Source organism: Arthrobacter sp. TJ-178 (assembly GCF_058269275.1).
In genome coordinates, this window is sequence record NZ_JBZCNK010000005.1 from 281760 (window position 1) to 396594 (window position 114835).

General features: G+C 65.3%; 100 protein-coding genes and 1 tRNA gene (2 of these 101 only partly in view). 32 read left to right on the forward strand and 69 right to left on the reverse strand.

Annotated elements, in window-relative coordinates; all coding sequences use genetic code 11:
• The 3 genes in view from AC4D2Q_RS15015 to AC4D2Q_RS15025 are tightly spaced (at most 9 nt apart) and all read right to left on the reverse strand, a layout consistent with a single transcriptional unit that may run on beyond the window.
• On the reverse strand, window positions 1-177 hold the start of the coding sequence (locus tag AC4D2Q_RS15015; protein ID WP_490947289.1) for a carbohydrate ABC transporter permease. It extends 696 nt beyond the left edge of the window; only the first 177 of its 873 coding nucleotides appear in the window; it begins with the start codon at window positions 175-177; the stop codon falls past the left edge of the window.
• Window positions 177-1202, reverse strand: coding sequence for a carbohydrate ABC transporter permease (locus tag AC4D2Q_RS15020; protein ID WP_490947290.1), 1026 nt, complete (start codon window positions 1200-1202; stop codon window positions 177-179). The genes AC4D2Q_RS15015 and AC4D2Q_RS15020 overlap by 1 nt, the downstream gene beginning before the upstream one ends.
• A 9-nt stretch (window positions 1203-1211) precedes the next feature.
• Window positions 1212-2510 carry an ABC transporter substrate-binding protein gene (locus AC4D2Q_RS15025; RefSeq protein WP_490947291.1) on the reverse strand — a complete coding sequence of 433 codons (1299 nt, stop codon included), beginning with the start codon at window positions 2508-2510 and terminating at the stop codon, window positions 1212-1214.
• Between the two features lie 118 nt (window positions 2511-2628).
• Here AC4D2Q_RS15025 and AC4D2Q_RS15030 point away from each other — a divergent pair, with 118 nt between their 5' ends.
• The gene (locus tag AC4D2Q_RS15030) at window positions 2629-3645 is read left to right on the forward strand and encodes a LacI family DNA-binding transcriptional regulator (RefSeq protein WP_490947292.1); all 1017 of its coding nucleotides are present in this window, start codon (window positions 2629-2631) and stop codon (window positions 3643-3645) included.
• 69 nt (window positions 3646-3714) lie between these two features.
• Here AC4D2Q_RS15030 and crcB read toward each other — a convergent pair whose 3' ends face one another.
• The 5 genes from crcB to AC4D2Q_RS15055 form a co-directional block, all read right to left on the reverse strand.
• Window positions 3715-4092, reverse strand: a complete 378-nt coding sequence (crcB, locus tag AC4D2Q_RS15035; protein ID WP_490947293.1) for a fluoride efflux transporter CrcB — start codon at window positions 4090-4092, stop codon at window positions 3715-3717.
• On the reverse strand, window positions 4089-4547 hold the full coding sequence (locus AC4D2Q_RS15040; RefSeq protein ID WP_227908751.1) for a fluoride efflux transporter FluC: 459 nt from the start codon (window positions 4545-4547) through the stop codon (window positions 4089-4091). The genes crcB and AC4D2Q_RS15040 overlap by 4 nt, the downstream gene beginning before the upstream one ends.
• A gap of 195 nt (window positions 4548-4742) precedes the next feature.
• Window positions 4743-8327 (reverse strand): S41 family peptidase, encoded by a 3585-nt coding sequence (locus AC4D2Q_RS15045; RefSeq protein ID WP_490947294.1) that lies wholly within the window; start codon window positions 8325-8327, stop codon window positions 4743-4745.
• Between the two features lie 35 nt (window positions 8328-8362).
• Window positions 8363-8908 (reverse strand): GNAT family N-acetyltransferase, encoded by a 546-nt coding sequence (locus AC4D2Q_RS15050; RefSeq protein ID WP_490947295.1) that lies wholly within the window; start codon window positions 8906-8908, stop codon window positions 8363-8365.
• Window positions 8909-8978: 70 nt separating this feature from the next.
• Entirely contained in the window at window positions 8979-10610 is a 1632-nt protein-coding gene (locus AC4D2Q_RS15055) for a protein kinase domain-containing protein (protein WP_490947296.1), read from the reverse strand.
• A 136-nt stretch (window positions 10611-10746) separates the two neighbouring features.
• Here AC4D2Q_RS15055 and lipB point away from each other — a divergent pair, with 136 nt between their 5' ends.
• The 3 genes from lipB to AC4D2Q_RS15070 all read left to right on the forward strand — a co-directional run bounded on the left by lipB (window position 10747) and on the right by AC4D2Q_RS15070 (window position 13369).
• Window positions 10747-11469 (forward strand): lipoyl(octanoyl) transferase LipB, encoded by a 723-nt coding sequence (gene lipB / locus AC4D2Q_RS15060; RefSeq protein WP_490947297.1) that lies wholly within the window; start codon window positions 10747-10749, stop codon window positions 11467-11469.
• Complete coding sequence (lipA, locus tag AC4D2Q_RS15065; RefSeq protein WP_490947298.1) at window positions 11466-12470, forward strand: lipoyl synthase; 1005 nt, start codon at window positions 11466-11468, stop codon at window positions 12468-12470. The genes lipB and lipA overlap by 4 nt, the downstream gene beginning before the upstream one ends.
• 146 nt (window positions 12471-12616) lie before the next feature.
• A complete protein-coding gene (locus AC4D2Q_RS15070) occupies window positions 12617-13369 on the forward strand; it encodes a DUF4191 domain-containing protein (RefSeq protein ID WP_490947299.1) in 753 nt (250 codons plus the stop codon).
• Between the two features lie 103 nt (window positions 13370-13472).
• Here AC4D2Q_RS15070 and AC4D2Q_RS15075 read toward each other — a convergent pair whose 3' ends face one another.
• Window positions 13473-13913 carry an RDD family protein gene (locus AC4D2Q_RS15075; protein WP_490947300.1) on the reverse strand — a complete coding sequence of 147 codons (441 nt, stop codon included), beginning with the start codon at window positions 13911-13913 and terminating at the stop codon, window positions 13473-13475.
• Between the two features lie 249 nt (window positions 13914-14162).
• On the opposite strand from AC4D2Q_RS15075, the gene glnA (AC4D2Q_RS15080) reads away from it, so the two are divergent.
• The gene (glnA, locus tag AC4D2Q_RS15080; protein ID WP_490947301.1) at window positions 14163-15587 is read left to right on the forward strand and encodes a type I glutamate--ammonia ligase; all 1425 of its coding nucleotides are present in this window, start codon (window positions 14163-14165) and stop codon (window positions 15585-15587) included.
• Window positions 15588-15686: 99 nt separating this feature from the next.
• Here glnA (AC4D2Q_RS15080) and AC4D2Q_RS15085 read toward each other — a convergent pair whose 3' ends face one another.
• The 5 genes from AC4D2Q_RS15085 to glnA (AC4D2Q_RS15105) form a co-directional block, all read right to left on the reverse strand.
• On the reverse strand, window positions 15687-16331 hold the full coding sequence (locus AC4D2Q_RS15085) for a DUF2510 domain-containing protein (protein ID WP_490947302.1): 645 nt from the start codon (window positions 16329-16331) through the stop codon (window positions 15687-15689).
• 651 nt (window positions 16332-16982) lie between these two features.
• Entirely contained in the window at window positions 16983-17711 is a 729-nt protein-coding gene (locus AC4D2Q_RS15090) for an amino acid ABC transporter ATP-binding protein (RefSeq protein WP_490947303.1), read from the reverse strand.
• A complete protein-coding gene (locus AC4D2Q_RS15095) occupies window positions 17708-19177 on the reverse strand; it encodes an amino acid ABC transporter substrate-binding protein/permease (RefSeq protein ID WP_490924970.1) in 1470 nt (489 codons plus the stop codon). The genes AC4D2Q_RS15090 and AC4D2Q_RS15095 overlap by 4 nt, the downstream gene beginning before the upstream one ends.
• A gap of 145 nt (window positions 19178-19322) precedes the next feature.
• Window positions 19323-22340, reverse strand: a complete 3018-nt coding sequence (locus AC4D2Q_RS15100) for a bifunctional [glutamine synthetase] adenylyltransferase/[glutamine synthetase]-adenylyl-L-tyrosine phosphorylase (protein ID WP_490947304.1) — start codon at window positions 22338-22340, stop codon at window positions 19323-19325.
• Window positions 22341-22405: 65 nt separating this feature from the next.
• Window positions 22406-23746 carry a type I glutamate--ammonia ligase gene (gene glnA, locus AC4D2Q_RS15105; RefSeq protein ID WP_490924968.1) on the reverse strand — a complete coding sequence of 447 codons (1341 nt, stop codon included), beginning with the start codon at window positions 23744-23746 and terminating at the stop codon, window positions 22406-22408.
• A 204-nt stretch (window positions 23747-23950) separates the two neighbouring features.
• Between glnA (AC4D2Q_RS15105) and panB the strand changes: the two genes are divergently transcribed.
• Window positions 23951-24820 (forward strand): 3-methyl-2-oxobutanoate hydroxymethyltransferase, encoded by an 870-nt coding sequence (gene panB, locus AC4D2Q_RS15110; RefSeq protein ID WP_490924967.1) that lies wholly within the window; start codon window positions 23951-23953, stop codon window positions 24818-24820.
• 18 nt (window positions 24821-24838) lie between these two features.
• Here the strand turns inward: panB and AC4D2Q_RS15115 are convergent, their stop codons facing one another.
• Complete coding sequence (locus AC4D2Q_RS15115; RefSeq protein ID WP_490924966.1) at window positions 24839-25015, reverse strand: SPOR domain-containing protein; 177 nt, start codon at window positions 25013-25015, stop codon at window positions 24839-24841.
• A 143-nt stretch (window positions 25016-25158) separates the two neighbouring features.
• Here AC4D2Q_RS15115 and map point away from each other — a divergent pair, with 143 nt between their 5' ends.
• Both map and ppgK read left to right on the forward strand, forming a co-directional pair.
• Window positions 25159-26037 (forward strand): type I methionyl aminopeptidase, encoded by an 879-nt coding sequence (gene map, locus AC4D2Q_RS15120; protein ID WP_490947305.1) that lies wholly within the window; start codon window positions 25159-25161, stop codon window positions 26035-26037.
• Window positions 26038-26077: 40 nt separating this feature from the next.
• Entirely contained in the window at window positions 26078-26884 is an 807-nt protein-coding gene (gene ppgK / locus AC4D2Q_RS15125; RefSeq protein WP_490947306.1) for a polyphosphate--glucose phosphotransferase, read from the forward strand.
• Window positions 26885-27156: 272 nt separating this feature from the next.
• Here the strand turns inward: ppgK and nrdR are convergent, their stop codons facing one another.
• The 3 genes from nrdR to AC4D2Q_RS15140 form a co-directional block, all read right to left on the reverse strand.
• Window positions 27157-27654, reverse strand: coding sequence for a transcriptional regulator NrdR (gene nrdR / locus AC4D2Q_RS15130; RefSeq protein WP_490924963.1), 498 nt, complete (start codon window positions 27652-27654; stop codon window positions 27157-27159).
• A gap of 192 nt (window positions 27655-27846) precedes the next feature.
• Complete coding sequence (gene hisD / locus AC4D2Q_RS15135; protein ID WP_490947307.1) at window positions 27847-29202, reverse strand: histidinol dehydrogenase; 1356 nt, start codon at window positions 29200-29202, stop codon at window positions 27847-27849.
• A gap of 51 nt (window positions 29203-29253) precedes the next feature.
• Window positions 29254-29904 carry a TetR/AcrR family transcriptional regulator gene (locus AC4D2Q_RS15140; RefSeq protein ID WP_490947308.1) on the reverse strand — a complete coding sequence of 217 codons (651 nt, stop codon included), beginning with the start codon at window positions 29902-29904 and terminating at the stop codon, window positions 29254-29256.
• A 177-nt stretch (window positions 29905-30081) separates the two neighbouring features.
• Here AC4D2Q_RS15140 and AC4D2Q_RS15145 point away from each other — a divergent pair, with 177 nt between their 5' ends.
• Entirely contained in the window at window positions 30082-31506 is a 1425-nt protein-coding gene (locus AC4D2Q_RS15145) for a YhgE/Pip domain-containing protein (protein ID WP_490947309.1), read from the forward strand.
• 96 nt (window positions 31507-31602) lie between these two features.
• Here the strand turns inward: AC4D2Q_RS15145 and dnaE are convergent, their stop codons facing one another.
• From dnaE to dinB, 23 genes are all read right to left on the reverse strand, one after another.
• A complete protein-coding gene (gene dnaE / locus AC4D2Q_RS15150; protein ID WP_490947310.1) occupies window positions 31603-35139 on the reverse strand; it encodes a DNA polymerase III subunit alpha in 3537 nt (1178 codons plus the stop codon).
• Window positions 35140-35213: 74 nt separating this feature from the next.
• Entirely contained in the window at window positions 35214-36149 is a 936-nt protein-coding gene (locus AC4D2Q_RS15155; protein ID WP_490947311.1) for an RluA family pseudouridine synthase, read from the reverse strand.
• Window positions 36146-36826: a signal peptidase II gene (gene lspA / locus AC4D2Q_RS15160; protein ID WP_490947312.1), complete on the reverse strand. Its 681-nt coding sequence runs from the start codon at window positions 36824-36826 to the stop codon at window positions 36146-36148. The genes AC4D2Q_RS15155 and lspA overlap by 4 nt, the downstream gene beginning before the upstream one ends.
• Before the next feature lie 137 nt (window positions 36827-36963).
• Window positions 36964-37710 carry a DivIVA domain-containing protein gene (locus AC4D2Q_RS15165; protein WP_490947313.1) on the reverse strand — a complete coding sequence of 249 codons (747 nt, stop codon included), beginning with the start codon at window positions 37708-37710 and terminating at the stop codon, window positions 36964-36966.
• A gap of 157 nt (window positions 37711-37867) precedes the next feature.
• The gene (locus tag AC4D2Q_RS15170; RefSeq protein ID WP_490924954.1) at window positions 37868-38158 is read right to left on the reverse strand and encodes a YggT family protein; all 291 of its coding nucleotides are present in this window, start codon (window positions 38156-38158) and stop codon (window positions 37868-37870) included.
• 66 nt (window positions 38159-38224) lie between these two features.
• Window positions 38225-38782, reverse strand: coding sequence for a cell division protein SepF (locus tag AC4D2Q_RS15175; RefSeq protein WP_490924953.1), 558 nt, complete (start codon window positions 38780-38782; stop codon window positions 38225-38227).
• A 74-nt stretch (window positions 38783-38856) separates the two neighbouring features.
• Window positions 38857-39627, reverse strand: coding sequence for a YggS family pyridoxal phosphate-dependent enzyme (locus AC4D2Q_RS15180; RefSeq protein ID WP_490947314.1), 771 nt, complete (start codon window positions 39625-39627; stop codon window positions 38857-38859).
• A gap of 4 nt (window positions 39628-39631) precedes the next feature.
• Window positions 39632-40390: a purine nucleoside phosphorylase YfiH/LACC1 family protein gene (locus tag AC4D2Q_RS15185; RefSeq protein WP_490947315.1), complete on the reverse strand. Its 759-nt coding sequence runs from the start codon at window positions 40388-40390 to the stop codon at window positions 39632-39634.
• A 53-nt stretch (window positions 40391-40443) separates the two neighbouring features.
• Window positions 40444-41637: a cell division protein FtsZ gene (gene ftsZ, locus AC4D2Q_RS15190; protein WP_400932865.1), complete on the reverse strand. Its 1194-nt coding sequence runs from the start codon at window positions 41635-41637 to the stop codon at window positions 40444-40446.
• Window positions 41638-41867: 230 nt separating this feature from the next.
• A complete protein-coding gene (locus AC4D2Q_RS15195; protein WP_490947316.1) occupies window positions 41868-42686 on the reverse strand; it encodes a cell division protein FtsQ/DivIB in 819 nt (272 codons plus the stop codon).
• A 136-nt stretch (window positions 42687-42822) separates the two neighbouring features.
• Window positions 42823-44301, reverse strand: a complete 1479-nt coding sequence (murC, locus tag AC4D2Q_RS15200; protein ID WP_490947317.1) for a UDP-N-acetylmuramate--L-alanine ligase — start codon at window positions 44299-44301, stop codon at window positions 42823-42825.
• Window positions 44298-45407 (reverse strand): undecaprenyldiphospho-muramoylpentapeptide beta-N-acetylglucosaminyltransferase, encoded by a 1110-nt coding sequence (murG, locus tag AC4D2Q_RS15205; RefSeq protein WP_490947318.1) that lies wholly within the window; start codon window positions 45405-45407, stop codon window positions 44298-44300. The genes murC and murG overlap by 4 nt, the downstream gene beginning before the upstream one ends.
• On the reverse strand, window positions 45404-46786 hold the full coding sequence (ftsW, locus tag AC4D2Q_RS15210) for a putative lipid II flippase FtsW (protein WP_490947319.1): 1383 nt from the start codon (window positions 46784-46786) through the stop codon (window positions 45404-45406). Before ftsW ends, murG begins: the two co-directional genes overlap by 4 nt.
• A complete protein-coding gene (gene murD, locus AC4D2Q_RS15215; protein WP_490924946.1) occupies window positions 46787-48361 on the reverse strand; it encodes a UDP-N-acetylmuramoyl-L-alanine--D-glutamate ligase in 1575 nt (524 codons plus the stop codon). It lies immediately after the preceding gene.
• Entirely contained in the window at window positions 48343-49446 is a 1104-nt protein-coding gene (gene mraY / locus AC4D2Q_RS15220; protein WP_490947320.1) for a phospho-N-acetylmuramoyl-pentapeptide-transferase, read from the reverse strand. Before mraY ends, murD begins: the two co-directional genes overlap by 19 nt.
• Window positions 49446-50969, reverse strand: a complete 1524-nt coding sequence (locus tag AC4D2Q_RS15225; RefSeq protein ID WP_490947321.1) for a UDP-N-acetylmuramoyl-tripeptide--D-alanyl-D-alanine ligase — start codon at window positions 50967-50969, stop codon at window positions 49446-49448. The genes mraY and AC4D2Q_RS15225 overlap by 1 nt, the downstream gene beginning before the upstream one ends.
• Before the next feature lie 6 nt (window positions 50970-50975).
• Entirely contained in the window at window positions 50976-52616 is a 1641-nt protein-coding gene (locus AC4D2Q_RS15230) for a UDP-N-acetylmuramoyl-L-alanyl-D-glutamate--2,6-diaminopimelate ligase (protein ID WP_490947322.1), read from the reverse strand.
• A 133-nt stretch (window positions 52617-52749) separates the two neighbouring features.
• Window positions 52750-54531 (reverse strand): peptidoglycan D,D-transpeptidase FtsI family protein, encoded by a 1782-nt coding sequence (locus AC4D2Q_RS15235; RefSeq protein ID WP_490924942.1) that lies wholly within the window; start codon window positions 54529-54531, stop codon window positions 52750-52752.
• A gap of 41 nt (window positions 54532-54572) precedes the next feature.
• Window positions 54573-55301, reverse strand: a complete 729-nt coding sequence (ftsL, locus tag AC4D2Q_RS15240; RefSeq protein WP_490947323.1) for a cell division protein FtsL — start codon at window positions 55299-55301, stop codon at window positions 54573-54575.
• The gene (rsmH, locus tag AC4D2Q_RS15245) at window positions 55298-56296 is read right to left on the reverse strand and encodes a 16S rRNA (cytosine(1402)-N(4))-methyltransferase RsmH (RefSeq protein ID WP_490924940.1); all 999 of its coding nucleotides are present in this window, start codon (window positions 56294-56296) and stop codon (window positions 55298-55300) included. Before rsmH ends, ftsL begins: the two co-directional genes overlap by 4 nt.
• Before the next feature lie 226 nt (window positions 56297-56522).
• Window positions 56523-56954, reverse strand: coding sequence for a division/cell wall cluster transcriptional repressor MraZ (gene mraZ, locus AC4D2Q_RS15250; RefSeq protein WP_400932888.1), 432 nt, complete (start codon window positions 56952-56954; stop codon window positions 56523-56525).
• 308 nt (window positions 56955-57262) lie between these two features.
• Window positions 57263-57646 carry an SCO2097 family morphological protein gene (locus AC4D2Q_RS15255; protein ID WP_490924939.1) on the reverse strand — a complete coding sequence of 128 codons (384 nt, stop codon included), beginning with the start codon at window positions 57644-57646 and terminating at the stop codon, window positions 57263-57265.
• Window positions 57647-57879: 233 nt separating this feature from the next.
• Window positions 57880-59127 carry a DNA polymerase IV gene (gene dinB, locus AC4D2Q_RS15260; protein ID WP_490947324.1) on the reverse strand — a complete coding sequence of 416 codons (1248 nt, stop codon included), beginning with the start codon at window positions 59125-59127 and terminating at the stop codon, window positions 57880-57882.
• Window positions 59128-59212: 85 nt separating this feature from the next.
• On the opposite strand from dinB, the gene AC4D2Q_RS15265 reads away from it, so the two are divergent.
• Both AC4D2Q_RS15265 and AC4D2Q_RS15270 read left to right on the forward strand, forming a co-directional pair.
• On the forward strand, window positions 59213-59791 hold the full coding sequence (locus AC4D2Q_RS15265) for a hypothetical protein (RefSeq protein ID WP_490947325.1): 579 nt from the start codon (window positions 59213-59215) through the stop codon (window positions 59789-59791).
• Between the two features lie 7 nt (window positions 59792-59798).
• Window positions 59799-60908, forward strand: a complete 1110-nt coding sequence (locus AC4D2Q_RS15270) for a polyprenyl synthetase family protein (protein WP_490947326.1) — start codon at window positions 59799-59801, stop codon at window positions 60906-60908.
• Window positions 60909-61047: 139 nt separating this feature from the next.
• Here AC4D2Q_RS15270 and AC4D2Q_RS15275 read toward each other — a convergent pair whose 3' ends face one another.
• On the reverse strand, window positions 61048-61401 hold the full coding sequence (locus AC4D2Q_RS15275) for an Rv2175c family DNA-binding protein (protein WP_104054705.1): 354 nt from the start codon (window positions 61399-61401) through the stop codon (window positions 61048-61050).
• Between the two features lie 220 nt (window positions 61402-61621).
• On the opposite strand from AC4D2Q_RS15275, the gene AC4D2Q_RS15280 reads away from it, so the two are divergent.
• Window positions 61622-62947: a lytic transglycosylase gene (locus AC4D2Q_RS15280; protein ID WP_490947327.1), complete on the forward strand. Its 1326-nt coding sequence runs from the start codon at window positions 61622-61624 to the stop codon at window positions 62945-62947.
• A 92-nt stretch (window positions 62948-63039) separates the two neighbouring features.
• Window positions 63040-65202, forward strand: a complete 2163-nt coding sequence (locus AC4D2Q_RS15285) for a Stk1 family PASTA domain-containing Ser/Thr kinase (protein ID WP_490947328.1) — start codon at window positions 63040-63042, stop codon at window positions 65200-65202.
• 148 nt (window positions 65203-65350) lie between these two features.
• Here the strand turns inward: AC4D2Q_RS15285 and AC4D2Q_RS15290 are convergent, their stop codons facing one another.
• Window positions 65351-66748 carry a class II 3-deoxy-7-phosphoheptulonate synthase gene (locus AC4D2Q_RS15290; protein WP_490924933.1) on the reverse strand — a complete coding sequence of 466 codons (1398 nt, stop codon included), beginning with the start codon at window positions 66746-66748 and terminating at the stop codon, window positions 65351-65353.
• A gap of 231 nt (window positions 66749-66979) precedes the next feature.
• Between AC4D2Q_RS15290 and AC4D2Q_RS15295 the strand changes: the two genes are divergently transcribed.
• Window positions 66980-68461, forward strand: a complete 1482-nt coding sequence (locus tag AC4D2Q_RS15295; RefSeq protein WP_490947329.1) for an FAD-dependent oxidoreductase — start codon at window positions 66980-66982, stop codon at window positions 68459-68461.
• Window positions 68462-68491: 30 nt separating this feature from the next.
• Here the strand turns inward: AC4D2Q_RS15295 and AC4D2Q_RS15300 are convergent, their stop codons facing one another.
• Complete coding sequence (locus AC4D2Q_RS15300; RefSeq protein ID WP_490947330.1) at window positions 68492-69472, reverse strand: lysophospholipid acyltransferase family protein; 981 nt, start codon at window positions 69470-69472, stop codon at window positions 68492-68494.
• A 183-nt stretch (window positions 69473-69655) separates the two neighbouring features.
• Between AC4D2Q_RS15300 and AC4D2Q_RS15305 the strand changes: the two genes are divergently transcribed.
• Window positions 69656-70417 (forward strand): alpha/beta hydrolase, encoded by a 762-nt coding sequence (locus AC4D2Q_RS15305; RefSeq protein ID WP_490947331.1) that lies wholly within the window; start codon window positions 69656-69658, stop codon window positions 70415-70417.
• A complete protein-coding gene (locus tag AC4D2Q_RS15310) occupies window positions 70414-71004 on the forward strand; it encodes a hypothetical protein (RefSeq protein WP_490947332.1) in 591 nt (196 codons plus the stop codon). The genes AC4D2Q_RS15305 and AC4D2Q_RS15310 overlap by 4 nt, the downstream gene beginning before the upstream one ends.
• 7 nt (window positions 71005-71011) lie before the next feature.
• Here AC4D2Q_RS15310 and AC4D2Q_RS15315 read toward each other — a convergent pair whose 3' ends face one another.
• Window positions 71012-71974 (reverse strand): ROK family glucokinase, encoded by a 963-nt coding sequence (locus tag AC4D2Q_RS15315; protein ID WP_490947379.1) that lies wholly within the window; start codon window positions 71972-71974, stop codon window positions 71012-71014.
• A gap of 261 nt (window positions 71975-72235) precedes the next feature.
• Here AC4D2Q_RS15315 and AC4D2Q_RS15320 point away from each other — a divergent pair, with 261 nt between their 5' ends.
• Window positions 72236-74044, forward strand: a complete 1809-nt coding sequence (locus AC4D2Q_RS15320; RefSeq protein ID WP_490947333.1) for an AMP-dependent synthetase/ligase — start codon at window positions 72236-72238, stop codon at window positions 74042-74044.
• Window positions 74045-74107: 63 nt separating this feature from the next.
• Here AC4D2Q_RS15320 and AC4D2Q_RS15325 read toward each other — a convergent pair whose 3' ends face one another.
• Together AC4D2Q_RS15325 and AC4D2Q_RS15330 are read right to left on the reverse strand one after the other, a co-directional pair.
• Window positions 74108-75520, reverse strand: a complete 1413-nt coding sequence (locus AC4D2Q_RS15325; protein ID WP_490947334.1) for a mycothione reductase — start codon at window positions 75518-75520, stop codon at window positions 74108-74110.
• A gap of 112 nt (window positions 75521-75632) precedes the next feature.
• Complete coding sequence (locus AC4D2Q_RS15330) at window positions 75633-79037, reverse strand: pyruvate carboxylase (protein WP_490947335.1); 3405 nt, start codon at window positions 79035-79037, stop codon at window positions 75633-75635.
• A 249-nt stretch (window positions 79038-79286) separates the two neighbouring features.
• Between AC4D2Q_RS15330 and AC4D2Q_RS15335 the strand changes: the two genes are divergently transcribed.
• A complete protein-coding gene (locus AC4D2Q_RS15335) occupies window positions 79287-80117 on the forward strand; it encodes a ParA family protein (protein WP_490947336.1) in 831 nt (276 codons plus the stop codon).
• Window positions 80118-80234: 117 nt separating this feature from the next.
• Here AC4D2Q_RS15335 and AC4D2Q_RS15340 read toward each other — a convergent pair whose 3' ends face one another.
• From AC4D2Q_RS15340 to AC4D2Q_RS15365, 6 genes are all read right to left on the reverse strand, one after another.
• Window positions 80235-80822 carry a MerR family transcriptional regulator gene (locus AC4D2Q_RS15340; protein WP_490924924.1) on the reverse strand — a complete coding sequence of 196 codons (588 nt, stop codon included), beginning with the start codon at window positions 80820-80822 and terminating at the stop codon, window positions 80235-80237.
• Between the two features lie 216 nt (window positions 80823-81038).
• Window positions 81039-81539, reverse strand: coding sequence for a bifunctional nuclease family protein (locus AC4D2Q_RS15345; protein WP_490947337.1), 501 nt, complete (start codon window positions 81537-81539; stop codon window positions 81039-81041).
• A 5-nt stretch (window positions 81540-81544) separates the two neighbouring features.
• Complete coding sequence (gene ftsR, locus AC4D2Q_RS15350; RefSeq protein WP_490924922.1) at window positions 81545-82315, reverse strand: transcriptional regulator FtsR; 771 nt, start codon at window positions 82313-82315, stop codon at window positions 81545-81547.
• Between the two features lie 69 nt (window positions 82316-82384).
• The gene (locus AC4D2Q_RS15355; protein WP_490924921.1) at window positions 82385-82849 is read right to left on the reverse strand and encodes an FHA domain-containing protein; all 465 of its coding nucleotides are present in this window, start codon (window positions 82847-82849) and stop codon (window positions 82385-82387) included.
• 186 nt (window positions 82850-83035) lie between these two features.
• Window positions 83036-83416, reverse strand: a complete 381-nt coding sequence (locus tag AC4D2Q_RS15360; protein WP_490947338.1) for a VOC family protein — start codon at window positions 83414-83416, stop codon at window positions 83036-83038.
• A gap of 171 nt (window positions 83417-83587) precedes the next feature.
• On the reverse strand, window positions 83588-84382 hold the full coding sequence (locus AC4D2Q_RS15365) for an SDR family NAD(P)-dependent oxidoreductase (protein WP_490924920.1): 795 nt from the start codon (window positions 84380-84382) through the stop codon (window positions 83588-83590).
• A gap of 94 nt (window positions 84383-84476) precedes the next feature.
• On the opposite strand from AC4D2Q_RS15365, the gene AC4D2Q_RS15370 reads away from it, so the two are divergent.
• The 3 genes from AC4D2Q_RS15370 to AC4D2Q_RS15380 all read left to right on the forward strand — a co-directional run bounded on the left by AC4D2Q_RS15370 (window position 84477) and on the right by AC4D2Q_RS15380 (window position 86808).
• Window positions 84477-84983: a nuclear transport factor 2 family protein gene (locus AC4D2Q_RS15370; protein ID WP_490924919.1), complete on the forward strand. Its 507-nt coding sequence runs from the start codon at window positions 84477-84479 to the stop codon at window positions 84981-84983.
• The gene (locus AC4D2Q_RS15375) at window positions 84980-86149 is read left to right on the forward strand and encodes an oxidoreductase (RefSeq protein ID WP_490947339.1); all 1170 of its coding nucleotides are present in this window, start codon (window positions 84980-84982) and stop codon (window positions 86147-86149) included. Before AC4D2Q_RS15370 ends, AC4D2Q_RS15375 begins: the two co-directional genes overlap by 4 nt.
• 290 nt (window positions 86150-86439) lie before the next feature.
• On the forward strand, window positions 86440-86808 hold the full coding sequence (locus AC4D2Q_RS15380; RefSeq protein ID WP_490947340.1) for a VOC family protein: 369 nt from the start codon (window positions 86440-86442) through the stop codon (window positions 86806-86808).
• 25 nt (window positions 86809-86833) lie between these two features.
• On the opposite strand, the gene AC4D2Q_RS15385 is transcribed toward AC4D2Q_RS15380, so the two are convergent.
• Both AC4D2Q_RS15385 and AC4D2Q_RS15390 read right to left on the reverse strand, forming a co-directional pair.
• On the reverse strand, window positions 86834-87913 hold the full coding sequence (locus tag AC4D2Q_RS15385; protein WP_490947341.1) for a PQQ-dependent sugar dehydrogenase: 1080 nt from the start codon (window positions 87911-87913) through the stop codon (window positions 86834-86836).
• Window positions 87914-87925: 12 nt separating this feature from the next.
• Complete coding sequence (locus AC4D2Q_RS15390; protein ID WP_490947342.1) at window positions 87926-90724, reverse strand: ATP-binding protein; 2799 nt, start codon at window positions 90722-90724, stop codon at window positions 87926-87928.
• A 226-nt stretch (window positions 90725-90950) separates the two neighbouring features.
• On the opposite strand from AC4D2Q_RS15390, the gene AC4D2Q_RS15395 reads away from it, so the two are divergent.
• Both AC4D2Q_RS15395 and AC4D2Q_RS15400 read left to right on the forward strand, forming a co-directional pair.
• Window positions 90951-91532 carry a small multidrug efflux protein gene (locus AC4D2Q_RS15395; RefSeq protein WP_490947343.1) on the forward strand — a complete coding sequence of 194 codons (582 nt, stop codon included), beginning with the start codon at window positions 90951-90953 and terminating at the stop codon, window positions 91530-91532.
• A gap of 62 nt (window positions 91533-91594) precedes the next feature.
• A complete protein-coding gene (locus AC4D2Q_RS15400) occupies window positions 91595-92236 on the forward strand; it encodes a hypothetical protein (protein WP_490924914.1) in 642 nt (213 codons plus the stop codon).
• Between the two features lie 63 nt (window positions 92237-92299).
• Here AC4D2Q_RS15400 and AC4D2Q_RS15405 read toward each other — a convergent pair.
• The 10 genes from AC4D2Q_RS15405 to AC4D2Q_RS15450 all read right to left on the reverse strand — a co-directional run bounded on the left by AC4D2Q_RS15405 (window position 92300) and on the right by AC4D2Q_RS15450 (window position 101959).
• Window positions 92300-92373, reverse strand: a tRNA-Pro gene (locus tag AC4D2Q_RS15405).
• A 115-nt stretch (window positions 92374-92488) separates the two neighbouring features.
• A complete protein-coding gene (der, locus tag AC4D2Q_RS15410; protein ID WP_490947344.1) occupies window positions 92489-94042 on the reverse strand; it encodes a ribosome biogenesis GTPase Der in 1554 nt (517 codons plus the stop codon).
• A 188-nt stretch (window positions 94043-94230) separates the two neighbouring features.
• Entirely contained in the window at window positions 94231-94932 is a 702-nt protein-coding gene (cmk, locus tag AC4D2Q_RS15415; protein WP_490924912.1) for a (d)CMP kinase, read from the reverse strand.
• Complete coding sequence (locus tag AC4D2Q_RS15420) at window positions 94929-96038, reverse strand: prephenate dehydrogenase (RefSeq protein ID WP_490947345.1); 1110 nt, start codon at window positions 96036-96038, stop codon at window positions 94929-94931. Before AC4D2Q_RS15420 ends, cmk begins: the two co-directional genes overlap by 4 nt.
• Window positions 96039-96041: 3 nt before the next feature.
• Entirely contained in the window at window positions 96042-97313 is a 1272-nt protein-coding gene (locus AC4D2Q_RS15425) for a pseudouridine synthase (protein ID WP_490947346.1), read from the reverse strand.
• A gap of 23 nt (window positions 97314-97336) precedes the next feature.
• Window positions 97337-98056, reverse strand: coding sequence for an SMC-Scp complex subunit ScpB (gene scpB, locus AC4D2Q_RS15430; RefSeq protein WP_490947347.1), 720 nt, complete (start codon window positions 98054-98056; stop codon window positions 97337-97339).
• Window positions 98034-98915 carry a segregation and condensation protein A gene (locus AC4D2Q_RS15435; RefSeq protein WP_490947348.1) on the reverse strand — a complete coding sequence of 294 codons (882 nt, stop codon included), beginning with the start codon at window positions 98913-98915 and terminating at the stop codon, window positions 98034-98036. The genes scpB and AC4D2Q_RS15435 overlap by 23 nt, the downstream gene beginning before the upstream one ends.
• A 5-nt stretch (window positions 98916-98920) precedes the next feature.
• Window positions 98921-99820 (reverse strand): ParA family protein, encoded by a 900-nt coding sequence (locus AC4D2Q_RS15440; protein WP_490924907.1) that lies wholly within the window; start codon window positions 99818-99820, stop codon window positions 98921-98923.
• A 157-nt stretch (window positions 99821-99977) separates the two neighbouring features.
• Window positions 99978-100394: a hypothetical protein gene (locus AC4D2Q_RS15445; protein ID WP_490947349.1), complete on the reverse strand. Its 417-nt coding sequence runs from the start codon at window positions 100392-100394 to the stop codon at window positions 99978-99980.
• Window positions 100395-100582: 188 nt separating this feature from the next.
• Window positions 100583-101959 (reverse strand): cation:dicarboxylate symporter family transporter, encoded by a 1377-nt coding sequence (locus AC4D2Q_RS15450; RefSeq protein WP_490947350.1) that lies wholly within the window; start codon window positions 101957-101959, stop codon window positions 100583-100585.
• A gap of 226 nt (window positions 101960-102185) precedes the next feature.
• Between AC4D2Q_RS15450 and AC4D2Q_RS15455 the strand changes: the two genes are divergently transcribed.
• The 3 genes from AC4D2Q_RS15455 (at window position 102186) to AC4D2Q_RS15465 (ending at window position 105248) form a co-directional block, all read left to right on the forward strand.
• A complete protein-coding gene (locus AC4D2Q_RS15455; protein WP_490947351.1) occupies window positions 102186-103889 on the forward strand; it encodes a sensor histidine kinase in 1704 nt (567 codons plus the stop codon).
• Window positions 103879-104637 carry a response regulator gene (locus AC4D2Q_RS15460; RefSeq protein WP_490947352.1) on the forward strand — a complete coding sequence of 253 codons (759 nt, stop codon included), beginning with the start codon at window positions 103879-103881 and terminating at the stop codon, window positions 104635-104637. Before AC4D2Q_RS15455 ends, AC4D2Q_RS15460 begins: the two co-directional genes overlap by 11 nt.
• Before the next feature lie 92 nt (window positions 104638-104729).
• Complete coding sequence (locus AC4D2Q_RS15465) at window positions 104730-105248, forward strand: GNAT family N-acetyltransferase (RefSeq protein WP_490947353.1); 519 nt, start codon at window positions 104730-104732, stop codon at window positions 105246-105248.
• 23 nt (window positions 105249-105271) lie between these two features.
• Here AC4D2Q_RS15465 and AC4D2Q_RS15470 read toward each other — a convergent pair whose 3' ends face one another.
• Window positions 105272-107251, reverse strand: coding sequence for an AMP-binding protein (locus AC4D2Q_RS15470; RefSeq protein WP_490947354.1), 1980 nt, complete (start codon window positions 107249-107251; stop codon window positions 105272-105274).
• A gap of 205 nt (window positions 107252-107456) precedes the next feature.
• Here AC4D2Q_RS15470 and AC4D2Q_RS15475 point away from each other — a divergent pair, with 205 nt between their 5' ends.
• From AC4D2Q_RS15475 to AC4D2Q_RS15495, 5 genes are all read left to right on the forward strand, one after another.
• Entirely contained in the window at window positions 107457-108179 is a 723-nt protein-coding gene (locus AC4D2Q_RS15475; protein ID WP_490947355.1) for a GntR family transcriptional regulator, read from the forward strand.
• Window positions 108166-109683 carry an MmgE/PrpD family protein gene (locus tag AC4D2Q_RS15480; protein ID WP_490947356.1) on the forward strand — a complete coding sequence of 506 codons (1518 nt, stop codon included), beginning with the start codon at window positions 108166-108168 and terminating at the stop codon, window positions 109681-109683. The genes AC4D2Q_RS15475 and AC4D2Q_RS15480 overlap by 14 nt, the downstream gene beginning before the upstream one ends.
• The gene (prpB, locus tag AC4D2Q_RS15485; RefSeq protein ID WP_490947357.1) at window positions 109684-110589 is read left to right on the forward strand and encodes a methylisocitrate lyase; all 906 of its coding nucleotides are present in this window, start codon (window positions 109684-109686) and stop codon (window positions 110587-110589) included. It abuts the gene before it with no gap.
• A gap of 56 nt (window positions 110590-110645) precedes the next feature.
• A complete protein-coding gene (locus AC4D2Q_RS15490; RefSeq protein WP_490947358.1) occupies window positions 110646-111779 on the forward strand; it encodes a bifunctional 2-methylcitrate synthase/citrate synthase in 1134 nt (377 codons plus the stop codon).
• A 118-nt stretch (window positions 111780-111897) separates the two neighbouring features.
• Window positions 111898-112341, forward strand: a complete 444-nt coding sequence (locus AC4D2Q_RS15495) for a hypothetical protein (RefSeq protein ID WP_490947359.1) — start codon at window positions 111898-111900, stop codon at window positions 112339-112341.
• 39 nt (window positions 112342-112380) lie between these two features.
• Here the strand turns inward: AC4D2Q_RS15495 and AC4D2Q_RS15500 are convergent, their stop codons facing one another.
• Window positions 112381-113028 (reverse strand): MerR family transcriptional regulator, encoded by a 648-nt coding sequence (locus AC4D2Q_RS15500; RefSeq protein WP_490947360.1) that lies wholly within the window; start codon window positions 113026-113028, stop codon window positions 112381-112383.
• A gap of 77 nt (window positions 113029-113105) precedes the next feature.
• Between AC4D2Q_RS15500 and AC4D2Q_RS15505 the strand changes: the two genes are divergently transcribed.
• Window positions 113106-113585 (forward strand): DUF4188 domain-containing protein, encoded by a 480-nt coding sequence (locus AC4D2Q_RS15505; protein WP_490947361.1) that lies wholly within the window; start codon window positions 113106-113108, stop codon window positions 113583-113585.
• Between the two features lie 40 nt (window positions 113586-113625).
• Here AC4D2Q_RS15505 and AC4D2Q_RS15510 read toward each other — a convergent pair whose 3' ends face one another.
• A complete protein-coding gene (locus AC4D2Q_RS15510; RefSeq protein ID WP_490947362.1) occupies window positions 113626-114114 on the reverse strand; it encodes an 8-oxo-dGTP diphosphatase in 489 nt (162 codons plus the stop codon).
• On the reverse strand, window positions 114111-114835 hold the 3' portion of the coding sequence (gene xerD, locus AC4D2Q_RS15515) for a site-specific tyrosine recombinase XerD (protein WP_490925982.1). It continues 169 nt past the right edge of the window; only the last 725 of its 894 coding nucleotides appear in the window; its start codon lies beyond the right edge, outside the window — the gene reads right to left on this strand; its stop codon occupies window positions 114111-114113. Before xerD ends, AC4D2Q_RS15510 begins: the two co-directional genes overlap by 4 nt.

Below are 114835 nucleotides of genomic sequence, written 5' to 3' on the forward strand. Positions count from 1 at the left end.
CGAATTGGTGATCTGCGAGTTGTCGCGGAACCCACCGAGAATGATGTAGATGACCGGTCCGAGACAGAGTGAGATGAAGACAAAGGCGACGAAGTAGGTCGCGGGGCTGCCCCACGGCTGGCGCTCCCTCGGCGGACGCTTCGTGCGCGGGAGCGTGGGAGTTTCGAGAACAGTCATCACTTCTTTCCTGACGTGAGGGCACCGGCGGTGTCGCGCCGAAGAACAAACCGCTGGTAGATCAATGCGATGACGAGGGAGATCAGGAACATGACGACGGCGACAGCACTGCCGTAGCCAAAGTTGCCCGACGTGCGTCCGTTGGCGACCATGTAGGTGGCCATGGTCGATGTCCCGGCAGTCGAGGCGACGTACTGGCCCCAGATGATGAAGACCAGGTCGAACAACTGCAGCGAACCGATGATTGACAGGAACGCCCAGATCCGCACGGTCGGCCCGAGGAGGGGCAGCGTAATGGAGCGCTGGATCTGCCAGTAGCTCGCGCCGTCGATCGCGGCCGCCTCGAACAGTTCGGTGGGGATGCTCTGCAGCCCGGCGAGGAAAAGGATGACGGCAAAGCCGATGTACTTCCACGAGATGATCACCATCAGGGACCAGATGGCGATCTTCGGATCGGAAAGCCAGTCTGCCTTGAAGGCTCCCAGCCCGATGCTGTCGAGCAGCCCGTTGACGGCGCCGGATGTCTGCAGCATGAGACCCCAGCCGATCCCGACAATGACCTCGGAGATGATGTACGGGACGAAGATGAGGACGCGGATGAGCGAGCGGCCCCGGATACTCCGGTTGAGCAGGAGGGCGAGGACGACCGCAATGGGGCCCTGGATGACCAGGGAGAGCACCAGGATGAACCCGTTGTGAAGCAGCACGTCGTGGAACGCGCTGTCCTGGAAGATGATCTTGTAGTTTTCGAAACCGACGAAGTCTGTGGCCGGCCCAAAGCCCTTCCAGCGGAAGAAGCCGTAGTAGCCGGCGAGGACGACCGGGAAGATGACGAAGCCGACAAACACGAAGATGGCCGGCCCGGCCAGAAGCGTGATCTCGAGGCGCTTGCGCCAGTCCGTTGGACGCCGCCTGGGCCGCGGTGCGGCAGGGGACGACGCGCGGGCGCCGTCCCCTGCCGTAACCGTGCCCCGCGGCGGCTGAGCGTCCGTCATCAACGGAGCACCGCCTGCAGGTTCAGTCATTTTCTGCTGCTATCCCTTGGCCGCTGCGTCGTTCACAGCGGAGACGATATCTTCAGCAGAGCCCTGACCGGCGAGCATGTCGACAACGCCCTTATTCAGCGCGTTTCCGACGTTCTGGCCGAACAGGGTGTCGAGCCACACCGTAACGTACGGTGCGTCGTTGTACGCCTGAAGGATCGACTGGAGCGCCGGATCAGTGACAGCTGCCTGGGCGTCCTGGTTGGCGGGGAGAGTCTGGAACGCCTCCGCGTAGTCCTCCTGGTACTCCTGCTGCATGAAGAAGTTCAGGAATGCCGTGCATTCTTCTTTCGGCGCCTGGGCGGAGCAGGTGAATCCGTCGACGCCACCCATCATGGCGCCCTCGGCGCCGTCGCCACCGTCGATGGCCGGGAACGGGAACCAGTCCAGGTCTTCCAGCGGCAACTCGTCAGGGGTCAGCGATGCGATGACGCCCGGGTTCCATGCGCCCATGAGTTCCATTGCTGCTTTGTGATTCGCGAGGAGACCTGCAGAGCTGCCTGCTCCCTGCTGTGCCGAGGTGGTGAGGAATCCGTCGTTGAACGGTTCCGTTTCCACGAACGCTTCCATCTCCTTACCAGCCTCGAGCCAGCACGGGTCGTCAAACTTCTTCGACTCGGCCGCTTCGTTCATCGTGTCCTGCGAGCACGACCGCAGCGCGAAGAAGTAGTACCAGTGGGCAGCAGGCCAGGCGTCCTTGGCGCCGACGGCGACGGGGGCGATTCCGGCAGCCTTGAGTTTGTCGACGGCGGAACCGAGCTCATCCATTGTCGTCGGCGCCGTGTCGACGCCCGCTTCGGTGAGGAGATCCTGGCTGTAGAAGATGCCGCCAGGCAGCACGGCGGTGGGCATGCCGTAAATCTTGCCGTCGACCTCGAAGGCATTCAAAACACCTTCGGGCACAGCGGCCCTGGTGGCGTCGTCGATGGAATCCGTAATATCCATGGCCTGGCCGGCCGCAACGACATCCGCAAGCTTGCCGCCGCCCCGCGCCATGAAGATGTCGGGTGCATCGCCGGAGTTCAGCGCCGTCTGGAGCTTCCCGTCCATCTCCTCGTTCTGGACGGACTGAATGTTGATCGTTACGCCGGGGTTTGCCTCCTCGAACGCTGCGACCGTCTTCTCCCAGTGCGCCTTGCCGGCGCCCGTGGTCGAGTTATGCCAGAACGTCATGGTGACGTCACCGTCTTCTGTTGCTCCACCGTCGGAGCCACACGCTGACAGGCCGCCGAGGGCGATTGCGGTCGCCGCCCCGACTGTCAGCAGCTTCCTGATACTGTGCTTGTTCATCTTTGAACGCCTCTCGAAAGTTTCGACATTTCTGTCGAAAGCACTTAGTGTGGTGTGAGCCTAGCAGTGGCACGGTGAAACGCAAGTGTTTCCCGCAACAAATACAGATTGGACGCCCATGACCGGCTCAGGTCGCAAGGTCAAACTCAATGAATTGGCCGATGAGGCCGGAGTTTCGCTCTCCACGGTTTCGAAAGTCCTCAACGGACGGTCAGACGTGTCCGCACAGACGCGGGCGAAAATCGAAGAGCTCCTCGGCAAGCACGGTTACCAGCGACGCCCGGGCCTGCCCAACAGAGACACCTTGATCGAGCTCGTTTTCCCCGAACTCGAGACAGCTTGGGCCATGGAGATTATCCGTGGAGTCGAAAATGTCGCTCGTGCCAACGATTTGAGCGTCGTGCTTACCGAATCAGGTGACCGCCACTCTCCGTCCCCGGCCTGGATCACCGGGGTTCTCCGCCGGCGCCCGGTCGGGGTGGTGCTCCTCTTCGCCGATCTCGCGGCGGAAGCGAAGGCGGCCCTCCAATCCCGCGCCATTCCGTTCGTGATCATCGACCCGGCCGGCGATCCGGCTCCCGATGTCCCCGCGGTCGGGTCGGCGAACTGGTCAGGCGGCCTCGTTGCCACTCGCCATCTCATCGAACTGGGACACACCCGGATTGCCGCGATCACCGGCCGCGACGACATGATGTGCTCCTTCGCCCGCGTCGACGGATACCGATCCGCCATGAACTCGGCCGGTATTGAGATCGATGAACGCTTCGTTCGATTCGGCAACTTCCGGGTCGACGGCGGCCGCAGCATCGCTCTCGAACTCCTGACGCTGCCCGACCGACCCACAGCGATCTTCGCGGGGAGCGACCTCCAGGCACTCGGCGTCATCGAGGCGGCCAGAACCCTCGGGCTCCGGGTGCCCGTTGATCTGTCCATCGTCGGTTACGACGATCTGCAGCTCGCTCAGTGGTCCAGTCCTGCACTCACAACCGTTCATCAGCCGCTCACGGAGATGGCCGAGGAAGCGGCGCGGCTTGTGATCCGCATGAGCGAGAGCACCCTCGAAACCATCCCCCGGATGGACCTCGCAACGCGCCTCGTCGTCCGTGACAGTACGGCCGCGCCGGCTGCGGGCTGACGGGCCGAGCCTGAGGTCAAGCCCTTCCTCTCGCCGTCGCGGCCCTGCCTGGGCGCCAACGCGGTGCCTTTACAGCTCCACGCCCGCCCAGAGGCCGATCACAGCAGCAGCTACGGAAAGCACGAGCATGACAATGCCGCTGACAAATGACGCACCGTAGCGGCCCTTTTTCATCAGTTGCACCGTCTCGTAGCTCGCGGTGCTGAACGTCGTATAGCCGCCGAGGAATCCGGTGCCGATCACGATGCTGACATCGGTTGACACCAGGTGCTCGATGGTGAGGCCGGTGAGAAAGCCGAGCACGAGGGAACCGGAGACGTTGATGATCGTCGTCGCCCACGCGAACCGCGTCTTGGAGTGGGCTCGGATGAATCCGTCCAACATGAACCGCACCACGGCGCCCACACCGCCGGCCAGGGCAAGCAACAGGAAGATTCCGGGGGTCATGTCGCATCCTCCTGCTGATCTTTGCGCGGCCCTGTGCTGCGGTTATTGACGGCGGTCGCAATGGCGATGCCCGCCCAGGTGGCGAAGGCGCCGACGATCACTGTTGCGAGGGCGTAGACCACCGCAGAGCCCGGCAGTCCGTCGCGGAAGAGCACCGCGGTGTCCGTGGCCAGGGAACTGTAGGTAGTAAAGCCGCCGCAGAATCCGGTGCCCAGAAGCAGCTTGAGGTTCGCGCCCGTGGGGCGCGCGCTGTCCAGACGGGTGACGGCTTCGTAGAGGTAGCCGAGCAGAAATGCGCCGACCACGTTGATGATCGGGATGGCGATCGGTACCTGACCGAGGTTTGGGATAACGAGTGAAAGGCCCTCGCGGCTGGCGGCACCGAATCCGCCGCCGACAAAGACGAGTGCGATAGCTGCCCAGCGCAGGTATGACGGACGGGTGCCGGTACTCATACTTATTCCTTGCTCCGAGGCTGCGTGGCGTCAGGTATAAACGCCGACGGCGACGGGGTGCTTTGGTGGGGAATCGGGAGACGTACCCATCTGCTTGACTTTACCGGCGCTGCAAACCGCAGACAACGCTGACAAGCCATCCAGCGCTCCAGAGCGGCAGACGCCCGCACCGCGCCTACCGCCGACTCCAGGGAACTAGGAAATGCCCGGACCCCACCCGGAGGCCGCAATTGGTCCCGGGACGGTTCCCTCATCCAATATCGCCGGCCCCAGCTCAGCCTGCGGACGCGGCGGAAGCGGACCCGGCTGAAGGGACCGGTAGCCCGCAAATGCCGGAGGCTGGTCGGTGGGCAGTTCTGAGAGCATTTCGCGCAGGATTCCCACGCCGTGCTCCAGCTGCGGGTCCTCCCCCGCTACGTAGGCCTGCGGCGGGAATGCCACCTCGATATCCGGGTCCACACCGCGGTTCTCCACGCTCCACCCCACGCCGCCGGTGAACCAGTAGGCAAACCGAGGCTGGTTCACCACGGTGCCGTCCACCAGATCGAAACGCCCGTCAATTCCTACGACGCCGCCCCAGGTACGGGTGCCCACCACCGGACCAATGCTTCGCAGCTTGGCGGTTTGGGTGACGATGTCTCCGTCTGAGCCGGCGAACTCATCCGCCAGGATCACCACGGGCCCGCGCGGAGCATGAGCCGGATACGTCGAGGGCTGGCCGCCGCGGGGGTTTTCCCACGCTGTGACCTTCCGGCCGATCAGTTCCGCCACCAGCTGGGAGGTGTGTCCCCCGCGGTTACGCCGGATGTCCACCACCAGGGCCTGCAGGGATGCTTCCTGGTCCAGGTCCCGGTGCAGCTGCGACCAGCCGTTGGCCACCATGTCGGGAATATGCAGGTACCCGAAGGCACCGCCGGACGCTTCACGGACAATGCGGCGGTTCGCGTGCACCCAGTTCTGGTAGCGGAGCCGCTCCTCGCTGCGCAGGGGAACGACGGCGATGCGCCGCTGCGCGGGCGGGGCGCCGTCGTTGGCGGAGACGATGGTCAGCTCCACTGTGCGTCCGGCTGCACCCGCCAGCAGCGGGGCGGGGCCTTCGCCCGGCGGCACCGGAACGCCGTCGACCGCGGCGATGACGTCCCCGGGATGAACGTCGGCTCCGGGGGCGCTGAGCGGCGAGGTGGCCTGCGGGTCGGAAGACTCCGCACCGAGAATGCGCACCACTTCCCAGCCGCGGACTCCGGGGCGCAGGTCTGCCCCGAGGAATCCCTGACCTCCGGATCCCTGTTCAGTGACGGGCGTCGGAGTGACGTACGCGTGGGACGTGCCCAGCTCGCCGTGCATTTCCCACAGCAGGTCCACCAGGTCATCATGGCTGCCGAGATTCTGCACCAGCGGACGGTACCGGGCGTGCACGCCCTGCCAGTCCAGTCCGCCCATGTCCGGAGCCCAGAAGAAATCCCGCTGCAGGCGCCAGGCCTCGTCGAAGGCCTGGCCCCAGACCTTGACGGGATCAAGCCGGACGCGGATTCGGTCCAGATCAACGCGGATGCTCTCTGCGGAGTCCTCCTCCACCTTCGAGCCTGCCGGGATCACCCGGGCACCGCCGTCGTGACGCACCACCACTTTGGTGCCGTCACCGCTGACCTCAAAACTGTCCAGGGCCGGAACCAGGACGGTGGTTTCCTTCGTCGCCAGATCGAAGCGCTCCAGCCGGGATGCCGGGTCACGGTCTGCAGCCGTGGCCCTCCCGTCGCCGGTCACTCCAAAAATGTCCGTGGCCTGCCAGAGCAGGGCGCCTTCAGCGGCACGGAGCCTGTCGTAACGCCCCTGCGGGACGGGAACGGCAATAATGCGGTCCCCAATCCGCTCCGCGTCCACCCGCACGGCCGGCGCCTTATCCGCGGCGGAGTCAGCCGTCGATGCGGTGCCCTCCGCCGCCGAGTTCACGGTTTCCGGCAGCCCGCCGCCGGAAACCGACGGGCCGAACGGCGACGGCGTCCCGGCAGCAAGCGCCACCAGGAACGGCTTCGTGGAGGACGGGAAGCTCAGGTCGAACCGGTGGGTGTCGTACACCGGATCAAAGCTGCGTTCGGAGAGGAATGCCAGGTACCGGCCGTCCGTGGTGAAGGACGGATCGTGGTCGGTGAACCGGCCGTCGGTCACGTCCAGCACCGGTGCCGCGGCGTCCCGTACGGAGCGCAGGCGGATCTTGGTCCGGCCCTGGGCGCTGACGGGTTCCGCCCAGGCGAGCCACTGGGAGTCAGGCGAGAAGGCCAGCTGGTCAACGGCTCCAAACTCGGAGGCAGCAACCGGGACGAGCCGCGCCGCAGCGACATCAAGCACAAAGACTTCACCGTACTCGGTCGCCACGCCCACGTTTTGACCGTCCGGGCTGGGTACCAGCTGGCTGACCCGGGTCGGACGGTCAAAGCCAATGCGAACGGTGCCGGCCCCCGGCGCCTGCCGCGGGCCAGCCAATGGATCCTGATGCTGTTCGAAGTCCGGATTCCCGGGGCCGGCGCCGCGCGGACCCCGGACTTCCGAGCCTGCGGCCGCCCCGGCTGCGGGCACCGGGCTGGGCAGGACAAAGCCGGCGCTTTCGCCGGGGGCCTCCGGGCGGTGTGCCGCGGCGGGCATGTCCCGGGCCAGGTTCCCCGTCGACTCTGCGGCCGCGGCAGCGGTGTCGATATCAGCGAAGACATCCTTGAGGTAAAGGGCTTCTTCGCCGCCGTCGTCGGCCACAAACACGGCCCGGGAATTCCCCAGCGGCCGGCCCAGGCGGGCGCGCACGGATGAGTCCGCCCGGATAACACGGGAAGGTCCGTCACGGTGGGTCAGCCAGTGCAGGGTGCCGTGGGTTTCCACGATGCTGGCCGTACCCGTGGCCTCGGGAACAACCTCGGCAAGGTGTTTTGATACGTCCAGCGGCCGCGGGCGGCGGGCGCTGGACGCCGAGCCAAGAACTATCTCCACCGGCTGGGCGTGCGCATCCAGCGACGCCAGGAGCCAGAGCTGGCCGGCGGACTCAAAGACGATGCGGGTCCCGTCGGAGGAAGGATGCCGCACGTAAAAGCCGTCGAAATCGGTATGCCGGCGCAGGTCGGTGCCCCGGGGCGTAACCGAGTAGAGATTGCCGTAGCCCTCATGATCGGAGAGGAACACGATGCGGCCGTCAATCCACATCGGGTCCGAGAGATTGCCGTCGAGTTCGGGAACCAGGCGTTCGAATTCCCCGGAGCCGTCCGAATCGATCCACAGTTTCCCTGCCGTACCGCCGCGGTAACGCTTCCACCAGGCCTGCTCACGGGTCAGCATGCTGCCGATGACCACCGGGCGCTCGTCTCCGACGGCAGGGCCCTCAGCGATCGTTTCCACCGGCCCGAAGGGGAGCTTTGTGGGCGCCGAACCGTTCAGCGGCACGCTGAAAGCCCACCGCAGCCGATTGTCCTCCTGCTCCACCGAGGTAGTGGCAATGACCTGCCCCGCAGAATTGAAGCCCTTCAGACGGGTGCTCTGGCTGCCCCAAAAGGTCAGCTGCCGGAAGTTTCCGCCTTCCACATCCGCCGTGACGATCTCCGGAGCGCCGCCCTGGACCACCTGCCAGGCCAGGGCGGTGCCGTCCGGAGAGAATTTCGGGCTGCGTGCGGGCAACGCCATCGCCGAGACGCGCCAGGCGCGTCCGCCGTCGGCCGGAGCCATCCAGACGTCGTCTTCGGCCACGAAGGTGAGAAGGTCGCCGTGCAGATCGGGATAACGAAGGTACGCAGTTGGGCTCATGGTGCGATCCTATCTTTCAGGAACGTCCGGGCAACTCAGGGACAGGCCGGCTTTTCTGTGCTGAAGAGTTCGCAGACCGCGTTGTAGTACCGGTCCGTGATTCCCTGATGATGCAGGCCGATTTTCTCGCACACCCGCCGGGAAGCTCCGTTGGCAGGATTGATGACGGCCACCACCTTCGGCAGCCCCCGGGCTAGTGCATGGTCCAGAACTGCGGCTGCGGCCTCCGGCGCGTACCCCTTTCCCCAGCTGTCCGGGTGGAAGTGCCAGCCAATTTCGATGTCCCCGGACGGCCTCCGTTCGGGCCCGGACGCCGGAATGGGCTTCAACAGCAGCGTCCCGGCCAGGTTCCGCGGACCCGCGGCGTCGCTGACCTGGACGGCCCAGACGCCGCAGGTGCCGTCGTCCAGCCTGTTCCAGGCGGCGATCAAAGCCAGCGCTTCGGCGGAATCCTTCATCAGTTTCGGGGAAACGCCCAGGAACTGCTGAACTTCCCGGCGCGAGTACAGATCCAGGACGAACGCGGCGTCGTCGTCGGTGTAGGGGCGAAGGAACAGCCGGGGAGTTTCCAGGGTCAGCATCTCCCAAACCTAGCCGAAACGTGTTCCTTAGAACTGTCTCCCGAACCCGGGCCAGAGGTATCCGGTGGTCTCAGGCAGGGGGTGCCAGGACGTCCTCAATGCGCCACCCGTCCGGGCTCCGCAGCAGCACCAGCACTACGTCCTGAGCGGGCACCGCAGCCACGTTCCGCACCACGCCGCCTCCGGCATCCCGTTCCTCGTACGCGGATGTGGAGACTCCTGCCCGAACACTGACCCGCCCTTCCGGACCGGGGCGGGCCGGCTCGGCCGAGACAATCTCCACCCCGAGACCGGAGAGAACGGTGCCTGATGCCTTGAGTTTGCCGATCTCCTCCTGATCCGTTTCCATGGCCGGCGAGCGCGGTGCATTGACGCTGTTCAGCTGTTCCCGGTCAGCGGCGCTAAAGGCCCGTGCCCGCAGTTCCGCGAGTGCCCGAGCGGCCTGCACAGGGTCTTCGCCGCGCACCATCTGCTGGAGGTCCTGATCGTGAGCGGGCGCCAAAGACATAGGCCCCGGCTGCGGCGGGGAGGTGCCCGGTGCCGGAGCGTTCGCCGGGACCGGTGCGGCTTCCGGGGCTTGCTGCTCCCCAACCCCTGCCTCCGTCTGCGCTTGCGCCCCGTCCCCTGCCGGCGCCGGATTCCCGGATGCCCCGCTCTCCCCCATTGTATTTTCCTTTCCCGAAGCGGACTCCCTCCCCCCGCTCTGCAGGATCTCCGGTGCTGCCACGGCAACAGCTCCCAGCCCCATGGTTGCCGCCACGAGGACCGCCGCTCCCGCCAGCACCAGCGGGCTGGGCTGACGCCGGGAAGCTCTCGGTCTTTCCGCGTCCGGTTCGCGCCGCAACCTCACAGACTGCTTCCAAACCCTGCCCGCTGCCTGATGTGAGTCCCGGCGGGCACGCCGCGTCTGCGGCCCGGGAAGAGCGGCTGCTGCCTCAGGCAACGCCAAATCCAACGGCTGCGCGGCGGCCGACGCATAAACCAGACGGGAGAACTCGGCGGCATTCGGGCGGAGTCCCGGGTCTTCCTGCAGGCCGGCGTCAACCGCCTCGGCGAGCGCCTCCGGAATTTCCGGCACCAGCGCAGCCAGCGGCAAGCGTCGTTCTGCCGGGGGCAGCGCCCGTCCCGTCAGAGCCAGCCATCCCACGGCTCCCAAGGCAAAGATGTCCTCTTCCGGTGCTGCGGATATTCCCGTACCTGTTCCAAACAGCCGGGCCGTGCCCAGATCCGCGAGCAGCGGCTTGCCGTTTGCGGTGAAAAGGATATTGCCCGGGGACACGTCCGAGTGGGACACGTTCAGGCCGTGCAGATAATCGAGTGCGGATGCAATGCCCACCAGCACGGTGACAGTCTCCCCCGGAGACAGGGTCCCCCGGGCACGGGACAGACGGGCGAAGGAGCCCCCGGCTGCCCACTCCATCAGCAGCCCGGGACCCTGGTCCGTTTCCAGCACGGTGTGCAGGCGCAGGAGGTTAGCGTGTTCATACCGGGTCAGGATGTTCAGCTCACGCCGGGTTTCAAAGGTGGTTCCTGGTCCTCCTGCTGCCACGGCCGGAATTTTCAGCGCAAAGCGGGCACCGTCCCCCTCCCGCTGAGTCAGCCACACCGCAGCAGTGCGCCCCGATCCCAGGAGCCCGCCCGCTTGATAACCCTGCTCAACCACCGGCGGGGCAGGGATGCCGGCCGTTCCTTGATTGTCCATGGACTCTGTTCTAGCCCCCATTGCGGCTGCCTGCAGAAGTTATCCACAAGCCTTTCCCGACAGCGCTCCGGGCCACAGAGGCAGTGTGACCAAGGCCATAGTCGGAACTTTGACTGCGGCAGTCTAGGCTGTCCCCATGGCTTTGGAGTTCCTGCGCATCGGTCTTGCCCCGGATTACGTGGATTACCTGGACGGCTGGGACCGGCAGCGCGCCCTGCATGAGAGTGTCCTGACCGGTACGGCACCGGACACGGTGCTTCTGCTGGAGCATTCTCCGGTGTACACGGCGGGCAAGCGCACCGAGGAGCATGAGCGCCCCTTCGACGGCACCCCGGTGGTATCCGTGGACCGCGGCGGCAAGCTGACCTGGCACGGGCCGGGACAGCTGGTCGGCTATCCGATCCTTCGGCTGCCGGACCCGAGCAAGATCGCCGACTACGTCTCCACACTCGAAGACGTGCTCATTGCGGTCCTTGCCGACTTCGGGATTACCGGCGAGCGCGTTGCCGGCCGGTCCGGAGTGTGGATCCGGGGCGGCGGTCCGGACCGCAAGATTGCCGCCATCGGCATCCGCGTCAACCACGGCGTCACCATGCACGGATTTTCCCTGAACTGCAGCAATGACCTCGATCCCTACAGCCAGATCGTCGCCTGCGGCATCACCGATGCCGGCACCACCTCAATCTCGGCCGAAACCGGCCGCACCGTTGCACCGGCCGATCTGGTGACCCGGGTGGAAGAAGAACTCTTCCGCCGCCGGGAACACCTTGTCCGCGAACACCCTGTTCGGGCCACGGACACCCCCTCACCGGAAACCGGCGCCACCGCAGCCGGACGGTCGAAAGGAGCACTCCTATGACTCTTGCCCCTGAAGGACGCCGCCTGCTGCGCATCGAACAGCGCAACGTGGCCGTACCCGTGGAACGCAAGCCGGAATGGATCAAGGCCAAGGTGGCCATTGGCCCCGAGTACGTGCAGCTGAAGGGGGAGGTCAAAAAAGAGGGCCTGCACACTGTCTGCGAGGAGGCAGGCTGCCCCAACATTTTTGAATGCTGGGAAGACAGGGAGGCCACCTTCCTCATCGGCGGCTCCGAGTGCACCCGCCGCTGTGACTTCTGCCAGATTGACACCGGAAAGCCCTCAGCCGTAGACCTCTTCGAACCGGTCAAGGTGGCCCGTTCGGTGCAAAAGATGAACCTTCGCTACGCCACCGTCACCGGGGTGGCCCGCGACGACCTGGCAGATGAGGGCGTGTGGCTCTACGCCGAGACCATCCGCAAGATCCATGAGCTGAACCCGGGCACCGGCGTCGAAATCCTGATTCCCGACTTTTCCGGCAAGCCCGAGCACATCGAAGCGATCTGTGATGCCCGTCCCGAGGTGTTTGCCCACAACGTGGAAACCGTACCCCGGCTGTTCAAACGCATTCGCCCGGCCTTCCGCTACGAACGCTCGCTGGATGTCATTACCCAGGGCCAGAAACTGGGCATGGTCACAAAATCCAACCTCATCCTGGGCATGGGGGAAACGCGCGAGGAAATTTCCGGCGCACTGCGGGACCTGCGCGACGCCGGCTGCGACCTCCTCACGATCACCCAGTACCTGCGCCCCAGCGAGCGCCACCTGCCCGTGGACCGGTGGGTCAAGCCGCAGGAATTCGTCGAACTGAGCAATGAAGCCACCGCGCTGGGCTTCCTGGGAGTGATGAGCGGTCCTCTCGTGCGCTCGTCCTACCGGGCCGGACGGCTGTGGGCCGGAGCCATGCGCAAGAAGGGCCTGGAACTGCCTCCGCTGCTGGCGCACATCGAGGATTCAGGCTCAACGCTGCAGGAGGCTTCCTCCATTCTCGCCCGCGGTTGATGTCCGCACCGCCGCTGGCCGAGGTAACGCACAGCGGCGCGTGTACGCCTGCCGCGAACCTGCTTCGCGGGAACCGCGGAATTCCGCGTTTGCCCGTGCGGTGGACGGACAAACCCACGGCGGCTATCACGTAGAATTGAACCACTATGGCCAACAGCACAGATTCCGACGCACCCAAGAGCGCCCGCCGCGGTCTCTTCTCCCGCAAGCCCAAAGCGGAAAAGAAGAAAAAGGGCCCGGGCCGCATGAAGCAGATCGCCGACGTCTTCAAGATGACGCGGCGCAACGATCCCAACCTGGTGTGGGTGATGGCAGGCACGTTCCTGGGCATCGTCGCCGTCGCACTGCTGATCGGCCTGCTGATCGACAACTGGATCACGATGCTCATTATCGGGATCCCGCTGGGTGTGCTGGCAGCTGTCTTCGTGCTGTCCCGCCGCGCCGAACGCGCCGCCTTTACGCAGATTGAGGGCCAGCCCGGTGCTTCCGGTGCCGCCCTGAGCATCCTGCGCCGGGGCTGGATCCTGGAGGAACAGCCCGTTGCCGTGAACCCGCGCAGCCAGGAAGCAGTGTTCCGTGCCATCGGGCGCCCCGGCATCGTCCTGGTCACCGAGGGTGCCCCCGGACGCGCCAAGGCGCTGGCCGACGGCGAACGCCGGCGCATGAACCGCATTGCCCCGAACGTACCCGTGCACGTCATCCAGACCGGCCGCGGCGAGAATCTGACGCCCCTTTCCCAGGTCGCCAAGAAAGCCAAGAAGTTGCCCAAGGCCCTGACCAAGCAGGAAGTCCAGGCCGTCAACAAGCGCCTGGCTGCTCTCGGAACACGCCTGCCGATCCCCAAGGGCATTGACCCGTACAAGGCCCGTCCGGACCGCAAGGCCTCCCGCGGACGGTAGCCTCAACCACGGACACACGGTGTCCAACACATGAAGGGCCCCTCCATCGGAGGGGCCCTTCATGGTTTAACCGCGGACAGCCTGTTTTCAGTGTTTGATGATGCTAGTGCTTGACCTTCACCAGGACGGTGCCCATGGCGCGGTCATGCAGCCCGCGCTGGTCCTCGTCGAAAACGACGGCTGGTATCACCACGCACAGCAGCAGCGTGCGGACGACGGCGGCCAGCGGGCCTGCGGGGCTGCCGTCCAGCTTTTGGACCTGCAGGCTGAAGACCCGGTGTCCAATGCCGTAGCCCAATAGGGAAACGAGCACAATCTGCTCAACGGCGAAAATGGCAAGGACGGCAGCGGACGAGCCGTCAAAAAACGCATAACCAATCACTGAGGCAATGGCCCAGTCAATAATGATGGCTCCGAGGCGCGGACCCACTCGTCCTATGCTGCCGGGACCCGTCTTGGGCCGGCCCAGGCGCTTGCCCGGCCAGGAATTCTCGTCGGAGGGAGGGCCTTCCAGCCACGAACCTAAGCTTCTTCTGTCAACCACCGTTTAAGACTACCCGGCTTCCGGAAAGCCTCCGCTTGGGCCGGCAATGCCCCTCTGTGGCAGTGTTCACGCTAGGGTAGAGGAGAGACTTCGGGTTGCGTAACTTACCTGAAACACGGCCGACACGGATGAGAAATTAGCTGGCCCTACAGTTCTAAGGAGTTGACGGGGAGCTGTTTCCGGCTCTGCGGCCGGGGCTGTGCAGTCCGGAGTCATCCAATCAAATCGTGTATAAGGAGCAAAGTACCGATGTTCAAAACTGCGGACGAAGTCCTCAAGTTCATCGCTGACGAAGATGTGAAGTTCGTCGACATCCGATTCACCGACGTTCCCGGAGTGCAGCAGCACTTCAACGTACCGGCCAAAACCGTAGATGCCGATTTCTTCGTCAACGGTCAACTGTTCGACGGATCATCCATCCGCGGCTTCCAGGGCATCGCCGAATCGGACATGCAGCTGATCCCTGACGTCACCACGGCGTTCATCGATCCTTTCCGCATCGAGAAGACGCTGGCTCTGAACTTCTCCATCGTGAACCCGCGCACCGGCGAGCCGTACCACCGCGATCCCCGCGGCGTGGCCGAGCGGGCAGAAGCCTACCTGGCCTCCACCGGCATCGCAGACACGGCCTTCTTTGGTTCTGAGGCTGAGTTCTACATCTTCGACAACGTCCAATACGAGTCCTTCCCCAAGGGCAGCTTCTACAAGGTCGACTCGATCGAAGCCCCGTGGAACAGCGGCCGCGAAGAAGAGGGCGGAAACCTCGGCAACAAGACCCCTTACAAGGGCGGCTACTTCCCCGTGGCTCCGGTGGACAAACAGGCTGACCTGCGCGACGCCATCAGCGTGGAGCTGGACAATGCGGGCCTCGAGGTCGAACGCGCCCACCACGAAGTAGGCGGTGCAGGCCAGGCCGAGATCAACTACAAGTTCACCACCCTGACCCATGCAGCGGATGACCTGCAGAAGTTCAAGTACATCGTGAAGAACGTGGCTGATGCCTGGGGCAAGTCCGCCACCTTCATGCCGAAGCCGATTTTCGGCGACAATGGTTCAGGCATGCACTGCCACCAGTCGCTGTGGAACGGCTCCACTCCCCTGTTCTACGACGAGAAGGGCTACGCCGGCCTGTCCGACGTTGCACGCTGGTACATCGGCGGCCTGCTCAAGCACGCCTCCGCTGTCCTGGCCTTCACCAACCCGACGGTCAACTCCTACCGCCGCCTGGTCAAGGGCTTTGAAGCTCCCGTGAACATGGTCTACTCGCAGGGCAACCGTTCGGCTGCTATCCGCATCCCGATTACCGGTTCCAACCCGAAGGCCAAGCGCCTCGAGTTCCGTGCCCCTGACCCCTCCTCCAACCCGTACCTGGCCTTCGCTGCGCAGCTGATGGCCGGTCTGGACGGCATCAAGAACCGCATTGAGCCGGCGGACCCGATCGATAAGGACCTCTACGAGCTGCCGCCCGAAGAGGCCAAGGACATCCAGAAGGCTCCCGGCTCCCTCGAGGAGGCGCTGGTTGCCCTGGAGAACGACAATGAGTTCCTGCAGGCCGGCGGCGTGTTCACCCAGGACATGATCGAGAGCTGGATCGAGTACAAGCGCGAATACGAAATCCTGCCCCTGGCGATGCGCCCGAACCCCTACGAGTTCGAGCTCTACTACGGCTGCTAAGCCCTAGCTCCGGAAGCGGGATTTCCCGCAGACGAGCAAAAGAGCCCGTATGCCCCGCCTTCCGGCAGGGTATGCGGGCTCTTTGCGTCCCGGAAGCTGTCAGTAGTAGTACGGGCTGGCAAAGATCGCAATTGTCAGCGCCAACGACAACAGGGAGAAAAGGATGCCCAGAACCAGGCCGATGATGCCGAAAGCTTTGTACCTGGGCGCACGGCCTCTTTGCTTGGCCAGCCCGACGGCGGAGAACACGACAGCGGCCAGGCAGACGGCCGTGCCGAAAAGGGGAATGAAGAAAAGAAGGATGCTGACAAGCCCGAGGATGAATCCGGTCAGGGCTAGGGGGTTGGACCTCAGCATCTGGTTGCCGGGGAAGCCCGGATATCCGGGGTAAGCGGGATACGCCGGCGCCGACCCCGGGTATTGCTGCGCATAACCCTGAGCGCCGTGCTGGCCCTGCTGGTACCCCGGGTAGCCCTGCGCATTGCCCGGACCGGGGACGGAGCCGCCCTCCCGGCCGGTGGAATCAGGGATGGACAGCGGGGCAAGCGGCACGTGGCCGGGAACATCATCAACGTCCGTTCCGGTTGTATCCGGAATGGAGTTCCCCGCTGACTGCTCGGCTGGTTCAGCCTGTGTTTGCTCTGCCAACGGCAGCGTGTAATTCGTCCACGCCGTGCCGTCCCACCACTTCTGCCGGTTTGGTTGGGCAGGATCCTGATACCAGCCGGGCAGTGGCGTTGTCATGGGAGTCTCCAGGTGAGGAAGGCGGCGGTTGCCGCTGCGCTAACGGACAGGTCGTCAAACCAAACGTATCCGATGCAGCGCAAACCGGAGTCCTCCGTCCACAGCTCTTGCTGCGGGTTAGGGAACGAACTGTGTGCTGACGGAGGTGTCGGCACGGGAGTTGTTCAGCATGCTGATCTCCGCAGCCGATACACCTCCGGCAATGAGGGCACAGCCCACTGCTATGGCTGTCATTTGCCTCGATACGGCTGACCCTGTCCTGCGCCGGGTCGTGGTGGCACGCTTCAACATTAACAATTCTCCAATCGATTGTGGCGGCATTCCCGGTCGGCGGCGAAGGCACGCGGACATGGCGGCTCTGCGCCGGAATGGGAATGCGGTTCCTGCTCCTGCCGGGAAGGCAGTGCGGCTGCTGCAGTGCAGTCTTTGATGTGCAGCGCAACCGCTGCAGTGCAGGGGGGCTTGTGGTCGGCTTGGGCCGACGTGCCTGTGAGTCCTGCTCCTTTAACTGTAGGTGCCTTCGGCCGCGACCTCAACGTGGGTTTGCTCACCCGCACCCGGACCTGCAACGACGACGGCGGCCGTCCCCGCCATGGGAACGGCCGCCGTCGTCGTTGCGGCGCCGGTGCGGCGCCGCAGTGCTGTGGAGCGTTAGAGCACCTTGGCCAGGAAATCCTGCAGCCGGGGATGCTTGGGTGAGGAGAAGAACGACTCGGGTTCGCCTTCTTCCACAATGTGGCCGTCGGCCATGAAGATCACACGGTCTGCCACTTCGCGGGCAAAGCCCATTTCGTGGGTCACCACCACCATGGTCATGCCGGCCTTGGCCAGGTCGCGGATGACCTGCAGGACCTCGCCCACCATTTCCGGGTCGAGGGCGGACGTAGCCTCATCGAAAAGCATGATGTCCGGGGCCATCGCCAGGGCACGGGCAATGGCCACGCGCTGCTTCTGGCCGCCGGAAAGCTGCGCCGGGCGGGCGTCGGCCTTGTCCGCCAGACCCACCTGCTCCAGGAGGCGCAGCGCGTTTGCCCGCACCTCCGCCTTGGAACCCTTCTTCAGTTCCAGCGGTGCCAGCATGACATTCTGCAGCACGCTCATGTGCGGGAACAGATTGAAGTGCTGGAACACCATGCCGATGTTCTGGCGGACCTTGTTCAGGTCCACCTTGGGATCGGTCAGGCTGGCCCCGTTAACCACCACTTCGCCGCCGCTGATGTCTTCGAGCTTGTTCAGGCAGCGCAGGAAGGTTGACTTGCCCGAGCCGGAGGGTCCAATGACACAGACAACCTCGCCTTCGGCAATGGAAACGTCCAGGCCCTTGAGGACCTCATTGGTGCCGTAGGACTTGCGCAGTCCGCGGGTTTCGATTTTGCTCACTTGTTAAACCTCTTATCCAGGACATCTGCCAGCTTGGTCAGCAGCGTGATGACGATGAAGTACAGGGCACCCACGATCAACAGCACCTCTGCGGTGCGGAAGTTCACGGCGTAGATCTGCTGTGCCTGGTAGGTGAGTTCGGCAAAGCCGATCACGGCCAGCAGCGATGTGTCCTTCAGGGTGATCACGAATTGGTTGATGAAGGAGGGCGTCATGATCTTCACGGCCTGCGGAATGATGACCTTCTGCATGGTCTTGCCGTAGCCAAGGCCCAGGCTGCGTGCAGCCTCCATCTGGCCCGGGTCCACCGACTGGATGCCGCCGCGGACAATTTCAGTCATGTAGGCACCGGCGTTCAGTGACAGCGTCAGCACGCCCGCGGTCAGGACGTCCACCGGGTGTCCGATCAGCTGCGGCAGGCCGAAGTAGAAGAAGAATGCCTGGACCAGTACCGGGGTGCCGCGGAAGATCGCCACGTAGGTGGTGGCGATGCCTCGCAGCACTATGTTGGAGCTGACCTTGAAGAAGCCGAACAGCACACCAAGCACCAGCGCGAAGACCAGGGACAGGGCGGTGGCCAGCAGGGTCAGGCCCATGCCCTTGGCAAAGGCCGGGGCGTTGTCGGTGACCAGGGACCAGAAGCTGGAATCTTCGGCTCCGGCTTCCAGGTAGCGGTCCAGGATCTCGTCGTACTCGCCGCTGGCCTTCAGCTCGGCCAGGCCGGAGTTGAAGGCGGCCAGCAGCTCGGGGTTGGTGCCCTTGTTCACGGCGAAGCCGTAGGAGGAACCGGCTTCCTTTTCCGTGACGGTCTTGAGGCCGTTGCCGGACTTCACCCCGTACGCGAGCACGGGGTAGTCGTCGAAGACTGCCACGGAGCCGCCGGACTTTACGTCGTCGTACATCTGGGCGGACTGGGCAAAGGCCACCACGCTGAATCCGTACTGGTCCTTGATGGACTCGGCGAAGGTTTGGCCCTCGGTGCCGGTCTTGACGGCCACGCGCTTTCCGGCCAGGTCTTCGTAACTGCTGATCTCGTCGTCGTTCTCGGCGACGGCCATCTGGATGCCGGACTCGAAGTACGGATCCGAGAAGTCAAAGGTCTTCTGGCGTTCCTCGGTGATGGACATGCCGGCAATGACACCGTCAACCTGGTTGGACTGCAGTGCCTGGAGCGCCGCGTCAAAGCCCAGGGAGCGGATATCAACGGTGAAGTCCTCTTCCTCGGCAATGGAGTTCAGGAGATCCATGTCAATACCCACAAGTTCGCCGTCCTGGCGGAACTCGAAGGGGGCAAAGGTGGTGTCCGTGCCGACGGAGAAACTCTGGCCCTCGGCCGCATTGGGAGTTTCCGCGGCGCTGGCCCCCGTTGCGGGGACGCCAAGGAGCAGTGCGATGGCCGCGGTCGCCGCTATGAACGGGGCAGCGAGTTTGGCCGGGCCTCGACGGACCCGATTGCCTGTATGCAAGGTAAAAACGTCTCCTAGATGTTCCGGAACGGCACAAAAATGCCGATAATGCCTCATAGAGACTACCCAGCGCGAGGCTCAGGAACTAACCGGGAGGCCGCAGGGGCAGGCTCAGCCGAGCGGCCTCCGGGCTTCACCCGAGGGGTCAGTGAGAGCCGTATCCGTAGAACCAGCGCTCGAAAACAGCCCGCGAACGGCGGGTAATCCGCAGGTAATCCTCCTCCAGCACGCCGCCCTGGCCGGACCCGTAACCGCACCATCGGGCCACTGCCTCCAGCTCCCGGCGTGAGGAAGGCAACACGTCTGCGTTGCGTCCGCCCCGGATGACGTTGGCGCTGCGGATCCTGCTGGCCAGGAGCCAGGCTTCACGCAGAATGGCGGCATCCGCCTCCGGAATCAGGGCCGCTGCGGCCAGGGCGTCGAGCGCCGGCAGGGTGGATGTGGTCCGCAGCTGGGGATGCTTGCCGGCGTGCTCAAGCTGGAGCAGCTGCACCAGCCACTCCACGTCGCTGAGCGCACCCCTGCCCAGCTTGAGCTGGCGTGAGGGATCGGCGCCGCGGGGAAGGCGTTCGTTTTCCACGCGTGCCTTGATCCGCCGGATTTCCACCACGTCGTGCTCGGTGACCCCGGCGGAGTAACGGATGGGGTTGATCAGGTCAATGAAGTCCGCTGCCAGATCATCGCTGCCGGCCATGGGGCGGGCACGGAGCAGTGCCTGCGCCTCCCAGATCAGCGACCACCGGCTGTAATACTCCCGGTAGGACCCCAGGCTGCGGACCAGCGGCCCGTTGCGGCCTTCGGGGCGGAGTCCGGCATCCAGGATGAGCACCTTTTCCGCCAGGACGGCCGGGGTGCACGGCTGCTGCAGCAGCGCCGAGAGCTGCCCGACAATGCGTTCGGCCTGGGACTGGGCGGCGCCCGGATCGGCGCCGGGAAGGGCACGGTGGACGTAGAGGACGTCGGCGTCGGATCCGTAGCCGATTTCGCGTCCGCCCTGGCGGCCCATGGCCACCACCAGCATCTCGGTGAGCCTTTCCTCCGCGCCGAAGACCTCGCCCTCGGCGACATGCAGCGCACCCAGGACGGCGGCCCGGTCCGCGTCGGCGAGCGCCAGTCCCACGTCCTCCTGCGAGAGCAGCCCGGCGCTGTCCGCGAGGGCAATCCGCAGCATTTCGCGCCGGCGGATCAGGCGGATCAGGCGCATGGCCTCCTGCGGCTTGGGATGGCGGGACATTTTGGACCGGATTTCCTGCCACTGTGCGTCAAAGCTCATGGGGACCAGGTCTTTGTCCGTGTCCAGCCAGGCAGTGGCTTCCGGAGAGACTTCCAGCAGGTCCGTGATGAACCGGCTGGAGGAGAGAATCGAGCACAGCCGCTCCCCCGCTGCCGAGGAGTCGCGCAGCATGCCCAGGTACCAGTGCGTCTCCCCCAGCGACTCACTGAGCCGGCGGAAGCCCAGCAGGCCTGCGTCGGGGTCCACGCCGTCGGCCAGCCATCCCAGCAGTACCGGCAGCAGCTGGCGCTGCAGGGCGGCCCGGCGGCTGATCCCGGCGGTAAGCGCCTCAATGTGCCGCATGGCGCCCTTGGGATCGGCATATCCCAGTGCCGCCAGCCGCGCCTGGGCGGCCGCCGGGGAGAGCTTCACCTCGTCCACGCTGAGGTTGGAAGCGGTGTTGAGCAGCGGACGGTAAAAAATGCTCTCGTGCAGCCGGCGAACCAGCCGCTTGGTGCGCTGCCAGGTGTCGGTGAGCCGCTCCGCGGTGGGACGGCCGACGGCGAGGGAGCCGGCGGCGGCCTTGGCCAGGGCGCGCAGGGCCGGCTCGGTCTCCGGCATGAGGTGCGTGCGCCGCATGTGCACCAGCTGGATGCGGTGCTCCAGGACGCGCAGGTAACGGTACGCGGCGTCCAGGTCCACGGCGTCGGTACGGCCGATGTAGCCGCCCTCACTCAGCGCGGCGATGGCCGCCGTCGTGCTGCGCACGCGCAGGGACTCATCGGTGCGTCCGTGAACCAGCTGCAGCAGCTGGACGGTGAATTCAACGTCGCGAAGCCCGCCGCTGCCGAGCTTGAGCTGCCGGGCCTCCTCGTGGGCCGGAATGTTGTCCGTGACGCGGCGGCGCATCGCCTGCACCGCTTCCACGAAGCCTTCGCGCTCGGTGCTGGACCAGATGAGCGGGGCCACTGCTTCCTCGTAGCGCCGCCCCAGGTCCGGGTCCCCCGCTGCAGCGCGGGACTTGAGCAATGCCTGGAACTCCCAGATGTGCGCCCAGCGCGAGTAATAGCTCAGATGTGAGTCCAGGGTGCGGACCAGGGGCCCGTCCTTGCCCTCCGGGCGGAGGTTGGTGTCCACTTCCCACAACCCGGGCTCGGGCGCGGATGCGTTGATGGCCCGGGAGATACCGGCCGCCAGCGCGGTGCCGATCCGGGCGGCGGGGGTTTCATCCAGGTCCTGCGCTTCCATCACGTAGATGACGTCCACGTCGGAGATGTAGTTGAGCTCCCGGGCGCCGCATTTGCCCATGGCAATCACGGCCAGCCGGACACGCGAAATGTCCTCGGCCGGATAGCTGGCGGCCAATTCGGCACGTGACACCGCCAGCGCCGCTTCCAGCGCCGCACCGGCAAGATCCGCGAGCTCACGGCCGACGGCGGGCAGCACATCGGTGGGCGAGGCTGCACCCAGATCCCGCACGGCCAGGTCCAGCAGATGCCGGCGGTAGCGGGAGCGAAGCGCCACATAGGCTTCGGTGCCGGTGATGCCGGCCACCGGGGCGTCTCCGGTGCCGGCCTTCACGGATTCCAGCAGCGAGGCGCGCAGGATGTCACCGGCTACCTCCGCGGGCTCCGCGCGCAGCGGAGACCGCAGGCTTTCCGCTGCCTCCGGGTGGCGCATGAGGAACTCGGCGAGCGCCTCGGAGGCTCCAAGCAGCCGGAACAGTGCTTCGCTTTCCTCCTCGCCGCCTTCCACCAGTTCCCGCAGTGAGGGAACCCGGTCCAGCAGCCGGACCAGTGACTGCAGGGCCAGGTCCGGGTCCGCGGCCTGCAGGAAGCCGGTGAACAGCACGGATTCGTCCAGGCCCTCCAGTTCCGGAGCCTGCAGGAAGCGGCTGCTCTTTTCCAGGTCAGTGAAGCCTGCGGCAATCAGCCGGCGGGTGAGACTCATCGGAGGTCCTCCATATCGCTCATTCCTCCATGCCGTTGGGTACCGCAGATCTTCGGGGGGCCGGACTAAAGAATGCCCAGGTTCTTCTTAAGTTCAAACTGCGTGACGTGCTGGCGGTACTCGTTCCACTCGGCACGCTTGTTACGCAGGAAGTTCTCGAAGACCTGCTCGCCCAGGATGTCCGCCACCAGTTCGGATTCCTCCATGGCGCGCACGGCATCATGCAGCGACGCCGGCAGCGGATCCAGGCCCATGGCGCGGCGTTCGGCCGCCGAGAGGCTCTCGATGTCATCCTCGGCACCGGCGGGCAGATCGTAACCTTCTTCGATGCCCTTCAGACCCGCGCCGAGCAGGACGGCATAGGACAGGTAGGGGTTGGCGGCGGAGTCGATGCCGCGGTATTCAATGCGGGCGGACTGGCCCTTGCCCGGCTTGTACAGGGGGACGCGGACGAGGGCGGACCGGTTGTTGTGGCCCCAGGACACATAGCTCGGAGCCTCCCCGCCGCCCCAGAGCCGCTTGTAGGAGTTCACGAACTGGTTGGTGACCGCAGTGAATTCCGGAGCGTGGCGCAGGATACCGGCGATGAACTGCCGGGCGGTGCGGGACAGCTGGTACTGGGCACCGGCCTCGAAGAAGGCGTTGGTGTCCCCTTCGAACAGGGAAAGGTGGGTGTGCATGCCCGAGCCCGGGTGGTCGGAGAACGGCTTGGGCATGAACGTGGCGTAGCAGCTGGTGGTCAGCGCCACTTCCTTGACGACCGTGCGGAAGGTCATGATGTTGTCCGCTGTCTGCAGCGCATCCGCGTAGCGCAGGTCAATCTCGTTCTGGCCCGGGCCGGCCTCATGGTGGCTGAACTCCACGGAGATCCCCACGGCCTCCAGCATGGACACCGCGGTGCGGCGGAAGTCCTGAGCCACACCGCCGGGAACATGGTCAAAGTAACCGGCACGGTCCACGGGGACCGGTTCGCCGTCGGGTCCGAGCTCATCGGACTTCAGCAGGTAGAACTCAATTTCCGGATGCGTATAGCAGGTGAAGCCCATGTCCGCAGCCTTGGCCAACTGGCGCTTGAGCACGTTCCGCGGATCCGCGGCAGACGGCTGTCCGTCCGGAGTGAGCACGTCGCAGAACATGCGCGAAGTCTGCTCAGACTCTCCGCGCCAGGGCAGGATCTGGAAGGTGGACGGGTCCGGCTGTGCCAGCATGTCGGATTCGAAGACACGGGCCAGCCCCTCAATGGAGGAGCCGTCAAAGCCCAGGCCCTCTTCAAACGCGCCTTCAACCTCGGCCGGAGCCAGCGCCACGGATTTCAGCGTGCCCACAACATCGGTAAACCACAACCGCACAAACCGGACGTCTCGCTCTTCAATGGTGCGCAAAACGAATTCCTGCTGGCGGTTCATCCCTACCTCTTTCCGGACGGTGGGAGGACCCGGATCCTCCGGGCCGTCCCAGTGTTACAAGCCTGCGTTTACTCTACCCATCACTGCGCCGAATACCGCGCCGAGCCTGCAGCTGCCCCTGCGTTACGGCCGTGCGTTACGTCGGGCTGAAGGAGCTTCCGGGACAGGAGCCGCAACAGTCCGCGTTTTTAGTACGCTCGGGGAATGACCGATGCCGAACATCCCGCACCCTATGCCTCCGCCTCCGCCGCTCCCGGGCGTCCCGGCAATCCCGAGGGCCCGCGACGGATCCGCATCCCGCACCTGCAGCAGATCAAGGACGCCGGGGCACATTTTGCAATGCTCACGGCCTACGACCAGTACACCGCGGCCATCTTCGACGAGGCAGGAATTGAAGTGCTGCTGGTGGGCGATTCAGCGGCCAACAATGTCATGGGCCACGCCACCACCCTGCCGATCACGCTTGATGAAATGATCGTTTTTGCCCGCTCCGTCACCGCCGGAGCCCAGCGCGCCCTGGTGGTCTGCGACCTGCCCTTCGGCTCCTACGAAGTCTCCCCGGCCCAGGCCGTGGAATCCTCGATCAGGCTGCTCAAGGAAGGTCTGGTGCATGCCGTGAAGATGGAAGGCGGGGCGCATTATGCCCCGCATGTCCGGGCCCTCGCGGCGGCCGGCATTCCGGTGATGGCGCATGTGGGCTTCACCCCGCAGAGCGAGCACGCCCTGGGCGGCTACCGGGTGCAGGGCCGCGGCGATGCCCGCCGTGCAGTGCTCGACGACGCCGCGGCCCTGGCCGATGCGGGTGCGTTCTGCGTCCTGATGGAAATGGTTCCGGCCGATGTGGCTGCCGAGGTGGATGCCGCCGTCGGCGTTCCCACCATCGGCATCGGCGCCGGCAATGCGACCACGGGCCAGGTGCTCGTGTGGCAGGACATGGCGGGCCTGCGCGGCGGCAAGCAGCCTCGATTCGTCAAGGCGTTCGCCGATGTCCGGTCGGTGCTGGCAGATGCGGCCCGAACCTACGCGGATGAAGTCCGCAGCGGCGCCTTTCCCGGCCCGGAGCACAGCTTTTAGCCCCCGACCGCGCTCGCGCTACCAGTTGCGGTTTTCTTCATCTTCTTTGTCCCAGGCCTCATTGCGCTGCTGGACCTTCAGCAGCGCGGACTGGGCCTCCTCCTGCGTCTTGTACGGGCCCAGCAGTTTGGTCCAGTCGGACTGGGGCCCCTCTTCGACCTCGTGCGTGACAACGTTGAACCAGTACTCGGCCATAATTCGGTCTCCTTGATCATGGTGCTCTTGTTACCCGCCGCGGACATCCCAGCAGCGGAACTGCTCCGCAAATACGCCCGCGCGTCCCCCGACGGGCCGTCCGCGTACCGGGGCAGGGGCCCCGCGGCGATAAGATCGATGGTATGCCCCACACTGTTGACACTGCACCCCTTGGCCACGTGACGCCGGGAAACGTGAGCCCCCGGCTCAAAGTCCCGGCATCGATTCCGCGTCCGGAGTACGTTGATAAGGAAGCTCCGGCCCCCTTCACCGGTTCCGAGGTCAAGTCCCCTGAAACCATCGAGAAGATCCGTGCAGCGTCCAAGATTGCCGCCCAGGCGATTGTGGAAGTCGGCAAGCACATTGCTCCGGGCATCACCACCGATGAGCTGGACCGGGTAGGCCACGAGTTCCTGCTGGACCACCATGCGTACCCCTCCACCCTGGGCTACCGCGGCTTCCCCAAATCGCTGTGCTCCTCCGTCAACGAGGTCATCTGCCACGGCATCCCGGACACCACGGTGCTCGAGGACGGCGACATCATCAACATCGACATCACCGCCTACATCAACGGCGTGCACGGTGACACCAACTGGACGTTCCTGGTGGGCGACGTGGACGAAGAGTCGCGGCTGCTGGTGGAACGCACTCAGGAGTCCCTGCGCCGGGCCATCAAGGCCGTCATGCCGGGACGGGAAATCAACGTCATCGGCCGGACCATCGAGTCCTACGCCAAGCGGTTCGGATACGGCGTGGTCCGTGACTTCACCGGCCACGGAGTGGGCGAAGCCTTCCACACCGGACTCATCATTCCCCACTACGACGCCGCGCCGGCCTACAGCCGGCTCATTGAACCGGGAATGGTGTTTACCATTGAGCCTATGCTCACTCTCGGCACCATTGAGTGGGACATGTGGGATGACAATTGGACAGTCCTCACCAAGGACCGCAAACGCACCGCCCAGTTTGAGCACACGCTGCTCGTGACGGATACCGGCGCCGAAGTTCTGACCCTCCCTTAACAGCGTCCACGACACGAGACAGACCTACCCCTGGAGAACCATGGCGAAGAAGCACAAGACCAAGCACGGCGAGGCAAACGCGGTGATCGGCATTGATATTGGCGGCACCGGCATCAAGGGCGGCATTGTCGACCTCGCCAAGGGCAAGCTGATCGGTGACCGTTTCCGCATTCCCACCCCGCAGCCGGCCACCCCGGAAGCCGTAGCCGGCGTCGTCGGCCAGATTGTTGCCGAGCTCTCCTCCCGTCCGGACGGCCCCGGGACCGAGGTCCCGATCGGCGTGACGTTCCCGGCGATCATCCAGCACGGCGTGGCCCGTTCCGCTGCCAACGTGGACAAGAGCTGGGTGGACACGGACGTCGATGCCCTGCTCACCAACGCGCTGAACCGTGAAGTGCAGGTCATGAACGACGCCGACGCTGCCGGTATGGCCGAAGCGCGCTACGGTGCCGGCCGCGGTGTCGACGGCACCGTCCTGATCATCACGCTGGGCACCGGCATCGGTTCGGCGCTCATTTCCAACGGCCAGCTTGTGCCCAACGCCGAGCTCGGCCACCTGGAGATTGACGGTGTGGACGCGGAAACGCGGGCCTCGGCCTCAGCCCGTGAACGCGACAACATCAGCTGGGAAGAATACGCGCAGCGCCTGCAGCGGTACTTCTCCCACGTGGAGTTCCTGTTCTCCCCGGACCTCTTTGTTGTGGGCGGCGGCATCTCCAAGCGCAGCGAGGACTTCCTGCCGCTGCTTGACCTGCGCACTCCCCTGGTCACGGCCAACCTGAAGAACAACGCCGGCATTGTGGGCGCCGCCCTGCAGGCTGCCCTGCATTTCGACTACATCAAGTAGGCCCTGCGGACCCACCGGCAGGAACATAGCGCGAAGCGGCGGCAGGATTACCTGCCGCCGCTTCGCCGTGCCGGAGGAGCTGCTGATGCCGTGCCGGGGATTCCGAGTGCGCACGCATCGGTTGTACAGATAACGGGGTTCTCAGTCATCGGTTGTACAGATAACGGGGTTCTCAGGGCCGAATAGGCGCATTATCTGTACAAGCGAATCTGTACAAGCGAATCTGTGCAAAGTGAATCTGTGGCAGCGTGCTGCCGGGACCGACTGCCGCTTCAGCGTGCAGTGAGCGGCCGCTGCACTGACTCGGTGCGGGTCTGGGGATTCAGGGAGTCCTCGCGCAGCACCGCGATGGCTGCTTCAAAGTCCTCCAGTGAATCGAACGCCTGGTAGACGCTCGCAAACCGCAGGTAAGCCACCTGGTCCAGCTTCTTGAGGGGCTTCAGGATGGCCAAACCCACCTCATGGGCGTCAATCTCCGCCACTCCGCTGGCACGGATGGATTCCTCCACTTCCTGTGCCAGCATGGCCAGGTCATCTTCGCTGACCGGCCGGCCCTGGCAGGCCTTGCGTACGCCGTTGATAACCTTGCCGCGGCTGAACGGTTCCCCCACTCCGGAGCGCTTGATGACACTCAGGCTGGTGGTCTCCACGGTGCTGAAACGGCGCCCGCAGTCGGGGCATTGGCGGCGTCGGCGAATGGCGGAGCCGTCGTCGGCGAGGCGGCTGTCCACTACGCGCGAATCAGCGTTGCGGCAGAACGGACAATACATCCGGTGTCCTTTCGCTGGCGTTCAGGGCCCGGGACAGCATCTGCGATGACTGCTGCATCCCAGAGAAGCTCGGTTCATCCGGCACGGCGCCGGCTGCGCACTCATTCTAGGGCCGCAGGCCGGTCAGCACCAATTGCAACCCCCACATGTTGTACCTGCTGGTACTACATGTGGGGGTTGCGGCTCCAAGTGTCAGGAGGAAAAACGGACCGATACGGCGTCGCCGTGGGCCGGGAGGTCCTCGGCCTGTGACAGGGCGACAACATGCCCGCTCACTTCCTCCAGTGCGGCGCGGTCATAGTTGATGACCTGTATAGCGTGCATGAAGGTGGTGACATTCAGTCCCGAAGAGAAGGCAGCGGTTCCGGCGGTGGGCAGCACGTGGTTGGATCCGGAGCAGTAATCGCCGAGGCTGACGGGGCTGTAGTTGCCGACAAAGATGGCGCCGGCACTCGTGATGAGGGCAGCAATGTCTGCAGCGTTGGCGGTTTGAACTTCCAGGTGTTCGGCTCCGTAGGCGTTGCAGACGGCAATGCCCTGCTCCAGGTCATCCACCAGGATGGTTCCCGACTGGGGACCGGAAAGTGCGGTGGCCACCCGTCCGCTGTGCCGGGTTGCCGGAACCTGGCGGCTCAGTTCCTCCCGGACCCGCTCCGCCAGATCCGGAGAATCGGTAACGAGGACAGAGGCCGCATTGGGATCGTGTTCGGCCTGGCTGATAAGGTCCGCGGCCACCAGCCTGGCATCCGCACCCCCATCGGCGAGGATGGCAATCTCCGTGGGCCCGGCTTCGGCGTCAATGCCCACCACTCCCTTGACCAGGCGCTTGGCGGTGGCCACGTAAACGTTGCCCGGCCCGGTCACCACGTCCACCGGCTCCAGTTCCGGGTTATCGCCGGAGGCCGGAACACCGTAGGCAAAGGCGGCAATCGCCTGGGCGCCGCCCATGGCGTACACCTCTTCAATGCCCAGGAGTTCAGCCGCTGCCAGAATGGTCGGGTGCGGCAAACCGCCGAAGAACCGCTGCGGCGGCGAAGCCAGGGCGAGCGAGGAAACACCGGCGGCCTGGGCAGGGATCACGTTCATGATCACCGAGGACGGGTACACGGCCAGTCCGCCGGGGACGTAGAGGCCCACCCGGTTAACGGGAAGCCATTTCTGGCTGACGCTGGCTCCGGGGCCGATCTGCAGGTCGGTGTCCCGCGGGCGCTGGGCCTCAGCGAAGAGCCGGGCACGCCGGATGGATTCCTCCAGGGCGGCGCGGATCTTGGGATCCAGCTGCTCCAGGGCTTCCTTCAGTGCCGCACGGGGAACCAGCGGGCAGTCCCGCTCCACATGGTCAAAACGAGCGGCCAGTTCAGCGAGTGCTTCATAACCGCGGGAGCGGACATCGGCAATGATGGCGGCAGCCGCATCCGAAGCCACGTCCGTGGTGGTCTCCGCGCGCGGCATCGCGTGCTTGAGTCCGGCCGGCGTCAGATGCTGACCGCGCAGGTCGATGGTGCCGAAGGAAACGAAGACGGGGTCTGAGCTGGAAGGAGGAATCACGTTTCCCAGTCTACCTAAGCACCCGTTCTTCCGCCGATGGCTGCCGGTCCGTTACGGTGCCGGGAGCGGCCCGGGCGCAGTGAGGCTCTGCCACGTCATGGCAACAAGGTTCAACTGCGGAAGATGGCTGCCGCCGCCGCCGGCAATCTGTTCGTTCAGCAGGCCGCCGTAAACCGCAAGCAGCACCCGTGACAGTTCCGCGGGATCGACCGTAAAGACGGCATTGTGGGCGGCCGCAATCCGAACCAGCGCTGCGGTGACGGTATCGGCCAGCATCTTTCGCTGCCCGTCGACGACGGCAGCCACCTGCTCGGACCTCCGGGCAGCCAGCAGCAGCTCCAGCCGCACCGCATGCCATACGGTGTCCGACGTAAAGTCCGCCATCCCCTCGAGGACGCGCTCGACGACGGCGGCCGGCTCCACTCCGCCGGCGTTCAGCCACTGATCCAGCTGGCCGTTCAGCCGTTCCGCAAGCTGCCGGATGTGCTCCTCATACATGGCGAGCGCAAGATCGGTCTTGCTGGCGAAGTTGCTGTAGAACGCTCCCCGCGTGAAGCCGGCCGCAGCACACAGCTCCTCGACGCTGGCTGCTTCTATCCCCTTCTCGGCAAACACCTCCGCCGAGGTGGACAGCAGGCGGCTGCGGGTGGCGGTCCGCGATCTTCTGGAGGGTCCGGCGTCGGACTCAGCGCCCATGGTCATCCTCTTTCCTGCAGGTGCATTTCCGCACGATACATGGGTGTATCGTCTTAGGGAGTCAATACACCAGTGTATCCAACTTGCCCAAAGGATCTTGCCCGCATGTCCACGTCTACTCCCGTCCGCCCCCGCCACGCTGCCCGCCCGGCACCACGGCAACCCTCGCCGTACAGAGCGCCGATGTTCTGGCTTCTTCCCATGGTTGTGGTCATCGTGCTTGCTGCAATCGGCACGGGTCTGTACATGGGCGGCCTGGCTAACCCAACAGCGCATTTGACGCACTTCCCGGTGGCGATTGCCAACCAGGACTCCGGCACGGAACCAACAGCCGCAGGGGCTGCACCGCAGAACCTGGGCCAGGAGATCGTTGACGGGTTTACGGACCGCGCCGCAGAGGGCGATGAACTGGATGTGCGGGTGCTGTCCTGGGAGGAAGCCCGGGAGCAGCTTGAAAACGGAGAGGTGTATGCCGCCGTCGTCATCCCTGGAACTTTCTCTTCTGACGCCGCCGGCATGGTTGCCGGTGCCCTGACGCAGGAGGCAACTGCCCGGCCCACCGTCACGGTGTACACCGATCCGTTGGCCGGTGCCCTGGCCGCACGGCTGGCTTCGGGGATTGTCGAGCCGGCCCTGGAGCAGGCCAGCACGTCCATAGGTGCACAGCTCACCATTGCAGCAGGCGACGCCGAGGCACAGGCACGCACCGCAGTGGAACAGCAGCTGACGGCTTCACAGAATGAGCAGGCGCGCCAGACGCAGGCTGCAGCAGCCAAGGCGGGCCCGGCCACGGAAGCCTTCGCCAAAGAGCTTGCCCGGCAGCAGGCCGGAACACCTGCGGCCCTGGCAGACCAGCTGGCGCCCACCGTCAGCGCGTCCACTGCCGTCCTGCTGCAGGATCCCCTGCAGATCAACTCCACCACGTACCATCCCGTGGAGGAGGGCACGGCACTGGGCATGGGCTCCTTCTACTACGCGATCCTGCTCCTGGTCCTGGGGCTCACCGGGTCCATCGGCGTGAATGTGCTCGTGGACGGGCGGTTGGGGATGACGCCGCTGGAGATGGGACCGGCCTTCCTGGAGTCCCGGCGGATGAGCCTCTCCCGGTGGAAGACCCTGCTGATCAAGTGGGGAATCTTTGTCACCGCTGCAGCACCGGCCGCCGCCGTGGTGATGTGGGTGGCCTCCGCCGCAGGCGTTCCCCTGCCCAACGGCGGAACGCTCTTCCTCATCAGCTGGCTGGCCATGTCCGCGGTGTCGGCAGCAGTGGTTGCGCTGTTGACGATCTTCGGCAACGCCGGACTGCTGGTCTCGATGGTCTACCTGGTGCTTATGGGCCTGCCGTCATCGGGAGCCGTGGTGCCGCTGGAAGCCCTGCCCGGATTCTTCCGGGCCATTGCACCCTGGGAGCCGCTGCACCACATCGCCGGCGCCGTCCGCGCGGTCCTGTACTTCGGGTCGGGCACTGACACGGGGCTCGGCGGCCATGTGCTGGCACTGATGCTGATCCTGGTCATCTCGCTGGCCGTCGCCTTCCTGGCCGCCGCCGGCTATGACAAGCGCTTTGGCCGCCGCGGAACTCCAAAGGCAGCTGCCGCAGCCGTCTAAGGTTGGGGCATCAAAAAGACCTCCGGGCTGGCGGGCTCATCAGAGCCGCCAACCCGGAGGTCTTTCAGTTACGGGGTTCGCCCGGCGGTGCCGGTACTAGACATCCAGGCAGGCCGGGCCGAGCAGGACCTTCAGATCACCGAACAACGACGGCGTGGGGTTCACGCGCATGTCAACGCCAAGTTTCATGACTTCCACGGTGCGGGATCCGTTGAGCCTGATCTGCACCTCGGAGGTGCCGGGGTGGGTGCGGAGCACGTCCCCGAGCTGGGTTACCACGGTTTCCGTGGCCTTGTAGGTGGCCATGGAGATGACCACCGGCCCGGAATGGCCCTCACTCAGGTCCGGAACGGTGAGCTCCTGCGCGTTCAGGGTGACGGCACCGTCGTCGCGCCGCTGGAGCCGGCCGCGGACCACCACGATGAGGTCCTCGGCCAGGACTGCGGCAATCGGGCCGTACACCTGGCCGAAGAACATGACTTCCATGGAGCCGGCCAGGTCCTCGATCTCGCACCGGGCGTAGGCGTTGCCGCTGTTCTTGGCAATCCTGCGCTGCAGCGAGGTGATCATGCCGGCAATGGTGACAATGGCGCCGTCGGGCGGGCCTTCCTCTCCCACAATGTTCGTGATGGACGAATCCGCGTGCTGGCTGAGGATGCCCTCAAGGCCCTGCAGCGGATGGTCCGAGACGTACAGGCCCAGCATGTCCCGCTCGAAGGAAAGCTTGTCCTTTTTCTCCCACTCCGGCAGGTCCGGAATCTCGATGCTGATCGAGTCTTCCGGCTCCTGGTCCGCAATCGCGGCAAAGAGGTCAAACTGGCCCACGGCTTCGTTGCGCTTGAGGACGACGACGGAATCGATCGCCTCTTCGTGGATCATGGCCAGCGGACGCCGCGCGTGGCCCATCGAGTCAAAAGCGCCGGCCTTGATCAGGGATTCGATGGTGCGCTTGTTGCAGACCACCGCAGGGACCTTCATCAGGAAGTCCTTGAAGTTGGTGAACGCCCCCTTTTCCTCGCGGGCGGACACCATGGACTGCACCACGTTGGCGCCGACGTTGCGGATGGCCCCCATGCCAAAGCGGATGTCCTTGCCGACCGGGGTGAAGTTCACTGACGATTCATTCACGTCCGGCGGCAGCACCGTGATGCCCATCTTGCGGCATTCGTTCAGGTACATGGCCAGCTTGTCCTTGTCATCACCCACGGAGGTGAGCAGGGCGGCCATGTATTCGGCCGGATACTGCGCCTTCAGGTAGGCAGTCCAGTAAGAGACGACGCCGTAGGCAGCCGAGTGCGCCTTGTTGAAGGCGTAGTCGGAGAACGGCAGCAGGATGTCCCAGAGCGCCTTGATGGCCGCCTCCGAGTAGCCGCGGTCGATCATGCCCTGGTGGAATCCGGCGTACTGCTTGTCCAGCTCGGACTTCTTCTTCTTACCCATGGCACGGCGCAGAATGTCGGCCTGTCCAAGGCTGAAGCCGGCCACCTTCTGGGCGATGGCCATAACCTGCTCCTGATAGACAATCAGGCCGTAGGTGGTCCCCAGGATCTCCGCCAGCGGTTCCTCAAGCTCCGGATGGATCGGAGTGATTTCCTGCTGTCCGGTTTTGCGCAGGGCGTAGTTGGTGTGCGAGTTCGCACCCATGGGGCCCGGCCGGTACAGGGCGATGACGGCGGAGATGTCTTCGAAGTTGTCCGGGCGCATGCTCTTGAGCAGCGAACGCATGGGCCCGCCGTCGAGCTGGAACACGCCGAGGGTGTCGCCGCTGGCCAGGAGGTCGTAGGCCTCCTTCAGATCCAGTGGCAGGTCTTCCAGGACCAGGTCCTCGCCGCGGTTGTTCTTGATGTTCTCCACGGCGTCGGAGACGATCGTCAGGTTCCGCAGGCCCAAGAAGTCCATCTTGATCAGCCCCAGGCCTTCGCAGGTGGGGTAGTCGAACTGCGTAATGACCTGCCCGTCCTGCTCGCGGCGCATGATCGGGACAATGTCGATCAGCGGGTCGGAGGACATGATCACGCCGGCAGCGTGCACGCCCCACTGCCGCTTGAGGCCTTCCAATCCGAGCGCGGTGTCGAAGACACGCTGCGAGTCGGGATCGGTGCGCAGCAGTTCGCGCAGCTCTTCGGCCTCGCCGTAGCGCTTGGCTTCCTTGTTGTGGACATCCTGCAGGGACAGACCCTTGCCCATGACGTCCGGCGGCATGGCCTTCGTCAGGCGCTCTCCCACGGAGAACGGATAACCCATGACACGCGAGGAGTCCTTCAGCGCCTGCTTGGCCTTGATGGTGCCGTAAGTGACGATCATGGCCACGCGCTCATCACCGTACTTCTCGGTGACGTAGTGGATCACTTCGGAGCGGCGCCTATCATCGAAGTCGACGTCGAAGTCAGGCATGGAGACGCGGTCCGGGTTCAGGAAGCGCTCGAAGATCAGGCCGTGCTGCAGCGGATCGAGATCGGTGATGCGCATGGCGTAAGCGGCCATGGAACCGGCACCGGAGCCTCGGCCCGGGCCCACCCGGATGCCGTTTTCCTTGGCCCAGTTGATGAAGTCGGCCACCACCAGGAAGTATCCCGGGAAACCCATCTGGGCGATGATGCCCACTTCATAGTCGGCGCGCTTGCGGACGGCATCGGGAATGCCGGCCGGGTAGCGGTAATGCAGACCCTTTTCGACTTCCTTGACGAACCAGGATTCCTCGTTTTCCCCTTCGGGGGTGGGGAACCGCGGCATGTAGTTGGCTTTGGTGTTGAATTCCACATCGCACCGCTCGGCAATGAGCAGGGTGTTGTCGCAGGCGTCCGGGTAGTCGCGGAAGATGGCCCGCATTTCCGCCGGGGACTTCAGGTAGAACTCGTCGGCGTCGAACTTGAAGCGCTTGGGGTCCGCGAGGGAGGAACCGGACTGCACACACAGCAGCGCGGCGTGCGCGGAGGCGTCCTCAGCGTGCGTGTAGTGCAGGTCATTGGTGGCCACCAGCGGCAGCTGCAGCTCGCGGGCCAGCTTGATCAGGTCCGCCTGGACGTTGCGCTCGATGTCCAGGCCGTGGTCCATCAGCTCGCAGAAGAAGTTGTCTTTTCCGAAGATGTCCCGGAAGTCCGAGGCTGCCTGGACGGCTTCCTTGTAAAGGCCCAGGCGCAGCTTGGTCTGGACCTCGCCGGAGGGGCAGCCGGTGGTGGCGATGAGGCCCTTGCCGTACGTCTGGAGCAGGTCCCGGTCCATGCGCGGCTTGTAGAGGAATCCTTCAAGGGACGCCAGGGAGGACATCCGGAAGAGGTTGTGCATGCCCTCGGTGGTCTCGGACCACATGGTCATGTGCGTGTAGGCGCCGGCGCCGGAGACGTCGTTGCGTCCGCCGTCGCCCCATTTCACGCGGGTCTTGTCCGCCCGTGCCGTACCCGGCGTCAGGTAGGCCTCCACACCGACGATCGGTTTGATGCCGGCGTTGCGGGCCTTGTTCCAGAAGTCGAAGGCCCCGAACACGAAACCGTGGTCGGTGGTGGCCACGGCGTTCATGCCCAGCTCCTCAGCGTGGCTGAAGAGATCCGTCAGGCGGGCCGCACCGTCCAGCATGGAGTACTCGGTGTGGTTGTGAAGATGGACAAACGATTTCGAAGAAGTTGCTGAAGCCACCGAACTATTCTAGGCCCGGGCGGGGCGGGCACCGGACGGCACGCCGCCCGCCGACCCGGCATGTGCTCAGTGCCTCAGACGTCCCCGCGCTGCAGGGCGTCCAGCGCGTACTGGAGGTCCTGGGGATATTCGCTGATGACTTCCACGCGTTCACCGGTGCCGGGGTGAGTAAACGCCAGCTTCCGGGCATGCAGCCACTGCCGGGTGAGGCCCAGCTCGGCTGCGAGCTTGGCTTCCGCACCGTAGGTGAGATCTCCGGCACAGGGATGGCGCAGCGCGGAGAAATGTACGCGGATCTGGTGCGTGCGTCCGGTCTCCAGGTGGACTTCCACCAGGGAGGCCTTTCCGAAGGCTTCCAGCACCTCATAGTGGGTGACGGAGGGACGGCCGCCTTCCAGCACCGCAAAGCGCCAGTCATAGGAAGGGTGGCGGCCGATCGGCGCGTCGATGGTGCCGCGCAGCGGATCCGGCAGCCCCTGGACCACGGCGTGGTACATCTTCTCCACGGTCCGCTCCTTGAAGGCCTGCTTCAGCAGCGTGTAAGCGTGTTCGGTTTTGGCCACCACCATGGCACCGGATGTTCCCACGTCCAGGCGGTGGACGATGCCCTGCCGTTCCGGGGACCCGGAGGTGGAAATGCGGTAGCCGGCAGCGGCCAGACCGCCCACCACGGTGGGCCCCACCCAGCCCGGTGAGGGGTGGGCAGCCACGCCCACGGGCTTGTCGATGACCACAAAATGTTCGTCGTCCGCCAGGATCTTCAGGCCCTCCACCGGCTCGACGACGACGGCGAGCGGGTCGCGCTGCTCCGGAATGTCCACGGCCACCCGGTCTCCCGCGGAGAGCCGGTCCGACTTGTCCAGCGGCCGGCCCCCCTTGCTGAAGTAGCCGTCGGTGAACCAGGCGGCGGCGGTGGAGCGTGAGACTTCCAGGAGTTTGGCGAGGACCGCGTCGGCGCGTTTGCCGTCGGCGTCGTCAGGAATCGAAAGGACGGTGTGGATCTCGTTCATTTGTTGCTTTCGCCGTTCGTTGTATCTGTGGTGCCGGTTTCCCGTGCAGGTGTTGCTGTTCCGCCCACGATGCCGGGGCCGGAACCCTCCGCTGCCTCCGCCGCAGGATCCTGCTTTGTCTCGGAGGGGGTCCGCTGTCCGTCCATGCCCACTCCCCGAAGGGTCAGCAGGCAGACCAGGATCACGCCGCATACCACGCAGGAATCGGCAATGTTGAAGATGGCGAAGTTGGGCAGCGCAATAAAGTCCACCACGTGTCCCTGGCCGAACGAGGGTTCCCGGAACAGCCGGTCCGTGAGGTTCCCCATCGCTCCGCCCAGAACCAGGCCCAGGGCAACGGCCCAGGATACGGACCGGACCTTGAGCATGAGGTAGATCAGGAAGGCGCAGACAGCGACCATGATGATGGTGAACACCCAGGTGTAGTCGGTGCCGATGGAGAAGGCGGCGCCGGGGTTGAGGATGTAGTGCCACCGCAGCACGGGAGGCAGAACGTCCGTGACTTCGCCCAGGCGCATGGTGCTCTCCACCCACCATTTGGTGAGTTGGTCAATGCCCAGTCCCAGAACGGCACAACCTGCCATGAGCAGGGCATAACCGGACCAGGCCGGGCGGACATGCGCGCCGGGACCGCCTGCGGCACTTGCGGCCACGGGTTCCTCAGAAGATTTAGTCATGGTGCTTTCATTCGTTGGGTCGCTTCACCGGGGACGCCGGGGCGCCAAGACAACGGGCCGGCGGACCGGGGCGTCCCGGCCAGCCGGCCCGTGCATATTTTCAGTTTAGTGCACCCGTGGTGCCCTGGTTCCGCAGGTTAGGCGTCAGCCGTCTCCGAAGCAACGGTGCCGCTGGCGTCCAGGTCACGCAGCTGGCCTTCAATGTAGGCCTTCAAACGTGAACGGTAGTCGCGCTCGAAACCGCGCAGCTGCTCGACCTTGCGCTCCAGGGTAGCCTTCTGCTGTTCCAGGCTGTTGAGGATCTTGGCGCTCTTGTCCTCGGCATCGGTGATGAGGCCGGTGGCTTCGAGCTGCGCTTCAGCGATGATCTTGTCGCGCTGCTCAACGCCGGCGCCGACGTAGTCGTCATGCATCTTCTGGGCCATGGCGAGAATTCCGGCGGCGGTCTCCGTCTCGCTGACGGCGCTTGCAGAAGTGCCGGCAGCAGGTGCGGAAGCCGCAGCAGCCACAGCCGCAGGCTTGGCCGGGGCCGTGGAGGTCTGCGCAGCCGCAGCCTTGGACCCGTCGGACTTGGCAGACTCGGCCTTGACCGAACCCGACTTCTTCTCTTCCTTGACCGGCGCCGTGACCTGTCCGGTCTTGGCAGCGGCCGAAACCGGTGCGGGAACGGAGCTTTCGCTCTTGGTGCCTGCTGAAGTTCCACTCTTGGAACCGGCAACGCATTCAGCGAGCTGGGTGCGGAGGTCTTCATTCTCTGCGTTCAGGCGGCGGAGCTCAATCACGATCTCATCAAGGAAATCGTCAACCTCGTCCTGATCGTAGCCCTCACGGAACTTGGTCGGCTGGAACCGCTTATTAACAACATCTTCTGGCGTCAGAGCCATCTGGTCACCTCACACTGGTTTATAAGATTCGCCTGCGAGTCAGGCAGACGGTTCTACGTACAGAATCCAACGAACATAAATTCCAAGGAGACTTATTGCTTTTCACAGTATATCTGCCGGGTGGGGAATGCTAACGTCCGCCGGATTGAGGCTGCTGCTAGGCGATGCCGTTGGCCACGACCGCTTTGGCGATCGCCACCACGATGAACAGCACAATGAAGGCCAGGTCCAGCGAAATTCCGCCGAGCCGCAACGGGGGGATGAACCTGCGCAACAGGCGGATCGGCGGATCGGTGACACCGTAGATAGCCGAGGCCAGAACCAGTGCGGGACCTTTCGGGCGCCACTGGCGCGCGAAGATCTGCACTGCGTCGTAAACAATCCTCAGTATCAGGGCAAACTGAAAGAGCACCAGCAGGACATACAGCAGGGAAAAAATAATACTCACGCGTGTGGTTTCGTTTCCGGGGAAGCCTCAGCGTTCCGCAGTGACCCCGCTGCTGCGGGGATGCGGTCAGCTCTGGTTGAAGAATGCCGACTGGGATTCGCTGACCTTTTTGTCATCTCCCAACACCTCCACATAGGACGGCGACAGGAGAAAGACTTTGTTGGTCACGCGCTCAATGCTACCGCGCAGGCCAAAGACCAGACCAGCAGAGAAATCGACAAGACGCTTTGCATCCGCTTCACCCATGTCGGTGACGTTCATGATGACGGGGATGCCGTCGCGAAAGCTCTCACCGATGATCTTGGCGTCGTTGTAGGAACGGGGATGGACTGTGGTGATCTGGCGCAAGCCATCCACTTCCTCTCGGGATGACTGAACTCGTTTGATGGGGGTGACCGGGGCGCGGTATTCTTCGACGGCAGTCCGTGCCACGGGTGCGGCGGCGGGCTCGGCCTCCTCGGACCGCTCGGCACGTTCGACGCGCTCAGTCCGCTCATAGTCGGGGACATACTCCTCGGTGCTGCGCACCGGAGCTTCCCGCTGGCTCTTCTGCTCAGACTCGTAGGGCTCTTCACCGTCGGCAAGGCCAAGATAGATCATTGTCCTGCGCATTGCGCCAGCCATGGTTGCTCCTTCATAAAACTTCAGCGCCGTAGCACCCGTCTCTCGCCAAATGAGAGACTTACTTCCAATAAACGCTACCGCACCGGGGGGCGCTGCCCCAGAATATCGGAGCCGACCCTCAGGTGTGTCGCCCCGTGCGCCAGTGCGGCTTCCAGATCCCCGCTCATGCCGGCAGAGATCGCACCTGCTTCCGGGTGGTTTCTGCGCAGCTGGTCGGACAACTCCTTGAGCGAGGCAAAGGCTTCCTCCGGGTCAGCTCCCAGCGGGGCCACGGCCATCAGGCCGGCCAGCCGCAGTCCCGGAGCGGCGGCCACCGCGTCGGCCAAAAGAGGAATCTCGCCGGGCTGCGCTCCCCCGCGTCCGGCTGCGGACGTCGTTCCGTCACCGGCACCGGCGGCTTCCGGGGTCCTCAGGTCCACCTGGAGAAAGCACTCCAGCGCGTCCCGGGGAGGCAGCCCTGCGGCGTCGCGTCGCTGCTGTTCCCCGGCCATCGCCTTGCCCAGTGCCCGGACGAGCGAGTCCCGGTCCACCGAGTGCACGGCGGCGGCGTAACGAACCACTGATTTGGCCTTGTTGGTTTGCAGCTGCCCGACGAAATGCCAGTTCAGGGGCAGGCTGGCCGTGGCCTCAGCCTTGGCGGCGGCTTCCTGGTCCTTGTTCTCTCCGACGTCTGTGACGCCCAGGCCGGCCAGCAGCTCCACGTCGCTGGCCGGGAAGTACTTGGTGACCACAATCAGGGTGGGAGCGGCCCGGCCGTGCACAGCTGACTGAATGCGCGTGCGCACCCGGTCCAGCCGGGCTGCGAGTTCAGCGGATCGCTCCGCAGCGGTGGTGCTGTTCGTCATGGGCTCATCTCCAAATGAGGCCGGCGAAGCGCCCTGCGGCGCTGCTGCGGCGGTGCGAGTAGAGGTCATCCGATTCCAGGGTGCATCCGCCGACGCGCAGGACATCCACCTCCAACTCCCCCAGCTGCGCCTGGGCGCCGGCCGGCAGGTCCAGGGCAGGCGTGCCCCAGCGGGTGCGTGAGCGAACTGCCGGAAGGATTTCGGCTGCCTCCTCCAGCATGGCCGGGGGAACCTCGTAGCAGGATCCGCAGACAGCGGGTCCAATCCAGGCCTGCAGGCTGAGCGCACCGGCTGCACGCATCTCCTGCACGGTGTTCGTCAGGATGCCGGCCAGCAGGCCGCGCCGGCCGGCGTGCGCGACGGCGGTTACCACCCCGGTGCCGGAACGGCCGGCCAGGACCACGGGGACGCAGTCGGCCACCATGACAGCCAGCGGCACGGAGCCGTCCGGGCTCAGCAGTGCGTCCGCCGTGGGGGCATCAACAGCGGGACCCTCCACAGCAGAGACATCCCCCTCGGATGACACCGGGGAGGAATCGGCACCGGGCGTCCGCAATCCGGGAACAGTTGCGACCACATTGGAATGCACCTGGTTCACAAACGCCAGCGAACCGGCGGGAACGTCCATGTGCTGCTCAAGCGCCGCCCTGCGGCGTCGAACCTGCGCCGGATCGTCCCCCACATGCAAAGCGAGGTTGCCCGCCGCCGTATTGGTGAACGCGACCGTCAGACCGTCACCGGCCTGTGCCTGCCACCAAAACATTGTCGAACAACCTCGCTGCTGTGTGTTGGCCGGACTGCTGCCCGGACCGGGTGCTACTTCAGGAAGTCAGGGACATCCAGGTCATCGTTCCGGCCCGTGGAGAGGTCGGACTCAACAACTGCCGGCAGGTCTACGTCAAAACCTGCATCGGCGGGAACATCAGTGTGCTGGGTGGGGCGCTGCGACCATGCCGAAAGTCCGGCGGAAGCAGGCGCAGCACCGGCATAGCCGACGGCGGGAGCGCTGGCCGGCGGTGCAACCGGCTCGGCCGGCTTGTGCGAGATCGGCTGGGACGTTACGTCCACCTGATCGAATCCGGCAGCAATGACGGTGACCCGTGCTTCGTCACCCAGGGCGTCGTCAATGACGGCACCGAAGATGATGTTGGCTTCGGGGTGCGCCACTTCCTGGACCAGGCGGGCCGCCTCGTTGATCTCGAACAGGCCGAGATCGGAGCCGCCCTGGATGGACAGCAGCACACCGTGTGCGCCGTCAATCGAGGCTTCCAGCAGAGGAGAAGCGATAGCCAGCTCGGCAGCCTTGACCGCGCGGTCCTCTCCCCGTGCCGAACCGATACCCATGAGGGCCGAACCGGCACCCTGCATGACGGACTTCACATCGGCAAAGTCGAGGTTGATCAGGCCCGGAGTGGTGATGAGGTCGGTGATGCCCTGAACACCGGAAAGCAGCACCTGGTCTGCGGAACGGAAGGCGTCCAGCATGGACACGTTGCGGTCGCTGATGGAAAGCAGGCGGTCATTGGGGATGACGATGAGCGTGTCGACTTCCTCGCGCAGCGTGTCGATGCCCGATTCAGCCTGATTGGAGCGGCGGCGGCCTTCGAAAGTGAAGGGGCGCGTCACCACACCGATGGTCAGGGCACCTAGGGAACGGGCGATGCGGGCCACGACGGGCGCGCCGCCGGTACCGGTTCCGCCGCCCTCGCCTGCGGTCACGAAGACCATGTCCGCTCCGCGCAGGACCTCTTCGATTTCTTCGGCGTGATCCTCGGCGGCCTTGCGGCCCACCTCGGGATCCGCACCGGCGCCCAGGCCGCGCGTGAGTTCGCGTCCGACGTCGAGCTTCACGTCGGCATCGCTCATCAGCAGTGCCTGTGCATCGGTGTTGATGGCGATGAACTCCACGCCGCGGAGTCCCACGTCGATCATCCGATTTACGGCGTTCACGCCACCGCCGCCGATGCCGACGACCTTGATGACGGCCAAGTAATTCTGCGGTGCTGCCACGTCCTGTGTCCCTTGTTCGAATCTGTGCAACTGATCATTGGGTGGCCGGAGTATTTCCGGCCGAAAAACCTTGAACCTGACCTGCAACCTTCAGCCCGGAAGTCTAAGCTTCTGGTTGAAGGTTATAGTTATGTCAAGTAATGCTCTACCTGTGACGCTATGGGGCTGACACCCGTTGTGCAATTACCTCTGCCGCGTGTCGGAATTTTCTTTCCCGCAGGAGGTAAAAATCACCGTGTCACAGGAGCAGTGGGGGTGCTGACGTCAAAGACGCGGACCGGAGGGTCCTTTTCCGGCATCTGCAGCAGGGCTTCCACAGCGCGCGCCTTGGCCACATTGGCTTCGGCGCTCCCCCAGAATACCGTCTGTCCGTTGAGGAGCTTAAGTTCCACTGAATCAACCGACGACGCCGAAGCGTGGTCCAGCTCCGCAAGCACCTTCTCCGGAAGAACGGACAGCACCGAGGTGACAGTGCTGAAGACGGCACTGTTCACGGCCTCGGTCCCGCCGTCGATCAGCGGCAGCCGCGCCTGCGTCCGGTTGGCCGCCGAGCCGATGACCCTGCCCTCCTGGTCGATCAGCAGGAACTCCGTGCCGCTCTGCAGGACAGCCACCGGAACACGTTCGGCAATGGTCACTTCAATCTCATGCGGCGGCTTGGCAACAACGTGCACCCCGGCCACCTCGGGCCGGTCGGCCAGGAGCGCGGCGACGTCGTCATCACCGATGGTGGTCAGGGGCCGGCCCATCAAGGGCTGCAGGGAACTGTTGACCTGTTCCTCGGACAGCAGGGAAATCCCCTGCACGGTCACTGTCTTCAGCGCCAGTGCCGGAGACAGGAACAGGAAGGCCAGGAACGCGGCAACCACGACCAGCACGGAGACGACGGAGATGATGAGCCAGCGACGGCGCCGGCGGACCGGCGGCTCGGGAAAAGCCAAAACGGTTGCGGTGACGGTGTCCGGCGCAGCCGTATCGGTCGCAGTCCGGGAATAGCCGTTGTCCGGGCCGGCGGCTGACCCCGAAGACGCCGCTGACCCCGAAGACAAGGAAGAGCCGGCGGCCCGCTGAGGGGTCCTCCCCCGGGATTCCGGCTCCCCGTGCCCGGAACGGCGCCCGTTCTCCGTGCCGCCCCCGGCGGATACCGCACGGGTGGTATCGGCCTTGGGCCGGCGCGGTTTCCGGCTAACCACGGGAAACCTGCCGCGGCACCGGCTGAGCTTCGGCAGCGCCGGCCGTGCCGGCGTCGTCCGTATCAGCGGCGGTGTCAGCTGCAGCTGTTTCAGCCAGCGCGCGGACCAGGACGGCACCAAACCGGGTGACGTCTCCGGCTCCCACCGTCAGGATGATGTCTCCGGGCTCGGCGCGGCGGCAGATATCCCGCACGGCCTGGTCCGCATCCGGGGCATAGCCTCCGGGCCGGTTCACCCGTGAGGTGATCAGTTCGCTGGTAACTCCGGGCACCGGGTCCTCCCGGGCGGCATAGATGTCCAGTACGGCAACGCTGTCCGCAAGTTCCAGCGCGGAGGCGAATTCCGCGGCAAAAGCCTGCGTCCGGCTGAACAGGTGCGGCTGGAACAGGACGTGCACCCGGTGGTCTCCGGCAACGGTCCGTGCCGCTTCCAGTGCTGCCACCAGCTCGGTGGGATGGTGCGCGTAGTCGTCAAAGACCCGCACCCCGCGCTCGGCACCCTTGGCTTCGAAGCGGCGGGCCGCACCGGAGAAGACCGACAGCCCGGCTGCGGCCAGGGCCGGATCGACGCCCAGCCCAAGTCCCACGGCGAAGGCGGCGGCCGCGTTGCGGATATTGTGCGCGCCGGGCACCAGGAGCCGCAGTTCCTGCTCGCACTCCAACCCGTCAAGGCTGAAGCGGAGCACAGACACGGAACCGCTGGACAGCGGGCGCGTATCAGTAATCCGGATGTCGGCATTTTCGCTGTAACCGTAGGTGCGCACCCGCGCGGCACCGGAGCGGCGCACCACGTCCGCAGCTCCGGGGTCATCGGCACAGGCCACCAGCAGCCCGTCCGCCGGCAGGAGCCGGACAAACTTGTCAAAGGAAGCGAAGACCGCTTCCTCGGTGCCGTAGTGGTCCAGATGGTCGGCTTCAACGTTGGTGATCACGGTGATGCGCGGCTGGTAGTTAAGGAAGGAGCCGTCGGATTCATCGGCTTCAGCCACGAACACGCTGCCGCTGCCGAAGGCCGCATTGACTCCCAGGGCGGCAACGTCGCCGCCGATGGCGAAGGAGGGATCAAGCCCGGCTTCGCGCAGCAGGACGGTCACCATGGCGGTGGTGGTGGTTTTGCCGTGGGTTCCGGCAACGGCCACCACATCCTGGGTCCCCATGGCTGCCGCGAGGGCCACCGAGCGGTGGATGACCCGCAGGCCGAGCTCGCGGGCGGCAGCCAGTTCAGGATTTTCGGCCCGGATGGCGGTGGAAACCACCACGGTGTCAGCGCCCTGCACATTTGCTGCCTTCTGGCCCACGAACACGGTGGCGCCCAGGGCTTCCAGGGCGCGCAGCCCGGGCGAATCCCGGGAATCGGAGCCGGAAACTTTCATTCCCTGGCCAATCATGACCCGGGCGACGGCGGACATGCCGGCACCGCCGAGCCCGATGAAATGCACCCGTCCCAGGTCCTGGAGCTTCAGCGTGCTCATGCGCGTGACCTTACGTTTGCGTCGAGAATGAATTCCGCCATCCGGCGGTCGGCATCACGGATGCCTTCGGCCGCCGAAGCGGCTGATATGGCGTCCAGCGCCGCCGGATCGGCCAGCAGAGGTATCAGCTTGTCCGAGATCCATGCTCCCGTGAAGAGTGCATCGGAAACCACCAGTGCTCCCCCGGCGGCCACAAGGCCGGCCGCATTCAGCGCCTGTTCTCCGTTTCCGTGCGGCAGCGGCACCAGGACTGCGGGCAGGCCCACGGCACTGATTTCGCACACCGTGCCGGCGCCGGAGCGGGCCAGCAGCAGGTCCGCGGCGGCGTAGGCCTGTTCCATGCCGTCCACGTATTCAACCTGGCGATAGAACGGTGCAGCCAGCAATCCGCCGTCGGCCGCCTTCAGCTGCTTGCCGCGCCCGGTGATGTGCAGGGTTTGGATGCCGGCCGCAGCAAGGGCGGGAAGCGCCTCTTCCACGGCCCGGTTAATGCTGGCCGCTCCGGAGGAGCCCCCGGTGACCACAAGGGTGGGCCGGTCCTGTTCCAGGCCGAGGGCCTTCCGGGCGGCAGCGCGGGCGCCGGCGCGGTCCAGTTCCGCAATTTCGCGGCGCATCGGCATTCCCACCAGCTGGGCGCCGGGCAGTTTGGTTTCAGCGAAGGCAGTGCCGACGACGTCGGCAAAGCGGGCACCTACGCGGTTGGCCAGTCCCGGGCGGGCATTGGCTTCATGCACGATGATCGGGAGCTTCCGGCGCCGGGCGGCAAGGTACACCGGAGTGGACACGTATCCGCCCACTCCCACGACGACGTCGGCAGCGGCTTCGTCAAGAATCTCGCCTGCCTGCGCAATGGCGCGCCGCAGCCGGCCCGGCAGCCGGACCAGGTCCCCGCCGGGTTTGCGGGGCATGGGAACGCGGTCAATGACGGCCAGCTCGAATCCTGCGGCGGGTACCAGCCGCGTTTCCATGCCGGCGGCGGTGCCCACCACTTTGATGCGGGCCTCCGGCGCGGACTCCCGGACGGCGCGGGCCACCGCCAGCAGCGGACTGATGTGCCCGGCGGTGCCGCCTCCGGCGAGGACGAGGGAAAGGGGACGTTGCGTCATGGAGCTGATGGTTCACTTTCGGAAAATTTGTGTTCTGGAATTTTGCGGGCAAAGGAAAGCAGGACGCCCACCGCCGCGAGCGTAAAGGTCAAGGAGGATCCGCCGTAGGAGATGAACGGCAGCGGTACGCCGATGACGGGCAGCAGGCCCGTCACCATGGCGATGTTCACGGATGCCTGTCCGATGATCCAGGCCAGGATGGAGCCGCAGAGGATCCGGATGAAGGGATCGGTGTGGCGCATGGTCATCCGGACGATGGCAACCGCCAGGATGCCGAAGAGCAGCACGATCAGCAGGGTTCCCAGCAGCCCGAATTCTTCTCCGATGATGGCGAAGATGAAGTCATTGTGCGCTTCGGGGATCCAGCTCCACTTTTGCCGGCTCTGTCCTATGCCCACGCCAAACCAGCCGCCGGAGGCCAGCGCGTACATCCCGGCATTGGCCTGGTCGCACAGCCCTGCGCCGCAGTCGTGCCCCAGCCAGGCACTGATCCGGCTGGTGCGGTTGCCGCTGACCAGCGACATCAGGATTGCTCCCACTGCGCCCAGGCCAACCATGCCGGCCAGGAAGCGCAGCGGTGTGCCGGCAAAGAACAGGGCCGCAATCATGATCAGGCCCATGATGATGACCGTCCCGAGGTCCTTGCCGATAAGGACCAGCCCCAGGATCAGGGCACCGCCCGGAAACACCACCGGAACCACGACATTCTTCCAGTTGGTCAGAAGCTTCTGCCGCAGGGACAGCACCGAGGCAAACCAGATGGCCATGGCCAGCTTTGCCGCTTCGGAGGGCTGGCCGGTGATGGGGCCGATTTTGATCCAGTTCCGGTTGCCGTTGACCTCCTCGCCGATGCCCGGGATAAAGACCAGGATCAGCAGGAAGAGGGCCAGCGCCATGCCCCATTTGGCCAGCTTCCGGTAGCTCTGGGGACCCAGCCGGGAAAGCACCAGCATGGCCACGACGCCCAGGGCTGCAAACATGGCCTGCTTCATGAAGAAGCCGAACGTGCTGCTGATGGATTCGCCGGACGAGGCAGCGATGGATTCCACTGAGGACGCGGACAGCACCATCATCAGGCCAATGGCTGTCAGGGCCAGTGAGGCGCCGAGGATGGTGTAGTAGGCCGAGCCCGTTGCTTTGCGCCGGCTCCCTTCCAGGAGCACGATTCCGCGTTCCAGCAGGGACGGCGTTTTGCTCCCGGCGTTCCGGATTCGGGGGCTTCGGCCGGAGGCAGGGGCCCTGCCGGACGTCTTGTGTCCGGCGGAAGACTGCTCCGGAGCGGACGGTGCCGGGGTGCGGGCCGGAGCGCCGGCTCCGCCTGCCGGACGGCTGGAACGGAGCACGGGTTTGCGGGGTTTCCCGGAGGACGAAGTGACCATCTAGGGCTCCTTAGGAGTCGGCGCCTGTCCTTCCACGTACCCGCGGACGGCCTCGATGAAAGCGTCCCCGCGGTGCGCGTAGGACGCGAATTGGTCCATGGACGCCGCGGCGGGCGCCATCAGGACAGTGTCTCCGGACCGGGCTTGCAATGCTGCGGCGGCGACGGCCAAAGCCATTACCTCATCCCCGCTGGGATCTGCCGCTGCGTCACTTTCACCAGTGTGGGGCGGCACGGCGTCAATCACTTGGACGTCGGGGGCGTGTCGCGCCAGTGCGGTGCGAAGGTCCGCCGTGTCGGTGCCGATCAGGATGACTGAGCGAAGCCGGGACGCGTGGTCCCGGATGAGGTCATCGTAGGTGACCCCCTTCGACAGTCCCCCGGCAATCCAGACCACAGAGGGGAAAGCGGACAGCGAAGCGGAAGCCGCGTGCGGGTTGGTTGCCTTGGAATCGTTGATCCACAGAATGTCGTCCAGGCGGGCCACCGGCTGGATCCGGTGGGCGCCGGGATCATAGGCCCGCAGCCCGTCCCGCACTGCCACCGGCTCCACCCCGTAGGCGCGGACCAGTGCCGCGGCGGCAAGGGCGTTGGCCACCATGTGCCGCGGGGCGTACTCGCCCAGATCCGCCATGGAGGCCAGTTCGGCGGCGGAGTCCTTTCGCTGTTCAATGAACGCACGGTCCACCAGGAGGTTTTCCACCATGCCCACCATGGACACTGCCGGCATACCCGTGGTGAATCCCACGGCGCGGCAGCCTTCAATGACGTCCGCCTCTTCAACCATGTGCTCGGTCTCGGCCTGCTCGGCGTTGTAGATGCAGGCAACGCGGGTGTTCTCGTAGATCTTCGCCTTGTCCGCGGCGTAGGCCTCGTAGGACCCGTGCCAGTCCACATGGTCCTCTGCGATGTTCAGGCACACGCTCGCCAGCGGCGAGAGCGAGTGGGACCAGTGAAGCTGGAAGGAGGACAGCTCCACGGCAATGACGTCAAAGCCCTCCGGATCACGGATGGCATCCAAGATGGGGGTTCCCACGTTGCCCGCGGCAACGGCGCGCAGGCCCGCGGCCCGGAGCATGCTTTCGGTCATGGAAACGGTGGTGGTCTTGCCGTTGGTTCCCGTGATGGTCAGCCACTCCGCGGTCTTGCGGCCTTCACGGATGCGGACCCGCCACGCCAGTTCGACGTCGCCCCACACCGGAATTCCGGCGTCGGCGGCGGCCGCCATCAGCGGATGTGCCGGGCTGAAGCCCGGTGACGTCACTACCAGGTCCGCGGGCTCGCCCTCCACGAGGGGAAGTGCTTCTGCGTGCTCGGCGCCGAGCAGAACGTCGGCAGCACCGACGATGCGCAGGGTGTCCGCTTTGGCCCGGTTCTCCTCGTTGTCGCGCGCGTCCACAACCACAACACGGGCGCCGAGTTCGATCAGGGTGTCAGCGGCCGAGAATCCGGACAGTCCGATTCCCGTCACCACAACGCGCAGTCCCCGCCAGGGCGCATCCCAGGTGGTCAGCTCATCCAGCCGGGAACTTCCGGCTGCGGCATCAGTGCGTTCGCTCAATTTCCTACCACCCATTCCGCGTAGAAGATGCCCAGGGCCACGGCAACGCACAGCCCGGCGACGATCCAGAAGCGGACCACCACCGTAACTTCCGCCCAGCCCTTGAGCTCAAAGTGGTGCTGCAGCGGGGCCATTTTGAATACGCGTTTGCCGCCGCTCAGCTTGAAGTACCCCACCTGAATGATCACCGACAAGGTGATGATCACAAAGAGGCCGGCAAGAATCACCAGGAGCAGTTCGGTGCGGGAGAGGATGGCAAAGGCGGCAATGGCACCGCCGATGGCGAGCGAACCGGTGTCCCCCATGAAAATCTTGGCCGGTGAGGTGTTCCACCAGAGGAAACCGATCAGCGCGCCGACCATGGCTCCTGCCAGCAGGGCCAGATCCATCGGGTCGCGGACTTCGTAGCAGACGCTGCCGGATTGCGGCGCACCGCAGCTCTGGTTGGACTGCCAGAACGAAATCAGGAAGTAGGCACCGAACACCAGGATGGAGGCTCCTGCGGCCAGGCCGTCCAGTCCGTCCGCCAGGTTCACGCCGTTGGTGGTTCCGGTGATGATCAGGTTGGCCCACAGGATGAAGAGGATGGCGCCGATCAGCGTGCCCGCGAAGGCCAGGTCAAGGCCGGTGTCGCGGATGAAGGAGATCCTGGTGGACGCCGGGGTCCGGCCCTCCCCGTTGGGGAAGTTCAGGGCCAGGATGGCAAACGCGACCCCCACGAGGGTCTGCAGGATGATCTTCGCCTTGGCGTTCAGCCCCAGGCTGCGTTGGCGGGAAATCTTCGTGTAGTCGTCAATGAAGCCCACAAGCCCCATGCCGACCATCAGGAACAGGACCAGCAGCCCGGACGCGGACGGCCCGAAGCTGCCCGGGTTGATCGCAAAGCTGACCAGGTGCGTGATGAAGTATGCGGCCACCACGGAGCCCACAATGACGGCACCGCCCATGGTGGGCGTGCCGCGCTTGGTGTGGTGCGACGTCGGGCCGTCGTCGCGGACAAACTGCCCGTAACTCTTCCTGACCAGGAAACGGATGAACAGAGGGGTGCCGGCGAGGGCAAAGATCAGAGCCAGTGACGACCCGATAAGCAGGGAAACCACTACTGAACGCCTCCGGCTTCCCCGGCAGTGCCCGGGCTGGTTTGCTGCGGCGCGGACGCCGGCGGCAGGGAGGAGGTTGAAGATGGGGCGTTCAAAGCTATCCGATCACCGAGGTGGCGCAGTGCAGCGCCGTTTGAGGACTTGAAAAGGACAAGGTCACCGGGTTCCAGTGAGGAAGCCAGGAGGCGTTCTGCGTCTTCGGGGGTGTCCACGAAAATGGACTCGTCCCCCCAGGAGCCTTCCATGACGGCGCCGGTATGCATGGCGCGGGCTCCGGTCCCGACGACGACGAGGTGGGAGATGTTCAGGCGCACCACGTACCGGCCGACGGCGTCGTGCTCGGTTACCGAAGCATCACCGAGCTCAAGCATCTCGCCGAGCACGGCCCAGGTGCGGCGCCCCCGGCCGAGTTCGGCCAGGGTGCGCAGGGCAGCGCGCATCGACTCCGGATTGGCGTTGTACGCGTCGTTGATGACGGTGACGCCGTCGGGCCGGTCGGTGCGTTCCATGCGCCAGCGGCTCGCCGCCTTCTGGCCCGAGAGTCCGGAAGCAATCCGTTCGGCGGGGACGCCGGCCGCGAAGGCCGCCGACGCGGCTGCCAGCAGGTTGGCCGTGTGGTGGGCGCCGATCAGGCCGGATTCCACCGGATACTCGCTGCCGTCAGGGAACCGGAGGGTGAAGACCGGACGGCCCTGATCGTCGGTGCGGGCGTCCAGGGCCCGTACCGCCGACTTTGCGCCGTGTGCCTCTTCCGGAGAAGAGGTGAAGTAGAGGATGTCGACGCCGCTGCCGGCCCTGGAGGCCATGGCGGCCACGCGGATGTCATCGGCGTTCAGCACTGCGGTCCCGCCGGGGGCAAGGGCCTCCACCATTTCGCCCTTGGCCCGGGCAATGTTCTCCACGCCGCCGAATTCGCCGGCGTGGGCGGTGCCCACGCACAACACCACACCGATGTCCGGCTGAACCATGGAGGCGAGGTACTCGATGTGCCCGACACCGGTGGCACCCATTTCCATGACGAGGTACCGGGTGCCGTAATCCGCGCCGAAGATGGTCAGCGGAACGCCAACCTCTCCGTTGTAGGAGCCCACGGGAGCCACGGTTTCGCCTTCGGCTCGCAGGATGCCGGCGAGCAGGTCCTTGGTGGTGGTCTTGCCTGCTGATCCGGTGATGCCGATGACGGTCAGCGGTGCGGAGGCCCGGAGCCTGCGGACAATCTCCGCTGCGAGCGTGCCCATGGCCAGGACCGCGTCAGGAACCTGAACGGCCGGATAGACGGCGCCCGAGGAGTCCTGAACGGGGCGCTCGACGAGTGCCAGGACAGCCCCGCGCTCAAACGCTGCTTCCACGAAAAGGTGGCCGTCGGATTGTTCGCCGGGTTTGGCGATGAAGAGGGAACCCGGGGACACTTCCCGGGAGTCGGTTGTGGCCGAGTTCACGATCGTCCCGGCTGCCTGTACGGCCCCGCCGATCAGTTCGCCGCCCGTAATTGCCGCTATATCTGCTGCACTAAGTTCAATCATGACGTTTTAGGACTCTACCCCGTTGCCGGACAGCACAGGGAATCCGTACCGTGTCAAAGCCTTCCTCAGTTCAACACGGTCATCGAGGGCCAAATTCACTCCTTTTACTTCTTGGAACACTTCATGTCCTCGGCCGGCCACCAGCACAGTGTCCTGCGGACGGGCCATTGCCACGGCGCGGTCTATGGCCGCTGCCCGTGGTGCCACTTCAAGGATTTCACAGGACAAATCTCCGCCATCAAGGGCGCTGCGCGCTCCGGCCAGGACATCGGCACGAATGGTTGCCTCATCCTCGTCATGGGGGTCGTCATCGGTGACGATCACCACGTCCGCGAGCCGTGCGGCGATGGCACCCATGAGCGGGCGCTTGGTCTGGTCACGCTGGCCGGTGGCGCCGAAGACAATAATGACGCGCGGCGCCTCGGCGGCGGAAACCACCTCTGCCTCGGGCGCGGCTTCCGGCCCGGAGGGTTCCCGGCGCACCGATTCCAGTGTGCGCGCCAGGGCATCCGGGTTGTGGGCGAAATCCACGATTGCGGCGGGCGCTTCGCCCACCAGCTGCATCCGGCCGGGGACCTCCACGGTGAACGGATCGCTGCGGTCCAGGGCTTCCTGGAGCCGGGCGATGTCCACACCCGATGCCAGGACCATGATCGCGGCCAGCGCGGCGTTGGAGACGTTGAACGTCCCGGGAAGCCCGGTTCCGGCCCGCAGGACGGCGCCGTCGGGGCCCCGCAGCATAAAGCGGTGGCCGAGCCCGGCGCGCACGATGTCGGTGACGCGCCAGGTTGCCTCGGCACCGCCGTCGTGCGTTGCCAGCGTCCACACCGGGACAGGCGCCTGGGCCGCCATGCGTGCGCCCCACTCATCGTCGACGCAAATGACGGCACGCTGAGCCCGCTCCGGAAGGAAGAGCCCGGCTTTGGCCGCAAAGTACTCTTCCATGGAACCGTGCAGGTCCAGGTGGTCCTGGGTGAGGTTGGTGAAGCCGGCAACGTCAAAGACGACGCCGTCCACGCGCCGGTAGGAAATCGCGTGGGAAGACACCTCCATGGCCGCCGCATCCAGGCCTTTTTCGCGCATCAGAGCCAGCAGCCCGTGCACCTGCGGAGACTCCGGCGTGGTGAGGGTACTGGCGATGGGCTCTCCGCCGGCGAGGATCTCAATGGTTCCGATCAGCCCGGTGGTTTTGCCCAGCGCGGCCAGCAGGGAATTGATGAAGTAGGTGGTGGTCGTCTTGCCGTTGGTGCCCGTCACTCCAAAAAGGGTGGGGGCGCTGCCGTCCTGCGGCCTGCTCGCAAAGACTGCTGCGGCCAGCGGACCCACCAGGCGGCGGGGCTCGTCGGTGACGTACACGGGAACGGGCAGCTCAGCCAGCTGGGCAGCGCCGTCCGCGTCGGTCAGCACTGCGGCAGCACCGGCTGCGGCCGCCGCAGCGCCAAAGACGGCGCCGTGGTGGCGGGCGCCGGGCAGCGCGACGTACAGATCACCCGGATGGACCTCACGTGAATTGATCGTGAGTCCGGTGAGCATGATGTCCGCTCCGGCGTCTGCGGCGCGTGCCGGTTCAACACCGGGCAGACCTGCTGCGGCGAGTGCGGCCGCTGCCGCCCGCAGGGACACCGGCTCGACAGCGGACGGACGCATTCCGCTCCCCGGCAGCTGCGGATTGCGTTGATCACTTGTAGGCACTGCATTGCTCCAGAAAATTGACGTGGTACTCGAAAAAAGAATCAGCCGGGCAGCGTCAGCGGGCGCTGCCCCGTGCTGTGGCGCGGGCTCAGTACTCCACGGGGTACAGCTCCGGTTCCGAGTCGGACGGAGCCACATGCCGGGTGGTCAGGACCTGCTGCATGACCTTCTTGAAAGTCTTGCCCGGATCCAGAACCTGCAGTGATCCCTCGGGCCGCTGCAGTGTCACGACCACCACGTACTGCGGATCGTCCATTGGTGCAATACCAGCATAGGAGAGTGTGTAGCCGTCATAGCCACCGTGGGAGGGCGCCTCGGCCGTTCCGGTCTTGGAACCCACCCGGTACTGCTCAAGTTTGCCGCCCTTGCCGGATCCTTCAGCAGTGACCGTCTCCAGCATGTGTTGGACTTCACGGGCAGTTTCCTCCGAAACCACGCGGGTGGACTCGCCCTTTTCCGCGGGCGTTTCAGTGCCGTCCGCTGAAATGTAGCTGTCGATAAGGCTCGGAGCCAGCCGCACTCCCTCATTGCCGATGGTCTGGTAAACCATGGCGGTGTGAAGAGCCGTTTGGGCCAGGCCCTGGCCAAAGAGGACCGTGTACTGCTGGCGGGTGTCCCAGTCATCCGGCTGGGCCAGGATACCAACCGTTTCACCGTTAAGGCCCACGTTCAGCGGCTGTCCGAAGCCGAACTTGCGCAGCCAGTCATAGCGCTCCTGCCGTGAGAGCTGCTGGCCGATCATGACGGTGCCGGTGTTCATTGATTTGGTGAGGATGCCGGCTGCCGTCATGTGTACTGTGCCGTGGTCAAAGGCGTCCTTGAACGTTTGTCCGTCAACCGTGTAGGTGGGCGGAATCTCGAACTGGGACAGCGGGTTGATGATTCCCTCTTCCAGGGCGCCCGCCATCGTAATGACCTTGGTGGTGGAGCCCGGCTCAAACGGAACCGTCACGGACAGCGGCTGCCGAAATTCAGGGGGTGTTTCACCGGGGTTGTTGGGGTCAACGGTGGTGGACTCCGCCATGGTGATGATGCGCCCTGTCTTGACTTCGACCACGACCACGTTGCCCCACTCGGCGTTGTAATCCTCCACCTGGCTGGCAATGGTCTGCTGGGCAAACCACTGCAGGTCCTGGTCGATGCTGAGCTTCACCGAGTCTCCGTCACGCACCGGGACATCCTCATTGGTGGCGTAGGGAATGCGGATGCCGTCGCCGCCGATTTCGTAGGTCTTGCTGCCGGCTTCCCCCGCCAGGACGTCATCCTGAGTCAGCTCGAGGCCTTCCTGGGGACCGTCGGTACCCAGGAAGCCGACGATAGAGCCCGCTACCGCACCGGACGGATAGGTGCGCAGCGTGGTCCGGTCCGCGTAAATGCCGGGGAATTTCACCGCCAGGACCTTGTCCTTGGTTTCCGGGGTGACCGTTTTTGCCACGAAATTGAAGGAGTTGTCCCCCAGCACGGCTTCCCGCAGGGTTTCCGCGTCCTGGCCGAGGATTTCCGACAGCTCATCAAAGGCTTGGTCGAAGGAGACGGTTTCCTTGCCATCAGCAGTGCGCCGTTCGTACGCCTGCTCTTCGACGTAGTCGTGGGAGAGCGTCTGGTCCACAACAATGTCGAAGCGCTCCACGCTGCGTGCGAGGTAATTGCCGTTGGAGTCAAGAATGCTGCCGCGCAGGGGCGGTACCGTGGTGCTCCTGATCCGTTCGCTGACCGCTGTTTCGGCCATTCCCTGGGGGTCAAGTGCCTGCACCTGAAAAAGGCGCACTCCCAAACCCGTCAGCAGGATCAGTGCCAGAATGAGTCCTGTCCTGAGCCTGCCGGTAACGACGGCTACCCTGTGGTTTTCCCTGCCCTGCGCTTTTGCCACAACGTATCCTCGTTAGTGCTTCGTGTTACTGCCTGTTAAAACTACTGCTCGTCGATCTGTGCGGGTGCGGGAATGGTGCCGCCGTTCAGGTCAGCTTCCGGGGTGGCCGGAGCCGTCCAGCCGTCAGCAGGACTGGCCGGTACCGGACCGGTTTCCGCTGCTTCCTCTTCCCTCGCTTCCGCTGCACGGGCTGACTCCCCTGTTTCTTCCGCTTCCGTGCCGGCCGCCTGGGGGGCAACCGGCTGCGTCAGCACCTCGGGGGCAGGAATCAACACCGCAGGTCCTTCGCTTTCTTCGGCCGGGACGGGGTTGCCTGTTACTTCCAGCGTCTGCAGGTCAATGCTGCCGAACGATGAAGAGGTCACCATTCCCAGCTCCGCAGCCTGAGCCGCCAGCATCTGGGGAGCCTGATGGTTTTCCAGCTGCTGGGTCAGCGCCTCGTTGCGCTGCATCAGTTCGGTGCGCTCATTCTGCAGCTCCACCAGCTGGTACTGACCGCTGGAAACTGAAATGTTCAGCAGGAGTACTGCTCCCAATCCAAGGATCAGGGCAACAAAGCAGAAAACCACCACGGGAGCGCGGCGCCGGCTACGTGCTGCGGGTACCACTGACAACGGTGTGCGGCGGCGCGGTGCGGGCGCGGCGGGGGCAGGAGCGTGTCCGGGGCCGCCCGGTGCCGGCGCCCAGTTCAGGGCGCGGGCGTTGTTGCCGTGAGTGACCCGGCGGACAGCACCCGCCGATGCGTGCGGCCGCGTCTGTACCTGTGTCATGATTCTGCCCCGTCGGTGGAAATGCGGATTCGTTCCACGGCCCGCAGCTTTGCAGAGGCAGCACGTGGGTTTTCGGTGATTTCTTCATCCGTGGGAACTTCCGTTCCCTTGGTGAGGCGCTGAAGCTGAGCCTTGTGCTGTTCCAGTTCCACGGGGAAACCCTTGGGAGCGGAGGATCGTGAACCTGCGGCGAAGACGCCCTTGACAATCTTGTCTTCCAGCGAGTGGTAGGACATCACCACCACGCGGCCGCCAAGATTGAGGACGGAGAGAGCGGCCGGGATGGCCCGCTCCAGGACATCCAGTTCTTCATTGACCTCAATCCGCAGCGCCTGGAACGTGCGCTTGGCGGGGTGTCCGCCTGTGCGCGCCGCTCCGGCAGGAACTACGCCCCGGATGGCGTCAACAAGTTCGCCGGTGGTGGTGAACGGCTTCGCTGCCCGGGTGGAGACTATGGTGCTGGCAATGCGGCCGGCAAACTTTTCCTCGCCCCATTTGCGGATGATGGAGACCAGATCGGCTTCGCTGTACGTGTTGACAATGTCCGCCGCGGTGCGTCCACGGCTGGTGTCCATCCGCATATCCAGCGGAGCGTCATAGGAGTAGGCGAATCCGCGGTCCCGCTCGTCGAGCTGCAGGGAGGACACTCCCAGGTCGAAGAGCGCGCCGTCGATGCCGGCAAAGCCCAGGTCCCGGACGACGTCGGCAATCTCGTCGTAGACCGCATGCACCAGGTCAATGCGGTCCTCGAAGGGAGCCAGGCGCTCCCCGGCCAGGGCCAGTGCCTGCCGGTCCCGGTCAATTCCAATGACATGCAGCTGGGGAAACCGGGAAAGCATGGCCTCGGTGTGTCCGCCCATGCCCAGCGTGGCGTCAACCACCACGGCGCTGCCGTGATCCGCCACTGCTTTTTCGATGGCGGGTGCCAGCAAATTGATACAGCGGTCACGCAGCACCGGAACGTGCCGTTCTTCGGTTGGGCGATCTTCGCTCATCTGCTGTCCTTCCGCGTCCGGGGACGGCGGCGTAGTTCTTGAATCAGACCCCCATCCGCGCCTCACGCTGTGACGCCTGGCTCCGGGGAAGTGAGTCAGGTGCCGGCCCTGCGGGGCGGCTGGAGATCTCATGCAAGAAACCGCTGCTGTCCGGTCTCTGCGTGGTGGTGGGTCTGGGTGGTGGTACTGCTGGGGTTTGGAATTGGTGTTGTGTGCAGTGAGTGGACTAGAAGATGCCGGGAATGGTGTCCTCATCCGTTTCCGAGAACGCCGTTTCCTGCGCTTCGAGGTAGGTCTGCCATGCAGCGGCGTCCCAAATCTCAGCCCTGGTCCCCGCTCCGATCACGGCCAGTTCACGGCCGAGTCCGGCATAGGCCCGCAGCGCCGGCGGAATGGTGATCCGACCCTGCTTGTCCGGGACTTCATCTGATGCTCCTGACAGAAAAACCCGAATGTAGTCACGCGCCTGACGCGAAGAAAGCGGAGCTTCCCGCATCTGCTCGTGGACCCGTTCAAATTCCTTCTGGCTAAAGACGTAGATGCAGCGTTCCTGGCCCCTTGTCAGGACCAGGCCCTCGGCCAGCTCCTCGCGGAACTTGGCCGGCAGGATGAGCCGCCCCTTCTCATCCAAGCGCGGTGAATGTGTTCCGAGGAACATCGGTCACCACCCGTCTGATGAGGAGAATTTCCTCCTGCGCTGCCTCTGCACTCTTATGGCCTCCACTTTACTCCACTTCCCTCCACAGTCAACGACGCGGCGCACCGATATACGGCGCGCCGCGCCTTTTATTCCGCATATTTGCGCGGTGTGAGGCGAGTGGAGGGAATCCGGAGCAAACCCCGAGGCTGCCGCTCCCTTCTTTGCTCCCTTTGGCCACAAAAAAGACCCGCCGGAGCGGGTCTTTTTCTCTTACGGGCTGACCGTGGAGGGAAGTGGAGCCTGTCCCCGTTTACGGACGGCTCCGGCTACTGGTCGCGCTTGCGCTCATCCCACTTGTTTTCCAGATTGCTCATGAAGTTCTTCGGGGAACTTGCTTCGCGTTCCTTACGGCGTGCCGGCGAAACCGACTTTGACCCACGCTTGCCACGCGTCGTTGCGTAGTAGACGCCGGCCCCCATGACCAGGAAGCCCAATATTCCCAGGATCAAGCTGAACGGGGAATCGGAGGCGACACCACCAAGCAGCAGCCCGATGCCGGCAACGGCTACGAGTGCTCCGAGCACTATGCGCCGGGTTGAAATGCCCGTTGCCGCCGGGGTAGCCATTGAATTGGCAAATTTGGGGTCCTCGGCGTGTAATTGCTGCTCCAACTGGTCCAGCAAGCGCTGCTCGTGTTCCGAGAGTGCCATTACTGCCTCCTTGCGGTCCGAAATTCCCATGTAAACCAACCAACGATCCCGGTACCGGAGCGGTTCCCGCCTCCGGTGGCCCGGAAGACTGCGGAGGAACCCCGGGAACCCGGAGCCACCACCTGGACCGATGACCCGGACAGAACGCAAGTTGTGCTTACGTCTAAGGATAGGTGGCAATTTAGTCCGGGGAAAGCGGTGGGGATGCCGCGGGGAACCATTCCGCCTAGGGCTTAGTCCTGCGCCGGCGGCGGAGCGGAACCCTGCCCCGGATTGCGGCCCTGGCGGCCCCGCCCGGAGGGGCCCAGGAGCCGGGCCGGCACCACTCCGAGCTCGCCGAAGCGGGCATTGATCTTATCCAGCGCGTCTTCCGCCGACCGCCAGTTGTCGTCCCGTCCGTCCAGCGTCAGCTGCACCGCCGCATTCCCTGCCGGTTCGAGCCGTTCGGTCCGCAGTCCAATCAGGCGCACGCTCATCCGCCGCGGACCGAGAGCCGTAAGCAGGCCGCGCACTTCCTCGTAGATCAGTTGGGCGCTGTCCACCGGCTCCCGCAGGGTCCGGGTCCGGGTAATCGTGGAAAAGTCCGCAAAGCGCAGCTTCAGGGAAACCGCCCGGCACTGCATGCCCGCCGCTCTCAGCCGGACGGCCGTCCGATGCGCCAGCCGCAGCAGTTCCGTGTGCAGGATTTCATCTTCGGAGACATCCTGTGCAAAGGTCTCCTCCGCACCAATGCTCTTCTCCGTCCGTACCGGAGTAACGCTTCGGGGATCCCGCCCCCACGCCAGTTCGTACACGTGCTCCCCGGTTGACCCCAGCAGGCGCTTGAGGACGCTCACCGGGGTGCGGGCGACGTCCTCGACAGTGGAAATGCCCACCCGTCCCAGGGTTTCCCGTGTTTTGGCGCCAACGCCCCAGAGAGCCGAAACATCCAGGGTGTGCAGGAAGGAAACCGTCTCGCTGCGCGGAATGAGCAGCAGTCCGTCCGGCTTGGACCGGGTGGAGGCAATCTTCGCCACGAACTTGGTAGCGGCGATGCCCACGCTGGCAGTGATGCCCAGCTCCGCGGCCACCCGCCGCCGGATCAGTTCGCCAATGGCGCGGGGCGGCCCGAGCAGGCGCATGGCGCCGCCAATATCAAGGAAAGCCTCGTCCACGCTGAGGGGCTCAACCAGCGGGGTAATGGATTCAAAGATCCCCATCAGCCGCCCGGAGACCTCGCGGTAATCTTCCTGGTGCGGTTCCAGGATGACGGCCTGCGGGCACTGCCGGTAGGCCACGGACATGGGCATGGCCGAATGGACTCCGTAGCGCCTGGCTTCATAGGAGGCGGACAGCACCACCGATCTGCCGCCCAGGCCGCCCACAATGATGGGCCGGCCCGCCAGTTCCGGCCGCTTGAGCAATTCCACGGAGACGTAAAACGCATCCATATCCACGTGCATGATGGTGCAGTCGCGGTTTTCGCTGGGGCCGTTGCTCACTCCTTCATGGTAGACAACGGCACTGACATTCGGGCTTCCCCTAGACTGGGGACCAGATCCTGACTCCCACACGAAGCGGATACCCATGAATAAGCCCCTGATCGCCCTTGCCTCCGCCGCCCTGCTCGTGGTCGCCGCCGGATGCTCTCCGGACTCGGATTCCGCCGGCACCGCCTCGGCCCCGGCATCCGCCTCCACGTCGTCGTCACCGTCTTCAGCGTCGCCGTCTTCAGCCTCACCCTCACCCAGCGGCTCGGCCTCCTCCTCCGCTTCAGCCTCCTCCGGCAGTCCGTCGTCGTCCGGCAGCAGCGCTTCCCCCTCTGCCTCATCCGCCGCCATTGCAGAGGGTTTTCCCGCCGACCTCATTCCGGTGATGCCGGGGTCAACCCCGCTGACCACGAGTTTCGAGGAAACCCCCGCGCTGTTCACCGCTTCCCTGAGCGCGACGACGGCCGCCTCCGCGCAGGAGATCCTGGACTACTACGCCAAGACGTTCACTGCCCAGGGGTTCACAGCGGGCGAGCCTGAGGTCCAGAAGACCGCCACCGTGCAGCAGTTCCTGCGCTCGGGTGCCGATGACACCGCAAACGTGACAGTTGTCCCCCGCGAGGGCGGCAACACGTACACGGCCAGCATCAACACCCTGCCCGAGTCAGCCAAGTAGGCCCGCCGTGGAAAACACCCTCCCGGCTGCCGAGGCGACTGCCGCCCGGGAACAGTCCGCCTACCGCGAGCACCTCAGCGCGGAACTCGAAGCCTTCCTGGGCGAGCAGCAAGCCGTTCTCCAGGATGTATCGGTGGAATCGCTTCCGCTCCTGGACGCCGTATCATCCCTTGCCCGCGGCGGAAAGCGCCTGCGCGCCCTGTTGAGCTACTGGGGCTGGCGGGGTGCCGGCGGGGCCGAGCTGGGCACCGCAGCAGTGCGGGCGGGCACGGCACTGGAACTGTTCCAGAGCGCTGCCCTGATCCACGATGACATCATTGACCGCTCGGACACCCGCCGGGGCGGGCCCAGCGTCCACCGGCGGTTCAGCACAGCCCACAGCGAGGCCGCCTGGCACCTGGACGGAACCCATTTCGGTTCATCCGCAGCCATCCTTGCCGGCGATTTGTGCTTGTCGCTGAGCGAGGAGATGTTCGCTGCGGTGGGCGCCCAAGCGGCTCACGGTACTCCTGCGCGGCGGATCTTCAACCGCATGCGCACCGAGGTAATGGCCGGCCAGTACCTCGACATCCTCGAGGAAGTGGTGGGCCCAACCCACGAACCCGAGCGCGCCGTCGTCCGCGCCCGGAACATCCTTCGTTACAAATCCGCCAAATACACCACGGAGCATCCCCTAACCCTGGGCGGCGCCCTCGCCGGTGCATCGGATGAACTCATGGACTGGTACTCCCGCTTCGCACTTCCGCTGGGGGAAGCATTCCAGCTGCGCGATGATGTGCTGGGCGTCTTCGGCGATCCGGTCCAGACCGGAAAACCCGCCGGCGACGATTTGCGGGAAGGAAAGCGCACCGTTTTGGTCGCTTATGCGCTGGCCCTGGGCGGATCCACCGCCCAAAAGGTCATTGCGGACGGCCTGGGCCGTGAAGACCTCGACGACGACGGTGTTAACGCACTGCGCACCCTGATCGAAGACTCGGGCGCCCTGGCTGCCACCGAAACCCTCATTGAGGGCCATACGCGGGCAGCCTTTGATGCACTGGAGCAAATGCCGGTAAACGCCGTCACCCGTGCGGCACTGCACTCGCTCGCCCTCGCGGCAGTTAACCGCAAAGCCTGATCAGGGCGGGCAGGACCCGCTGCCGGCGAAAGTTGCGAACAAACCCAGCACGGCGGAATAACAAAGCAGCGGCTCCCTTAATAAGGGAGCCGCTGCTTTATGCACTTTTATGCTTTTACATACTTTTGGGTGTTCCGGATTACCAGCCCAACGCCTGGGCCCGCCGGCGGATTTCCGTCTTGCGGCCTTCACGGAGCGCGTCAACAGGACGTCCGGGCAGTGAATCGTCAGCCGTAAAGAGCCAGCGAACCATTTCGACGTCGTTGTAGCCGGCGTCAATCAGCACGGAGATGGTCCCCTTCAGGCTGTCCAGGACAGCGCCGTCGTCAATAAACGCGGCGGGGATGCTGCGGATTTTCCGGTCTCCAAGCCGTACGGCCACCAGCGCACGCTCTTCGAGCATGCTGTGCACCTTGGTAATGGATACGTTCAGTTTTTCAGCCACATCGGGCAGGGTCAGCCAGTCGGAAACTAGTTCCTCAAGTTCAGTCACTCCCCTAGGTTCCCATGAGAACCCTCTCCCGGGCCAGTTTCGGGTTCATTAGAGCGCTGAAACCGTAATTGTCATCTACTCAGGTACTGATACGCGCCTACGTAGTGTAAATTCGCTTACGTCACAGAAGTCACTTCTGTCACACTCGCACCACCACTAAACAAATGTCCCGGAGTTGCGGTTAAATCCGCGCCGTCCACAGATGAGGAAATAGCCCTTTATGACTGCACAGGCGATTCAGGGAACCACTTCCCAGCGTTTTATCTCGCGGGGAATGCCCCGGAAGCTGAGTGTTGCCGTGACCGCGGCTGCCATTCCTGCTTTCCTGCTGTCGGCATTGGCGCTTGCCGACCCGGCCCATGCAGCTCCCGCGGGCAACGGCACAGCCGTTTTTACGCAAATGCCGGTACAGGCTCCCCAGAAGGCTGCCGCCGTTGTGGTCCCGTCGCGTGTGGCCGCTCAGATTCCCGTCATCGTTGCCGCCGAAGCCGGAGTGCCCGCAACGCACCGGATCGAGGCCGGAGACACCGTCAGCTCCATTGCCGCCCGCTACGGACTGTCCCAGGATGAAGTCCTGAGCGCAAACAACCTTCAGCCCACCTCGCTGATCTTCGCCGGTGAAGAACTGCGCCTGACCGGTTCCGCTTCCGCCGCGCCCGCGGCCCCCGCCGCATCCTCAGCCTCCGGCTACACAGTGGTGGCCGGCGATACGCTGGGCGGCATCGCCGCAGCTCAGGGTGTCAGCCTGGACAGCGTCCTGGCCGCCAACGGCCTGACGATGACCTCCGTCATCCACCCCGGCCAGCAGATTTCGTTTTCCGGCGGATCCGCTCCTTCAGCCGCACCCGCGTCCGCCGCACCCGCAGCAAGCCACACGGTTGAGCCCGGCGACACCCTGACGGGAATCGCAGCCAGCCACAACATTGGCCTCGCCGAGCTCATGTCCGCCAACGGCATGAACGGCAGTACCGTCCTGCACCCGGGCGACGTCGTTGTTCTTTCCGGCGGCGCGTCAGTCACGACGCTCGCTTACGCACCCGCGGAAGCAGCCCAGGCAGATCTGGTCCCCAACACGTTCCTGCACTACACCTACCCGGACGCGGTGGTTGCCGATGCCAACGTCAACAAGCAGTCATTGAACAACTCTGACGTTCCGGACCGTGCACAAATGCAGCAGATCGTCGCGCAGACAGCGGCGGAAATGGGCGTTGATCCGGCCCTGGCCCTGGCGTTCTCCTACCAGGAATCCGGATTTGATCAGCGTGCGGTGTCCCCCGCCAACGCCATCGGAGCCATGCAGGTCATCCCCAGCTCCGGCGCCTGGGCTTCAGACCTCGTTGGCCGCGACCTGAACCTGCTGGATCCGTATGACAACGCCACCGCGGGCGTTGCCATCATCAGCTCGCTGATGAGGACCACCGGCAGCCTGGAAGATGCAGTGGCTTCCTACTACCAGGGCCAGTACTCGGTAGACACGCAGGGCATGTTCCCTGACACCCGCAACTACGTCGCCTCGGTTCTGGCACACCGCCAGTCCTTCTCCTAACCGCAGCAGCCGCGAGCAGGGCAGGGTCCGGATCGGGTGTCGATCCGGGCCCTGCCCTTTTGCACACGTAGGATCGTAGAGTGCATGAACCCGTGAATGACCCCCTAGTTGGCACCGTAGTGGATGAGCGCTACCAGGTGCTTTCCCGTATTGCCCGCGGCGGAATGTCCACGGTCTATCTGGCCACCGACCTGCGGCTGGACCGCGATGTTGCGCTGAAGGTGCTGTATCCGCATCTGGCCGCCGACCCGGGTTTCCTGGACCGCTTTGAGCGGGAGGCAAAGTCGGCCGCCCGCCTTTCGCACCCGCACGTCGTCGGCGTCCTGGACCAGGGGTTCGAGGAAAACCTGGCCTATCTGGTGATGGAATACGTGCCCGGCAAGACCCTGCGTGAGCTGCTGGAAACACGGACCAGATTGTCCCCGCGGCTCGCCCTGGCCCTGCTCGATGCCGTTGTGGACGGCTTGGCAGCAGCCCACGACGCCGGCCTCGTCCACCGTGACGTCAAACCCGAAAATGTCCTGCTCGCGGACAACGGCAGCATCAAAATCGCTGACTTTGGTCTGGCCCGCGCTGTCTCCACGAGCACCAACACCGGCACGCTGGTGGGAACCGTTGCTTATCTCGCCCCCGAACTGGTGACCGGCAGCGGAGGAGACAAGCGCAGCGACGTTTATTCGGCCGGGATCATGCTGTACGAGATGCTGACCGGCAGGCAGCCCTTCACGGGCACGGCTCCCATCCAGATTGCTTTTCAGCACGTCCACTCCACGGTTCCCGCGCCTTCTCAGGCCTGCCCGGGGCTGGCTGCCGATCTGGACGAACTTGTTCAGTGGTGCACAGCTCCGGATCCTGACAACCGCCCCGTGGACGGCAGGGCCCTGCTGGGCGAACTCCGCCACATCCGCACGTCCCTCAGTGACGAGGAACTGGACTACCATTTTTCCGCCCCCGTTGGGCAGCCTCGCCCGCCGGAGCGCCGTCCGTCCGTTTCCGTTGCGGAGGCCGCAGGAACGCACGAGGCGGAGACCGTCGCCCTTCCGAGGCCTCCGGCCGGCTCCACCGAGGTCATCGCGCCGTCAGACCCAGCGCCCGGTGCCGGTTACCCCACCGAGGTTATCCGCCGCACTGATAACGCCACTTCAGTGTTTCCCGCCGGCGGGGCAGGCTCGGATACCCGGCGGCTTGCCGAAGCGGGGCAGGAGAACGACTACGACTCTGCTGATCACGCCGAGGATGCTTCGACCGGATCCCCGGCCGGAACCATTGCACAGCGACGGCAGGACCGCAGGGATGCCAAGGCATTCCAGCGGCAAAGCAGCAGGGAGGCGCACCGCCCCGAAGTCTCACTGCGCCCCGGACGGCCCCGCAGGCGCGGTGCGCTCCTGGTGGTGCTGGCAGTCCTGCTCATTGCCGCCGCCGTGTTCACCGGGTGGTTCTTTGGCCGGGGCCCCGGCGCCGTGGTTTCCGTTCCGGACGTCGCCAATGTTTCCCAGGAGGCAGCCGGTGCACTGCTCAGCGGGGAAGGCCTGCAGTACTCCACAAGCGAAGTGCACGATGAGATTGTTGCTGCCGGCCTCGCCGTGGGAACGGATCCCGATGCACCGGCTGAAATCCGGCGCTACAAGCCGGTGACCCTGCTCATCAGCAAAGGACCCGAACTCTTCGAGGTTCCCAACGTCGTCTCCCGCACGGCGGAGGCTGCCCGGGAGAACATTACGGATGCCGGCCTTGCCGTAGGAGCGGTTACCGAGGAATACAGCGAGACCGTTGACGCAGGGAAAATCATCAGCCAGTTTCCGGCGGCGGACACCCAGCTGCGGCGCGACACATCTGTGAATCTGGTCCTCAGCCTCGGCCCGGCTCCGGTCCAGGTTCCTTCCGTCGTCGGCAAGAGCAAGGACGAGGCAGAGCGGCTCATCAAAGAGGCCGGGCTGACGGCAAAGGTACTTCCGGAGCGAATCAACAGCGCCGACGTCCCGGACGGGTCCGTTGCTGTCCAGGCTCCCGGTTCGCAACTGGTGGACCGCGGCTCCACAGTGACACTGACCCTGTCCAAGGGCCCGGTGATGGTGGCTGTCCCCAACGTGGTGCGCCAGTCCCCCGAAGATGCACAGGCGCAGCTGGAACGTCTTGGTTTCCGGGTCCAGATCAATGAACTGCTGGGCGGCCTGCTGGGCATCGTCCAGTCACAGGATCCCAGCGGCGGGTCCATGGCACCGGAGGGATCCCTGATCACGCTGCGCGTGGTTTAACTGACGCGTACGGCGGTTTGCAGACTCGCTCCGGAAAACAATGTCTGCGCAAAAACAATGAAGGTGCACGCCCGGCGGGCGTGCACCTTCATTGCTTGGCGGGTTGTATCTGCCGGTATCTTTCAGGATGCCGGTCCCGGGACTGGCTTTACTCCCCCTGGCGGGACAGCGCGCCGGCCACCAGGAAGGCCATCTCCAGGGACTGCATGTGGTTCAGGCGCGGATCGCAGACCGATTCGTACCCTTCCAGGAATGCTTCCTGGTCAATCGGATCGGCTCCGCCCAGGCACTCGGCGACGTCGTCTCCGGTCATTTCCACGTGCAGCCCGCCCGGGAAGGTGCCCAGCGAGTCATGGACCTCAAAGAAGCCGCGGACCTCATCCATGACGTCGTCGAAGTTGCGGGTCTTGTAGCCGTTGGGCGAGGTGACGGTGTTGCCGTGCATCGGGTCCGTCACCCACAGAACCTGGGCGCCGGAAGCGGTGACCCGCTCCACCAGCGGCGGCAGCTTCTCGCGAATATTCTGCGCGCCCATCCGGGTGATGAAAGTCAGGCGTCCCGGCTCGCGGTTGGGATCCAGCTTGTCGATCAGGGCCAGGGCGTCTTCCGGCTTGGTGGTGGGGCCCAGCTTCACGCCGATGGGGTTGCGGACCTTGGAGAGGAATTCCACGTGTGCGGAATCCAGGTCGCGGGTCCGCTCTCCGATCCAGAGGAAGTGTGCCGACGTGTCATACGGAAGCCCGGTGCGGGAGTCGATCCGGGTCAGGGCCCGCTCGTAGTCCAGCAGCAGTGCCTCATGGCTGGCGAAGAACTCCACCCGCTTCAGCGCCTCAAAATCGGTTCCGCAGGCATCCATGAAACGGACGGCGCGGTCGATCTCCCGGGCCAGTGATTCATAACGCGAGTGGGCCGGGTTGGACGTGAATCCCTTGTTCCAGTGATGCACGAGCCGAAGGTCCGCAAAGCCTCCCTGTGTGAAGGCGCGGATCAGATTCAGGGTGGAAGCGGACGTGTGGTAGGCGCGGACCATCCGGGCCGGATTGTGCTCCCGTGACTCGGGGGTGAAGTCATAGCCGTTCACCATGTCGCCGCGGTAGGCCGGGAGGGTCTGTCCTCCCCGGGTCTCGTCATTGGAGGAGCGCGGCTTGGCAAACTGTCCCGCCATGCGGCCCATCTTGATGACGGGCAGCGATGCGCCGTAGGTGAGGACAACCGCCATCTGAAGGATGGTCTTTACCCGCGAGCTGATCTTGTCCGCCGTGGCGTCCTCAAAGGTTTCCGCGCAGTCTCCGCCCTGCAGCAGGAAGGCTTTTCCCTGGGCAGCTGCAGCCAGCCGGTTGCGCAGGATATCCACCTCACCAGCAAAAACCAGCGGAGGTACAGCGGACAGCTCGGCTACAGCGGCCTGATAACCCGGGTGCTCCCGCCACGTGGGCTGCTGCGCGATCGGCAGCGCCCGCCAGTCATCGAGGCCGGGATAATCCGCCGCGCCTTTCCGTGCAGCGGAAGATGAATCTAGTGCGATATCAACTGGAGTGTATGTCACGCCTTTAAGGGTACTGTCTGGAGCCCGCGGAGGCAGAAGCCGCCGGGTGTGAAACGTAACGTGAGGCGGCTTGACCGCAACACAGTTGGGTATGGGCGGCGCGGGCATACCGGTCCCCCCGCATATGACAGGGCTTCCTTCGCCGGGTCCCGCTGGGCGGGATAAGGGCACTGCCGGCACCGGCCGCCGTGGTTGAGTGACCCACCACTTGACCAACGGAAAGGCTCAAAGATGAGCAGGGAACAGCCGGCGCAGCCCGTGGACCACCGCACCATCTCCGACTATGACCATGAAACCGATGTCCTGGTGATCGGGTACGGCTGCGCGGGAGCCGCCGCTGCCCTGGAAGCGCGGAGCCGGGGCGCTGAAGTGACAGTCCTGGAACGCGCCAGCGGAGCCGGCGGATCGTCGGCGCTGTCCGGCGGCGAGATCTATCTGGGCGGGGGAACTGCCGTCCAGGCGGCCTGCGGGTTCACTGACACGGCGGAGGATATGGAAGCTTATCTGCTGGCTGCCCTCGGTCCCCAGGCCGACGCCGACAAGGTGCGGCTGTATTGCCGCGGGAGCGTGGAACATTTTGAGTGGCTGGTTCGGCAGGGGGTCCCGTTCAAGCCGACGTTTTGGGACTCCCCTTCCTGGGTGCCGCCCACCGATGACGGGCTGATGTGGCTCGGGGAAAACGCCTGGCCGTTCACCGTTGCCGCCAAGCCGGCTCCGCGCGGACACCGGGTCACGGCGGAGGGCTTCGGCGGCAAAGTCCTCATGGACCGGCTCACCGGCGCAGTGGAGAATGCGGGTGCCCGGGTCCGCACCGACACACATGCCGCGCAGCTCATTATGGACGGGACGGCAGTTGTTGGCGTGTCCGCCCGGTGTTTCGGGAAGACTGTGACGTTCCGGGCACGGCAGGGAGTCATCCTGACAACCGGCGGATTTGCCGATAACACCCAAATGGTGGCCCAGCATGCTCCCCAGCTGGTCGGCTGGGGCGTCACCAGCGACGGCGGAGATGACGGACACGGAATCCGCATGGGGCAGGCTGCCGGGGCCGGAGTGCAGCGGATGGCAACTGCCCAGGTGGGGATTTCCCTGGTGCCGGGCCTGGCCGTCCGCGGAATGCTCGTCAACGCCGTCGGGCAGCGTTTCATCAACGAGGACCAGTATCCGGGCCTGCTGGGCCAGGCCGCCCTGTTCCGCCAGGACATGCAGGTGTGGATCATCCTGGACGAAAAGGCCTTCGAAGAAGTACCGGAGGATGAGAGATGGGGTGTGCTCCCGCACTTCGCAGCGGAAACTCCGGAGGAACTGGAACGGGAGATCGGAATGCCCGACGGCGCACTTACGGCTGCGCTGGGCGAATACAACCGGCACGCGGCAAGGGGCGAGGACCCCTACTTCCATAAGGACAAACGCTGGCTGCGGACGCTGGAGGCTCCGTTCGCGGCAATCGATGTCAGCCGCGGCATGAGCTCGCCCGATCTTGGGGCATCACGGGGCGGGGCTAAAATCTTCACCCTCGGAGGCCTGAAAACCGGTAACGACGGCGAGGTCCTGAATGTGTCCGGCGCGCCGATACCGGGACTCTACGCCGCCGGGCGGGCCACTTCGGGACTGCACGGTCAGGGATACATCAGCGGCACATCCCTGGGCGACGGGACCTTCTTTGGCCGCCGCGCCGGAGCTGCTGCGGCCGGCGGGAGACCCGTCGGCTAACGGTCCGCTGAAACCGCCACCGCGCGGGAACTAGGCGCTGTGGGGCTCGGTGTCTTCGGGCTCGACACCGGCCGTGCCGGTGTCCGCCTGCGGCGTCTTCCGGCGGCCGATGGTGGTGACGGTCCCGGGTTTGCGGAGTGATCGGCGGCCGGTGGAGGAAGGCCCCGCCTGATCTTCCACAGGAGCTGGGTCTTTTCCGGAAGCCTGCTCGGCGGGCCGGGCACGGCCGCCGGGCCGGGTTGCCTGTCCGGCAGCATCGTGCGCACCGGCGGCAGCGGGAGCAGCCCCGGGATCCGGAAGGCGCACCGCGGCGCTGCGGGCCTCCGCCCCCTTGGAAACCTTGCGGGCGGCTGCCTGCTTTTCCTTCATGGTGCTCGCGTAGACATCCACGTATTCCTGGCCGGAAAGGCGCATTAGTTCATACATGATTTCATCGGTCACCGAACGCTGGATAAACCGGTCATTCTCCATACCGGCATAGCGGGAGAAGTCCAGCGGCTCTCCGACGATGATTCCGATCCGGCGGATATTGGGAATCCTGCGGCCGATCGGCTGGACCTTGTCGGTGCCGATCATGGCAACGGGAATGACCGGGACGCCGGTTTTGAGCACCAGCTTGGCCACCCCGGTCTTGCCCCGGTACAGCCGGCCGTCAGGGCTGCGGGTGCCCTCCGGATAAATGCCGAGGAGTCCGCCGTTTTCCAGCACGTCCACGCCGGCGCTCAGGGAGTTTGCCGAGGCTGCGCCGCCGGAACGGTCCATCGGCAGCTGGTTGGTGAGCCGGAAGAAGGCTGCAGTGAGCTTGCCCTTGAGACCTTTGCCGGTGAAGTACTCGGACTTGGCCAGGAAGCTTACGGGGCGGGGCACCGCCAGCGGCAGGAAGATCGAGTCGGAAAAGGACAAGTGGTTGCTCACCAGAACAGCCGGACCGGTTTCCGGCACGTTGTTCATGCCTTTGACCCAGGGCCGGAAGAGCAGATTGACCACCGGCCCGATGAAAATGGTCTTCATCACCCAATAGAACACGTAAGCCAGCTCTCCCGTCCGGACAAAACAAATCAGGGACCCGGTTTGGTATCCCCTTCTACTACTCTATGCGCCCGCTTGCCCGCACTGAATTTCGGCACTCGGAAGCGGCGCGGCTTTGGGACCTGCAGGGGTGGAAAAGCTGCCTATCGATGCAACTATAGAGATATGACTTCCCCACCGGGCGCAGCCGCCTTTTCCAGTGACGGACACGGCGCAAACGCCGCCACCGGAGTTCTTCTGAGCCATGGGTTCACCGGCTCACCCGTAAGCCTCATGGCATGGGCCAGGCACCTTTCCGACCAGGGATATGCCGTGAGCCTTCCCCTTCTGCCGGGACACGGCACCACCTGGCAGGAGTTGGCCCGCACCCCCTGGGAGCTCTGGTATGACGCCTACGACGCGGCGTACTCGGAGCTGGCCGGGCGGACGGACCGTGTAGTTGCGGCAGGACTGTCCATGGGCGGAACCCTTGCCCTGCGCCTTGCCGCGCACCGCCCGGTGGCCGGCGTCGCCGTCGTCAATCCCGGTCTCACCATCGATGATCCCAGGGCGCGCTACTCCGGCCTGCTGAAGTATGTCCTGCGGTCGGTGCCTGCAATCGGCAACAACATTAAGCTCCAGGACCAGGACGAAGGCGCCTACCTGCGGACTCCGGTGGGCGGGGTCCACCAGCTGATGCGGCTGTTCGAGGACACCACGGCCGCGCTGCCGCGCATCAGCGCGCCGGTAATCGTGTTCCGATCCACGGTGGACACGGTGGTTCCGGAGTCCAGCATGGATGTCCTGCGCCGGCATTTGGTCAGCGAGCTGGAGGTAGTGCCCTTGGAAAACAGCTATCATGTGGCCACTATGGACCATGATGCTCCCTTGATTTTTGACCGTTCCCATCAGTTCATCCAAAGAATCAGCGCAGGTGCTGCAGCATGAAAGAACGTGAACCGGAACGCAATGAGTCCACTGACGACGCGGTCTGGCTGGACCTCGTTGCCCGCCTGCAGAATATGCCGGCCGATGAGACCCATGGCGGCAGGGACACACCGCCGGTGACCGGCGCGGCTGCGGTGCCGGACGCCGGCACAACAGCGGATCCCGCCGGCACCTCGGCAGAACCGGTTCCCCCGGGCGACGCGCAGGCCGCTGGTCCGCTTCCTGCCGACAACCCTCCCCCGGCCGGGCGTTCTGCAGCGGAGCGGACGCGCGCTATTTTCGAGAACCAGCCGTTTCGGGCGGCACCGCCGCGCGGACCGCGGGACTATGACGAACCTCAGGAGCTGGAATCCGAAGGCGAGTTCGTGCCGCCGGATCCCCCTCCCTTCAGCACAGGTGAACCCCTCGTGCTGCTGGCATGGATGGGAGCGGTGGGCGGCCCGATCCTGCTGCTGTTGTTTGCCATGTTCTGGCGGAGCGCCCCCCTGGCCGTCTTTGCGGGAGTGGTTGCCCTGTTCGTGGCTTCGGCGGGCTACCTGCTCTTCCGGCTCCCGTCCCACCATGACGACGACGGCGCCGCCGTTTAGCTGCGCGTCAGCGCCGGGCAGCTATGCGGGAGAGGTCTGCCGCACCGATCATTCCGGCCGCCGGTCCCAGCTCCGCGAGTTCGAGCCGGGCCGCCGGGCGGAAACCCCTGCCGGTCAGGTTGCGGGCAAAGGAGCGCCGTGCCGGTTCGAGCAGCAGGTCTCCGGCTGCGCTGAGCCCGCCGCCCACCACGAACATGCCGGGGTCCAGTGCAGCCGCCAGGTTGGCCAGCCCCAAGCCGAGCCACTCGCCTACTTCTTCCAGCAGTTCAATGCAGGCCTGGTCGCCGTCGAGCGCCATTCCGGTCACGACCGCACCGGTGATCGCGCTGATGTCTCCGTCCACGGCCCGCAGGATTTCCTGGGCCACGGGCGAGTTGGCCGCGGCCAGCTCCCGGGCTTCCCGGCCCAGCGCATTGCCGGACGCATACTGCTCCCAGCAGCCGCGGTTTCCGCACTCGCAGCGCTGGCCGCCGGGCATGATGATCTGGTGGCCGAATTCCCCGGCCACGCCAAACCTTCCGCGCTCCAGCCGGCCGTCCATGACCATGGCACCGCCGATTCCGGTGCCCAGGGTAACGCAGACCATCCGGCTCTGGCCCATGCCGGATCCGAAGCGCCACTCAGCCCAGGCGGCGCCGTCGGCATCATTAACCAGATAGACGCGCCGCCGCAGCAGCCGTTCCAGGTTTTCGCGCAGCGGCTCGTTGCGCCATGCCAAATGGGGGCTAAAAAGCACCGTGCTGCCGGCAAGGTCCATCCAGCCGGCGGCGCCAATACCCACGGACCACACATGACGGTTGGCGGAAAGCTCATCCACCAGATCCACGATCACGGATTCCACTTCGCGCGGATCCTGCCCGGGGGTGGAGCGCCGGGCCTCGGCAAGGACTCTGCCGTCGCCGTCGATCAGTCCGGCGGCAACCTTGGTGCCGCCAATGTCGATCCCGATGGCCAATCCCCGCCTCCGCATCCGGTTGGGCAGCCGGATCGGACGGCGCGCAGGGAAAGTCTCAATGGCACGGCGCTGCCAAGGAATCGGAGAGGAACGGGGAACAGGCGCTGGGGTTACGGGACGCATCAACCAACCATTCTATTCACCGGCCGCCCCTGCCGCGAAAGCGTTATTGCTTCGAGAAGTTACCGGTCAGTATTTTATGTGATCCACGTTATAGGCTGTCGGTAATGTCTGCGTCGAACGTCCGCGGGGCAGCCGGATATCAAAGGAGCTATCGTGCGTGAATACAGTGTGCCGCCTCTGGTGGAATCGCCACTGCAAAGCAACACTACAGACCTGTTGCTGGAACAGGCAGCCAAGGCGTCCAATCCGGCCTTGTTCTCAGTCCGGGACGCAAGCGGCGCCTGGCAGCCCATCACCGCCACGGAGTTCCTCACAGACGTCCGGCTGCTGGCCAAGGGCTTTATTGCCGCCGGCATCCAGGCCGGCGACCGGGTGGGCCTGATGGCCCGCACCCGGTATGAGTGGACGCTTGTTGACTTTGCCCTTTGGTATGCCGGCGCCGTGTCGGTTCCCATCTACGAGACTTCCTCTCCGTCACAGGTGGCCTGGATCCTCAGCGACTCCGGTGCAGTGGCCGTGGTGGTTGAATCCGCCCGGCATGAAAACGTTGTCCGGCAAGCCGCAGCTGACGAGGACCTCTCAGCGGTAAACAGCGTCTGGCAGCTGGATGCCTCCGGCCTTGATGAGCTTCGGGCCTCAGGATCCTCGGTGTCCGACGAAGACCTGGAAACCCGCCGCTCCAAAGCCGGCCTGGATGACCTTGCCACCATCATCTACACCTCAGGAACCACCGGCCGGCCCAAGGGCTGCGAACTGACGCACGGCAACTTCGTGAACCTGTCCCGCAACGCCGCGGCGGCGCAGCCCGAAGTGTGCCGCGAAGGCGCCCAAACCATCATGTTCCTGCCGCTGGCCCACGTGTATGCGCGCTTCATTTCCATTCTCTGCATCGCATCGGGCGCCACCGTGGCGCACACCGCCGATGTCAAGAACCTCCTGCCGGATTTGCAGAGCTTCAAGCCCTCCTTCATCCTGGTGGTCCCGCGGGTCTTCGAAAAGGTCTACAACAGCTCCATGCTCAAGGCCGAGGACGGCGGCAAGGGAAAGATCTTCCACGCCGGCGCCGCCACCGCCATTGCTTGGTCCCGGGCCAAGGAGACCGGAAAGATCCCGCTGGGGCTGAAGGTCAAGCATGCAGTCTTCGACAAGCTGCTCTACGCCAAGATCCGGGATGCCATGGGCGGACGCGTGCAGTACGCCATTTCCGGCGGCGCTCCCCTGGGTGACCGGCTGGGTCATTTCTTCCGCGGCGTGGGTGTCCTGGTCCTTGAAGGCTACGGGCTGACGGAAACCACCGCTCCGATCACCAGCAGCACCCCGAAACGGGTTCGGATCGGCTCCGTGGGCACTCCGCTGCCGGGCAATGCGGTGAAGATTGCCGACGACGGCGAAATCCTCGCAAAGGGTTTCAGCGTCATGAAGGGCTACTACAACCGCCCGGACCTTACCGCCGAGAACTTTACCGACGGCTGGTTCCGGACCGGCGACATCGGACAGCTGGACGAGGACGGCTTCCTGAAGATCACCGGACGGAAAAAGGAAATCATTGTCACGGCCAGCGGCAAGAACGTGGTGCCGGCGGCCCTGGAGGACAGCATCCGGGCTGACGCCATCGTCTCCCAGTGCGTGGTGGTGGGCGACCAGCGGCCCTTCATCTCCGCGCTGGTGACACTGGATGAGGAAGCCCTTCCCGGCTGGCTGGAGCGCCACAAGCTGCCGGCCGGCACCACGGTGGCCGAGGCGGCCGAAACGGAGCAACTGCAGAGCGAAATCCAGGCGCTGGTGGACCGCGCCAACAAGCACGTGTCCAAGGCCGAGGCCATCAAGGAGTTCCGCGTGGTTCCCACCGACTTCACGGAGGCCAGCGGCCATCTCACGCCGTCCATGAAGATTAAGCGCGCCCAGGTCCTTCGGGACTTCTCCGGCGTGGTGGACAGCATCTACAGCGGCCAGAAGGTCTAGCTTCACCTTCTGCCGAAAAAGGCCGGTCCGGCATTACCGGGCCGGCCTTTTCTGCGTCCGTTGCTAGCTGCCGGTCCCCGTCTTCAGCGAGAGCAGCGCGTTCTCCACTACCTCGGTCAATGCGGGGTGGATCCAGTACTGGCCGGACGCCATGGACTGCGCGTCCAACCCAAAGGACATGGCCTGGATCAGCGGCTGAATCAGCATGGAGGCTTCATGGCCCATGATGTGTGCGCCAAGGAGCTTGCCGCTCTCCTTTTCAGCCAGCAGCTTCACAAAGCCGGTGTTGTCTTCCATGGCCCACCCATAGGCGGTGGACCCGTATTCCTGAACGGCCAGGGCTAATTCCACGCCCCGCGCTTCGGTGTCCGTGCAGGCCTCTTCCTCCGTCATGCCCACGGACGCAATCTGCGGGCTGCTGAATACTGCGGAGGGAACGTACCGGTGGTCGCTGGCTCGCAAATCTTTCGGGTGCACCAGATTGTGGGCCACCACGCGGGCCTCATGGTTGGCCACATGCTTGAGCTGGAAGTCGCTGCTGACGTCTCCCAGTCCCCACACGCCCGTTACCGGTTTGCCGCCCTTCAGCACCCGCTGGAACTTGTCCACGGCCAGCCGTCCGTCGGAGTGCACGTCAAAGCCTGCGGCCCGGATGTCAAGGCGGTCAGTGTTGGGCACCCGGCCGGTGGCCGCGAGCACCAGGTCCACGTCGAGTTCGCTCGGCCCCTGCGGTCCGTCCAGACGGACACGAACGGAACCGTCGGCGTTCTCTGCCAGTGATGTCACCTGCGTCTTCAGCCGGACGTCCCAGTTTTTGGAGGCTTCCTCGGTGTAACGCTCGGCCACCGTGGCATCCAGCGCGCGCAGCAGCGTGCCGGAACGTGCGGCCATCGTGACCTTCGCTCCGAAGGCGGAGAACACAAAGCCAAACTCGGCGGCAATGTATCCGCCTCCGATGACCAGGATGCGCTCGGGCAGATCGGGGATGCGCATCACGGTGTCGGACGTGTGCACCTGCGGCAGGTCCATGCCGGGGATGTCGGGCAGCACCGGGCGGGAACCGGCGGCAACCACAATCTGGTCTGCGGTAATCCGTTGGCCGTCCTCGGTTTCCAGGGCATGCTCGCTGACAAACCGCACCCGGTTTTCGTACAAGGTGACGTTGTCCAGCTCCTGTGCGCGGTAGTTCCGCCCGCCTGCGGAGATGGAATCAATGCGGGTGAAGATACGGTCGCGGATGTCCCGCCAGTGCACCTTGTCCAGGGTCACGTCCACGCCCAGGCGGGCGGCGTCGGATCCGGCCGCTGCCAGCTGCGCCGGATAGACAAACATCTTGGTGGGGATGCAGCCCACGTTCAGGCAGGTGCCGCCGAAGACACCGCCGTCGATGATGGCAACCTTCTTGCCGTCCCAATCCGGAGTGATGAGGGAATTTCCCGAGCCCGAGCCGATGATGGCCAAATCAAAGTGAGTCACCGTCCCAGTCTAGGACGGCACAAAGGCCCCGGCATCCGATTTTCGGATCCCGGGGCCTTTGGGCGGGCGGCTTTGCCAACCGGACCGGCTGCGGCCGGTCCGTATGCTGCGCCTATTCTGCCTGGGGGTCGATCACCACGAGGAGATCCCCGCCCTGTACCTGTTCGACGGCGGAGATCGCCAGCCGGGAGACGGTGCCTGCAACGGGAGCCGTGATGGAGGCTTCCATCTTCATGGCCTCGATGGTGGCCACGGTTTGTCCGGCCGTGACCGAATCGCCTTCCTTGACCGTAACGGTCACCGCACCGGCAAACGGAGCCGCCACGTGCCCGGCGTTGGCCGGATCAGCCTGCTCGGCAACCTTGACCGAGGACTGCACGTTGCGGTCGCGGACCAGCACGGTCCGCATTTGGCCGTTGAGGGTGGTCATGACAGAGCGCATGCCTCTTTCATCGGGCTCGCTCACTGCTTCAAGGGTGGCAATCAGCCGCACACCCTTTTCCAGTTCAACCACGTGCTCCGAGCCGCGCTGCAGCCCGTAGAGGTAGTCGCGCGTGTCCAGGACTGAGACGTCGCCGTAGGTTTCACGCACCATGGCGAATTCCTTGGCCGGTCCGGGGAACAGGAGGCGGTTCAGGGTTTCGCGGCGCGTGGACGAGTCCCCGGCCAGGCCGTCCCGGTCAACCTCGGTGAGTTCGACGTCGCGCACCTTGATGGTGCGTCCCTGCAGGGCCTTGGTCCGGAACGGCTCGGGCCATCCGCCGGGCGGGTTGCCCAGCTCGCCGCTGAGGAAGCCGATGACGGAATCCGGGATGTCGTAATTCTGCGGGTTCTCCTCGAAGTCCGCCGGGGACACCTTGGTGCCCACCAGCGCCAGGGCAAGGTCTCCGACAACCTTGGACGACGGGGTGACCTTGACCAGGCGGCCCAGGATGCGGTCAGCGGCGGTGTACATGTCCTCAATGGCTTCGAACTTCTCGCCCAGGCCCAGGGCAATGGCCTGCTGCCGGAGGTTGGAGAGCTGCCCGCCCGGGATCTCGTGCTGGTAGACCCGCCCGGTGGGTCCGGCCAGGCCGGATTCGAACGGCGCGTAGACGCGGCGCACCGCTTCCCAGTACGGTTCCAGCGAGCTGACGGCCTCCAGGCTGAGGCCGGTGTCTCGGTCGGTGTGTGCCAGCGCGGCCACAAGGGAGGACGCCGAAGGCTGGCTGGTGGTGCCGGCCAGCGGAGCGCTGGCAACGTCGACGGCGTCCACGCCAACGTTGGCTGCGGCGAGCAGCGTGGCCAGCTGACCGCCGGCGGTGTCATGCGTGTGCAGGTGCACGGGCAGGTCGAACCGTTCCCGCAGCGCGGCCACCAGCTTGGCGGCGGCTGCAGGCCGCAGCAGTCCGGCCATGTCCTTGATCGCCAGGATGTGGGCCCCGGCGTCGACCATCTGCTGGGCGAGGTTCAGGTAGTAGTCCAGCGTGTAGAGCTTTTCTTCCGGGTTCAGCATGTCAGCCGTGTAACACAGGGCCACTTCGGCCACTGCAGTCCCCGTGGCGCGTACGGCACGGATGGCCGGTTCCATCTGCTCGACGTCGTTCAGCGCGTCGAAGATACGGAAGATGTCGACGCCGGCGTCGGTCGCCTCCTGCACAAAGGCTTCGGTTACCTCCGCCGGGTACGGGGTGTAGCCCACGGTGTTACGGCCGCGCAGGAGCATCTGGAGGCAGATATTGGGCAGCGCCCGGCGCAGCGAGCCAAGCCGCTCCCAGGGATCTTCACCAAGGAACCGCAGGGCGACGTCATAGGTGGCTCCGCCCCAGGCCTCGACCGACAGCAGTTCGGGGGTCAGGGCAGCCACGGCCGGCGCAGCAACCAGGAGATCACGCGTGCGGACCCGGGTTGCCAGCAGGGACTGGTGTGCGTCCCGGAAGGTGGTGTCGGTGACAGCCAGCGCCTGCTGGCCGCGGAGCTCGGCCGCGAAACCAACCGGTCCCAGTTCCTGCAGCCGCTGCCGGGAGCCGGGCCGGACTTCGGGCAGGTCCGCGGGCAGTTTGTCCGCCGGGTCAATGTGGACGGGCAGCTCGCCGTTGGGCTTGTTCACCGTGGTGTCCGCCAGCCAGTTCAGCAGCCGCGATCCGCGGTCCGCGGAGCCGCGGGCATTGAGCAGTTCGGGGCGCTCCTCGATGAAGGAGGTAGCCACGTCCCCGGCAATAAAGTCAGGATCGTCCAGGACGGCCTGGAGGAAGGAAATGTTGGTGGAAACTCCGCGGATGCGGAATTCAGCCAGCGCGCGACGGGCACGGTTGACTGCAGCAGGGTAGTTGCGGCCGCGGCAGGTCAGCTTCACCAGCATGGAATCGAAGTGCGGGCTGATGTCGGCGCCGGCGTACACCGTGCCGCCGTCGAGCCGCACACCGGCTCCGCCGGCGGAGCGGTAGCCGCTGATCTTTCCGACGTCCGGGCGGAATCCGTTGGACGGGTCTTCCGTGGTGATGCGGCACTGCAGCGCGGCTCCGCGCACCCGCAGCTCATCCTGCTGCAGGCCGAGGTCATCGAGGGTTTCCCCGGCTGCGATGCGCAGCTGCGACTGGACCAGGTCCACGTCGGTGATTTCCTCGGTGACCGTGTGCTCCACCTGGATGCGCGGGTTCATTTCGATGAAGACGTGCTGTCCGGCGCGCTCCCCCACGGTGTCCACGAGGAACTCCACGGTGCCGGCGTTCTCGTACTTCAGGGCCTTGGCGAATTTGACGGCGTCACGGTACAGGGCCTGCCGGATGCTCTCGTCCAAGTTGGGGGCCGGAGCAATCTCAATGACCTTCTGGTGGCGGCGCTGCAGCGAGCAGTCACGCTCAAACAGGTGGATGACGTTGCCCTGGCCGTCAGCCAGGATCTGCACCTCAATATGACGGGGCCGGAGAACTGCCTGTTCAAGGAAGACAGTGGGATCACCGAAGGCGGTGTCAGCTTCACGCATGGCGGCGTTCAGTGCCTCGGGAAGTTCCTTGGCGGTGTCCACCCGGCGCATGCCGCGGCCGCCGCCGCCGGCAACGGCCTTGACGAAAATGGGGAAACCGATGTCCTCGGCCTCGCGGAGCAGCTGCTCCGGGTCTGAACTCGGCTGGGTGGAGCGCAGCACCGGGATGCCGGCTTCCCGCGCAGCGTTGATGGCATGGACCTTGTGCCCCGCAAGTTCCAGGATGTCCGCTGCGGGGCCCACAAAGGTGATGCCCGCTTCTTTGGCTGCCCGCGCCAGCTGCGGATTCTCCGAAAGGAAGCCGTAACCGGGGTAGATCGCGTCGCAGCCGGATTCCTTGGCGACACGGATGATCTCATCCACATCCAGGTAGGCGCGGACGGGGTGGCCTTCCTCGCCAATCAGATACGCCTCGTCAGCCTTCTGGCGGTGAATGGAGTTGCGGTCCTCGTGCGGGAACACTGCAACCGTTTTTGCGCCCAGCTCATAGGCGGCACGGAAGGCACGGATTGCGATTTCTCCGCGGTTGGCTACCAGTATCTTCGAGAACATTGCTCTCCTGCATCGTTGCGGGGTGGGGGCAGCGGCATATTGCCGCCCTCCTCGGATTCTAGTTCAGACTATATTCGTTGCAGGCACCTTGGGTGTCCTGTCTCACTTGCCATCATTGTGCCTATTCCGTGCTGCCGGGCAAAACCACTGCATGCCGAAGCAGTGGCCGGGCGTCACATAGAATGAAACGGCAGCCTCGCAGGGGCCCCGCTCGTGATCCACTAGACACGTTAGGTTTTGGTTCAAGAAGTGCAAGTAGTGAGCATCAGCAGCCTGAAGGGCGGGGTGGGCAAGACTTCGGTGACGCTCGGACTGGCCTCGGCGGCAATGGCAGCAGGAATTCGTACCCTCGTAGTGGATCTGGATCCTCATGCAGACGCCACCACCGGCCTGGGCGTGAGCGCTGCCCACAAGCCCGGCATCGGCGAAATGCTCAAAGCGGCACGCCGCACCCAGCTGACCGACAATGTGGTTCCCAGCGGCTGGGTGGCCAACGACCGGCGGTCGGCGGATCCAAATCCCGGGCGCCGGCCTGTTCTGGACGTTGCCATGGGATCGGCATATTCGGGCATTTATGACCGTCCGGACCTGGGACGGCGCGATCTGAGGCGCCTTGCCACCCTCCTGTCCGGTGTCAGCGGATACGGGCTTGTCCTCATCGACTGCCCTCCGTCCCTCAACGGGCTCACCCGCATGGCCTGGACCGCAAGCAACCAGGTCCTGCTGGTGGCTGAACCTGCATTGTTCTCAGTGGCCGGGACCGAACGGACCATGCGCGCCCTGGAGCTGTTCCGTAAAGAGTTTGCCCCGAATCTTGCCACGGCGGGGGTTGTTGCCAACCGCGTGCGTTCGACGTCCAGCGAGCACACGTTCCGGCTGGCGGAGATGAAGCAGATGTTCGGAAGCCTGCTCATGAGCCCGATCGTTGCGGACCAGGCCAACTGGCAGCAGATTCAGGGAGCGGCTCACTCGGTACACCACTGGCCCGGCGAGTCCGCCCGCCAGGCGGCAGGCACCTTCGATGCGCTCCTGAAGAATCTCGTGGACACCGGCAGCAACCGCGTACGCCGCGCCGGCTGATCGGCGGACCGCTACGCGCGGCTGCTTCTCGTACTGCGAATGCCCTAAACGAAGGGGCGGTGCGAACAGCAAGTGCCGCGGCCGGGTCCAGTTGCGCGGGTGAAACCGGAGCCGGGACTAGCTGATCTTGCGGGCGTTCCGTCGCTGGCTTAGTTCGTCACCGGGAAACTCATGCTCGCTGACATGTTCGCTGGGCAGCTGAGCCAGGCTCCCCTCAACTTCTCGCCACACACGCCCGACGGCGATGCCGAACACTCCCTGACCGCCCTGAACGAGGTCGATGACTTCGTCTGCGGACGTACATTCGTAGACGCTGGCGCCGTCGCTCATGAGCGTGATCTGGGCCAGGTCCTCCACGCCGCGCTCCCGCAGGTGCTCAACAGCGGTTCGGATCTGCTGCAGCGAAACACCGGTGTCCAGAAGACGTTTGACGACCTTCAGCACCAAGATGTCGCGGAAGCCGTACAGACGCTGGGTTCCGGAGCCGGAGGCGCCGCGGACGGCGGGTTCCACCAGTCCGGTGCGCGCCCAGTAGTCCAGCTGGCGGTAGGTGATTCCCGCTGCTTTGCAGGCTGTTGGACCGCGGTAGCCGGCGTCCTCGTCGAGAACGGGCAGATCCTCAGTGAACAGCAAGCCCTGGGCTCCGGGAACCTTACCCGGCGCAACGGCGTGGACATGCTCGCCGGCATCGCCTTTCGGACTCACTTGTGCCTCCTTGTAGCGGTTCCCGGGGGGGGTGGGCACGGGACCTGGGTGTCGGGAACGACTACCTTCAGTGTGCCCCGCGGGACCTCTGAGGGGAAGAACCCGAGGAGAGGAATGGCGGAGCTCCGTGCAGTGGGAACTCTCTATGCTTCGACGTTAGATCTGACCAGGTCCAAGGTCAAAGATGCAGGCGCTTTTTCTAAAGGCGTGTCGGGCTCAGCGCTCGAAGTCCTCGGGTTCAACATCGGCGAGGAACTCGCGGAACTGCCGCATTTCCTGTTCCGCATTTTCCGTTTCCGCTTCGTCGTCTTCGCTGTCCTCAGCCTCCGCGATCCGCACGCCTGCTTCGTCCAGCACCGCGTCGGCGCAGAAGATGGGGCAGGGAGCCCGCAGGGCCACCGCTATGGCGTCGGAAGCCCGGGAACTCACAGTGACGCCGTTGTCGAACACGAGTTCCGCATAGAAGACCGTGTCCTCGACACTCACCAGGCGGACCTCCTGCACGGTCCGGCCCAGGGCAAGCACCACCGAGGCCAGCAGGTCATGGGTCATTGGGCGCGGGGGGACGATCCCCTGCTGGACGAAGGCAATGGCACTGGCCTCAGGTGCGCCAATCCAGATGGGCAGGTGCCGCTCCCCGTTGATTTCCTTGAGCAGCACCAGCGGCTGGTTGGAGGGCAGTTCAATCCGGACGCCGACAACTTCGACTTCACGCATATTCCTCAGCCTTCCATTCGTGCAATATGTCCGTTCACCAGCGCACTGTGCAGGTTCAGGCAGAGATCGCTGATTTCCCGGGCTGTTTCCGCCGCCCGTGCCTTGGATGCAACGTCGCGTCGCGAGGCCAGCGGTGCCACCACGCTTTCCACCAGGCCGAGTTCGCGGTCCGCAGCCGCCCGGAAGGGACGCAGGTGGCGTGGTTCTATGCCGTGGGCCTGGAGTTTCGCGCAGGCCTTGGCAACTTTCAGCGCATGTTCGTCATAGACGGCGGGGTCGGCACCGCTCTCGGGTGCCGTGATCAGGCCGTACTCGGCAAGGTTGCGCACCAGGTCCGCCGAAGCGCCTGATTCGCGGACAAGCTCATTGAAGGTCAGCCCCCGGGCAAACGTCCGGGCGGACAATTCCCCGGCCAGCTGTTCGGACACGGCCCGCGGGGTCAGCGACATGCCCCCGGGCAGGGATTCCGGACGCTCGCCCCGGTCAATGGCGTCAAGGTAATCCTTGATGACCTTCAGCGGGAGGTACTGGTCCCGCTGCAGTGCCAGGACAAAGCGCAGCCGTTCGACGTCGGCGGTGGTGTATTTGCGGTATCCCGCTGCCGTCCGCTGCGGCGTGACCAGTCCTTTTTCCTCCAAAAACCTGATCTTGGAGGCGCTGATTCCCGGGAAGTCCGTGCTGAGATCGCTCAGGACTTCTCCGATATTGAGCACACGGCCGCGCAGGCGCTCGTTCCCCGTGCCCAGGGTCCGCCTGATGGGCTGTGATGCTGACATGCTTATACCTATTCCCTCAGTGTTCCCTGGACATGCGGCGGGATTTCCTCCGCCGTGTTTTGTTGATGCTTAGCTGGCGGTGGGCCGGGCTGCGTAAAAGGTGAGCCGGAACTTTCCAATCTGAACCTCATTGCCCGTCCGCAGCAACAGTGTGTCCACCCGGTCATTATTTACGTAGGTGCCGTTCAGGCTCATGGCATCCACCACACGGAACCCTTCAGGGGACCGGCGGAACTCCACATGCTTGCGGGACACCGTCACGTCATCGAGGAAGACATCAGCGTTCGGATGACGGCCTGCAGTGGTGACGTCCTGGTCCAAAAGGAACCGCGCACCGCTGTTGGGGCCTGAATGGGCGATCAGCAGCGCTGACCCGGCGGGCAGCGCAGCCACCGCCGCACGCTCATCCATGCTGAGCTTGGGCTCCACCGACGTCGTATCGGTCTGAGGCGGCAGACTGATGGATGTAGTGTCCTCGGCACCCAGCTCACGCCGATCTTCGGTCTGTCCGGCGTTGTAGTCCTCGCGCGCCATGTCCTTTATCCTCCCCAAAAGATGCGGCCAACCACTCACATACTGGCTGGCCGCACAGTTCCTGCTGACAAATCTCGCCGTACCGGCTGTCCTAGCCTACCTGCTGGAGGGCTTTCACGGCACTGAGCGTTTTATGCGCAGTTTGCGGAGCGACGTGCGACGACATGTGGAGGACGCACCCCGGGTTCACACCCACTGGACCATATGCACAATGAGTCCGTTCGGGTCGCGGTACTGTGCGAACCGCTGCCCCCAGCCCTCCGGCTCGGGAGCGGTCACGACTTCGACGCCGGCTGACGCCAGACGCTCGTGCTCATGGTCAAGGTCCCTTACAGCCAGGACCAGCAGCATTCCCTGGCCTGCACTGCCCGCAACTTCCGAAGGCTTGAACACCGGCAGTCCGGTGCGAAGAAAAATGATGCTTGGTCCGCCGGCCGGATGCTTCAGAGAGGAATATCCGGAGGTGCCCATCACCGGCCGATAGCCGAAGTACCGGGAGAGGAAATCAACAGAGGCCGGCGGGTCCGGAACATTCAGGACAATGGCGAAGTCAACGACATCGGACATGGCGGGCCCTTTCTCGATGTTGATCGATCCTAGCCGACCGCCGGGCGCGCGTCGCGGCCTGCAACCGCTGGAAACATCCTTCGACTCAAATAAATCCCCGGCGTGCCCGTCTCCGAATATCCTGGCCGGGAGGCCGCCCGGCCCCCACACGCGGCGGCATCCCGGCGGGAATCAGGCCACCGGTGCCGGCGAGCGGTAGTGGGCGTTGGCTGCCTCCACAACGGGACGGCGGGGAAAGGCGGAGCGGGCCTCGGCATCCCCGGCAAAGCCCTCCACGATCCAGCTGGGTCCGTCCGCGAGGTGTTCCAGCCCTTCACGCGCCACGGTGTCCGGATCAGAGGCACGCACGCCGGGCGCATCGAAGGAGAAACCGAGGCGTTCCATTGCGGGCGTGCGGGTCAGTCCCAGGCAAAGTTCCAGGACGTCGACGCCGTACGGGCGCATCTCCACCCACAGTGCCTCGGCAAGATTGTGGACAAAAGCCTTGGCTGCGGAGTAGAAGCCGATCCCGGCGGTGCCGGCGAAGCCGCTGAGGGATCCGGTGAGCAGGATGCCGCCGCGCTGCCGCTCCTGCATCGGCGCCCCGAAACGCCGGATGAGTTCCAGGGTCACGGTGATGTTCAGGTCAATGACCATCTGGGCGCGCTCGGCGTCGGACGTCACAATCTCGCCGCCGTAGGTGTTGGCACCGGCGTTGGACACCAGCAGGCCCACTTCACGGTCTCCCAGCTGTCCGGCGATCGCGGCGACGGCGCCGGGGGCCAGCAGGTCCTGCTCGATGGCCAGGACCTCCACGTCATAGGCGGAACGGACCGATTCCGCCACCTCTGCGAGGGGACCGGGCTTGCGGGCAACGATCGCCACATTCAGTCCCTGCTCGGCCAGGCGGTGGGCCAGGGCTGCGCCCACGCCCTCCGATCCGCCGGCGATCAATGCCCAAGGCCCGTACTTCTCGAATCCGCTCATTCCACAGTTCCCTTCGTACCGATCAAGCGCTTGTTTGCATCTTGAGTCATCAGTGATGTTGAATACGCTAAAGGGAACCGAAGGGGAACAACTGATGAGTCCACTGACCGAGATCACCGAGCTGCGCGACCGTATCCAACGGCTTGAAGACCACCGAGAGATTCTGGGTGTGCTCGCCGCCTATGGTCCCGCCGTGGATTCCGGCAGTGCCGAAGAGGTGGCCGGGCTGTGGACTGAGGACGGAAGTTACACGTTCAGCTACGGCGACGGCGAGCGCACGCTTACCGGAGCCGACGACTTCCGCACCATGGTCGAGGGCCCCTCCCATCAGGAGATCATTACGGGAGGCTCAAGCCACTTCATGGGCATCCCGGACATCCGGGTGGACGCAGACACCGCCGTCGCCACCGGTTACTCAATGCTGGTCCGGCACCGTGACGGGGAGGACCCCGGGTATTACGTGTTCCGTCTCGCCGCCAACCGGTGGGAGCTGGCACGCACCGACGCCGGCTGGAAAGTCACGGCCCGGACCAACTCGCTGCTGGACGGCCGGACTGCGTCCCGGGCGCTGCTGGCCGGTGCCCGGAGCGTGACCCTGTGACCGCGGCTCCGGGCTCCGCCGAGAAGCTCGACGCGCGCGAGGCAGATCCGCTTTTCCGCAGCTTCTCCGTCAGGTCGCTTCAGCTGCGCAACCGGGTTGTCATGTCGCCGATGACCCGCGCCTACTCCCCCGGCGGAGTTCCCGGCCCGGACGTGGCTCAGTATTACCGCCGCCGCGCGGAAGGCGGCACGGGCCTCATCCTCACCGAGGGTGTGGCCATCGACCATCCCGCAGCCGTTGACCACGCGTCGGTGCCCCGCATGTTCGGCACCCGGGCCCTGGCCGGCTGGCGCCGTGTCGTGGACGGCGTGCACGACGCAGGCGGCCGCATCATTCCGCAGCTGTGGCATGTTGGCCCCCTGTGGGGCGCAATGGGCGGCGGCAGTGAGGTGACGCCCATGCGTCCCTCCGGTGTGTGGGGCACTCCGGGCATCACCAACTACTCCGCGGACCTGGTGCGCGCCTCTGCACCGCTGACCCGGGCCATGACGACGGCGGACATGGAGGCTGTCATCGAGGCCTACCGGACTGCCGCCCGGGGCGCGGTCGAGGCAGGGTTCGACGGCGTCGCCCTGCACGGCGGACACGGTTACCTCCTGGATTCCTTCCTGTGGGCGGATACCAACCGCCGAGATGACGAATGGGGCGGAGACGCTGAACGCCGCGCCGCGTTCCCGGCAGCAGTGGTCCGGGCCATCCGCGCAGAAATCGGTGCGGACCTGCCCATCTTCTTCCGCTTTTCCCAACACAAGCAGCAGGACTTCAGCGCACGCCTTGCCGACACCCCGGAAGAGCTGGGCGCCCTCCTGCGCCCGCTCGTGACGGCCGGCGTGGACGTGCTGGATGCCAGCGCACGGCGATTCCAGGACCCTGCCTTCGAGGGCAGCAGCCTGGGGCTGGCCGGGTGGGCAAAGCAGCTCACCGGTGCATCTGCCATGGCGGTGGGCAGTGTTGGCATCGGTTCGGCCCTCAAGGACCGGCGCAGCAGCGGCAACCCCACCCTCGACAACCGCTCAGACCTGCTGCGCCGCCTGGCAGCGGACGAGTTTGACCTGATTGGAATCGGCCGCCTGCACCTTGCCGACGCGGCTGTGGTCCGCACGCTCAGGGCCGGCGAGCCGCTGCCCCAGTACGACTACAACCTGCACGAGTCAGCGCTGCTGTAACCGGCCAGGACACGGCACCCTCGGCTCATGGGCACCGGCGAAAACCAGCTTGGTGGATGTCTTCGGTGTCAGGCAGCTGCGCGGCATTGCTGCCATCCGCCGGGTTCGTGACCGGATTGACCGCGACGACGCCCGGCCGCTGAATGTGGAAGCGCTACGGCGCGGAGACCTCAGCGTGACGGACATCTGTTGTGCGGTGGGTTACTCGTCCCCGGGCACCTTCAGCACACGGTTCACTGAACTGGCCGGGGGGACCGCCGAGCGTGTACCGCCGCGACCATTCTTTCGCTGTGGAAGCTGCCCTGGGGTTCTACCGCGACATTCTTGGCTTCGAGGTCCGCAACGACGTCGGCAACGAAGACATGCGGTGGATTACCGTCGGTCCTGCCGGACATTCGGAAACCTCGATTGTCCTGCAACCGCCGGCCGTTGATCCGGGGATCACCGACGAGGAACGCCGTACCATCCTGGAACTGATCGCCAAGGGGGTCTACGCGTCGGTGACACTGGCCTCCGGGGATCTGGACGGGCTCTTCGCACGAATGGAGGCCGCCGGAGCGGACGTCGTCCAGGAACCGATCGATCAGGATTACGGGGTCCGGGACTGCGCCTTCCGCGATGCGGCGGGCAACCTCATCCGCATCAACCAGTCAGTCTGAAGCTCCAATCCGCCGGTCGTAAGACTCAGTCAGAAACACTGATACGAAGGATCCGGTCATCTCCGGGTACCGGGCTGCCCCGTCCGTCAGTGTTGTTCGTGAGCACCCACAGGCTGCCGTCAGGGGCACCGACGACGTCCCGCAGCCGCCCGTGCTCCCCGGCCAAATACACGGTGGAGGTGTCCGGATCAGCTTGCGGAACCTCCCGGAGCCGCTCTCCGCGCAGATTGGCAATATAGACGGAGTCTCCGACGACGGCGATGCCGCTGGGACTGGCATCCGCCGGCTCCCATTGCTGCACCGGATCGATAAACCCCTCCACTCCTGCAGTACCTTCAACCTCCGGCCAGCCATAGTTGCCGCCGGGCTCAATGACGTTGAGCTCATCCCAGGTGTTCTGCCCGAACTCACTCGCATAGAGGACGCCGTCCGTGTCCCAGCCGATGCCCTGCGGATTGCGGTGTCCGTAACTGTAAACCAGCGACCCGGGGAACGGGTTGTCCTCGGGCACCTCGCCGTCGGGAGTCATCCGCAGGATTTTCCCGGACAGGGAGGACCTGTCCTGCGCGTTCCCCCGGTTGCCGGCGTCTCCAGTGGTGGCATAGAGCATCCCGTCAGGGCCGAAGGCGAGACGTCCTCCGTTGTGGATGGGACCGGCCTCGATGCCGTCCACAACGATCTCCGGCAAGCCAAGGTCCAGCGAACCGACGCCGCCCGAGAGTTCGCGGCGCTCGATCCGGTTCTCCCCGCCGGTGGTGAAATACGTGTAGAGGTACCCATCCTGAGCGGCAATGCCGAGGAGACCGCCTTCTCCCGTCGCTCCTCCCCCGCTTTCTGTCCCATTGGCAGCGCTTTCAATGATGCCTGCCTCGCGGCCCTCGCCGTCGTCGTTGAGTTCCACAATCCGCGCGGAATCACGTTCGCTGACCAGCGGGGTCCCTTCGTGGAAGGCGATGGACCACGGGGCATCGAGTCCGGTGGCAATGGTCTCCACGGATGCGGCCCCCACCGCGGCCCCGGTCTCCTCAGCGGGTTGGGCAGTGCACCCGGCCGCTGCCAGACCCACAACTGCAGAGGCCACCGCAAGACGTGCTTTACCTGGCATACCGCTCTCCGATCACCGGGGAAGGGACAGCTCCCGGAGCTGCCGGCGGGAATTGATGTCCAGTTTGCGGAAGATACTCCGCAGATGGGCCTCGATCGTGCGGGGGCTGAGAAACAACTGTGTACCAACCTCCCGCGAGGTGGCTCCGGTAGCCACCAGGCGGGCGATGTGCAGCTCATGGGCTGTAAGTGCATCGGCTGGCTGAGCGGTCCGCTTCCGCGGGTACTCGCCGGTGGCGCGCAGTTCACGTGCGGCGCGGGCAGCGAACGCCTCCGCACCCATGTCCAACAGCATCCCGTGCGCGGTGCGGAGCTGTTCCCGCGCGTCCTGCCTACGACCCTCGCGGCGAAGCCACTCGCCGTAGACAAGGTGGCTGCGTGCCAGATGGGCGGCCATCCGGCAGCGCGCAAGCTGCTCAATCGCCTCACGGTAATGCTCCTCGGCGGCTGGCCCCGTGCTGGTCAGCGCCCGGGAACGCGCCGCCAGGCCGAGCCCCCAGGGAGTGCCGCTGGCGCGGGCCCGCGAGGTGAGCTCTTCCAGCGCCTCGGCGGCCAACTCCGGTTGCCCGGCACGGCACGCCGCTTCGATAAGTTCGGGATGGGCCAGGTTGTTGAACCTCGACGCCTCTGACTCGAACGCCCGGGTTGCCGCCACCTGAGCCGCCGGGTAGTCGCCCATACCGTTGTGCTGCACCGCCATTGCGTACTGTGCCAGGGTCACCTCTGTGGCCTTCGCATTGCCGGATGCATGCGCGGCAATGGCCGCGTATACCTCGGCGGTCTCGTCCGGACGGCCGCGCCAGGCGGATAGGAAAAGCTGCGCATGGAGCAAGGGTGCCGCCCTGGTCGCGGCCACGATCGCCATCTGCTCCTCGGCCCGGTCGAACTCACCGGAGAGCACCAACATAACGGACTGGCCGAGAAGTGCGCGTGGGAGTGCGGCCAGGGCGCCGGAATCACGGACCAGCTGGACCGGCCGGGCGGCCAGGGTGTGGAGCATCTCATCGTCGAAGACCGCCATGGCGGTTCGGCAGGCGAGCCATCCCCAGCGGCGGCGATGGGTCTCGCTGACCCCGTCGGTTACGCTCACCCCATGAATGTCCGGCTCGTGGCCGGCCTCGCTCTCGTGGTCGGCAAATGCGGCCAACGCACGCCGCAGTCCGGGCATGCCGGCTGAGTACCCCTCCGTGAACATCGTCACCAGCCCGGCGAGCAACAGATCCGCCGGCCTCGGCGGCCCCGTTGGGGGCGGCGCGGTCCGGGCAGCCTCGGTCACTGTCGGTACGCCGCGGCCGCTGCGGGAGTTGCCGGTGACAATCGCAGCATCCAGCGCACCCAGGTAGGTCTCCCGGGACAGCTCCGGGTCCAGCGGGGCGAGGCACTTGGCAGCTTCCAGCAGCATGGCCTGCCCTTCGCCGTCCCGCGCGAGGTGGAACGAGATCCGGGCGCGCAGCAGTCCGAGTTGAGCCTGCTGCACGTCGTCGAGCGGCCCGGCCGCAGCGACCGCCAGCAGTTCCAAGGCGTCCGCGGAGGCACCGGCCTCATGTTTGGCATGGGCGGCTTCAAGCGCCCGGCATGCACGGGCGGCGGGGTCGGGGGTCAGCTTGGCCGCCTGCTCCAAGAAGGCCGCGGAGACAGCCAATCCGCCACGGGCGTGTGCCCGGCCGGCGGAGCGAATCAACTCCACGGCGGCGCCCTCATCGGTACCCAGCACCGTTTGCGAGCGGTGCCAGGCGCGGCGGTCGGGGTTGACATCGGCATCGATGGCCGCGGCCAGCGCACCGTGCGCCCGGCGGCGCTCATGCGGGGCGGCTCCTCGAAGCACAGCCGAACGCACCAACGGATGCCGGAACTGTACCTGGCTGCCGATCTCCAGGAGCCCGGAGGCTTCAGCTGGCGCTGCCCACTCGGGGGCGATCCCCAGGTGCGTGGCCGCCCGCCACAGCAGGGCCGTCTCTCCGGTCGGATCGACCGCGGCAACCAACAGCAGCAGCCGCGACTGCGCAGGCAGGTCTGCTACGCGGCGCCGAAAAGTCACCTCAATGCGGTGTACGGTGCCCGGCACCTCCGGCAGCTCGAATCCTCCGGTCACCCATGGCGCCGGCGCACTGCGGGCCAGCTCCACCAGTGCGAGGGGGTTACCACGTGCCTCCGCGACAATGCGGTCGCACATTCCCTCATCCAGCGGTGTGTGGACCGCTGTGGCCAGCAACGCCCGTGCGTCGGCCTCCTCGAGCCCGCAGAGACACACAACGGACAAACCGTCGAACCAGCGAGCGTCCCGGTCGGCGGGGTCCCGCAGCGCGAACACCAGCACTATCCCTTCCGCCGCCATCCGCCGCGCGACGAAGCTGAGGACCTGGGCGGAGGCCTCGTCCAGCCACTGCGCATCATCGACAAGGCACAAAAGGGGGCCTTCCTCGGCGACCTCTGCCAACAGGTGAAGAGTAGCCAGCCCAACGAGGAAACGGTCCGGCACGCCGCCGCTTTGCTGCCCCAGTGCCACGCCCAGAGCGGCCTGCTGCGGTTCGGGCAGGGCCTCCAGCCGGTCAAGCAGCGGCGCACACAATTGGTGCAGTCCCGCGAAGGCGAACTGTGTCTCGGACTCCACTCCGACCAAGGACTGCACCCGGAACCCCGAGGATTCCGCCATCCCCCGGGCGTACTCAAGAAGCATTGTCTTTCCAATACCGGCTTCTCCGCGCACCAGGATCACCCCGCTCTCCCCGGCTCGGGCCCGTGAGATGAGGTTGTCGATAGCTGCGCGCTCGGCCTGCCGGCCCAGGAAGTCCACCGGTGACGCTCCCTTCAAAGCATGCCCGGAAGCCTATTAGGCAATTCTCACCTAGGCAAACGAAATCGGTCGACCCCACGTGGGTAGGTATGGGCCGGGGACATGCAGGAAGGCTTACCGATGTGTCGGCGTCATAGCGCGCAGCATTCTGAAGACACAGCCGCATTGCGGGCCACGGCGTCAATTTGGGGACTGACCCGTTGTCACTCGAACCGGCACCCGCGTAAGAGAGGAAATCAAAGCCATGAATCCCGTCCAGGAACTGGTTGTTAACTTTCAGGAGCTTGCGGGCCAGGTGCCCGAGATCATCCGGCCCTTTGTTGTGTTGTTTGCCGGGGCCGTTCCGTTCATTGAGGGCGAAGGAGCCTCCTTGATCGGCATGGTCGGCGGGCTCAACCCGATTGTTGCAGGTGTTGCGGCCGCCGCCGGCAACTTCTTGTGCGTGCTTATCGTGGTGCTGGTGACATCGCGGACCCGCACGGCCGTCGTCAAGCGGAGCAGGGACCGGGCTGCGCTCCGAAGCCCCGCGCTTGTCCCGGGTTCCACCGGTTCCTCAGGAACTGCTGTTTTCGAAGACCCGGCACCGGCCAGGCACGAGACTAAGGGCCAGCAGCGTTTCAAGACGTGGCTCATCCGCTTTGGCGTGCCCGGCGCAAGCATCCTCGGCCCCCTCGCGATCCCGACCCAGTTCACTTCCGCGATCCTTATCGCCGGAGGAACCTCTCGAGGCTGGGTGTTGCTGTGGCAGGCTGTGGCGATCATCATCTGGACCACCGTAGCCACTGTGTCGATCTGGGCGGCACTCACCTTCGTGGTCGGGGTCTGAGCTCCCGCTGCCCGCCTGGACAGCCCGGGTCCGGGCAACACAACACCGAGAAGGAAACTTCAATGGCACCTTACAAGACGGTGAAGTCCGGAGACGGGCATGCGCTTCCGAGCTTCCGCTGGTGGCAGCTGTTCACCCGTTCCCTGCTGCACCTGTACCTCTCCGGCGAGGGCGGCAAGGCGGAGACCTGGTCCGTCGATGTCCGGCATGGGGGTGACGAGGATGGAGAGGCGTATGTACGGCTCTACCGCAACGGCGTCAATCGAGCCCGGTCTTCACTCCCTGCCGCGTTCCCGGTGCCCGGCGGCACCATCGAGGTTGAGGTCAGCGGTTACGGGCTCAAACGCTGCCACTACGTGAGGTCCGACGGAACAGAGCAGCAACTGGTACCCGATCCCGCCTCAGCCGAAGGCCGGCGTGCCCGCCTGCAGCAAACCAACCCGGCGCTGAGCCGTGGCTTGGGCACCGCGTCGCTGATCGTCCTCTTGCTTGCCCTCGTGCTGGGCGTGCCCCAGGCCGTCGAACAGATCACGCTGTTCCCACCCATCGCGGAGAACGTGGGCACGTTTTACAGCCCCTTCACCCTTCCGGCTACAGCGAACATCGGGCTTGTCCTGGCAACGCTCGCAGCGAGCACGGAGCGCGCACTCCGTCTGCGATATAGCCGCATCCTTGACGGCGGCTTTTTCGGAGGCGATGACTAGGTTGCTTTACGGCACTTTAAACGACAAAAGCCCGGCAGAACTTTCGTTCCGCCGGGCTATTTGTCGGGTTGACAGGATTTGAACCTGCGACCCCCTGACCCCCAGTCAGGTGCGCTACCAAGCTGCGCCACAACCCGCTGTTCTGCCGGTTTATTTCCGGCCGAAGCAACTCGAATACTCTACCCCATGATTGGTGAATTTCCCGAATCGGGAAAGCCCCGGACGCCGCACAGGCATCCGGGGCCCCAAATGCTAGCGGTTCTTGCCGCGCTTTTCGCGCACGCGCATGTTGACTTCAATGGGAGTTCCCTCGAAGCCGAACGTCTCACGCAGGCGGCGGGTGATGAAGCGGCGGTAGCCCGGATCCAGGAATCCGGTGGTGAAGAGGACAAACTTCGGCGGGCGCGAGGATGCCTGCGTGCCGAAGAGGATACGGGGCTGCTTGCCGCCGCGCACCGGGTGCGGGTGGGCTGCCACGAGCTCGCCGAGGAAGGCATTGAGCTTGCCGGTGGGGATGCGCTTGTCCCAGCTCTCCAGTGCCTTGTCCAAGGCGGGAACAAGCTTGTCCTTGTGCCAGCCGGTCATGGCCGAGATGTTCACGTGCGGGGCCCACTCCACATGGGCCAGGTCGCGCTCGATCTCGATCTGCAGGTAGCGGCGTCGCTCATCATCCAGCAGGTCCCACTTGTTGAAGGCCAGCACCAGGGCGCGGCCGGACTCGATGGCGAGCTGCAGGATGCGGACGTCCTGTTCGCTGAGGACTTCGTCCACGGCCAGAAGGACCACGGCAACCTCGGCCTTTTCCAGCGCGGACTGGGTACGCAGGGAAGCGTAGAAGTCGGCGCCCTGGGCCATGTGCTGGCGGCGGCGGATACCGGCGGTATCCACGAAGCGCCAGGTGCGTCCGCCAAGCTCAATGAGCTCATCCACCGGGTCGCGGGTGGTGCCGGCGGTGTCATCAACGACCACGCGCTCGGTACCGGCCAGCTTGTTCAGCAGCGAGGACTTGCCCACGTTCGGGCGGCCAATCAGCGCGATGCGGCGCGGGCCGCCGGTCTTGTCCAGTCCACCGTAGGCGGAGTACTCCGGAAGGACCTCCATCATGGCGTCCAGCATGTCACCGGTGCCGCGGCCGTGCAGGGCCGAAACGGGGTACGGCTCGCCAAAGCCGAGGCCCCAGAGCTGGGCGGCGTCGGCTTCGTTCTGGATGTCGTCCACCTTGTTGGCGACGACGATGACGGGCTTGCCCTTGCCGCGGAGCATCCGCACCACGGCTTCGTCGGTGGCGGTGATGCCAACGGTGGCGTCCACTACCAGCAGGACGGCGTCGGCGACGTCGACGGCCACTTCGGCCTGTCCGGCCACACGGGCGTGGATGCCGCGTGCGTCGTGCTCCCAGCCGCCGGTGTCCACCAGCGTGAAGTTCACGCCGTTCCAGGTGGCGGGGTAGGACACGCGGTCACGGGTCACGCCGGGGGTGTCTTCCACCACGGCTTCGCGGCGGCCCAGGATACGGTTCACCAGCGTGGACTTGCCCACGTTCGGGCGTCCCACGATGGCAACGACGGGATCCTGGCGCAGGGGTGCGTCGTCGTCGTATTCCTCGAAGCCGCCCTCAAGCAGCGCGGCATCTTCTTCATCAAGTTCATAGTCGGACAGGCCGGCGCGCAGGGTTTCGGCGCGCAGTTCGGTCTCGGCGTCGTCCATCTTGGCCAGGCGTTCGTTTACCTGGTCCTCTCCGGCCGGAACGTATTCTTCCTGGCCAGTCTCGTCGCCGGCAGCGCCGGAGTATGAGGAGTTAGTCATTTTTGCTTTCTTTCCGTTGAGGTCTGCAGCACTGCAAGCAGGCCGTCTCCGGACGTTCAGCCCGGTAAGTGTATGTGGGTTCCGCGGGTATTAACACCGCAGTTCCACCAGTCCATTGAAACACGCGCGGCACCGGCAGGGCATTTGGGCCCTGCCGGTGCACGGCTGCTTGGTGTGTGGTGTTGGTCCTAGTGCGTGCTGGTGTACACGACGTCGAGCACCGCCTGGACGGTCTGTTCAAAGTCCAGATCGGAGGAATCGATGGTGACTACGCCATCGGCGGCCTGCTGGAAATTGACCACCGTGGAGTCCTTGGCATCACGCGTGAGGACCTGTTCCTTGAGCTGCGCCGCGCTCTGCGTGCCGCCCAGCTGGACGCCGCGCCGGCGCAGGCGGGCTTCTTCGGAGGCGGTGAGCAGGATCCGCACTTCGGCCCGGGGCGCGACGACGGTGGTGATGTCCCGGCCCTCGGCCACGATCCGCAGGCCCGAATCAGCGATCATCTGCTGCTGGCGGCGGACCAGTTCGGCCCGGGCCCCCAGCGTGGTGGCGACGGCGCTGACGGAGGAGGACACGTTGGGTTCGCGGATGGCATCGGTGACGTCGCGGCCGCTGACGCGGACCCACTCGGCGTCGGGAGAGGTGCTCAGGTCGATGTCCGCGGCGCGCGCGGCGGCCTCAACGGCGGCGGCGTCCGTCAGGTCGATGCCGGCTTCCATGCAGTACAGCGTTACTGCGCGGTACATGGCCCCGGTGTCGAGGTACGCCGCACGGAGCCGGCGTGCGGCTTCCCTGCTGATGCTGGATTTGCCGGATCCGGACGGGCCGTCAATGGCCACGACAAGAGGCTTTCCCAGCCGGAACTCGGCCGGATTACGTTCTACACTCACTGCACTACCTTCCACCCGCGGGCGCTTAATTCATGTACCAAGTTGTGCACCCGGCTCGGCAGGACGGAGATTTCCGCCCGGCCCACCTGCTGGCCGGAGGAATGCTCCAGCCGCAGGTCTTCCAGGTTCACGCCGATCTCGCCAATCTCCGTCAGCAGCCGGGCAATCTGTCCCGGCGTGTCATCCACCAGGACGGTGAAGGACACAAAGGACTGCGGCGGCGCTCCGTGCTTGCCCGGAATGCGGGCCTGCCCGGTGTTGCCTTCGGAAATCAGCTGCGCCATGTCCAGCCGGGCGCCGTCGGCCACCGGATTCTCCAGCGTGGAGATAAGGCGGTTCAGGTCGTCGCGGACGCCGTAAAGGATTTCCACCAGCCGCGGAGCGTTGCCGGAGAGGATCTGCACCCACAGCTTGGGGTCGCTGGCGGCAATCCGGGTCACGTCCCGCAACCCGTTTCCGGCCAGGGCCATGGCCTGGCCGGGGGTGTCCTGCAGGCGGCTGGCCACCAGCGAGGACATGACCTGCGGCAGGTGCGAGACCAGTGCCACGGACTGGTCATGATCCCCGGCGCTCATCCGTGAGACCACGGCACCCAGGTCAATCGCCAGCGCCTCGGCGCTTTTGACCGCCGCTGGTGAGCTCTCGGCCGCAGCACAGATGACCCACGGCATGGAGGTGAACAGCTCACCCAGCGCGGCAACGGGCCCGGACTTCTCCCGGCCTGCCATGGGATGGGTGCCCACGTAACGGCTCAGGTCCGCGCCGGAGGCACGCAGATCCGCGAGCACCGCACCCTTGACGCTGGCAATGTCGACGACGACGGCGCCGGGCCAGTCCTTCAGCGCCTGCGCGGCAAGAGCCGCGGTGACGTCCGGAGGCGCGGCAACAACAACCAGTTCGGGGGCAAAGCCTTCCTCCACCGTTTCCAGCAGGCGGCCGGCACCGATGTCCCGGGCCACGGCCGCCGTCGACGGCGAGATGTCCGACAGTGCAACATCCACCCCGCGTGCCCGCAGCCCGAGCCCGATGCTGGTGCCCAGCAGACCGGTGCCGATCACGAGAACGGGACCGGACAGGTGCGTAGCTGTTCCCTGTGCCGCGCCCACTGCTTAGAGGCCTACGGAGGCCAGCAGGTGGCCAACTTCCGTGCGGCCGAGCACGCGGATGCTGCCCTGGCGCTGGTCGCCCACGCGGATGGGGCCGACCTGGGTGCGGACCAGTCGCTCCACCGGGTGGCCGACGGCCTCGAACATGCGGCGGACAATGCGGTTGCGGCCCGAGTGCAGCACAACCTCAACGAGCAGGTGGCCCGGAGTGGAGTCAACCAGCTTGAAGGAGTCAACCTGCGCGAAGCCGTCTTCGAGGTCCAGGCCTTCACGCATCTGGGCGCCGACGCCGTGCGCCATCGGCCCGCGGACCTGCACGAGGTAGGTCTTGGGAACCTCGTAGGACGGGTGGGTCAGGCGGTTGGCCAGCTCACCGTCGTTCGTCAGCAGCAGCAGGCCCTCGGTGTTGGTGTCCAGGCGGCCCACATGGAACAGACGCTCGTGCTTGTTGGTGCTCTTGAGGAAGTCGCTGATGCACGGACGGCCCTCGGGGTCATCCATGGTGCAGACCACGCCGCTGGGCTTGTTGAAGACGTAGTACTTCAAGTGCTCGTCCAGCTGCAGGCGCATGCCGTCAACATGGATGGCAACCTGGGAGGGGTCCACGCGGACGCCTACCTCGGTGACAACTTCACCGTCGACCTCCACGCGTCCTTCGCGGATCATGTCTTCGCAGACGCGGCGCGATGCCACGCCGGCCTGGGCCATGACCTTCTGCAGGCGGACGCCCTCGGGATCGTGATGATCCGAGATGACGGGCTTCGCCGGACGGCGGGTGGTGGTGCGCTTGACAGTGCCCAGGTTCTGGCCGAAACGCTCGTTGCGGAACGCTCGGTCGCCGCTCTTGCGCTGGCCGGCCTGCGGGCCTCCGGTGCGGGAAGCGCCGCCCTTGGTGCCGTACGGCTTGGCGGCCTTGGGCGCACCGGCCTTGTAGCCCTCGGGCTTGAACTGGCCGGAGCCGGCAGGCCGGGACTCGCCGGAGCCCTTGGAGGCTCCCTTGGGTGCGCCGGATCCCTTGCCGTCAAAAGCCCGTGAGGCCGCTGAGCGGAACTTTTCGGGACGGTTCTCAGCCGATTCTTCGCGGGGGCGGTATCCGTTGGCGCGGAATTCGCCGGCGCTCATGCCGGGGTCGCGCTGGGCGGAGCGGCCGCCGCGGGGTGCGCCGGTGCGGGAGCCAGCGGGCTTGGAGCCCTTGCCGAAGGACTTGCCGCCGGCTGCTCCCCCGCCGCTGCGCGGGTTGTTACGGCCTGATCCGGAGCGGGGTGCCTGTGTCATTAAAAGTCCTTCGGGTGTAGCGGTTAGTAAGTAGTGTCTTCAAATTCAGCCAGGTTTTCCAGCCCGGGCAGGTGCGGTGCGAGCCGCGGAAGTTCGTTCAGGTCGCCCAGCCCCAGCCGTTCCAGGAAATACGGCGTGGTCCGGTACATCATTGATCCGGTCTCGGCTTCCACACCGGCGTCGTCAATGAGTCCGCGCTGAACCAGGGTTCGCACAACGGAGTCAACATTGACACCCCGGATGGCAGAGACCCGCGCCCTGGATACAGGTTGCCGGTAGGCAATCACTGCCAGGGTTTCCAGTGCAGCCTGAGTCAGACGAGCACTCTGGCCGCCCAGGACGAACTTCGAGACCACGGGTGCAAACTCGGCGCGGGAGTAGATCCGCCAGCCGCCGGCCACATCCCGCAGTTCAAAACCTCGCATTGAAGTGAAACTACGTACTGTGCCACCGGGTCCTCCCCCAGTATAACCGTCATACTCACGCTGCAGTTCCGTGAGGACCGCCTGCACCACCGGCACCGCAACCTCCAGGACCGCGGCAAGCTCCTCGGGCGTGACGGGTTCGTCAACCACCATAAGCACCGCTTCCACCGCTGCCCGGAGGTCGGCGGCCGCTTCGGCTGCTGCTGTTTCCGGCAAAGATCCTGCTTCAGCTTCTGCTTCGGCGGCGGGTTCGGAATCCTGTCCGCGCCCGGCGGGAAGCTCCGGAAGCTCCGGTTCAGCCAACGGATTCTGCTGCATGTCTCTCCAAGGGATTGCTCTCAGTAAGGTTGCCCGCTCCCCCGGCGGCCGGCCAGGTCCCGGGTGCCGCGGACCACAGGATCACCAGTTCGCCCAGCGGATCGGGCTGGTCGAAGGACACGGCCGCGTCCCGGAACAGTTCCAGCAGCGCCAGGAACCGGGCCACCGCAACCGAGCTGCCGGCGTCGTCCACCAGCGCGGTGAAGGTCAGCTGTCCAGCTGCCATGAGGCGGCGGGCAATAATGTCCGTCTGCTCCCGCACGCTGACCTTCGGCGCATGCAGATGTGTCAGGCCCACCGTGGCGGGGGCCGGTTCCCGGGGAGTGAGCGCCTTGGTGGCCAGAGCGGCGAAATCCTGCGGGCCGGTGCGCCAAATCAAATCCGGGAGCATGGCCGCAAAATGCGGTTCAAGGCTCACCTGCCGCGGAAAGCGGTCCGCTTCATCCCGGAGCCTGCTGTCCAGGAGGCCGGCAATCTCCTTGAACGCGCGGTACTGAAGGAGCCGGGCGAACAGAAGGTCGCGTGCTTCCAGCACAGCTACGTCTTCAGCGTCCTCCACGTTCCCGGCCGGCAGCAGGCGGGCTGCTTTCAGGTCCAGCAGGGTAGCGGCGATAACAAGGAACTCGCTGGCTTCATCCAGTGCCCAGGCCTGCTCTTCGTTGCCGAGGGCGCGGATGTAGCCGATGAAGTCGTCCGTGACGGCGGCGAGGGCTATTTCGGTGATGTCCAGTTCATGCTTGGAGATCAGTCCCAGGAGGACGTCGAACGGTCCGCTGAAGTTCTCCAGCCGGACCCGGAAGCCGCGGACGGCCGGGGTGGCTGGTTCCGTTGCCGCGGAATCCACAATGCCTGCTGCCACAGCGGTTAGGGGGCACCGCCGCGTGAAATGAGTTCCTTGGCGAGGCGGCGGTAGGAGTCGGCGCCGGGGTGGTTGCCCGCGTAGGTGGTGATGGGCTCCGCGGCCACGGTGGCGTCGGCAAACTTGATGGTCCGCTTGATGACGGTCTCGAAGACCTTGTCGCCGAAAGCTTCCACGAGGCGGGAGATGACTTCGCGGCTGTGGAGCGTCCGTGCGTCATACATGGTAGCCAGGACGCCGTCGATCTGGAGGCCGGGGTTGAGCCGGTCCTGGACCTTTTCGATGGTTTCCACGAGGAGTGCGACCGCGCGGAGGGCGAAGAACTCGCAGATCAGCGGGATGATGACGCCGTGGGCGGCGGTCAGCGCGTTGACGGTCAGCAGCCCCAGGGAGGGCTGGCAGTCAATGAGGATGACGTCGTAGTCATCTGAAACCTTGCGCAGCGCGCGTTCCAGGACCTGTTCGCGGGCCACCTCGTTGACCAGCTGCACTTCGGCAGCGGAGAGGTCAATGTTGGCGGGCAGCAGGTCGATGTTTTCGATGCCGGTCTCGTGGATGGCCTCGCGGATGTCCACCTTGCGGTCCATCAGCACGTTGTAGACGGTGAGGTCCAACTCATGCGGGTTGGTGCCCAGGCCTGCGGAAAGTGCACCCTGCGGATCGAAGTCCACGAGCAGCACCTTGCGGCCGGCTTCCGCCAGGGCGGCACCGAGGTTGATGGTGGACGTGGTCTTGCCCACGCCGCCCTTCTGGTTCACCATGGCGATGATCCGGGCGGGACCGTGCGAGCTGAGCACCGGAGGTTCGGGGAATTCCGTCAGCGGGCGTCCGGTCGGTCCCATCACGGAATCGGCCCCGTCCAGTGTTGCGTCCTGCAGAGTTGTTGAACTCTGATCGCTGCTCACGTATTAATCCACGCTTCCGTCTCTAGCTGTCCTGCCGGCTGTCCCTGTCAAGATTACAGCCGTGCAACACCTATACCGCGAATCGGCGCCGCGAGGACCCGCGAGCCTTTACTCTCAACTAGAGGTCGAACGTTGGGCTTGGGGCACTGCGGGCACCTCATCTGCACTGCCGTTGGGCATCGAGGCGTTCCATCACGGCGAGCAAAGCCACGATGCAGAAAACGAAGGCCAGGGCGGCGGCAACGGAGGAAGCAACGCCTTGGACTCCCCTCCGGACCGGCTCGCCAAGGACGAAGGCGTGCACCATGAGCGCTGCCACGCAGGCGGCGCTCACCGCCATGCGGGGCTCACGGCGCAACGTTTTGCTTAGCAGGAGAACGATCGGGATGCCCACGCCGGCCAGGGCGAGCAAGGCCACTTCGACGAGGAGCACCGTCCGGGGATCCACCCTTTGGATGCTCGGCGGATCGGATGCGAGCAGGACGGAGATCGAGGCCAGACTCAGCAGCACAATTCCGGCCAGCACCGGCACCAACGCACCCCGGTAGATTTCCTGCATCGGGACGGGCTTCATGATCCAACCTTCCGGCGGGTCCAGCTGCGACGGCTGCCGCACAGACAGCTCCTTGGACGCCACCCTAACCGCCGTGCGGAGCCGGGTACAGCAACCGGTACGGCACGGTGGATACGGCGAAGGGCGCCTCCGCAGGTAGCGGAAGCGCCCTTAGCGCCGGACTGAATCCGGTTATGGAACCCGTGCGGTTAGCGGACCGCGGTGGTTTCCAGCTCGGCGTCGGGAGCCTGCTGTTCCCCGTGGCCATCCGTTTCCATCGTGGATTCGTCGAACGGTCGTTCGCGGTTCAGCACCGCGGTGACCTGTTCCTTGTCGATTTCCTTGGTCCAGGTACCGATCAGGACGGTGGCGACGGCGTTGCCGGTGAAGTTGGTCAGCGCACGGGCTTCGGACATGAAGCGGTCGATGCCGACAATCAGGCCAACGCCCTCCACCAGATCCGGGCGGTGTGACTGCAGTCCGCCGGCCAGGGTGGCCAGGCCGGCGCCGGTGACGCCGGCGGCTCCCTTGGAGGCAATGATCATGAAGACCAGCAGGGAAATCTGTTCGCCGAGTTCCAGCGGCATGTTCATGGCGGAGGCCACGAACAGGGCGGACATCGTCAGGTAGATGGCGGTGCCGTCCAGGTTGAAGGAGTATCCGGTGGGCACGGTCACGCCAACCACGGGCTTGGAAACACCCAGGTGCTCCATCTTGGCGATCAGCCGCGGCAGGGCGACCTCGGAGGAAGACGTGGAGAAGATGAGCAGGTACTCGCGGCCCAGGTAGCGCATGAGCTTGAAGATGTTCACCCCGGTGCAGACCTTCAGGACGCTGCCGAGGACCACGGCGATGAACAGTGCACAGGTGATGTAGAAGGCGATCATCAGCACGGCCATGCTCTTGATGGCTTCGATTCCGGTTTCGCCGACGACGGCGGCAATGGCACCGAAGGCACCCACGGGCGCCAGCCACATCACCATGACCAGGATGCGGAAGACCAGCTTCTGCAGGTGGCCGATGAACGTGAGGATGGGGGTTCCGGCGGAACCCATCTTCTGCAGGGCAAAACCGACCAGCAGTGCAACGAAGAGGGTCTGCAGGATGCTTTCGCCGGTGAGCGAAGCCAGCAGCGTGGTGGGAATGATGCTCAGGACAAAGCCGGAAAGGCCTTCGGCGTCTTCGGCTGCCTTCGGGGCGTTCTCAGCGCCGGCGGCCAGGTCCAGGCCCTCGCCCGGGTGGATCAGGTTTCCCACCACCAGGCCGATGGCCAGGGCGAAGGTGGACATGACAATGAAGTAGCCCAGGGCCAGGCCGCCCACCTTGCCCACGGTGGCTGCTTTGGCGATCGAGCCGATGCCGAGGACAATTGTGCAGAAGATGATCGGCGCGATCATCATCTTGATGAGCGAGATGAATGCGGTCCCGATCGGCTTCAGGCCCTTGGCGAACTCAGGCGCCATCAGTCCCAGCGCAGCACCGAGGACCACCGCGAGAATAACCGCGATGTACAGAAAGTGTGTCTTGTCCTTCTTGCGCGGGCTCTTCGGTGAGCCCGCGCGTCCGGAAATGGTGGCAGATGCCATGCTGTGCTGCTCCTAGGCTTGGTTGCTGATCTGTTCCTGAGCGGCACCGGGACTGCGGTTCTCCGGGTGCGGAGCCGTGCGGAAATCGCCGGGAACAATAAGTCTTCAGCAGCCATCGTGTCGCGCCCCTGTGACCACTGTCACGATTGTGGTCATACTGTTCCCGGCCCGGGAACTTAATCCGGGGCATACCGGCCGTCAAGGCACCAAGCAGGAAAGAAGATCATTGCGCAAATGGAGTTTGGCCAGCCGGCTGCTTGTGGGGCAGCTGGTGTTTATTGTGTGCTTTTCGGCAGGGCTGTCCTGGACGCTCTACCAGCAGGCCGAGCGCCACAGCTTTGAAGAAACCGCAGACATGATGCTTGCCGTGGCCGGAACCGTGGCCGCGGATCCGCTGGTCCTGGAATCCGTGACCGCCAATCCGCCCGGCGCCAACCTGCAGCCCTACGCGCAGGATGTGATGGATGCATCCGGGATCGATTTCCTCACGGTCATGGCACCGGACCGCACCCGGTTCACCCACCGCAACGAAGCCCAGATCGGCAAGCCCTATCTGGGCTCGGTGGAGCAGGCACTTGCCGGAAAGTCCTTTACCGAAACCTACGCCGGCACCCTGGGACCGTCCGTGCGCGCCGTCGTCCCCGTCCTCGGCGCCGACGGCGAGGTGAAGGCCCTGGTGGCGGCGGGCATCACTGTTGACCGCGTCGCCGTCGCCCGCAATGCCGAGCTGCCAACAGTCTTCCTGATTTCCGTGGCCGCCCTGGCCTTCGGAACGCTCGCTGCGTATGCGCTCAGCCGCTACCTCCGGCGCACCACCTCGGACCGCAGGCCGGATGAACTGCTGAGCATGTTTGCGTTCTACGACTCGGCCCTGCATTCACTGCGTGAAGGAGTGCTGCTGCTGAACCGGGACGGTGATCTGGTGCTGTACAACAACCGGGCAGCCGCACTGCTGGGGCTCCCGGCCGAGCGCGGTGACCGGCCCCGGGATCCCCGGGAGCTGGGCCTGCCGCTTCCCCTCGCCGAGCTGCTGCGCGGCGGCCGCACGGCGGAAGATGAATTCCACTTTGCCAGTGAACGGATCCTGGTGGTGAACCAGTCTCCGGTCCTCGCGCCGGCGCCCAAGGGGATATTGCGCGGCTCGGCGCGGACCGCGCCGCCAAAACGCATAGGTACGGTCACCACGCTGCGGGACCACACCGACATAGAAGCACTGACCGGAGAACTGCAGTCCATGCACACCCTGACCGAAGCGCTCCAGGCGCAGGCACATGAACACGCGAACCGGCTGCATACGCTGGTCTCCCTCATCGAGCTGAACCGCCCCCAGGATGCCCTGGCGTTCGCCACCTTGGACCTGGAGCAGTCCCAGCAGCTCGCGGACGACGTCGTCGCCGCCGTGGGCGAACCGGCCCTCGCCGCCCTGCTGACCGGCAAGGCGGTCCAGGCCCGCGAGCGCGGCATCAGCCTGCTCATCGATCTTTCTGCGGCCGGATCTGAAACCGGCACTCCGCTGGGACTGGACCCGGGAGAGCTGGTGACCATAGCGGGAAACCTGATCGACAACGCGTTCGACGCCGTGTCCGGGGCCGGGGCGCCAACGGTGAGCGCCCGGTTTGCCCTGGTGGAGGACGACGACGGCGCCCCCGGCTTCGAGATCACGGTGCAGGACAATGGCCCGGGCATTCCGGAACTCTCCACGGAACAGGTATTTCATCAGGGCTTCAGCACCAAGGATCCCAAGGTGCTGCTCCCCTCCGGCACCGGTGGTGTTTCAGGCACCGGACGGGGCATCGGACTGCCGCTGGTCCGCCAAGCAGTGCTGCGGCTGGACGGCACGCTCCGGCTTGACCCGGGCGGACAGCCGGGCCGCGGCGCCTGCTTTACGGTCGTACTCCCCCTCGCAGTGGCGGCCAGCCATGAACACTGACCGGGACATCAGCGTCCTCGTGGTGGAAGACGAGGGCATAGCGGCGCAGGCGCACGCGGAGTATGTGCGCCGCAGCCCGGGATTTGCACTGGCCGGCGTCGTGCACACCGGCACCGAGGCCATCACGTTCCTCAATGCCTCCGCCACCGGGCGAAGCGGCACCGTCTCGGACGGAGGCCTGCCCGTACACGGCGGTGAAACCTCCGGGCCGGCGGTGGATTTGATCCTGCTGGACATGAACCTCCCGGACCTGCACGGGCTGGATGTCCTGCGCCGGATCCGCGGCGCCGGGGTCCCCGCCGATGTCATTGCCGTTACCGCAGTCCGGGATCTCGCCGTCGTCCGCAGCGCCATGTCCGCGGGGATTGCGCAGTACCTCATCAAGCCGTTCACGTTTTCGGCATTCAGCGCCAAGCTGGCCTCCTACCGCGAATACCACCTGAACCTTGCCGGGCAGGGCCTGTCCGCCACCCAGTCGGAGGTGGACCGTGCCCTGGCCGCCCTTCGTCCCAGTGTGGCTGCAGCACTGCCCAAGGGCCTGTCACCCGAAACGCTCGAGGCGGTGTCAGAGACGCTGAAGAATGCTTCCGCCCCCATGTCGGCCAGTGAGGTCTCCGCCGCGCTGACGATGTCCCGGATTACTGTCCGGCGCTACCTGGAGCATCTGGACGAGCAGCGGGCAGTGGCCCGGAATCCCCGCTACGGCACCCGCGGCCGGCCCGAGCTGGAGTATCACTGGCGGCGGTAGCTGCTGGAGTGGCTCCCGACCGTACAGCAGTGCCGATGCCTCCCGCCGGCGCGGCGCAGGACCCTGGAGGCACGCGCCAGTACTATCGCCGGATGGCTTCTCTTATGCATCCGGATGAAAAGTTCCACGCCGCCTGGCTGGAGTGTGCCGCCGACTTCGAGGGCGCCCACCGGGACGGGGCAGGCGGCGAAGAATGGCTGCTGGAAGACCTGCGGGATCCCGGCGCATTCCGGCGGTTCGTGGCGGAACTCAAGGCTCAGGCCGTGCCGGGCACTGTCCTTAAGCCCGGTTACGTTCCCTGCACCCATCTGTGGATCGTCGAGGATGAAACCGTCATCGGGTTCCTGGGCATTCGGCATGAGCTGAACGACTTTCTGCTGAACCAAGGCGGTCACATCGGTTACAGCGTGCGGCCGTCAGCGCGCCGCCGCGGACACGCCGCCCAGGCACTGAGAAACGCCCTGCCCTTCGCCTACTCGCTGGGAATCTCCCCGGTCCTGGTCACCTGCGATGAAGACAATGCCGGGTCCCGGGCAACCATCGAGAAGAACGGCGGCATCCTGGAGGACATCCGTCACGGCAAGCGCCGCTACTGGATCGCGACCGCCTAGACGCGCACAAGCCGCCGGGGTCCTCACATGCCCGGACGCAGCAGCGGCAGCAGCGCATCGATAACCCCCGGATCCTCGATGGTGGAGGGCACCGTGTAGGCATCGCCGTCGGCAATCTGGCGCATGGTCTTGCGCAGGATCTTGCCGGAGCGGGTCTTGGGCAGCGCTTCCACCACCTGTACGTCCTTGAAGTCGGCCACCGGCCCGATGGATTCGCGCACCAGTTTCACCAGGTCCGCGCGCAGCTCCTCCACCCCCACAACAGAGCCCGCCTTCAGCACCACATACCCGCACGGCCGCTGGCCCTTGAGGGAATCAGCCACTCCGATCACGGCGCACTCGGCCACGGCGGGGTGCGATGCCACAATCTGCTCCATTGCACCGGTGGAGAGGCGGTGCCCGGAGACGTTAATGACGTCGTCGGTGCGGCCCATCACGAATACGTAGCCGTCCTCGTCCACGTAACCGGAGTCCCCGGTGGTGTAGCAGCCTTCGAAGATCTCCAGGTAGGAGGACCGGAAGCGGTCATCGCTGCCCCACAGTGTAGTGAGCGTACCCGGCGGCAGCGGCAGGCGCAGCACAATGTTGCCCTCCTGCCCGGCGGGGACCTCCGCACCGGAGCCGTCCACAATCGCGAGCGAGAATCCGGGCACGGGCACGGTGGCGGAACCGGCTTTGACCGGCAGTTGTTCCAGCCCCAGCGGATTGGCACAGATCGCCCAGCCGGTTTCGGTCTGCCACCAGTGGTCCACCACGGGCACATCCAGCGCCCGCCCTGCCCAGGCGAAGGTCTCCGGGTCCAGCCGCTCCCCCGCGACAAACAGGGTCCGCAGCACGGACAGGTCATAGTTCTCCATCAGGGCCGCATCAGGATCCGCCTTGCGGATGGCCCGCAGCGCCGTGGGTGCAGTGAACAGGACATCCACCCGGTGCTCGTCCGCCACCCGCCAGAAGGCGCCGGCATCGGGCGTCCCCACGGGTTTGCCTTCGTACAGCACGGTGGTGGCTCCGGCGATCAGCGGCGCGTACACAATGTAGGAGTGGCCCACCACCCAGCCCACGTCCGAGGCGGTCCACATCACCTGATCCGGGCCGACGTCGTAAATGTTGCGCATGGACCAGGCGAGCGCGACGGCGTGGGAGCCGTTGTCGCGCACCACCCCCTTGGGCGCGCCGGTGGTTCCGGAGGTGTACAGGATGTACAGCGGATCCGTGGCGGCTACGGAGACCGGCCCGGCGGGCTGCGCCTTTGCGGCGAGCGCATCCCAGTCGTGCCAGGCGGCGCCGTCCGCGCCGTCGTACTCGGAGACGCTGTGGGTGAATCCCTCGCGTTCGGCAACCACCACATGGTTCACACGGTGCGTTGCGGCGGCGAGCGCGGCAGCAACGTTGGGGAGGTACTCCACGGTGCGCTTGGGCTCCATCCCGCCGCTGGCGGTGACGACGACGGCGGGTGTGGCGTCGTCGATGCGCGCTGCCAGTTCCTTGGGGGCAAAGCCGCCGAACACGACGGAGTGGATGGCACCCAGCCGGGCTGCGGCCAGCATGGCAATGACCGCCTGCGGAATCATGGGCAGGTAGATGATGACCCGGTCCCCGGCCTTCACCCCTAGCCCGCGGAGCACTCCGGCAAAGGTTTCCACTTCGGCCAAAAGCTGGTTGTAGCTGTAGGTGCGGGAGGTTCCCAGCATCGCGGAGTCATAAATGAGGGCTGCGCTCTCTCCCCTGCCGGCGGCCACATGCCGGTCCAGGGCGTTGTAACTGGTGTTCAGGTACGCGTCGGGGAACCAGCGGTAGAGCGGAGCGGCGGAATCGTCGAGGGCACGCTGCGGAGCGCTGTCCCAGTCCACGAGGGAGGCAGCCTCCAGCCAGAAGCTTTCGGGATCTTCGAGGCTGCGGGCATAGGCCTGCGCATATCCGGCGTCCGCTGCCCCGGCAGTGCCTTGGGGGCGGGCGGCAGCGGTCACGGGTGCTTCATTTCCTGCATCCAGGCCAGAGCTCATGAATCCTCCTCGATTCGATGTGATAGCCATCACCTTAGGGCAGTGCGTATGCGGCTTACAACTGCCCCGTGTATACATGACGCCATGCAACGACGCGCCCCGGGTGCTTTTAGCGCCGAGTAGGTCTGGTTGTGTATACACTGATGAGCAACATCACATTCGGACCGCCTGCCAGCAGGTTGCCCGCCGCTGGAAAGGAGCACCTGTGAGGGCCAGTGACCGCGCCTACCGGGCGCTCCGCGAAGACATCGTGGCCGGCAGGCTTGTTCCGGGAACCGTTCTGGGTGAGGTGGAACAGTCCCAGCGTCTGGGAATCTCCCGCACCCCGCTCCGTGAAGCCCTCAGCCGGCTGACTGCGGACGGGCTGGCCGCGCCGCACAACGGGCGCGGCGTCGTCGTCACCTCCATCTCGCCGGAAACCGTGACCGATCTCTTTGAGCTGCGCCAGGCGCTGGAGTGCAAAGCTGCCGCGCTGGCCGCCACCCGCGGGGTTCCGGAAGTCTTCGCCGGACTGCGGCGGGAATTCGAGAATGCGGCCGACCTCATCGTTGAGGACTCCGGGACGGATCCGTCCCGCTCCGGGTACTACGCCCTCGTGGCCCGCCTGGATGAGGCCATCGACTCCGCCGCGGCGAACGCCTACCTCACCCAGGCACTGGCCAACGTGCGCCTGCACCTGGCCCGCGTCCGCCGGCTGGCCAAGGACAACCCCCGCAGACTGCTCGCCACCGCCGGCGAACACGCCACCATTGCCGAGGCCATCGCTGCCGGTGATCCTGCCCTGGCATCGGCTGCCACATCCGTTCACCTGCACAAGAGCCTTGAACACTTCCTCGCCGCCGCTGATCCGCAGTCGGCCGGCACCACTGAACGTTCCACAGCAAAGCAAACACCACGTCCCGAAAGGACATCCCATGAATCTCCATAAGGTGCGGGTCCACCGCAGCGATGAGAACCTGGCCCGCGAAGACCAGCTGGCCTATAAGATCGCGGAGGTCGCCGCTGACCCCGTTGCCGTGACTGACGAGGTCACGGACATGGTCATCAACCGCATCATCGACAACGCCTCGGTGGCCGTCGCCTCCCTGAACCGCGGACCCATCGTCGCCGCCCGCGCCCAGGCACTGTCCTTCTCCCCCTCCGCGCACGGCAACGGTTCGGCCGTGTTCGGCGTCGAGCAGAAGACCTCTCCGGAATGGGCAGCCTGGGCCAACGGCGTTGCCGTTCGTGAACTGGACTACCACGACACGTTCCTGGCCGCCGAGTACTCCCACCCCGGTGACAACATTCCCCCGCTGCTCGCCGTCGCCCAGCACACCGGCGCCTCCGGAGCCGATCTGATCCGCGGCATCGCCACCGGCTACGAAATCCAGGTTGACCTGGTCAAGGCGATCTGCCTGCACAAGCACAAGATCGACCACGTTGCCCACCTCGGCCCGTCCGCAGCCGCCGGCATCGGCACCCTGCTGGGCCTGGACGTCAACACCATCTTCCAGGCCGTGGGCCAGGCGCTGCACACCACCACCGCCACCCGCCAGTCCCGCAAGGGCGAAATCTCCACCTGGAAGGCCCACGCTCCGGCGTTCGCCGGCAAGATGGCAGTGGAGGCCGTGGACCGCGCCATGCGCGGACAGACCTCCCCCACCCCGATCTACGAGGGTGAAGACGGCGTCATTGCCTGGATGCTGGACGGCCCCGACGCCGCCTACGAAGTTCCGCTGCCCGAACCCGGCGAAGCCAAGCGCGCCATCCTGGACACCTACACCAAGGAACACTCCGCCGAGTACCAGGCCCAGGCCTGGATTGACCTGGCCCGCAAGATCCACCGCGAACACCCGGAGGCAGCCGATGCCTCCAAGGTGGCCAGCGTGCTGATCGCCACCTCGCACCACACCCACTACGTCATCGGTTCCGGCGCCAATGATCCGCAGAAGTACGATCCCACGGCCTCCCGCGAGACCCTGGACCACTCCATTCCGTACATCTTCACCGTTGCCCTGCAGGACGGCTCCTGGCACCACGTGGATTCCTACGCGCCCGAGCGTGCCGGCCGCGCGGACACCGTGGAGCTGTGGAACAAGGTCACCACGGTGGAAGATCCGGAATGGACCCGCCGCTACCACTCGCTGGACATCAACGAAAAGGCCTTCGGCGGCAAGGTCACCATCGTCCTGACCGACGGCACCGAGATCACCGATGAAATCGCCGTCGCCGACGCGCATCCGCTGGGCGCCAAACCGTTTGCCCGCGAGCAGTACATCAACAAGTTCCGCACCCTGGCCGCCGGCCTGGTCTCCGAAGAGGAGATCGAGCGGTTCCTGACCACCGCCGCGCGCCTGCCCGAACTGGCCGCCGGCGAGCTGGACCAGCTGAACATCACCGCAGCCGACGGCGTCATTGACCCGGCCAACGCCCCGAAGGGACTCTTCTAAATGCTGTACTCCTCCGTCACTCCCGAAGCCAAGCGCATTGCCTTCCGCGAAGGCCTTGCCTCCGGCACGCTCCAGCAGTTCCCGGGAGCGTTCAACCCGCTCTCTGCCCGCCTGATCGAGGAAAAGGGGTTCGACGGCGTTTACATCTCCGGCGCGGTCCTCGCCAATGATCTCGGCCTGCCGGACATCGGCCTGACCACCCTGACCGAGGTGGCCACCCGCGCCGGGCAGATCGCCCGGATGACGGACCTGCCTGCCATCGTGGACGCCGACACCGGCTTCGGTGAGCCGATGAACGTAGCCCGTTCCATTCAGGAACTCGAGAACGCGGGCCTGGCCGGCTGCCACATCGAGGACCAGTTCAACCCGAAGCGCTGCGGCCACCTGGACGGCAAGAACGTCGTGGACCTGGACACCGCCACCAAGCGGATCCGTGCCGCCGCCGATGCCCGCCGGGATCCGAACTTCCTGATCATGGCCCGCACCGACATCCGCGCCGTGGACGGCCTCGAAGCCGCCCAGGACCGTGCCCGCGCGCTCGTCGAGGCCGGAGCGGACGCCATCTTCCCCGAGGCCATGAAGACGCTGGAGGAATTCGCCGCCATGCGCGACGCCGTCGACGTGCCGATCCTGGCCAACATGACGGAGTTCGGCAAGAGCGAGCTGTTCAGCTATGACGAGCTGGCCTCGGTGGGCGTGAACATGGTGATCTACCCGGTCACCCTGCTGCGCAGTGCCATGGGTGCCGCCGAGCGCACGCTGGACACCATCAAGGCCAAGGGCACCCAGCAGGACGATGTGCCCAATATGCTCACCCGTGCGCGTTTGTACGATCTGGTGGATTATGAAGCCTACAACCGCTTCGACACCTCCGTCTTTAACTTCCAGATCCCGGGCCAGCACTAATACGGGCGCCGGAATCCACCAGCAGCACCCCCACCGCGACAAAGGAGTCTTTCGTTATGACAGATGAGCAAATCCACAAGGGACTGGCCGGTGTCCTCGTGGACACGACCAGCATTTCCAAGGTCAACCCGGAATCCAACTCGCTGCTGTACCGCGGCTACCCGGTCCAGGAACTGGCTGCGCACTGCAGCTTCGAGGAGGTGGCTTACCTGCTGTGGAACGGCGAGCTGCCCACCGCCGATGAGCTCGCTGAGTTCACGTCGGGTGAGCGTGCCCAGCGGGCTCTCTCCCCCGAGCTGAAGGCCGTTATCGACGCCCTGCCGGTGACCTGCCATCCGATGGATGTCTGCCGCACGGCCGCCTCCGTCCTGGGTGCCTCCCATGAGCTGGCCGAGGATTCCTCGGTGCAGGCCAACATGGAAAAGTCGGTAAGCCTCTTCGCTGCCATGCCTGCAGTGGTGGCCTATGACCAGCGCCGCCGCCGCGGCCAGGACGTGGTGGAACCCCGCGACGATCTGGACTACTCGGCGAACTTCCTCTGGATGACCTTCGGCGAGGAAGCCGCCCCCGAGGTGGTGGAAGCGTTCAATGTGTCGATGATCCTGTACGCGGAGCACTCCTTCAACGCCTCCACGTTCACGGGCCGCGTCATCACCTCCACCCTCTCGGACCTGCACTCGGCGGTCACCGGTGCGATCGGCGCCCTCAAGGGCCCGCTGCACGGCGGCGCCAACGAGGCCGTCATGCACACCTTCGAGGAGATCACCGCCAGCGCGGGCGACGGCGATGTTGCCGCCCACGCGGCGGGCTGGCTGGACACCGCACTGGCGGACAAAAAGAAGATCATGGGCTTCGGCCACCGCGTGTACAAGAACGGCGACTCGCGGGTGCCCACCATGAAGGCGTCCATGGACAAGATGGTCAAGCACTACAACCGGGAGGACCTGGGCGAGCTGTACACGGCACTGGAGTCCGCCATGGGTGAGCGCAAGAACATCCTGCCGAACCTGGATTACCCGGCCGGACCGGTTTACCACATGATGGGTTTTGATACGCCCACCTTCACGCCGCTGTTCGTGGCCGCCCGGATCACCGGCTGGACGGCACACATCATGGAGCAGCTGGAAGCCAATTCCCTGATCCGCCCGCTCAGCGCCTATGACGGCCCTGAGGAACGGCACGTGGGCTAACCAGCCACAGCTTCGCGCTCCGCAAGCGCCCGCTGCAGGAATTCCTGCGGTGGGCGCTTGCGTGTTTGGACTCTCCCGTCCGGCGTATACAGTTCCTGCTAACCCGGAAGGAAAAACCATGAAGCCAGGCTGGGAACTAACCTTGATTCTTGCTGCTTCGGCGGTTTTTGCTGTCTCCTGCAGTGCCGATGGGCGGCCAACGGCGCCGGATCCCGCGGATGCCTGGGCTGACGAGGTTTATCAGCTGCAGCAGGACATCACGTCCCAACGCGGGGACGGGGAATTTACAGAGACCCGAATGGGCGGAGGAGCCGTTTCCGCCGGCGAAGAGGGCAGTCTGAGATTCGATCCCATCGTTTCGGGGCCGATAGCTGCGAGCTTTCTCTGTGACACCGGAACCGTCTCCGTCTCGATGGCCGGAGGAGCGCCCGCCGACGTGGATTGCGGGCAGGTGAAGATCTTCAGCGGTGTGGAACCCTATGAGTTCGGCACAGGGCTCATGATTACCGTCGCCTCCGATGCGGAAACCCGTTGGGCCGTGGAGTTCAGGTCACTCGGTTAGGGAGCGACCAAGCAGAGCGTTCGTCCTAATCTCAGGGAATCATTCCCGCCGGATGTCTTCGGCAGGAACAGCAGGCGGGGCTGCCGAAAAGATCCGTGCGGAGGCATCCTGATGGGCCAGCCGCCGCAGTGCCAGCAGCAGCGGCTCCACCAGGACCGTCCCGAGCATGACGTACCTCAGTGCTGCAGCGGGGCTGCCCCGGGGAACCTCTTCCACCTCACGGGCGGCAACCTTGCCCATGGCCGAGGCATACATGTCCAGAAACCCTTCGGGTGGCTCAAATCCTGCATCCTCGAGTCCCCGAAGTGCCTGTTCCAGACGGGAGCGGGAGTCATGGTCTTCGGGATCCACGCTCCATCCCCACTTCTCCAGCAGGGCATCGGCCCGGGGGTGGCTCGTGGAGGACTCCGGCAGCGCCGCCGCCGCGTGGGCCGCGATCCCCAGCAGGTCATGCGCGGATTCCGGCGGATCATCCAGCTGCTGCAGGACGTTTCCCGCTTCGGTCACAGAAAGATTTCCCGGTCCCAAAAGAGCGCGGACCAAACGGAGCCTGCCCAGATGACTGTCATCGTACTGCGCCTGGCGGGGCGCGGTGAGGCGGCCGTCATGGAGCAGTCCAACGCGCAGGTAGTACTTGATGGTGGCCACCGGGACACTGCTCTGCTCGGCCAGTTCTGAGATACGCATACAAACCCCCTTGTGCTGGATAGTGTAACTCTCTAGTTTGGATACCATCACTATCCAGACATCCGGAGGGAGCCGTCATGGCTCGCATCTATCCCCAGCGCAGAAACCATTCGCACGACGGCCCGCTTGTGGTTTTCCTGATCGGCATGCGGATCAACAAACCCTGGCGGCCGGACCTGTGGCTGCCGGCCTTCGCGGCCATGCCGCGGATGCTCGCTGAGCTCTCCGCCGACCCGGAGTCCGGCCTCCTGGGCTACCGGATCACGGTCGGTTCCGGCGGCCCAACGGTAATCCAGTACTGGAAGACCCCGGAGCAGCTCTATGCCTACGCGTCCCAACCCAGCGCAGAGCACCGGCCCGCGTGGGCCGCCTTCAACCGGGCTGCCCGGAAGGCGCCCGGTAGCGTGGGCATTTGGCACGAGACGTTTGTGGTGGACCGGGCAGAGTCCATGTACGTCGGAATGCCCACCACCGGACTTGCCAAGGTCACGGCAGTGCAGGATTCAGGCTCCGGGAGCCGGGCCGCGGACCGGTTGGGGCCGGCGGCAGCAGCCTAGTTCCCGCACGGCTTATTTGTTCAGGAGCGCGGGTAGGGGATCAGGAGAAGACGACGCCGGCAACGCTTTCATTGTCATCAGCTATGGTCACGACGGCGTCGAAATACTCCCCCGCGAGCAGGCGGGGCATCCAGTGGGCCGAATCCGGCCACATGCTGGCGTAGGGCATTTCGCCGGGCGCATACCAGGCCGGGCGGATTTCATCAGTCTCCACCGGTTCACCCTCCCAGCGGCGGGCCCGGAACAGGATGGTGGACATATCCAGCCCGGGTTGTGCGGGAAAGATCCACTCAATGGTGCCGGCCCGCTGCAGGTCCGTTTCCCGGAGCAACAACCCGGACTCTTCCTCCACCTCGCGGACGGCAGCCTGTTCCGGGGTTTCCCCCGGCTCGATGTGCCCGCCGAGGGTGACCACCCGGCCCAGGCCGAAGCCGGTCTTTTTCAGTCCCATCAGGACCTCGGGACCGCTCTGCTCCGTGTCGCGGAAGAGGAAGCAGAGCACCACGGGAGCGGCCCGGAATGCCGTCACAGTGCCCTGGGGTGCGCGGCGGCGTAAACCTCACGCAGGGTCTCGGCAGTGACCAGGGTGTAGACCTGCGTCGTGGTTACGGAGGCGTGGCCAAGCAGCTCCTGGACCACCCGCACGTCGGCGCCGCCCTCCAACAGGTGGGTGGCGAAAGAGTGGCGGAGGGTGTGCGGGGAAACATCACGGCCGATGTCGGCCTTTTCCGCGGCATTCTTCAGGATGGTCCAGGCGCTCTGCCGGCTCAGGCGTCCGCCGCGGGCGTTCAAGAACAGGGCCGGAGTGCCTTTGCCCTTCACTGCAGCAGCGGGGCGGCCGCGCACCAGGTACTCGTCCAGGGCACGTGCCGCGTAGGAGCCCAGCGGCACCAGCCGTTCCTTGGAGCCCTTTCCAAAGAGCCGCACGACGTCAGGGCCGTTGGCCGGAATGCGTTCCAGCGAGAGGTCGTCAATGTCCAGGCCCACGGCTTCGCTGATGCGGGCTCCGGTGGAGTACAGGAATTCCAGCAGCGCCCGGTCACGGAGCCCGGTGGGGGTTTCGGTGGATACGGCTTCGAGGATCCGCGTGACTTCGTTGACGCTGATCGCCTTGGGCAGCCGCTTGCCGGGAAGCGGCGGATGCACATCTGCCGCCGGGTCCGTGGTGGCCAGCCCTTCCAGCGCCCAGAATTTGTGCAGGCCGCGGACGGCGACAATGGTGCGGGCCGCCGAGCGGACGCTTAGCGCGG

What these genes read in the sequence shown, in the direction of transcription:
- AC4D2Q_RS15180 (WP_490947314.1), bottom strand. Translation starts at nt 39,627, where the DNA reads ATGACGAACAGCACCACCGCTGCGGAGCGATCCGCTGAACTCGCAGCC.
- AC4D2Q_RS15355 (WP_490924921.1), bottom strand. Translation starts at nt 82,849, where the DNA reads ATGGCGCGCGAGGACTACAACGCCGGACAGACCGAAGATCGGCGTGAG.
- ftsW (WP_490947319.1), bottom strand. Translation starts at nt 46,786, where the DNA reads ATGGTCACTTCGTCCTCCGGGAAACCCCGCAAACCCGTGCTCCGTTCC.
- panB (WP_490924967.1), top strand. Translation starts at nt 23,951, where the DNA reads ATGACCGATGCCGAACATCCCGCACCCTATGCCTCCGCCTCCGCCGCT.
- AC4D2Q_RS15465 (WP_490947353.1), top strand. Translation starts at nt 104,730, where the DNA reads ATGGCTTCTCTTATGCATCCGGATGAAAAGTTCCACGCCGCCTGGCTG.
- AC4D2Q_RS15460 (WP_490947352.1), top strand. Translation starts at nt 103,879, where the DNA reads ATGAACACTGACCGGGACATCAGCGTCCTCGTGGTGGAAGACGAGGGC.
- der (WP_490947344.1), bottom strand. Translation starts at nt 94,042, where the DNA reads ATGACTAACTCCTCATACTCCGGCGCTGCCGGCGACGAGACTGGCCAG.
- nrdR (WP_490924963.1), bottom strand. Translation starts at nt 27,654, where the DNA reads ATGTATTGTCCGTTCTGCCGCAACGCTGATTCGCGCGTAGTGGACAGC.
- ftsR (WP_490924922.1), bottom strand. Translation starts at nt 82,315, where the DNA reads ATGTCAGCATCACAGCCCATCAGGCGGACCCTGGGCACGGGGAACGAG.
- prpB (WP_490947357.1), top strand. Translation starts at nt 109,684, where the DNA reads ATGCTGTACTCCTCCGTCACTCCCGAAGCCAAGCGCATTGCCTTCCGC.
- AC4D2Q_RS15360 (WP_490947338.1), bottom strand. Translation starts at nt 83,416, where the DNA reads ATGTCCGATGTCGTTGACTTCGCCATTGTCCTGAATGTTCCGGACCCG.
- AC4D2Q_RS15255 (WP_490924939.1), bottom strand. Translation starts at nt 57,646, where the DNA reads ATGGCACTCTCGGAACACGAGCAGCGCTTGCTGGACCAGTTGGAGCAG.
- AC4D2Q_RS15490 (WP_490947358.1), top strand. Translation starts at nt 110,646, where the DNA reads ATGACAGATGAGCAAATCCACAAGGGACTGGCCGGTGTCCTCGTGGAC.
- AC4D2Q_RS15470 (WP_490947354.1), bottom strand. Translation starts at nt 107,251, where the DNA reads ATGAGCTCTGGCCTGGATGCAGGAAATGAAGCACCCGTGACCGCTGCC.
- AC4D2Q_RS15450 (WP_490947350.1), bottom strand. Translation starts at nt 101,959, where the DNA reads ATGGCATCTGCCACCATTTCCGGACGCGCGGGCTCACCGAAGAGCCCG.
- AC4D2Q_RS15505 (WP_490947361.1), top strand. Translation starts at nt 113,106, where the DNA reads ATGGCTCGCATCTATCCCCAGCGCAGAAACCATTCGCACGACGGCCCG.
- AC4D2Q_RS15330 (WP_490947335.1), bottom strand. Translation starts at nt 79,037, where the DNA reads ATGTTCTCGAAGATACTGGTAGCCAACCGCGGAGAAATCGCAATCCGT.
- AC4D2Q_RS15480 (WP_490947356.1), top strand. Translation starts at nt 108,166, where the DNA reads ATGAATCTCCATAAGGTGCGGGTCCACCGCAGCGATGAGAACCTGGCC.
- AC4D2Q_RS15115 (WP_490924966.1), bottom strand. Translation starts at nt 25,015, where the DNA reads ATGGCCGAGTACTGGTTCAACGTTGTCACGCACGAGGTCGAAGAGGGG.
- glnA (WP_490947301.1), top strand. Translation starts at nt 14,163, where the DNA reads ATGTTCAAAACTGCGGACGAAGTCCTCAAGTTCATCGCTGACGAAGAT.
- glnA (WP_490924968.1), bottom strand. Translation starts at nt 23,746, where the DNA reads ATGAACCGCCAGCAGGAATTCGTTTTGCGCACCATTGAAGAGCGAGAC.
- rsmH (WP_490924940.1), bottom strand. Translation starts at nt 56,296, where the DNA reads ATGAGCGAAGATCGCCCAACCGAAGAACGGCACGTTCCGGTGCTGCGT.
- AC4D2Q_RS15315 (WP_490947379.1), bottom strand. Translation starts at nt 71,974, where the DNA reads ATGCGGAGGCGGGGATTGGCCATCGGGATCGACATTGGCGGCACCAAG.
- lipA (WP_490947298.1), top strand. Translation starts at nt 11,466, where the DNA reads ATGACTCTTGCCCCTGAAGGACGCCGCCTGCTGCGCATCGAACAGCGC.
- AC4D2Q_RS15230 (WP_490947322.1), bottom strand. Translation starts at nt 52,616, where the DNA reads ATGCGTCCGTCCGCTGTCGAGCCGGTGTCCCTGCGGGCGGCAGCGGCC.
- AC4D2Q_RS15305 (WP_490947331.1), top strand. Translation starts at nt 69,656, where the DNA reads ATGACTTCCCCACCGGGCGCAGCCGCCTTTTCCAGTGACGGACACGGC.
- ftsL (WP_490947323.1), bottom strand. Translation starts at nt 55,301, where the DNA reads ATGACACAGGTACAGACGCGGCCGCACGCATCGGCGGGTGCTGTCCGC.
- murC (WP_490947317.1), bottom strand. Translation starts at nt 44,301, where the DNA reads ATGAGCACGCTGAAGCTCCAGGACCTGGGACGGGTGCATTTCATCGGG.
- AC4D2Q_RS15165 (WP_490947313.1), bottom strand. Translation starts at nt 37,710, where the DNA reads ATGGCTCTGACGCCAGAAGATGTTGTTAATAAGCGGTTCCAGCCGACC.
- AC4D2Q_RS15295 (WP_490947329.1), top strand. Translation starts at nt 66,980, where the DNA reads ATGAGCAGGGAACAGCCGGCGCAGCCCGTGGACCACCGCACCATCTCC.
- AC4D2Q_RS15185 (WP_490947315.1), bottom strand. Translation starts at nt 40,390, where the DNA reads ATGTTTTGGTGGCAGGCACAGGCCGGTGACGGTCTGACGGTCGCGTTC.
- AC4D2Q_RS15020 (WP_490947290.1), bottom strand. Translation starts at nt 1,202, where the DNA reads ATGACTGAACCTGCAGGCGGTGCTCCGTTGATGACGGACGCTCAGCCG.
- AC4D2Q_RS15025 (WP_490947291.1), bottom strand. Translation starts at nt 2,510, where the DNA reads ATGAACAAGCACAGTATCAGGAAGCTGCTGACAGTCGGGGCGGCGACC.
- AC4D2Q_RS15370 (WP_490924919.1), top strand. Translation starts at nt 84,477, where the DNA reads ATGAGTCCACTGACCGAGATCACCGAGCTGCGCGACCGTATCCAACGG.
- AC4D2Q_RS15280 (WP_490947327.1), top strand. Translation starts at nt 61,622, where the DNA reads ATGACTGCACAGGCGATTCAGGGAACCACTTCCCAGCGTTTTATCTCG.
- AC4D2Q_RS15085 (WP_490947302.1), bottom strand. Translation starts at nt 16,331, where the DNA reads ATGACAACGCCACTGCCCGGCTGGTATCAGGATCCTGCCCAACCAAAC.
- AC4D2Q_RS15175 (WP_490924953.1), bottom strand. Translation starts at nt 38,782, where the DNA reads ATGGCTGGCGCAATGCGCAGGACAATGATCTATCTTGGCCTTGCCGAC.
- crcB (WP_490947293.1), bottom strand. Translation starts at nt 4,092, where the DNA reads ATGACCCCCGGAATCTTCCTGTTGCTTGCCCTGGCCGGCGGTGTGGGC.
- AC4D2Q_RS15310 (WP_490947332.1), top strand. Translation starts at nt 70,414, where the DNA reads ATGAAAGAACGTGAACCGGAACGCAATGAGTCCACTGACGACGCGGTC.
- ppgK (WP_490947306.1), top strand. Translation starts at nt 26,078, where the DNA reads ATGGCGAAGAAGCACAAGACCAAGCACGGCGAGGCAAACGCGGTGATC.
- murD (WP_490924946.1), bottom strand. Translation starts at nt 48,361, where the DNA reads ATGGGTGGTAGGAAATTGAGCGAACGCACTGATGCCGCAGCCGGAAGT.
- AC4D2Q_RS15040 (WP_227908751.1), bottom strand. Translation starts at nt 4,547, where the DNA reads ATGAGTACCGGCACCCGTCCGTCATACCTGCGCTGGGCAGCTATCGCA.
- AC4D2Q_RS15100 (WP_490947304.1), bottom strand. Translation starts at nt 22,340, where the DNA reads ATGAGTCTCACCCGCCGGCTGATTGCCGCAGGCTTCACTGACCTGGAA.
- AC4D2Q_RS15300 (WP_490947330.1), bottom strand. Translation starts at nt 69,472, where the DNA reads ATGAAGACCATTTTCATCGGGCCGGTGGTCAATCTGCTCTTCCGGCCC.
- AC4D2Q_RS15030 (WP_490947292.1), top strand. Translation starts at nt 2,629, where the DNA reads ATGACCGGCTCAGGTCGCAAGGTCAAACTCAATGAATTGGCCGATGAG.
- AC4D2Q_RS15225 (WP_490947321.1), bottom strand. Translation starts at nt 50,969, where the DNA reads ATGATTGAACTTAGTGCAGCAGATATAGCGGCAATTACGGGCGGCGAA.
- AC4D2Q_RS15385 (WP_490947341.1), bottom strand. Translation starts at nt 87,913, where the DNA reads ATGCCAGGTAAAGCACGTCTTGCGGTGGCCTCTGCAGTTGTGGGTCTG.
- AC4D2Q_RS15495 (WP_490947359.1), top strand. Translation starts at nt 111,898, where the DNA reads ATGAAGCCAGGCTGGGAACTAACCTTGATTCTTGCTGCTTCGGCGGTT.
- AC4D2Q_RS15400 (WP_490924914.1), top strand. Translation starts at nt 91,595, where the DNA reads ATGGCACCTTACAAGACGGTGAAGTCCGGAGACGGGCATGCGCTTCCG.
- AC4D2Q_RS15445 (WP_490947349.1), bottom strand. Translation starts at nt 100,394, where the DNA reads ATGAAGCCCGTCCCGATGCAGGAAATCTACCGGGGTGCGTTGGTGCCG.
- AC4D2Q_RS15425 (WP_490947346.1), bottom strand. Translation starts at nt 97,313, where the DNA reads ATGACACAGGCACCCCGCTCCGGATCAGGCCGTAACAACCCGCGCAGC.
- mraZ (WP_400932888.1), bottom strand. Translation starts at nt 56,954, where the DNA reads ATGTTCCTCGGAACACATTCACCGCGCTTGGATGAGAAGGGGCGGCTC.
- AC4D2Q_RS15265 (WP_490947325.1), top strand. Translation starts at nt 59,213, where the DNA reads ATGAATAAGCCCCTGATCGCCCTTGCCTCCGCCGCCCTGCTCGTGGTC.
- AC4D2Q_RS15155 (WP_490947311.1), bottom strand. Translation starts at nt 36,149, where the DNA reads ATGAACGAGATCCACACCGTCCTTTCGATTCCTGACGACGCCGACGGC.
- murG (WP_490947318.1), bottom strand. Translation starts at nt 45,407, where the DNA reads ATGACGCAACGTCCCCTTTCCCTCGTCCTCGCCGGAGGCGGCACCGCC.
- AC4D2Q_RS15365 (WP_490924920.1), bottom strand. Translation starts at nt 84,382, where the DNA reads ATGAGCGGATTCGAGAAGTACGGGCCTTGGGCATTGATCGCCGGCGGA.
- AC4D2Q_RS15070 (WP_490947299.1), top strand. Translation starts at nt 12,617, where the DNA reads ATGGCCAACAGCACAGATTCCGACGCACCCAAGAGCGCCCGCCGCGGT.
- lspA (WP_490947312.1), bottom strand. Translation starts at nt 36,826, where the DNA reads ATGACTAAATCTTCTGAGGAACCCGTGGCCGCAAGTGCCGCAGGCGGT.
- AC4D2Q_RS15345 (WP_490947337.1), bottom strand. Translation starts at nt 81,539, where the DNA reads ATGCGTGAAGTCGAAGTTGTCGGCGTCCGGATTGAACTGCCCTCCAAC.
- lipB (WP_490947297.1), top strand. Translation starts at nt 10,747, where the DNA reads ATGGCTTTGGAGTTCCTGCGCATCGGTCTTGCCCCGGATTACGTGGAT.
- AC4D2Q_RS15395 (WP_490947343.1), top strand. Translation starts at nt 90,951, where the DNA reads ATGAATCCCGTCCAGGAACTGGTTGTTAACTTTCAGGAGCTTGCGGGC.
- scpB (WP_490947347.1), bottom strand. Translation starts at nt 98,056, where the DNA reads ATGCAGCAGAATCCGTTGGCTGAACCGGAGCTTCCGGAGCTTCCCGCC.
- AC4D2Q_RS15050 (WP_490947295.1), bottom strand. Translation starts at nt 8,908, where the DNA reads ATGCTGACCCTGGAAACTCCCCGGCTGTTCCTTCGCCCCTACACCGAC.
- AC4D2Q_RS15055 (WP_490947296.1), bottom strand. Translation starts at nt 10,610, where the DNA reads ATGGACAATCAAGGAACGGCCGGCATCCCTGCCCCGCCGGTGGTTGAG.
- AC4D2Q_RS15145 (WP_490947309.1), top strand. Translation starts at nt 30,082, where the DNA reads ATGTTCTGGCTTCTTCCCATGGTTGTGGTCATCGTGCTTGCTGCAATC.
- map (WP_490947305.1), top strand. Translation starts at nt 25,159, where the DNA reads ATGCCCCACACTGTTGACACTGCACCCCTTGGCCACGTGACGCCGGGA.
- AC4D2Q_RS15140 (WP_490947308.1), bottom strand. Translation starts at nt 29,904, where the DNA reads ATGACCATGGGCGCTGAGTCCGACGCCGGACCCTCCAGAAGATCGCGG.
- AC4D2Q_RS15500 (WP_490947360.1), bottom strand. Translation starts at nt 113,028, where the DNA reads ATGCGTATCTCAGAACTGGCCGAGCAGAGCAGTGTCCCGGTGGCCACC.
- AC4D2Q_RS15045 (WP_490947294.1), bottom strand. Translation starts at nt 8,327, where the DNA reads ATGAGCCCAACTGCGTACCTTCGTTATCCCGATCTGCACGGCGACCTT.